At 58.4% G+C, this 83750-nt stretch carries 67 protein-coding genes and 1 pseudogene; 30 read left to right on the top strand and 38 right to left on the bottom strand.

The features are described 5' to 3' along the window. Positions 1-27: 27 nt before the first annotated feature. Entirely contained in the window at positions 28-1437 is a 1410-nt protein-coding gene (locus FXB41_RS24980) for a sensor histidine kinase (RefSeq protein ID WP_219683547.1), read from the bottom strand. A gap of 1 nt (position 1438) precedes the next feature. Then, the gene (locus FXB41_RS24985; protein ID WP_007592584.1) at positions 1439-2113 is read right to left on the bottom strand and encodes a response regulator transcription factor; all 675 of its coding nucleotides are present in this window, start codon (positions 2111-2113) and stop codon (positions 1439-1441) included. Between the two features lie 316 nt (positions 2114-2429). Here FXB41_RS24985 and FXB41_RS24990 point away from each other — a divergent pair, with 316 nt between their 5' ends. Together FXB41_RS24990 and FXB41_RS24995 are read left to right on the top strand one after the other, a co-directional pair. Continuing rightward, positions 2430-3476 carry an alpha/beta fold hydrolase gene (locus FXB41_RS24990; RefSeq protein ID WP_219683548.1) on the top strand — a complete coding sequence of 349 codons (1047 nt, stop codon included), beginning with the start codon at positions 2430-2432 and terminating at the stop codon, positions 3474-3476. 229 nt (positions 3477-3705) lie between these two features. Beyond that, positions 3706-4686 carry a sensor histidine kinase gene (locus tag FXB41_RS24995; RefSeq protein WP_219683604.1) on the top strand — a complete coding sequence of 327 codons (981 nt, stop codon included), beginning with the start codon at positions 3706-3708 and terminating at the stop codon, positions 4684-4686. Between the two features lie 51 nt (positions 4687-4737). On the opposite strand, the gene FXB41_RS25000 is transcribed toward FXB41_RS24995, so the two are convergent. From FXB41_RS25000 to FXB41_RS25015, 4 genes are all read right to left on the bottom strand, one after another. Then, the gene (locus FXB41_RS25000) at positions 4738-5091 is read right to left on the bottom strand and encodes a YunG family protein (RefSeq protein ID WP_446479883.1); all 354 of its coding nucleotides are present in this window, start codon (positions 5089-5091) and stop codon (positions 4738-4740) included. 395 nt (positions 5092-5486) lie between these two features. Next, positions 5487-6578, bottom strand: coding sequence for a TRAP transporter substrate-binding protein (locus FXB41_RS25005; protein ID WP_018459388.1), 1092 nt, complete (start codon positions 6576-6578; stop codon positions 5487-5489). Between the two features lie 217 nt (positions 6579-6795). Further along, positions 6796-7938: an Mrp/NBP35 family ATP-binding protein gene (locus FXB41_RS25010; protein WP_219683549.1), complete on the bottom strand. Its 1143-nt coding sequence runs from the start codon at positions 7936-7938 to the stop codon at positions 6796-6798. Between the two features lie 53 nt (positions 7939-7991). Beyond that, positions 7992-8429, bottom strand: coding sequence for a VOC family protein (locus tag FXB41_RS25015; RefSeq protein ID WP_007592597.1), 438 nt, complete (start codon positions 8427-8429; stop codon positions 7992-7994). Positions 8430-8611: 182 nt separating this feature from the next. On the opposite strand from FXB41_RS25015, the gene FXB41_RS25020 reads away from it, so the two are divergent. The 5 genes from FXB41_RS25020 to FXB41_RS25040 all read left to right on the top strand — a co-directional run bounded on the left by FXB41_RS25020 (position 8612) and on the right by FXB41_RS25040 (position 13348). Beyond that, positions 8612-9484, top strand: coding sequence for an NAD(P)-dependent oxidoreductase (locus tag FXB41_RS25020; RefSeq protein WP_219683550.1), 873 nt, complete (start codon positions 8612-8614; stop codon positions 9482-9484). A gap of 22 nt (positions 9485-9506) precedes the next feature. Next, positions 9507-10784 carry a sodium:proton antiporter NhaD gene (gene nhaD, locus FXB41_RS25025; RefSeq protein ID WP_007592600.1) on the top strand — a complete coding sequence of 426 codons (1278 nt, stop codon included), beginning with the start codon at positions 9507-9509 and terminating at the stop codon, positions 10782-10784. A gap of 137 nt (positions 10785-10921) precedes the next feature. Further along, positions 10922-12517, top strand: coding sequence for a sensor histidine kinase (locus FXB41_RS25030; protein ID WP_219683551.1), 1596 nt, complete (start codon positions 10922-10924; stop codon positions 12515-12517). Positions 12518-12561: 44 nt separating this feature from the next. Next, complete coding sequence (locus FXB41_RS25035) at positions 12562-12765, top strand: DUF1289 domain-containing protein (protein ID WP_007592603.1); 204 nt, start codon at positions 12562-12564, stop codon at positions 12763-12765. Between the two features lie 28 nt (positions 12766-12793). Beyond that, on the top strand, positions 12794-13348 hold the full coding sequence (locus FXB41_RS25040; RefSeq protein WP_219683552.1) for a TIGR02281 family clan AA aspartic protease: 555 nt from the start codon (positions 12794-12796) through the stop codon (positions 13346-13348). A 33-nt stretch (positions 13349-13381) separates the two neighbouring features. On the opposite strand, the gene dusA is transcribed toward FXB41_RS25040, so the two are convergent. Beyond that, complete coding sequence (gene dusA / locus FXB41_RS25045; protein ID WP_219683553.1) at positions 13382-14377, bottom strand: tRNA dihydrouridine(20/20a) synthase DusA; 996 nt, start codon at positions 14375-14377, stop codon at positions 13382-13384. A 382-nt stretch (positions 14378-14759) separates the two neighbouring features. Here dusA and FXB41_RS25050 point away from each other — a divergent pair, with 382 nt between their 5' ends. Together FXB41_RS25050 and FXB41_RS25055 are read left to right on the top strand one after the other, a co-directional pair. Then, positions 14760-15131: a hypothetical protein gene (locus FXB41_RS25050; protein WP_219683554.1), complete on the top strand. Its 372-nt coding sequence runs from the start codon at positions 14760-14762 to the stop codon at positions 15129-15131. A gap of 1085 nt (positions 15132-16216) precedes the next feature. Beyond that, a complete protein-coding gene (locus tag FXB41_RS25055; protein WP_219683555.1) occupies positions 16217-17008 on the top strand; it encodes a Crp/Fnr family transcriptional regulator in 792 nt (263 codons plus the stop codon). Here FXB41_RS25055 and FXB41_RS40970 read toward each other — a convergent pair. Beyond that, positions 16942-17169 carry a hypothetical protein gene (locus FXB41_RS40970; protein ID WP_246649153.1) on the bottom strand — a complete coding sequence of 76 codons (228 nt, stop codon included), beginning with the start codon at positions 17167-17169 and terminating at the stop codon, positions 16942-16944. The genes FXB41_RS25055 and FXB41_RS40970 overlap by 67 nt on opposite strands. Positions 17170-17288: 119 nt before the next feature. After that, complete coding sequence (locus FXB41_RS25060; protein WP_219683556.1) at positions 17289-17771, bottom strand: phasin family protein; 483 nt, start codon at positions 17769-17771, stop codon at positions 17289-17291. Positions 17772-19166: 1395 nt separating this feature from the next. On the opposite strand from FXB41_RS25060, the gene FXB41_RS25065 reads away from it, so the two are divergent. Continuing rightward, positions 19167-19439, top strand: a complete 273-nt coding sequence (locus tag FXB41_RS25065; protein WP_219683557.1) for a hypothetical protein — start codon at positions 19167-19169, stop codon at positions 19437-19439. A 12-nt stretch (positions 19440-19451) separates the two neighbouring features. On the opposite strand, the gene FXB41_RS25070 is transcribed toward FXB41_RS25065, so the two are convergent. Next, the gene (locus FXB41_RS25070; protein WP_219683558.1) at positions 19452-20198 is read right to left on the bottom strand and encodes a response regulator transcription factor; all 747 of its coding nucleotides are present in this window, start codon (positions 20196-20198) and stop codon (positions 19452-19454) included. 1041 nt (positions 20199-21239) lie between these two features. Between FXB41_RS25070 and FXB41_RS25075 the strand changes: the two genes are divergently transcribed. Beyond that, a complete protein-coding gene (locus FXB41_RS25075) occupies positions 21240-21578 on the top strand; it encodes an H-NS histone family protein (RefSeq protein WP_219683559.1) in 339 nt (112 codons plus the stop codon). A gap of 953 nt (positions 21579-22531) precedes the next feature. Here the strand turns inward: FXB41_RS25075 and FXB41_RS25080 are convergent. From FXB41_RS25080 to FXB41_RS25105, 6 genes are all read right to left on the bottom strand, one after another. After that, on the bottom strand, positions 22532-23101 hold the full coding sequence (locus FXB41_RS25080; protein ID WP_376707510.1) for a transglutaminase-like cysteine peptidase: 570 nt from the start codon (positions 23099-23101) through the stop codon (positions 22532-22534). 902 nt (positions 23102-24003) lie between these two features. Further along, a complete protein-coding gene (locus tag FXB41_RS25085; protein ID WP_219683561.1) occupies positions 24004-25317 on the bottom strand; it encodes an HlyD family type I secretion periplasmic adaptor subunit in 1314 nt (437 codons plus the stop codon). Next, complete coding sequence (locus tag FXB41_RS25090; protein ID WP_246649168.1) at positions 25314-27017, bottom strand: type I secretion system permease/ATPase; 1704 nt, start codon at positions 27015-27017, stop codon at positions 25314-25316. The genes FXB41_RS25085 and FXB41_RS25090 overlap by 4 nt, the downstream gene beginning before the upstream one ends. 318 nt (positions 27018-27335) lie before the next feature. Beyond that, on the bottom strand, positions 27336-29123 hold the full coding sequence (locus tag FXB41_RS25095; RefSeq protein WP_219683563.1) for an Ig-like domain-containing protein: 1788 nt from the start codon (positions 29121-29123) through the stop codon (positions 27336-27338). Positions 29124-29737: 614 nt separating this feature from the next. Further along, positions 29738-30880, bottom strand: a complete 1143-nt coding sequence (locus FXB41_RS25100; RefSeq protein ID WP_219683564.1) for a glycosyltransferase family 4 protein — start codon at positions 30878-30880, stop codon at positions 29738-29740. Between the two features lie 146 nt (positions 30881-31026). After that, positions 31027-32367, bottom strand: a complete 1341-nt coding sequence (locus FXB41_RS25105) for a GNAT family N-acetyltransferase (protein ID WP_219683565.1) — start codon at positions 32365-32367, stop codon at positions 31027-31029. 110 nt (positions 32368-32477) lie between these two features. On the opposite strand from FXB41_RS25105, the gene FXB41_RS25110 reads away from it, so the two are divergent. After that, positions 32478-33251, top strand: coding sequence for a class I SAM-dependent methyltransferase (locus FXB41_RS25110; protein ID WP_219683566.1), 774 nt, complete (start codon positions 32478-32480; stop codon positions 33249-33251). Here FXB41_RS25110 and FXB41_RS25115 read toward each other — a convergent pair. The 4 genes from FXB41_RS25115 to FXB41_RS25130 all read right to left on the bottom strand — a co-directional run bounded on the left by FXB41_RS25115 (position 33186) and on the right by FXB41_RS25130 (position 37214). Next, positions 33186-34283 (bottom strand): hypothetical protein, encoded by a 1098-nt coding sequence (locus FXB41_RS25115; protein ID WP_219683567.1) that lies wholly within the window; start codon positions 34281-34283, stop codon positions 33186-33188. The two genes, FXB41_RS25110 and FXB41_RS25115, sit on opposite strands and share 66 nt — an antisense overlap. A 33-nt stretch (positions 34284-34316) precedes the next feature. After that, positions 34317-35264, bottom strand: coding sequence for a class I SAM-dependent methyltransferase (locus FXB41_RS25120; RefSeq protein WP_219683568.1), 948 nt, complete (start codon positions 35262-35264; stop codon positions 34317-34319). Between the two features lie 103 nt (positions 35265-35367). Next, positions 35368-36420 (bottom strand): GT-B fold glycosyltransferase domain-containing protein, encoded by a 1053-nt coding sequence (locus FXB41_RS25125; protein WP_219683569.1) that lies wholly within the window; start codon positions 36418-36420, stop codon positions 35368-35370. After that, the gene (locus FXB41_RS25130; protein WP_219683570.1) at positions 36417-37214 is read right to left on the bottom strand and encodes a hypothetical protein; all 798 of its coding nucleotides are present in this window, start codon (positions 37212-37214) and stop codon (positions 36417-36419) included. Before FXB41_RS25130 ends, FXB41_RS25125 begins: the two co-directional genes overlap by 4 nt. 153 nt (positions 37215-37367) lie before the next feature. Between FXB41_RS25130 and FXB41_RS25135 the strand changes: the two genes are divergently transcribed. Continuing rightward, positions 37368-38714, top strand: coding sequence for an O-antigen ligase family protein (locus tag FXB41_RS25135; RefSeq protein WP_219683571.1), 1347 nt, complete (start codon positions 37368-37370; stop codon positions 38712-38714). A gap of 179 nt (positions 38715-38893) precedes the next feature. On the opposite strand, the gene FXB41_RS25140 is transcribed toward FXB41_RS25135, so the two are convergent. From FXB41_RS25140 to FXB41_RS25150, 3 genes are all read right to left on the bottom strand, one after another. Next, positions 38894-40411 (bottom strand): hypothetical protein, encoded by a 1518-nt coding sequence (locus FXB41_RS25140; protein ID WP_219683572.1) that lies wholly within the window; start codon positions 40409-40411, stop codon positions 38894-38896. A 228-nt stretch (positions 40412-40639) separates the two neighbouring features. Further along, positions 40640-42331: a flippase gene (locus FXB41_RS25145; RefSeq protein WP_219683573.1), complete on the bottom strand. Its 1692-nt coding sequence runs from the start codon at positions 42329-42331 to the stop codon at positions 40640-40642. Next, a complete protein-coding gene (locus FXB41_RS25150) occupies positions 42309-43454 on the bottom strand; it encodes a glycosyltransferase family 4 protein (protein ID WP_219683574.1) in 1146 nt (381 codons plus the stop codon). Before FXB41_RS25150 ends, FXB41_RS25145 begins: the two co-directional genes overlap by 23 nt. Positions 43455-44242: 788 nt before the next feature. Here FXB41_RS25150 and FXB41_RS25155 point away from each other — a divergent pair. Beyond that, complete coding sequence (locus FXB41_RS25155) at positions 44243-45280, top strand: glycosyltransferase family 2 protein (protein WP_311985887.1); 1038 nt, start codon at positions 44243-44245, stop codon at positions 45278-45280. Between the two features lie 14 nt (positions 45281-45294). Here FXB41_RS25155 and FXB41_RS25160 read toward each other — a convergent pair whose 3' ends face one another. Next, positions 45295-46017 (bottom strand): polysaccharide deacetylase family protein, encoded by a 723-nt coding sequence (locus FXB41_RS25160; RefSeq protein ID WP_219683576.1) that lies wholly within the window; start codon positions 46015-46017, stop codon positions 45295-45297. A gap of 499 nt (positions 46018-46516) precedes the next feature. On the opposite strand from FXB41_RS25160, the gene FXB41_RS25165 reads away from it, so the two are divergent. Together FXB41_RS25165 and FXB41_RS25170 are read left to right on the top strand one after the other, a co-directional pair. After that, positions 46517-48460 (top strand): non-ribosomal peptide synthetase, encoded by a 1944-nt coding sequence (locus tag FXB41_RS25165; RefSeq protein ID WP_219683577.1) that lies wholly within the window; start codon positions 46517-46519, stop codon positions 48458-48460. Beyond that, positions 48460-49410, top strand: coding sequence for an alpha/beta fold hydrolase (locus FXB41_RS25170; protein WP_219683578.1), 951 nt, complete (start codon positions 48460-48462; stop codon positions 49408-49410). The genes FXB41_RS25165 and FXB41_RS25170 overlap by 1 nt, the downstream gene beginning before the upstream one ends. A gap of 155 nt (positions 49411-49565) precedes the next feature. Here the strand turns inward: FXB41_RS25170 and FXB41_RS25175 are convergent, their stop codons facing one another. Then, positions 49566-50687: an acyl-CoA dehydrogenase family protein gene (locus FXB41_RS25175; protein WP_219683579.1), complete on the bottom strand. Its 1122-nt coding sequence runs from the start codon at positions 50685-50687 to the stop codon at positions 49566-49568. 276 nt (positions 50688-50963) lie between these two features. Here FXB41_RS25175 and FXB41_RS25180 point away from each other — a divergent pair, with 276 nt between their 5' ends. Then, positions 50964-51593, top strand: coding sequence for a 4'-phosphopantetheinyl transferase superfamily protein (locus FXB41_RS25180; protein WP_219683580.1), 630 nt, complete (start codon positions 50964-50966; stop codon positions 51591-51593). 217 nt (positions 51594-51810) lie between these two features. Beyond that, positions 51811-53484, top strand: a complete 1674-nt coding sequence (asnB, locus tag FXB41_RS25185) for an asparagine synthase B (protein WP_219683581.1) — start codon at positions 51811-51813, stop codon at positions 53482-53484. Positions 53485-53757: 273 nt separating this feature from the next. Here the strand turns inward: asnB and FXB41_RS25190 are convergent, their stop codons facing one another. From FXB41_RS25190 to FXB41_RS25205, 4 genes are all read right to left on the bottom strand, one after another. Beyond that, entirely contained in the window at positions 53758-54750 is a 993-nt protein-coding gene (locus FXB41_RS25190) for an NAD-dependent epimerase/dehydratase family protein (protein WP_219683607.1), read from the bottom strand. A gap of 221 nt (positions 54751-54971) precedes the next feature. After that, entirely contained in the window at positions 54972-56234 is a 1263-nt protein-coding gene (gene wecC / locus FXB41_RS25195) for a UDP-N-acetyl-D-mannosamine dehydrogenase (protein WP_219683582.1), read from the bottom strand. After that, positions 56227-57351 carry a non-hydrolyzing UDP-N-acetylglucosamine 2-epimerase gene (wecB, locus tag FXB41_RS25200; RefSeq protein WP_219683583.1) on the bottom strand — a complete coding sequence of 375 codons (1125 nt, stop codon included), beginning with the start codon at positions 57349-57351 and terminating at the stop codon, positions 56227-56229. Before wecB ends, wecC begins: the two co-directional genes overlap by 8 nt. Positions 57352-57354: 3 nt before the next feature. Next, positions 57355-58149 carry a WecB/TagA/CpsF family glycosyltransferase gene (locus FXB41_RS25205; RefSeq protein ID WP_219683584.1) on the bottom strand — a complete coding sequence of 265 codons (795 nt, stop codon included), beginning with the start codon at positions 58147-58149 and terminating at the stop codon, positions 57355-57357. Positions 58150-58360: 211 nt separating this feature from the next. Between FXB41_RS25205 and FXB41_RS25210 the strand changes: the two genes are divergently transcribed. Then, positions 58361-59248: a glycosyltransferase gene (locus FXB41_RS25210; protein ID WP_219683585.1), complete on the top strand. Its 888-nt coding sequence runs from the start codon at positions 58361-58363 to the stop codon at positions 59246-59248. 26 nt (positions 59249-59274) lie between these two features. Here FXB41_RS25210 and FXB41_RS25215 read toward each other — a convergent pair whose 3' ends face one another. The 5 genes from FXB41_RS25215 to rfbC all read right to left on the bottom strand — a co-directional run bounded on the left by FXB41_RS25215 (position 59275) and on the right by rfbC (position 63961). Then, entirely contained in the window at positions 59275-60411 is a 1137-nt protein-coding gene (locus FXB41_RS25215) for a hypothetical protein (protein ID WP_246649154.1), read from the bottom strand. Positions 60412-60497: 86 nt separating this feature from the next. Beyond that, positions 60498-61415 (bottom strand): glucose-1-phosphate thymidylyltransferase RfbA, encoded by a 918-nt coding sequence (rfbA, locus tag FXB41_RS25220; RefSeq protein WP_219683586.1) that lies wholly within the window; start codon positions 61413-61415, stop codon positions 60498-60500. Continuing rightward, the gene (rfbD, locus tag FXB41_RS25225; protein WP_219683587.1) at positions 61324-62313 is read right to left on the bottom strand and encodes a dTDP-4-dehydrorhamnose reductase; all 990 of its coding nucleotides are present in this window, start codon (positions 62311-62313) and stop codon (positions 61324-61326) included. Before rfbD ends, rfbA begins: the two co-directional genes overlap by 92 nt. A gap of 9 nt (positions 62314-62322) precedes the next feature. Beyond that, on the bottom strand, positions 62323-63393 hold the full coding sequence (rfbB, locus tag FXB41_RS25230) for a dTDP-glucose 4,6-dehydratase (protein WP_219683588.1): 1071 nt from the start codon (positions 63391-63393) through the stop codon (positions 62323-62325). A gap of 10 nt (positions 63394-63403) precedes the next feature. Continuing rightward, complete coding sequence (gene rfbC / locus FXB41_RS25235) at positions 63404-63961, bottom strand: dTDP-4-dehydrorhamnose 3,5-epimerase (RefSeq protein ID WP_219683590.1); 558 nt, start codon at positions 63959-63961, stop codon at positions 63404-63406. 327 nt (positions 63962-64288) lie between these two features. Between rfbC and FXB41_RS25240 the strand changes: the two genes are divergently transcribed. The 3 genes from FXB41_RS25240 (at position 64289) to FXB41_RS25250 (ending at position 70324) form a co-directional block, all read left to right on the top strand. Further along, positions 64289-66616, top strand: a complete 2328-nt coding sequence (locus tag FXB41_RS25240) for an AAA family ATPase (protein ID WP_219683591.1) — start codon at positions 64289-64291, stop codon at positions 66614-66616. Between the two features lie 78 nt (positions 66617-66694). Then, positions 66695-68686, top strand: coding sequence for a hypothetical protein (locus tag FXB41_RS25245; RefSeq protein ID WP_219683592.1), 1992 nt, complete (start codon positions 66695-66697; stop codon positions 68684-68686). Between the two features lie 168 nt (positions 68687-68854). Continuing rightward, entirely contained in the window at positions 68855-70324 is a 1470-nt protein-coding gene (locus tag FXB41_RS25250) for an exopolysaccharide biosynthesis polyprenyl glycosylphosphotransferase (RefSeq protein WP_246649157.1), read from the top strand. A 69-nt stretch (positions 70325-70393) separates the two neighbouring features. Here the strand turns inward: FXB41_RS25250 and FXB41_RS25255 are convergent, their stop codons facing one another. Continuing rightward, a complete protein-coding gene (locus tag FXB41_RS25255; RefSeq protein WP_219683593.1) occupies positions 70394-70762 on the bottom strand; it encodes an H-NS histone family protein in 369 nt (122 codons plus the stop codon). A gap of 718 nt (positions 70763-71480) precedes the next feature. Here FXB41_RS25255 and FXB41_RS25260 point away from each other — a divergent pair. Then, positions 71481-71864, top strand: coding sequence for an H-NS histone family protein (locus tag FXB41_RS25260; RefSeq protein ID WP_219683595.1), 384 nt, complete (start codon positions 71481-71483; stop codon positions 71862-71864). Positions 71865-71934: 70 nt separating this feature from the next. On the opposite strand, the gene FXB41_RS25265 is transcribed toward FXB41_RS25260, so the two are convergent. Together FXB41_RS25265 and FXB41_RS25270 are read right to left on the bottom strand one after the other, a co-directional pair. After that, entirely contained in the window at positions 71935-73011 is a 1077-nt protein-coding gene (locus FXB41_RS25265) for a nucleotidyltransferase family protein (RefSeq protein WP_219683596.1), read from the bottom strand. Then, on the bottom strand, positions 72998-74290 hold the full coding sequence (locus FXB41_RS25270; RefSeq protein ID WP_246649159.1) for a serine/threonine protein kinase: 1293 nt from the start codon (positions 74288-74290) through the stop codon (positions 72998-73000). Before FXB41_RS25270 ends, FXB41_RS25265 begins: the two co-directional genes overlap by 14 nt. 978 nt (positions 74291-75268) lie before the next feature. On the opposite strand from FXB41_RS25270, the gene FXB41_RS40980 reads away from it, so the two are divergent. From FXB41_RS40980 to FXB41_RS42175, 7 genes are all read left to right on the top strand, one after another. Next, positions 75269-75484 carry a hypothetical protein gene (locus FXB41_RS40980; protein WP_246649160.1) on the top strand — a complete coding sequence of 72 codons (216 nt, stop codon included), beginning with the start codon at positions 75269-75271 and terminating at the stop codon, positions 75482-75484. Positions 75485-77785: 2301 nt separating this feature from the next. Then, positions 77786-79243 carry a coiled-coil domain-containing protein gene (locus tag FXB41_RS25275; RefSeq protein ID WP_219683597.1) on the top strand — a complete coding sequence of 486 codons (1458 nt, stop codon included), beginning with the start codon at positions 77786-77788 and terminating at the stop codon, positions 79241-79243. Positions 79244-79366: 123 nt separating this feature from the next. Beyond that, positions 79367-80386 carry a TAXI family TRAP transporter solute-binding subunit gene (locus tag FXB41_RS25280; RefSeq protein ID WP_219683598.1) on the top strand — a complete coding sequence of 340 codons (1020 nt, stop codon included), beginning with the start codon at positions 79367-79369 and terminating at the stop codon, positions 80384-80386. Beyond that, positions 80383-80943 carry a hypothetical protein gene (locus FXB41_RS25285; RefSeq protein ID WP_219683600.1) on the top strand — a complete coding sequence of 187 codons (561 nt, stop codon included), beginning with the start codon at positions 80383-80385 and terminating at the stop codon, positions 80941-80943. The genes FXB41_RS25280 and FXB41_RS25285 overlap by 4 nt, the downstream gene beginning before the upstream one ends. A gap of 34 nt (positions 80944-80977) precedes the next feature. Further along, complete coding sequence (locus FXB41_RS25290; RefSeq protein WP_219683602.1) at positions 80978-81574, top strand: DsrE family protein; 597 nt, start codon at positions 80978-80980, stop codon at positions 81572-81574. Positions 81575-82045: 471 nt separating this feature from the next. Continuing rightward, positions 82046-82342, top strand: coding sequence for a hypothetical protein (locus FXB41_RS25295; RefSeq protein ID WP_219683603.1), 297 nt, complete (start codon positions 82046-82048; stop codon positions 82340-82342). Between the two features lie 135 nt (positions 82343-82477). Next, positions 82478-82765 carry a DUF7662 domain-containing protein gene (locus tag FXB41_RS42175; RefSeq protein WP_446479884.1) on the top strand — a complete coding sequence of 96 codons (288 nt, stop codon included), beginning with the start codon at positions 82478-82480 and terminating at the stop codon, positions 82763-82765. 191 nt (positions 82766-82956) lie between these two features. Here FXB41_RS42175 and FXB41_RS42030 read toward each other — a convergent pair. Further along, positions 82957-83250: pseudogene (locus tag FXB41_RS42030) on the bottom strand (hypothetical protein); the annotation flags it as partial. Between the last annotated feature and the right edge of the window lie 500 nt (positions 83251-83750).

Consider the following 83750-nt stretch of genomic DNA (forward strand, 5'->3'; position numbering starts at 1 on the left):
TCTCCCACAAGGGGCGAGGGTGCAGCGTCAGTGCCGCACTGCGTTCAAATCAACGTCGCCCCGCTTCTCCGCCAGCCTGAACCGCAGCGTGAACTGCGCGCCGCCGCCCGGAAGATTCTCCACCGCAACCGTTGCCGCGTGATCATCCGCCACCGCGCGCACGATCGAGAGCCCGAGGCCGGCGCCGTCGCTGCGCTGGCGGTCGGCGCGCCAGAAGCGGTGGAAGATCAATTCACGCTCGGCTTCCGCAATTCCCGGTCCGCAATCGCGCACGCGCACCGCACCGTTCTCGCTCACATCGACATCGACCGACGTATCCTTTGCCGTGAACTTGATGGCGTTTTCGGCGAGGTTGAAGATCGCGCGCTGGAGCATCATGGAGTTGCCGTGGATCAGCACCGGCGCCTCGGTGCCCCTCAGCGCGATATCCTTGTGCTGCGCGATCGCGAGCGGCGCGATCGAACCGACCACCTCGGCGCAGACTGCGCGCAAATCCGCGGTCTCGCCGGGATCAAGCACCAGCGTGTCGAGCTCGGCGATCTCCAGCAATTGCGCGACAATGCGGCTCATGCCCTCGATATCGGCATGCAGCGCCTGCCTTGCAGCGCCGTCGCCGAGCGTCTCGATCCGCGTGCGCAGGATCGCGAGCGGCGTGCGCAGTTGGTGCGCGGCGTCGGCGGTGAACTGCCGCTGCACCCGAAAGCCGTCCTCGAGGCGGTCGAGCGCCTGGTTGACGGCGGTGACGAGCGGCATGATCTCGCGCGGGATCTGCTCCGTCGGCAGGCGGATGTCGGTGCGCGCCGGGCCGATATTGCTCGCCTCCTCGGAGGCCTTCCACAGCGGCGCGACGGCGCGGCGAAAGATGATGATGTCGATGGCGAGCAGGACCAGCAGGATCGGAATCGTGATCCACCCGACCCGCCGGAAGAAGTTCGAGACAATGTCATCGATGATGACGTCGCGGTGCGCGAGGTCCTCCGCGACGCGAATGCGCATCACCTTGCCGTCGATGATGCGAGTGACGCCGGCGCCGGAAATCGTTTCGGAGAGCGGCGGAGGCGCGGCCGTGGCAGTGCCGGTCTTGCGCCGCGACGAGAACAGCAGATTCCCCTCGGCATCGCGAATGTCGTACTGGTAGCGGCCATAGGCTTCCGAATAAAGGCCCTTGAGACTGTCCGGCAGGTTGAACGTCAACAGCCCGTCGGGCTGGGCGACGATGCGCTCGGCCAACACCTCGGCCTGCGCGCGCATGGCATCGCGATGCAACTGGTCGATCTCGGAATTGAGCAGCCAGAACAGCACCAGCGGCAGGAAGATCGCGACCACCGCGACCGCCACGATGTGCAGGAACACGATGCGCCAGATTAGCGATTTGAACGTTGGCGACCTCGCATGGATTCCGGCGCGGAATCCGGCGTGAGATCCGATCCGGGCCACGCTATTTCTCCTCGGCCATAAGATAGCCGACGCCACGGATGGTGTGGATCACGACCTTGGCGCCGTGCTCGGCGAGCTGCTTGCGCAACCGCGAGACGTAGACCTCGACCGCATTGGAGGCGACTTCGCCGTCGAGACCGAAGATGTGGTCCTCGACGTTCTTCTTCGGCACCACCCTGCCCTGCCGGCGCAGCAGGATCTCAAGCACCGAGGTCTCGCGCGCGGAGATGATGCGCGGCTGGTCGTCGACGAAGATCTGACGGCTTTCGGTGTCATAGACGAGGTTGGCGAGGCGCAGCGAGCGGCCGAGCAACTGGCCCGGACGGCGCAGGATCGCCTCCAGCCGCGCCACCAGTTCCTCCATCGCGAACGGTTTGGCGAGATAGTCGTCGGCGCCGCTGCGCAGGCCGCTGACGCGGTCCTGCAAGCCGCCGCGCGCGGTCAGCACCAGCACCGGCAAAGGCTCCATCTGCCGGCGCAGCTCGCGCAGCACCGACAGGCCATCGCCGTCGGGTAGTCCGAGGTCCAGGATCATCGCGGCATAGCTGACACTGCTCACGGCTTCGCGCGCCTCGGCGGCGCTGCCGACGATGTCGCTCTCATAGCCGGCCGCCGACAGCCCGCCGGCAACGAGCCGTGACAGCTCGGCATTGTCCTCGACGATCAGAAGGCGCATCGCATTTTCCCGCGGGAAGTTCCGGTATCACCGCACGGCTCGCGCCGCATCTTCGCTGTCTTCCACCATCCGGGACATCTCGGCCAGCGAAAAAGCACTTCCCGGCGGGGCGCCGCTCCCTTCCGTCAGGTTCCTGTAAGCCAATCAGGGCACCTGCGGATGAGGTCGCGGATGGCGCGGACGTTTGCCCCCTTGGGCCCCGCCGCCGGCGCCGCATCGATCCTGCCAAGGAACGAACACCCCGGCGAACCGTTCAACTCAGCTGCAACATTTCTCATTTGATGGGGCGTCGTGCAGACCACCTAAGGTAATGCACATGCGCCTTGCACGACGAACACGTTCCAGCTCCCTTCTATCCGATTGCCTGGCCGCCATCACGCGACATCCGGGCGCCGCCGCGTTTGCTGCCGCAGGTACCTTCATCGCGGCTAGCGCAATCATAAACCGGCGGCTCGCGAACAAAGCGCAACGCGATAATCCTCCGCAGGGTCGGTTCATCGATATCGATGGCGTTCGCCTGCACTATTTGGAACGCGGCAGGGGCAAGCCGCTGGTTTTGTTTCACGGCAATGGCAGCCTGGTCCAGGATTTCGACGCGAGTGGATTGATCGATCTCGCAGCCGAAAACTACAGGGTCATCGTGTTCGATCGTCCCGGATTTGGGCATAGCTCGCGGCCGAGGCACGTCGTCTGGACCCCGGATGCCCAGGCGGACCTGTTCAAGAAGGCGCTCGATCAGCTCGGCGTCTCTCAAGCGATTGTCCTTGGCCATTCGTGGGGCGCGTCGGTTGCGGTTGCGCTGGCGACAAGACATCCTTCGGTCGTGCAGGCTCTCGTGCTGGCCTCGGGCTATTATTTCCCGACGCCCCGCTCGGACAGCGCCGCGTCAGTGCTGTCCGCCCTACCGGTGCTCGGGGACCTCATCAGCTCCACGATTTCGCCGCTAGCCGGTCGGATGATGTGGCCCGCGACGTTGCGCAAGTTGTTTGGGCCCCGGCCGGTCCCGGCCAAGTTCGCGGGCTTTCCGAAAGAAATGGCGCTGCGTCCATCACAGATGCGGGCCGCAGCGGCCGAAGCGACGATGTTGGTCCCCGCCGCATTCTCAGGCGCGAAGGCTTACGCTGAACTCAAGATGCCGACGATCATTATCGCGGGTCAGGGCGACCGTATGATCGATATCAAGCAGTCGGTCAGGCTGCATGGCGAGATCAAGCAGAGCAAATTGCGCCGGATCGACGGAGCGGGTCACATGATTCATCATTCCGCAACCGCGGACGTGATGGCGGCGATCGACGAAGCTGCTGCCGAGGCCGTGTTGATTCATGGAAGGGAAGACTCAGGCGTTTCGCGAAGCAACGCGTAATCGCTCACCAACAACGCCGCTGATGGCCGCCGGCGAACCTCATGGGTCGTTCGCGGAGGATCGCTTCTGAGCCAACTCGGGCGCGGGACCAGGCTTCAACCCGCCCTTTCGATAGAACCGAGACCTTTTCGCCCGGGTATGGTATCTGTCGATCACCGGTCGGCAGGGGGGGGCCGATTTGGCCGGAAATGCAGGAAAGCAAAGCGCAATGTGTGCTAGCCAGGTGACGATGCCGTTGTGGCACGAAAGGCACCTCCGGGCTGCCACTCGCGCGGCCGGTGTCGCTCTATGGTCGTGGAACGTTGATACCGACGCCATCACCATGGATGAACCCGCGTACGACCTTTGGGAGGTGCCCAAGGGCGAGCAGAAAATTACGTTCGAGATACTGTCCAAAAACATCCACCCCGCCGATCTCGAGAGGGTGAGATCGGCATTTGCCGCTACTCGCGCAGTCGTCGGCTCCTACGAAATAGATTTTCGTATTCTAACCGGAAGCGATATCCGTTGGATCTCCGCTCGGGGCCAAGGCGACGACGCCGACATCGCGGATCGAACCATGTTCGGTATTTTCCTGGATGTAACCCAACGCAAGCAAGCTGAGGAAGCCAACGAGCTGCTGGCGGGCGAGATGAGTCACCGGCTGAAAAACCTTCTCACCATCGCAACGGCGCTGACTCAAATGAGCTCACGCTCGGCAACATCAAAAGAAGATATGGCCCATGAGCTGACCAGCCGCCTGATCGCTCTTGGACGTGCTCAGGACCTTGTTCGCCCGGTACCAGGACGAAATCGAGAGGGGACGCTTCTTGGAGACCTCATCTCTGTTCTGCTTGCTCCGTACGATGAAACGGGAGCCAGCGTTCGTATTCGCGTCTCGGTCCCCAAGATGAACGTGGGAGAGACTTCCAGCACAGCGCTCGCCTTGGTAATGCATGAACTGGCAACCAACTCTGCGAAATACGGTGCGCTGTCGCTTTCAAGTGGTACCCTGGACGTGTCGTGCAACGCCCACGAGGACGAGGTCGTGGTCAAGTGGACGGAACGGGGCGGTCCTCCCGTTGTCGCTCCAACAAAGCTCGAAGGCTTTGGAAGCAAGTTGGTGCACCGAAGTATGGCCGCCCAGCTTGGCGGGGCTATAACTTTTGACTGGTCGGATGAGGGTGTGGTGGTCATCCTGCGCATGAGCAAAGACCGTCTTGCGAATTGATGTTCAGCTGATTTCCCGCGCACAGTCCTGTCATCCGTCTGCGATTGGCCCTTACCTTTTCTTCGTACGACGCTCCTGAAAGGCGGCTCTGAGTTCGGCCAGTTCATCGCTTGTCGCTCCCAATCCCGCATCGGCACGGCTTGCAGGTAAATCCTTGTAAGCAATCGGCTGATCAAATTGGCTCGCCGTGAAGTCATACCGCCGGCCTTTGATGCGATTGTAAAAATGGTCGCCGGCAGGCAGCGGCATCTTCAGCATGTCGCCGCCGAAGAGCTCGTGGATCAGCAGCGAGGTGACGTTGCATTGTCCTGCCGCCGGATTGCTCGCCGTCCATTGACTGGCCGTTGCCAACGACCAGGCCTTGCGCAGCGCGCTTTGAACCTCATCGGGATCGAAGCTCATCATCACCCCACGGAGCGGCACCGAGGTAGCAATTTCGGATTATGCGATAATACCTTTATGCTCCTGTTTTGCCCGACGAGTCAAATGGCCCTCGCTGAAACATTCGCTTGGTCCGCCTGGGCTCACCCCGCTTTTGCGCTTAAAATGCGAAGTTCCCATCCACCGCGCGATGCTTGGGCCTGCCTGCCAATTAGCTCCATCGCATCAAGCGCTTGGCTGCACGCGCAGCGCCTTGTCCTCTCACCCCTCGTCTACTGTGCATGGGGTTGTTTTTCAGATTTTTTGTTGGACGCCCCACCCGTACCCCGGCGACAACGCCGCTCCGCAGCCTCGTCCCAAAGAAAAAGCCCGGCCTCGCGAACGAGACCGGGCCTGTCGTCTTGCGGCTTATTCGAAGATCAACCGCGAGTGCGCGAGCGGATCATGAAGCTGTCGTAGGTGTATTCGGCAACCTGCCACCACAGATACTCGTCGGAGCGGTAGGCCTGCATGGCGTCGATCGACTTCTTGAAGTCGGGGTTCTTGGCCGAGATCTCGCCCCACAATTCGTTGGTCGCCTTGAGACAGGCTTCCAGAACTTCGTTGGTGAACGGGCGAAGCTGCGTTCCGCCGGCGACCAGACGCTTCAGGGCGCCGGGGTTCACCATGTCGTAGCGCGCGGCCATCCAGGTGTTGGTGTTGACGGTCGCGTTGGTGAGGATCGCCTGGTAGTTCTTCGGCAGCTCGTTCCACTTGTCGATGTTGGCGAAGGCGTGAACGGTCGGACCACCTTCCCAGAAACCCGGGTAGTAATAGTACTTGGCGACCTTGGCGAAGCCGAGCTTCTCGTCATCGTAGGGACCGACCCATTCGGCCGCGTCGATGGTGCCCTTCTCGAGCGACGGATAGATGTCGCCGCCGGCGAGCTGCTGCGGCACCACGCCGACCTTCTGGAGCACCTGGCCGGCAATGCCGCCAATGCGCATCTTGAGGCCCGAGAGGTCGGCAACGGTCTTGATCTCCTTGCGGAACCAGCCGCCCATCTGGGTGCCGGTGTTGCCGCAGGGGAAGCCCACCACGTTCGTCTTCTTGAAGAACTCGTTGGCGAGTTCGTTGCCGCCGCCCTGGTACAGCCAGGAATTCTGCTGGCGTGCGTTCAGGCCGAAAGGCACCGATGCGAAGATCGCGAAGGTCGGGTCTTTGCCGACGTAATAATACGACACCGTGTGGCACATCTCGACGGTGCCCTTCTGCGTCGCATCCAGCGCCTGCAGGCCCGGGACGATTTCACCCGCCTGGAAGACCTGGATCTGAAACTTGTTGTCGGTCATCTCGGCGACGTACTTCGCCATCTGCTCGGCACCGCCATAGATGGTGTCGAGCGACTTCGGGAAGCTCGATGTCAGGCGCCACTTGATCTCGGGCGAGGACTGCGCGATCGCCGGCGAGGCCACCGCGGCGGTCGCCGCCGCGCCGGCTGCCGACACTTTCAGAAAATCACGACGCTTCATCTTCAGTCTCTCCTTGTTGGGGCGTTTCCCCTAACTTCCTCTTTGCTGCCGCTCATTCCGGCGACGCGTTCTTGGGCCGCGTCGAACCGAAGGGGCTTGACTGCCGTGGGCCTTTAACACGGAAGCCCCGCTTTCGAAACGCGACATTGGCATGACAGGGCTCTACGAAAGTCGCATGTCCCCAGGCTATTGCTTTGAAGGGATGGGCTTGATCCGCTCAGGCGGCGGCGATGACGCCCTTGAGCTGGCCCCGAACCTGTCCCGCGATGGCGCGGTAGATCGCCGCATGGGGACCGTCCGGCTCGCTGTCGACCACGGGCGTGCCGGCATCGGAGGTGGCGCGAATCGCCATGTGCAGGGGGACCTCGCCCAGGAACGGTACCCCGAGCTTCTCGGCCTCGTGACGCGCGCCGCCATGGCCGAAAATGTCGGATTTGGTGCCGCATTGCGGGCACTGGAAATAGCTCATGTTCTCGACGATACCGAGTACGGGCACGTTGACCTTCTTGAACATCGCAAGCCCCCGCCTTGCGTCGATCAGCGACAGGTCCTGCGGGGTCGAGACGATCACGGCGCCTTTCAAAGGGACGTTCTGCGCCAGCGTGAGCTGGGCATCGCCGGTCCCTGGCGGCATGTCGACGACGAGGACGTCGAGCTGCCCCCATGCGACGTCGCGCAACATCTGCGTCACCGCCGACATCACCATCGGCCCGCGCCAGATCATCGCCGTCTCTTCCTCCACCAGGAAGCCGATCGACATGATGGCCAGGCCAAAGCGCCTGAGCGGAATCATCTTGCGGTCGCCATCCAGCTCCGGCTTCTCATGCAGGCCCGTCAGCCGCGGCACCGAGGGGCCGTAGATGTCGGCATCGAGCAGCCCGACCTTGAGGCCCAGATCGCGCAGGCCCAGCGCAAGATTGAGAGCAGTGGTGGACTTGCCGACGCCGCCCTTGCCCGAGGCAACCGCGATCACGGCCGCGACGCCCGGAATCTCGGACTGCCGCGCCATCGGCGATTGGGCGCCGCCCTGCGGCGGCGGCTTGTGGGCATGGACCGGCTGCACGCCTGGCGTACCGCGGCTGGGAGTTGGCGGCGGTGGCGGCGCCGCGCCGGCCTTGCGCTCGGCGGTCAGCGCCACCATGACGGTGGTGACGCCGGGAATGGCCCGCACCGCGGCCTCGGCCTCGGCCCGGACGGATTCCCAGGCGCGCGCCTCGGCGGCATCGACATTGATCGAGAAGAACACCTTGCCGTCGGCCGCGCTGATCGCGCTCAGCACATTGGCATTGGTGAGCGCGACCCCGCGCGGCGACTTGATCCTGGCGAGGCTGTCGAGAACCTGTTGCTGCGTCACGCTCAAAGCGCATCTCCTAGAATTCAAGATGCCCCATTAGAGCGGAAACGCCCAAAAGGCTACTGCCTGCCGATATCGTCAGCCATCTCGGCGGGCGCGGCGCCCTGCTCCAGGGCCGCTTCGTAGTTCAGCTCGATCATGACCCCGTTCGGGTCATGGACGAAGATCTGCCAGAGTTCGCCGCCGGGCACCTGGCGGGAGTCGAACTTCATCCCCTTTGAGGCCAGCCGCTGTTTCATGCCGTCAAAGCCGCGGCTGGCGAAGGCGACGTGGTGGACAACGCCGGAATCCGGCTTTTGTGGCTCGGCAGTCGGAGAAATATCGACCAGGTGCACCACCGGTTTACCCTCGCTGTACATCCAGGCGCCGGGGAAGGCGAAATTCGGCCGGGGGCCTTTTTCCAGGCCCAGCACGTCCTCGTAGAAGCGGGCGGTCTCGGCCAGATTCCGGGTCCGGATGTTGAAATGATCGAGCACGCCCACGCTTACGCCGCCCATGCCTTCGCTCCATTTTTTTGAAGTCCTTAAGTCCGCCATCCTAACACAGGCAGGGGCCAAACGAAGCCGTTGCCCTCCGGCCTCAAGGGTTTATGGTGCGGCCGATCTGCCGCAATGGCGGAACCGGACGGCCCTCGCCCGGCAAGAACCGTAAAACCCAAACTACGGACAAGGTACCACAGATGGCTAAAGTCGCTTTCCTCGGTCTCGGCGTGATGGGCTTCCCCATGGCCGGACACCTCGTGAAAAAAGGGGGCCATGAGGTCACCGTCTATAACCGCACCGCGGCCAAGGCGAAGGAGTGGGCAGACAAGTTCGGCGGCAAGACCGCGGCGACCCCGAAGGCTGCAGCCGAGGGCCAGGATTTCGTGATGTGCTGCGTCGGCAACGACAACGATCTGCGCGCGGTCACGATCGGTGCCGACGGCGCGTTTGCCGGCATGAAGAAGGGTGCGACCTTCGTCGACCACACCACCGCTTCCGCCGAGGTCGCGCGTGAGCTTGATGCTGCCGCGACCAAGGCCGGCTTCAAGTTCATCGACGCACCCGTGTCCGGCGGCCAGGCCGGCGCCGAGAACGGCGTGCTGACGGTGATGTGCGGCGGCACGCAGGACGCCTATGTGGGTGCCGAGCCGATCATCACGGGCGCCTATGCGCGGATGTGCAAATTGCTGGGGCCCGCCGGCTCCGGCCAGCTGACCAAAATGGTCAACCAGATCTGCATCGCCGGCCTCGTCCAGGGCCTCTCCGAGGGTATTCACTTCGCCAAGAAGAGTGGCCTCGACGTCGCCGCCGTGATCGAAACCATCTCAAAGGGCGCCGCGCAGTCCTGGCAGATGGAGAACCGCTACAAGACCATGAACGAGGACAAGTACGATTTCGGCTTCGCGGTCGAATGGATGCGCAAGGATCTCTCGATCTCACTGGCTGAAGCCCGCCGCAACGGCGCCAACCTGCCCGTGACCGCGCTGGTCGACCAGTTCTACGCCGAGGTCGAGAAGATAGGCGGCAAGCGCTGGGATACGTCGAGCCTGCTCGCGCGCCTTAATCGCTGACACCTGACGAAGTGATCCTGCCTTGCTGATCGCACTCGCCGCAATCTTCGTCCTCGCCTATGCGGCGATCGCGCTTGAGCATCCGATCGGGGTGAACAAGAGCGCGTCTGCTCTACTCGGCGCGGGCGTGCTCTGGACAATCTACGCGCTCGCGACCGGCGACCACACGCTGGTCGGCCGTCAGCTTGACGAGTCCGTCGCCGCCACCGCGCAGATCGTGTTCTTTCTGGTTGGCGCGATGACCATCGTCGAGGTCATCGACGCCCATGACGGTTTCGAGGTCATCACCTCCCGCATCAGCACGACCAGCCAGGTCCGTCTGATATGGCTGATTGGCTTCGTGACCTTCTTCCTCAGCGCAATCCTCGACAATCTGACCACCACCATCGTCATGGTCTCGCTGATCCAGCGGTTGATCGCCAAGCGCGACGACCGCTTGCTGTTCGCCTCACTCATCGTCATCGCCGCAAATGCCGGTGGTGCATGGACCGTGATCGGCGACGTCACCACGACCATGCTGTGGATCGGCGGACAGATTTCGCCCCTAAAAATCATGGGCGGGGTGTTCCTGCCCTCGCTGCTGAACCTGCTGGTGCCGCTCGCATTCATCAGCTTTTCGCTCAAGGGCAAGACCATCGCACCGCCGCCGAAAGAGGACGGATTGCAGGGCGTCGATCCGTTCGAGCGGAACGTGATGTTCTATCTCGGACTCGGCGTGCTGATTGCGGTGCCCGCCTTCAAGACGGTCACGCACCTGCCGCCGTTCATGGGCGTCCTGCTCGGGCTTGGCATCGTGTGGTTGGTCGGCGAGATCGTTCATCGCAATAAGGATGAGCATGTCCGCGGTCCGCTCACGCTTGCGAATGCGCTGACGCGGATCGACATGGGCTCGATCGTGTTCTTCCTCGGAATCTTGCTCGCGGTTGCCTGCCTCGAACATGCCGGCCTGCTCTCCATGCTGGCCAAATGGCTGGACACCGCGATCGGCCGACAGGACATCATCGTGATCGTGCTCGGGCTGCTCAGCGCCGTCATCGACAACGTGCCGCTGGTCGCCGCGACGATGGGTATGTACGACCTCGCGCATTATCCACCCGACAGCTTCATCTGGGAATTCATCGCCTATTGCGCCGGCACCGGCGGCTCGATTCTGATCATCGGCTCGGCCGCAGGCGTCGCCGCCATGGGGCTCGAGCGCATCGAGTTCCTCTGGTACGCCCGTCGCATCGCCCTCCCGGCGCTCGCCGGCTATCTGGCGGGAGCAGTGGTGTACATCGCACAGCACGCGGCGCTGCATTGAGCGGCTCACACCGGATCCAAAATTAACGCCGGGTTAACGTAATTCTTTAGCTCCTTAAGTCACCTCTTAAGGATTTCTTGCCAGAGATAGACAATGCAGAAGGCCCGTCCCGCGCGGGCAGGAATTGTTGTTGTGCGATGAGTAAACCCGCTGAAAAGCCCGAGGTTGTGCAGCTTCCGGCCGAGCCGGTGAGCGTGCCGTCGGCGAGCCATCGCCGGGCTGCGGCACAGCGGGTGCGCGAGGCGCGCGACAAGTTAACGTCGACCAGTGGAACCCGGCCGGCTTTCGACGCCGAGATGCTGCGCCATTACGCCCAGACCCGGCTGTCGGCCTCCTATGTCGTGATGCTGCTTGTGGTCGCGACGGGCGTGCTGTTTGGGCTGTGGATGCAGCCGATCCCGGCCACGGCCTGGACCGCCGGCATGCTTTGCATCCATGCCGCGATGATCCGCAGCTGCCACCGCTTCCTGGCCGAGCCCGCCTCGCCCGCGGGAACGCGCGCATGGCAGACACGCTTCGTCGTCCTCGACCTGCTCTATGGCCTTTGCTGGATGGCGATCCTGATCCATCCCGTGCTCGACATGATCACGGAATCGCTGATGATGTTCCTGATGCTGCTGGTGATCGCAGTATCGAGCATGCTGGCCGCCAATCTGCCGATCGCCGCCCTCGCCGCCACCGCACCGGTCGCGGTCGCGATGGCGCTGAGCTTCGTGATGACCGGCTCGCTGGACAATTACATCCTGGCCGCGCTCGCCCTCGCCGCTGAAGGCTATTTCGTGCTGCTGGCCCACCGTCTGCACTTTTCGACCTTCGCCACGCTCGAGGCGCGCGCCGAGAAGGACGCGCTGATCGGCGAGCTCGAACAGGCCAAGGCGATCTCGGACGAGGCGCGCCACCGCGCCGAATCCGCCAATGTCGCCAAGTCGCGCTTTCTGGCGCAGATGAGCCACGAACTGCGGACACCGCTCAATGCGATCCTCGGCTTCTCCGAGGTGATGAAGAGCGAGATTTTCGGCGCGCATGCCGTGCCGGTCTACAAGGAGTACTCGGCCGACATCCACAATTCCGGCGTCCACCTGCTCAACCTCATCAACGAGATCCTCGATCTGTCGCGGATCGAGGCTGGCCGCTACGAGCTCAACGAGGAAGCGGTCTCGCTGGTCGGCATCGTCGCCGACTGCCATCATTTGATGAAGCTGCGCGCCTCGAGCCGTGGCATCACCATCCACGAGGTGTTCGAGCAGGCAATGCCGCGGCTCTGGGCCGACGAGCGCGCGATCCGCCAGGTCGTGCTCAACCTGCTCTCCAACTCGATCAAATTCACTCCGCAAGGCGGCGAGATCTGGCTCAAAGCGGGCTGGACGGCCTCAGGCGGACAATATCTCTCGGTGAAGGATACCGGCTCCGGAATCCCCGAGGACGAGATCCCGGTCGTGCTGGCCTCGTTCGGCCAAGGCTCCAACTCGATCAAGTCGGCCGAACAGGGCGCCGGCCTCGGCCTGCCGATCGCCAAGAATCTGGTCGACCTGCATGGCGGTACGTTCACGCTGAAATCGAAGCTGCGCATCGGCACCGAAGTGATCGTCACCTTCCCGCCCGAGCGCGTGATGAGCGCGCTGGCGCCGATGTCGGATGATTCTCCGCCGCTCCAGCCCGAGAGTTCCGCGGTCGCGGACGAGAAGCGCCGGCCCCGCCGCAAGCCGATCATGAGCGCAGGTACGGGCTCGTAACGAGATGCTTGCAGTCATGCCCGACCATCCGCCACTATGTCCGAATGAGCAAAGAAACGCCGTGCGTGGCCGTCTGCATGATCGATCCCAAGACCAGGCTGTGCTTCGGCTGCGGACGCACATTGCCGGAGATCGCGCGCTGGCACGCCATGGAGAGCGCGGAACGGCTCGCGCTCATGGCGCTGTTGCCGGCGCGCATGAATCAGGCTGGACTTGCGCCCATCGCGGGATCGCCGAAACGCAGCTGACCGGCCTGAGCGCATCGGGAGATGCGCAATGATCCGGTTCCTGCTCGTTCTCATCATGCTCGCCTGCACGGCCGGTGCCGTCGTCGCCTATGGCGATTCCGACCAGATCGCGCGCGCGAGCAGCAAGGTCTCGCATATCTTTCGCACGCAGACCGCAGCGCCCGCCCCCGCCGTGCAGATTCAGCGCGGCCAGGGCGGCGAATTCGCGCTGCGCGCCAAGATCAACGGCGTGGCCGCACCGATGGTCATCGACACCGGCGCGACCTCGGTGGTGCTGACCTGGGAAACCGCGAAAGCGATCGGGCTGCCGCTCGAGATGCTCGAATACGACGTCGATCTCGAAACCGCGGGCGGTCACACCAAGGCGGCCCGCCTCACGATCGACCGTCTCTCCGTCGGCCACCTCGTCGAGAAATCGGTGCCGGCCCTCGTCGTGCAGCGCGGACAGATGAAGACCAACCTGCTCGGCATGAGCTTCCTCGATCGCCTGGAGAGCTGGGGCGTGCGCGCCGACAAGCTGATGCTCACCGGTTATCCGGAGTTCCAGACCAGTCACCGCCGCTCGCGCCTGGCAGTCGACTAGACTTTTGCAATCCGGCTCGTCATGCGACTACGGCTAGGCCGCCGCCTCTGCCGGCGCGCGGGCACCGACACGTGCAATCGCATCGCGCAGCACCTCGAGGCCGGCGCCCGGCTTCACCCCCTGCTCGGCAAGATGGCGGCGGAAGGCGCGCGCGCCGGGCACGGCATGGAATGCGCCGACGAAATGCCTCGTCATGGAGTGCAGCCGCGTGCCGCGCGCGAGCTGTTGTTCGATGTAGGGCATCATCGCTTCGAGCGCATCCTGCATCGAGGCATGCGGCGCCTCCTCGCCGAAAATGTCGGTATCGACGGAGAGCAGCCGCCATGGCTCCTGATAGGCGGCCCGTCCGAGCATCGCGCCGTCAACGTGATCGAGATGTGCTTTGGCCTCGTCGACACCGGGGATGCCGCCGTTGATGATGACAGGCACATTGGGCATCGCGCGCTTGAGGCGATAGACGCGATCATAGTCGAGCGGCGGGATGTCGCGATTCTCCTTCGGTGACAAACCGTTGAGCCATGCTTTCCGGGCATGCACGATAAGCGCATCGCAGCCGGAGGCGACGACCGCGCGCGCAAGCTTGTCGAGCGCGACCTCCGGATCTTGGTCGTCGATACCGATGCGGCACTTCACGGTCGCGGGCACGGCCACCGCACCCTTCATCGCCTCGACACACCTCGCCACGAGATCAGGCTCTGCCATCAGGCAAGCGCCGAAACGGCCGTCCTTCACGCGGTCGGAGGGGCAGCCGACGTTGAGGTTGATCTCGTCATAACCGAACTCCTCGCCGATCCGCGCCGCCAGCGCCAGCTTGCGCGGATCCGACCCGCCAAGCTGAAGCGCGACCGGGTGCTCGACCATGTCGAACCCAAGCAGCCGCTCCCGGTCACCATGAATGATGGCACCAGTGGTCAGCATCTCCGTATAGAGCAGCGCCCGCCGCGTCAGGTGACGGTGGAACACCCGGCAATGCCGGTCGGTCCAATCCATCATGGGCGCCACGGAGAAGAGATAGTTTTGCGATTTCAAAGACTTACTTTCTTTCAACAGGCTGAAACATGAACGTGTGCACTCCAAACCAGCCGAAATTGCACACGTTTGTACCTGTTTTGACCTCTCGGTGCACACATAGTGCACACGAAAGCCGGAGTGCCCACGCGTGGCGACCTACACACAATTGACATCTGGAAACTGGCGTGTCCAATCCGGCGCAAGATCCGTTATGTGGCCGAGACGTTCCGGAGACGCAAGGATGGCGAAGAATGGGCGCTCGAAATGGAGCGCAACATTGACCGTAATGGATCGTCGAAGCCACACGTGGTCCGGAACGTTCGCACGTGTGGCGATCTGATTGACTTGCACGACGAAGACATGCGCGAGGTCGGTAAGCCCCCTCGCCGATCAAAAGCTGATGGCCTCGTTCAAGGCCGAACTCGGCAGTGTGAAGCTGCCCGCTCTCAACAGAGAGCGGCTGATCGAGTTCGGAAGAAAGCGCGCCAAGCAGGGCGCTGGCCCGGCGACACTGGCAATCGATTTGCCCTTCATCCGTACAATCATAACGCACGCCGCCGCCGTGCACGGCGTCGAGGTTTCAGCCGAGGAAGCCCGCCTCGCACGCGTCGCGTTAAGTCACCTCAATTTGATTGGAAAGAGCAAAGAGCGTGACCGACGGCCCACGCAAGACGAACTCGACGAGCTAATCGAATACTTTGAGACGAACCGCCGGCAATTCATACCGATGGGACGGATCGTCAGACTGTTCCAGACCTTGCGCATTCGGTAGATTCGGCCCTGTAAATTTGTGTCAGAAGCATACGCGACAGGCAATCATTGGACCACGTCTGACAGGTGAAAGCCTTTGCGACACGGGCCAGGCGCCCAGCTATGTGACGGGTGAAAGCCTGCGAAAACGAGGATGCGGAGTCACAACCAAGAGCGCGGCTGATCTCGTCGTTGATCTGGTTGCTTTCTCGCAAGGCCTTGGCGACGAGATTGACGCGCCAGCGCGTCGCGCGTCTCCAGCAGGCGCTGAAGCGCCGCACCCGAAAGCCGCTGACGTCACCGCTTGGGAGGCAGGATTCAAACTTTGTTGCGATATCACGGACGCTCACGATTCTTCCCGCGGGCGAAATGCCGCTTCGCCGCCTCCCGAAGATATGTTCAAGCACGTGCAGGATTTCACCCTGTGGATGGATGCCCTCCGTGAACGTCACAAGCAATTCGCCTGAAATAGGTAGCCGCACCAAGGGCCGATCTGCTCAATAGCAGCGTCGTTCGAACTGCGGCACACTCGTTCGGCAAATGGTGACTTAGTGGTGAAGCCGCTCGGCGAGCCGCTTTGTCACCGGCACCGCCGATCACATTGTCGGGAGCAACCGTCCGGCGGGATCCAAAAACGCCGTTCGAAAAACCGTTTTAGTTCGGTCTTCTCAAACCGTGGATCGGCCTAAGGCTTTGCGAGGTGCGGTGGGCGGGGCCCAAAACCGGGACCCGCTGATTAAGAGTCAGCCACGAGTTAAGAACGTTCAATGATTAGGCGGTCGCCGCCTGAGCATATTCGGCCGAAAATTGGCATCCGTCGCACAGGCATAGAGCGTCCGCTCCGATGACACTCTTTCCGGTTCCCGAGAAGGCGGACGAACGATAGGCTTGGCCGATATCAACTGCAATGCCCGCGAGCCTGCCGGTCTCCAGTTGGAGCCAATCGCAGGATCTAGCGGGATCATGCGTGGCGGTGCCGTCGCACACGCACGACTCCCAATTGGAACCATATCTCCGGTGACCGATTGGAGTGCTGTTGAGTAGTGCAGACCGGCCGGCACCAGCCGGCAGGAGACCTAGCGCCGGACCTCCGTGGGGACGAATCCCATGATGGACCACGCGACCAGAGTTGGTAATCGATTGTTAGCAGCGTTGCCGGCGGCGGATTTCGCCTTGCTTGCGCCTCACCTGCGGAAAGTCGTACTCGAGCGCGACGCCGTACTGGTCCGATCGGGAGATCGAATCGAGCACCTTCTCTTCCCCTGTGGCGGCGCGATTGCCTACATCGTGGACTTGCCGAACGGGCAGACTGCCGCCATAGCGGTGATCGGTCGTGAAGGTGCGATCGGTCTAACGTTGGCGCTTGGCACATCCCACTCATCCGTGACGGTAGTCGTCCGCGTACCAGGGCCCGTGCTGCAGATTCCGGCGGCGCAATTTTTGTCAGCTCTGGGGCGCAGCCCCGCGATCGCATCCATGGTGCAGATTGTCACGAGATCGCTGCTGACGCAGGTTCAGCACGTCGCGGCTTGCAATGCACTGCATTCCGTCGAAGCCCGGATGGCCTGCTGGCTGCTTCAAATTCACGACCGGGCGAATGGCAGCAATCTCCTCCCCTTGACCCAGGAGACTATGTCGGAGCTACTGGGCGTCCGACGCACCACGGTCACGCATGTTGTGAGGGCGTTGCGCGCGTCAAGAGCGTTGAAATCCAACCGCCGCGGTCAGCTCGAGATTGACCGGCCGCGGCTCGAAGCCGTGGCATGCGAGTGCTACAAGGTGATGAGCCGCAGGATCGATCGGATAATTTCGCGTGGCGGAGCACGACTTATTCATGCCGCGCCGGCGCGAGACGCCTGCCAGCCGCCCGGCAACCGACTATCCAGGGCAGGCTCGTAGACCCAGGCCTCTCGCGCGAACCACTCGTGTGTAGCCGCGCAGACCCGACAATAGGTGCGCGAGAAGAATACCGCGCTGCAGCGAAACCTTTCGCGATCAGTCTCGATACCCGTCGAAATAGCGTCGCCCGTTTCCGGGCATTTGATCATTACCATACCCATCTTCAATTCCTGCAATCTGTTGCGGACCCTGAGCACGCTGGCCCGCCATCGACTGGACCGAGCGTCCCCTCGTCGCGGAGACGCCTGTCCAGTCGATCCGCGCGGCCGGTAGCCTCGGTTCAGACGGTCTTGTGCAGCACTCTGTTGAAGCTGGTCTTGATGGGCTCGGTCGTCTCGATCGCAACTTTCTGCGCGAGCTCCCAAAGCTCCCGATTCTGTGCGGAGACAACTTCGAAAGCCTCGCGGCTTCGGGCGGTCGAAAGATGCACGATATCCAGCAGCGACCTGGTCTCAGCGAGCCGGGATAAAAACTCCAGGGTGGCGCTGGTATTGTCTTTGGAAATCTCGATGACCTTGGCGCCGTAGTCAACGGCCCCTCTGGCGTTCATAGAGCAGGCTTCACGGAGAATGTCGCTGATCTCCTCGGAAGTCGCTTTCATGCTCGCGATATTTTTCTTGGTCTGTGCGGCGCCCTGCTCGGCGAAGCCACGGAGGAGTTCCTGGAAATTCAAAAACGGCAAATCGAACCTTGGTTTTGCACCATTCGTGTTCTCATTCACCGGATCGACCTGCGTTTCGACTTTCACATTGGCATCATTCACGAGCTTTCATCCTTTCAAGCGAAACTAGTTAGTAGATTGAAGACTCCCCGCTCCCCGCACGTACTGCGCCAGAAAACTAGCGCCCCTGTTCTCGGCGTGACGGGAGGCTGCTGCGGATGAACCGCTTGCCCCCCGCCGAAGCCAAATATGATCGATTAAATTCGAACCATCCGTTCGCTTTCGGACTCTCGCTGAATAATTTGATGGGTTGCGACAGGCGGAGCAGGCATAAGCTTTAAATCTGCGACGTTGCAGCGGCCGCTCGGTTGCACTCTGAGCTCGCGCGCCGTCCGAGATAGCCCGACCGGCGCAGCTCGCGCTGATGGTTCTCTTCTCGATCCACTCGGTCCCTGAGACTCTCAAGTTCCGCGAGTTGGGAGGCAAGCGCTTCGAGGCGCTGGCGAAGAACAGCAGCGGGGTTGTCCACTCGAGCGCAGATTTTCATGTGAGGTCTCCTGGCAATATGTCCGCGAGAATTCCGCCAGCTTTGACGGTCGGAAAAATATGTGATCACGGAAAAACGTGACTGACATTCGGCATGCTGCGCCGCCAATAACGATGCGGTGGCGCGTTAAGAGAGCGCTCATGTGCCCAGGCGCGCGGCACGTGCCCTTTCGGGCCAGGCTGTGGAGCCTGCAATAACAGCGGGACGAGCCGTTGTTAATGCTCGGAGCGGGTTGCGCTCGAAAGTCGAGTGGCGACTCGCTCGCAGTCGGGCTTGTACCTCCGCTCCTCGTCTTCTTCATCTGCACAATCGACGCCTCCATATGCGGTCGGATTTCCAGAGTTCGCTCCCGTTGCGAAGGGCCCTTTACCACCGGCCGTTCTGCCCGATCCGGCGCCACCGCCGGCTGGCCCACCGGGACCAGATGACCCACCACGGCGCCCCCCAGATGAGCCACCACCTCCAGCGCCCCCAGAGGATCCGCCTCCAGAGGACCCAGACGCTGCAGGGGACGGACGATCATCGAAGAATGACTGGCCCCTGTCGTTGCCAAGCGTTGCTACGGTCTGTCCGCCTGAACGCGCGATGGCTGTCGAGGTTAGCGAGGTCGACAGCAGCAGCGTCATGACGGGGGGGGTCACGGCCGCGAATCTTCCGCAGGTTTTAAGAAATGCCCGCCGGTCGTCATCTTCATTGCCGTCCCGGGTCACGACGCTCTCCTGATTTAATTTTATTCGTTCATATTATATATTAAATCGACATTCAACCAGAACTTTTGTTTGAAAGATGGGAGTTGTGAAGCGCGCGTCGCCGGGCAGATCGTCACTTTTTCCACGGCCGTCGGGTTTGCCAGCCCCGGCGCCGGAGTCCAATCTAGACACTCAAACTAATATTTAATATGCATATATCTGATTTATGTTATCAAGGGCAACGCATGACGGATGATTGCCATGCCACTGCAATTTCACCGGCCCATCGAAAACATGGAGATCTGGAGCGCGAGCGGCGATGGCTTCTCGTTTGTGATCAGCCTAGAGAGCCCTACCGGTCCGGGCTTTCACGGACGTTCCGGCTACCTGGCGAGTTGGCGACCACTCTACGAGAACAATGGCGCCATCAAGATCAACGGTTCGCCCTTCCGGACATTGGCTGAGGCCGAAGGAGCCTGTCGCAACATGGCCGAGCACCTGGGCGCTGCAACCGATCCGCACCGCCCGACATGATGCGATTTCCAGCTAACGCGTACGTCCCGGAAGGACATTGCTGCGCTTGACGCCCTCGACATTTCGAACCGCCGGATCCTGCTGCAGTAGGCCCGAGGGCTCGAGGTCACGTGGGGCCGTGTGCTGCCCGTTTTGCGAAATTGCCAATGCCGCGAGAACTGTTCGATTGCTGATATCGAGCTTCTGGAAGATGTGGTGAAGATGGACTTTGATCGTACCGTCGGCAATGTTCAGGCGACGCCCAATCTCCTTGTTCGACAGCCCCTCCGATACAAGTCTCATGATCTGCAGCTCCCTGTCGGTCAGATGCGTCAGAGGCTTCTCCTCCCCGGCGCAAGGCTCCCCACCGACCTCCCAACCCGTGCTCGGCGACTGCGGTGCCAGTCCCTGGCCTTCTGCAACCTTCCTCAGGGTGGCGACCAGCATCTCGGGGTTAGCATCCTTCGTGAGGACAAAGCAGGCGCGGCCCGCGGCCAGCGTCTGCAACCTTTGATCGCCGGCCTTATCGGCGAAAAAAATCACCCGGGTACCCTGGCCAGCGATGTTTGCGAGGCCTAGGACGCCCAGTCGACTGATATTGCGCATTGCAACATCGACCAGTGCAATGTCGGGCACCAGAAGTCGGATCGCCCCCATGCAGCTTGCAGCGTCGCCGCAGGCGGCCACGATCGCAAAGTCGTGCTGCGTCGCAAGGACGCTGCTGATTCCCTGCAAGACGATCGGGTGCCGATCCGCGATGACGATTCTGATGCGGCGCATGCTTCCACTGCCTATTCCTGACACCCCCCACGCCGCAATTTATTCCCACATTCGCCCTAAAGACGCGCGGGAGGGCACAACCCATCCGTTCTGCCAAAACGCCGCACTGTCAATTTCCTCGCGGCACGCATCGGCAACGCATGATGGCCCCATCATAGTAACTCGCTTCGAGCATGCGTGCAGCACCGTAGGAATCCGGTCCTCCATAGAAAATCCGAAATAGCCAATTCATCGACGAAACAGCACCTTTCTTCAGCAACGCCAGATCGCTGCGAGCTGCCAACTCGCCGCAGATTTATGGGCCAAAAAAGCGGCGGCGTTGTCAGCGTTGGTTAACGGAAATCAAACTTATCAGCAGCCACTTATTACGAACGATATATAGGGACATTGACGATTCAAATCTAACATTCGACAAACTTTCACCAGAGCGAGGCGATCTGAAAAGCCTCAATCCAGAACACGAGGAGGAGGCTCAAAAAAGTAATACTATTCATCAACATCAATACGAGGACTGGTCCTCAAGCGCGACAGCGGCTGGTGTCCCTTCTGATCTCGGTCGTGTGTCAAGCGGGAGTCTTTCCAACCATTGATCAGACCTCTCGAACGATAACGGCTGCTTCGGCAGGAACACCGATGAAAACCTGGTCAGCAAAGTTCGGGCGACATTTTCGTTAACCGAGCAACTTCAATCTGCAGTCACGGGTCATCGCTGGTAATGAGTAGGTGGTCACATGTATTCTTCGGCTGTTTTGCGGCAAACGCATGAATCTCTGATCGTTCAATTCACCGAATTGCAGAATTTACGTAGTCGCGTGTCGATGGCCGAGCAGCGCTTGCTCGGCCCGATGCGGAGGGTCCGCAGGCGGAGACCGGCTGGGAGGCGACCGGCCGGTCGAAGGCACAGGCCCGGCTGGTAGCCCCAAGAAGTACCGCACTGCACACTAGAGTTCTGTGCGCAGGCCGATCAGGCTTGCCCGACGGGGCTTCGACCTGATAAGCCGCCCTCCTATTTCAAATCGGGAAGTAGTGGGGACGGCTTCCATGGGGAACGACGAGTGGGCATCTGCGACCACAGCCGAGCTGTGGCGGCTTTACGATGAAGTGACGACTGTTCTTAGTCGGAGAATGATTGCGGAAAAAGCCAAGCTCGAAGAGCGGCTCCGCAGGATAGAAGGAACTTCCGGGGCCCCCGACCAGGAACGTGCGCGTCGCCCCTACCCCCCAGTGCTGCCGAAGTATCAAAATCCGAAAAACCCATCCGAGACCTGGTCCGGTCGCGGCAGGCAACCCCGCTGGCTGAAGGCGCAGCTCCGAGCCGGCAAGAGGCTGGATGATTTGTTGATCAACCGTTCATCCAGCAAGCGCCGCCGCACCGGTTGAGCCCGGCGACGGCCGCGATGCCATACACACCATGGCTGTCCATAGACCGCAAAATCTAGCGGTCGCGATCTTCTTTATTGTTAGGACTGCCGTCACGGCCGCCGTTTCCGAAGCCATTGTTGCGGTGCACAACATGACCGCCCGACTTGGCTATTGCAGCTGGGGTAAGAGAGGTGGACAGCAACAGCCTCATACGGCGGTGAATTTTCCGCAGCCTTTCAAGAACTCACGACGATCTTCGCCGTCGGTGTCGAGATGGGTCATTCGGTCCTCCCGCAACATTCCGGCTCGCCTCCAAAATAGACCAAAATCATCGCGCCGCAACTGATTATACTAATTTAACCATTTAAATTTACTGATTGCCGATCACGGTGTGTCCGATTTGACGAAGCAGCAGATTGAACAACTTCCCGCGTCAGGAAAACATCAGGCCGGGCTTCACCAAAATCCACCGCACACAGCTCGCCGCCTTGAATTGGTTCGTTTTAAACTTAATTTCCGCTCTCAACCATGATTTTTAATTTTGTGGCAGCATGCTTGGAGCACATCCCGCTCCAAGCCACTGCAGCCGGAGTGGCGGATTTGGCGGATTTGCATGTCGACGTAGAACTTTCCTCGCCGAGCGGCGTCTTCGCCCGAGCGATGTGCTGCGCACTGAATACGCCAATGCGAAACCAACCTTGGCCGCACATAGTCGTCAACGACGTGCTTCCCGAGAAATTACTGGAGTGATTGCGGCCGAATGCGTCGTGCTCGAGAAAGCCAATCTGATTAGGGCGATGTGCTGCCGCTTCCGTCATTGAAACGACGCGGGCTACCCTCGGGCTGTCGCTTGATCTTCTCCGCCGGATCGTTGCAGCTTAAAGATAGGCTCACTTCGCTTGAGCAGCTCAAATGCGCTCGGGAGTAGCGCCCAGCCCGTTCTGGCCAAGCAGGGCTCCGGGCACCGGCGCTCACGTCCCTTCCCGCCCAACCGCCACCCACAGCCCATCGCGACCCGGGCTCTGCACGCGAACCCAGCGATAGGGCGTCCGCGACCATAGGATGATCTGCGGCGTGAGATTATCGAGGACGATATCGCCGCTCCTGGTACGCACGAGGAGCACCAAATGATGTTCTCCGGAACCGACGACGACTTCGCTCAATAACAGGACTCGCGCCGGCCAGCCGCGCTGAAGCAACTCGTGGCGTTTACTCACCGCGTAGTCGTTGCAATCGCCACGAGTAGGGTTGATGATCCACGCCTCGCCCGCAAGACCGAGCTCGTTGCGAGCTGGCGCTATTGCCCAGTTGACCACACGATTGATCTCCCGCAGCTCCGTCCATCGCTTCTCCGTCAGCCGGATCGGCCCGCCGCGGAAGAGGCGCCGCAGGCGACATTCGGCATCATAACGGAGGCAAAACAGCGTGTAAGTGAGGGGCGGAAGCGTCGGGCGCCCCAGCTCGATATGCCCAAGAGCCGCTTGCAGGGCCGTCGGCACGGTCGACAGTGCCGCACCCGCCCACTGAACGCCTCCGATCATGACAGCTACGGCTGCGACGACGCTTGGCCTCGAGGTTCGTTGCATTTGCCGATCCCCTTGCGAAGACGCCAAGTGAGGCCCGGATTCAACCCAGAGCGTGGCCGCCCTGCCGCGAGAACATTACCTACGGTTATAATATTCAATAGAATTTAAATCCAGTATAATACGCCAAGATAATAAATAATTAATATGCATGCCGACCGCCCGCAAAGGAGCCGCCGTAGCACTCACAATCCTGCCGAAGAAAGGATGGGAGAGAATGAAGGAGCGGGAGCTGTTGGACGGCTCGGGTGTCCCGAGGGAAAGGCCGCCCAAAAGCACGCACAGAGCGTACTTCGCGCGTCTTGAGCCGGGGCGACAATTTAACGCCCTATCCGATTTATTCGTTGATTTAATTGTTCGCCGGGGTCAAATCGTCAACCCGTACTTCCTCGATCAGGACAGTTTCATATGCCAGATGGGCTACTCGTCATCGTGGGGGCTGAAGCTTCAATACTTGTCTTCCTGGCCGCGATGACCCTGTACGCTAAGCGAATGGATGTGCTGAGCGGACGGTCGTTCGAGCGATCCGTAGTCTCGCCCACTGACAGCAGGCATCCACTACGGCCGATCCGTCGAAAACCGCGCGATCTATTGCGGTTGCTCAGGAAGTGGATCGATCTCGCCGCGCTCGCCCCACCAGATCTCCTGCGACGGCCCGACATCACCAGAACGCCGCGGTCGAGCTTTCAAACCAGACTGCAGACCCCGTCCGGCTTGTGCCGCGCGCCGGTCGACGAGCCACGCCCGCTGGACGCTTCCGGCCGCCCAGCCGCAGAAGCTGATCGCCAACGCTGGCGCCGACGGATAGGGCGTCAGCCCCGAATTCGCGCAGTCGAGCGCTGCTATCTTCCCGCGAACAGTCAGCGCTCCTTGAATGCGCGCTCCACCTGATCGCGCAACGGCTTGAGCAGGTAAGATAGCGCGGTCCGACCGGCCGTCTTGATGAAGACCTCGACCGGCATGCCAGGCAACAGCTTGGCCGACCCGAGTTTCGCCAGCTCTTCCGGCTTCAGCAGGACGCGGCCCGTGTAGTAACTCGTGCCGGCACGCTGATCCTGTGTAATGTCTGCCGAGACCATGCTGACCTCTCCGTCGATTTCGGGCGTAGTCTTCTGGTTAAACGCCGCGAAGCGCATTGTCGCGGTCTGCCCCATATAGACTTGGTCGATATCGCGCGGTGCGATCTTGACCTCAACCGCAAGCGAGTCCGCATCGGGCACGATCAGCATGATCTGCTCGCCGGGAGAGATCACACCTCCGACCGTGTGGACGCTCAGCTCGTGGACGCGGCCGGCTTGCGGTGCCCTGATATCGATCCGGTTCAATTGATCGACCGCCGCGGTCTTGCGCTCGCTCAGCTCGGAGAGCTTCGATCGCGTTTCGATCAGATCCTTGCCTACTTCCGTCCGCAGGTCCTGGTCGATCTGAATGATCTGGAGTCCGATTTCGGCGATCTTGCCCTTCGACTGAGCAATCATTCCTGCCAGCTGACTGCGCTCGCCTTCGAGGCGGGCGGAATCACGCTCGAGGGAGTTGAGCCGCGTGATCGGCACCAGATTTTTTTGCCAGAGACTGCGCACGCCCTCCAGCTCCTGGCGGATAAATTCGACTTCCTTCTGCTTGGCCTCGGTCTGACCGGTAAGGCCTTTGATCTCGTTTTCCAGCTGCGCGCTCTTCTCCCGCAACTGCGCTTTTTGGCCGCTCCGCGCCTGACGACGCAGCTCGAACAGCTTTCGCTCCGCAGTGATCGCACGGCTCGCCTCCGAGTTGCTCTCCTTGGCCCGGTCTAGCAGCACCTTGGGAAAGATGGCCTGCTCGGCGCCATCGCGCTCGGCCTCGAGACGAGCCTGACGCGCGAACAGCTCATCGAGGCTGTTGGTGACGATGGTCGCATTCGCGAGCGTCTGAGTCTCGTCGAGGCGGATCAAAACATCCCCTGCGTTAACCCGGGCGCCCTCCCGCACGCGCAACTCTCCTACGATCCCACCAGTGGAGTGCTGAACCTTCTTGACGCTCGAATCCACCACGACCACGCCTTGGGCGATCACCGCGCCCGACAATTGGGTCGTTGTCGCCCAACCACCGATCCCAAAGGTTACCAAACCGAACATGATCATACCGACGATCATGTAACGCTGGATGGATTGCATCGCCGGTGTCACCTGGCCATTCATCGGCCGCCTCCTTGAGCTTCCGCGACGACCTTGAGCGGTGTGGGATTTCGCAACACTCTATTGAGGACCTCCTCTCTCTTGCCGAAGGACTGAACCCTGCCTTCCCCGAGGCACAAGACATGATCCACACCTTCCAACGCCTTCGGACGATGCGCGACGACGACGACAATTCCGCCCCGACGGCGCACGTTCAGGATCGCTTCGGTCAAGGCGCCCTCGCCCTCGGCGTCGAGATTGGAAGAGGGCTCATCAAGTACGACCAGGAAGGGCTTGCCGTAAAAGGCGCGCGCGAGCCCGATACGCTGCCGCTGACCCGCCGATAGCGCTAACCCTCCTTCACCGATCTTCGTGCTGTAGCCGTCTGGAAGGGAGAGGATGAGATCGTGCGCGCCCGCGGCATGCGAAGCTTCCAGAACTGCGGCGGCCGTTGCCTGCGGATCGAACCGTGCAATGTTCATTGCAATGCTGCCGTCGAACAATTCGACGTCCTGAGGCAGATAACCGATGTGCTTGCCGAGTGCGTCCGAAGACCAGTGATCGAGCGAAGCGTTGTCAAGCCGTATCCTGCCTCGAATGCACGGCCAAACTCCCACCAAGGCACGTGCCAACGTCGATTTGCCGGATCCGCTCGGACCAATGATTCCAACTGCCTGCCCGCTCCGCAGCTGGAACGACACTTCACTGACGGTGGGCCTCTCCAAATTCGGGGCGCTAATATAGAGGTGCTCGGCGATGAGGGTTTCAACAGGCGCAGGCAATGCCAACCGCTCCTCCTCGATTGGCAGAAGCTTCAGCAAGCGATCGAGCCGTTGCTCCGACTGCCGCGCGGCGACGAATCCTTTCCAATTCGCGATGGCCATTTCGACAGGCGCCAATGCCCGCGCGGTGAGGATCGATCCGGCAATGATGATGCCGGCCGTCGATTCCTGATTGATGACGAGAACAGCGCCAATGGCAAGAACCAGCGATTGTAGGATCGCCCGAAAAATCTTGGAGGCGCCACCGAGACCGTTCGCGACATCGCTGGCCCGCTCATGGGCCGCGAGGTACTTCGTGTTGACGTCGCGCCAACGTAGCGCCGCCTGGTGCCGCATGCCCATGGCCTGCAGAACTTCGGCATTTCGCCGCCCCTCGAGCGCCAGTGCGGTTCGCGAAACGGCGAGACGAGAGGACGCCTTTGCCGGCCCTTGCGTGCGCGTTTCCGTAAGCACCGTAATGCCGACCAGCACCAGCGCGCCGGCTAGCGCAGTGACGCCGATCCAGAAGTGAAAGAGGAAGCAGACGCCGAGATAGATCGGCATCCAGGGCAGATCAAAGAGCGCCGTCGGCCCTCCGCTCGACAGGAAGCTGCGGACCTGATCAAGGTCCCGCACCGGCTGCAAGCCATCGCCATCGGCTCTGGTCTTCAAAGGCAGCCGAACAAGCGCGTCGAAGATGCGAACGCTGAGCCTTTCATCAAAATACCGGCCGACCCGGGCGCTGATCCTGCTTCTGACGAGGTCGAGTCCACCCTGGAACAGGTAAAGAACCGTGGCAAGAACCATCAAGGCGATTAGCGTCGGTATACTGCGCCCGGGCAGCACCCGATCATAGACTTGCAGCATGAAAAACGAGCCAGTGAGCATGAGGAGATTGCTCATCCCGCTGAAGGCCGCAAGAGCCCAGAAAACCCTGCGGCAAGATCGCAGGAAAGCCGACATCTCCGACTGCGGCTCGTCATAGTCGCGAGCCGACGACGGTCGCCCGGAGAACACTTTTTGCCGCAAGGCTTCGACCTGGTCCTTTGCCCAGCCGATCGCACAGGACGACCGCAGTTCGGCTGCTTCCGCCCACCGTCCAGAGGCCAAAAACTGTGTTAGATTTGAGAGTTGGCTTCGAAAAAAAACTACGGGCGGGGGGACTACCCCCCGCCGTCCAAAGTCAGTCATGGGACCCCCTTGCACCTTGCCTTCGCAACGGGATCCTCCAAGAATCCCAAGGCAGTTGCTGAGTGCTACTCGGTATGGTGAGTTCGTTCGTTACGCGAAATGGAAATCGTGGCTACCGGAATCCATTTTCGTGTTCTTTAGTGTGAGCGTGTCACTCCCCGTGCCGGTCGGGGTGGAGACGTCGTGGGCAAATTGGGCCGCATGGGACAGAACGCTCGCAAAACTGTCGAACGCCGTTTTGCTGAACTGGTTCATGTCGTGACCCGGCCAGCTTGCGGTGAAGTCTTTGACGTCGTGGCCGAAGTTGGCGGCAAACGTCAAGCTATCTGTGCCTCCGTGATTGACTTGGCTATTGCTCAGGTCAGCCGTCGAAGTCGCTTTGACGCTGTGCGAGCCGGGGGTCGTGGGATCCAGCTGCTCAGACAAGGCACTGGTGTTGCCGGCGGCGTCGCTGGCAATCGCGGTGAAAGTGTGAGACCCAGCCTTGAGGGCAGGCGTCGTTACATTCCAGCTTCCATCCGGATCCGTCGTCGCCGAGCCAAGCAGGCGTGTGCCTTCATAGAGCTGCACGGTGCTGCCTGCTTCCGCCGTTCCGGACACCGCCGCATGATGATGAACTATCGAATCGCCTAACAGGACCGGCGCATTCGGAGCCACAATATCCGTTACGTCCGATGGATCGGATGCTCCGTTGGCCGTGCCAGATGCCGCGTCGCTGGGGCTGGTCGTCCCGGTGCTGCCGGTCGGCGCTCCAGCATTGTGGCTGGTAGTGCCATCTCCGTCAGCCGTGGACTGGTGCGCCGTAGACGCATCAGTAGTTGACGCACCGGAAGGCTCCGAGCCGGTGACAGGACCGACGGCAGATGCCCCGGTGCTCACGCCGCCTGCGACATCGCTCGCGCCGCTATCTGTCGAGTTCGAGTCGCTCACCGGAGCGCTTGATGCAGTTGAACCGGTTGAGCCCGTCGTCGCGCCGCTGGTTGACGTCGTTCCACTCGCAGCACCGTTGGTCATATCGACGTTATGGTTAAAGAGCGCCAGCGGACTCGACCCGTCCTCATAAACGAGACCATACGAGTTGGACGAGTCGTAATAGTTGTCTTGCACCGTGAGCGTTCCCGTGAGGGACTTGTTGTCCACCGACGTGAAATAGCTCACATGGCCAAGCATCGTGTTATTGGCAATCTGCCCTTGAGAGACGTACTCGGTCATCAGACCTTGCGTCTCTCCATTATTTTGCACGGTCGTGTTGTAGTTGTAGGCGACCGTGAATGGGCCGCCCTCGAGCTGCGTATAGTCGCCGTGCGACTGGGAATTCAGGCCGCCATCCTGTATGAGATTGTGCTCGATCACGACCGCACCTGAGCCGCCGGTCTGCTGGATCATGTCACCGCCAGCATTTTTCAACCACGAGTGATCGATGCTGAAATTGGTGCCGCTGTAGTAAAATAGCGTGCCGGACACTCCGGGATCATGGCCGGCACCGTCGATGGTGCAATTGGTCACACTCAGATTAGAGGCGTGTTCGGTACCAACGATCGGGGTGTAGTTGTTAGACCCCACAACGAAGTTCGAATTCACGATCTTTGTGTTGGCTGCATCGACGGTTACTTGCCAACCGCCGTTGAGCGAAAAGTCATAACCATCAAGAGTGACGTTGTTGCCTGTCGCAGTCACGGTGTGATTGGTCGTATCGACCGAGACACCGGCCATCGAAATCGTCGCGGGATCCTTGAGTGCCAATCCCTCCGGCACCCCCACATAATAATCCACGCCCGCGACATTCCACGCAGGCTTGTTTGCGCCATAAGCGTCAAGCATGTTTGGAAGCTGCGGTGATCCAACTGGCGCATTCGCGAAGCCGTCGTTAATTGCCATTTACCTGTTCTCCTGAGATTAGTCCCCATCAACATGCGCTCAACCGCGAACGGCCTCCGAGCGACATGCCACTTGCATTAAGTGTCGAGCCAACCACTGATTGGCCGGCGCACTATTGGTCCGCCGCCCCGGGCTTTTTTTGGACTACATCAGGGCTCTGCTGCGGTGATCTTGGTTTCGATCGCCACACTCATATAATTAAATCACCAGATGAATAATCTAACGCACCATCCAGAACCTGCTTGCCTGCGCAATGGAAAAACTTACTTACTCCCAATTTCATTTTCATAACGGTCTGGGAAGCAACGTCCATATTTGGAGACGCCAGATCGCAGACCATCCAGCGCAATATTTGCCGACTGATTTAATTTAACTGCCGATTTAATGATTCGGGACGAACGAAAATCATACTTAGATATGTAATGCATGAACGTAGCCACAACGCTTGGGCGCCAGTCTATTAAGGTTTAGCGTCTTGCTCCCGCATCGATGCGAATGCTTGTGGGCCCGCCGGCCCCTTGCTCCCAATCGGACTGAGAGCGAATGTTCTTTCGAAGCTGCCGTGGAGCAAGACCATTGAATCTTCGGTACAATGTGAGAGCTTGCAGCACTTCTCAGTCGAAGGCAGGAACTCCGAGAACGCCGAATATCTGTTTTCGGCGAGCGCTAGCAACCTCACTCCAAGTATACGATTGCGCTCGTTCAGCGGCAGCGCGCGACATCCGATGCCGTAGCTCAACATCCTGAGCCAGCCGACGCATCGCCGAACAGTACCCAACGGCATCATAGGGATCTATGATAAAGCCCTCGCAGTTGTCCCGCACGATCCTGCCGCCCCCCATAGCGGAAGTCACCATTGGCAGGCCAAAGCCACAGGCCTCGTAGATGACCAGCGGGCTTCCTTCCTCAAGGGACGGAAAAATGAACATATCCGCCGAACGGTAGAGCGCGCCAACGTCGTTCGAGTAATTGTGAACGACGATATTGCCCCTACCAAACAGGTGTGCATACTTCTCCTTGATGATCGGCTCCATCTCACCCACCAATATCAAGCGCCCCTTGATGCCGCTCTTTAACCAATACTCAAGCAGCAAATGAGCGCCCTTACGTACGCAGATAGTGCCAACGAAGATCGCCGTAATGCCTTCGATCGGCGCGAGCAGCGCTCGCGATCCTGAAAACCGCTCGGGATCCCAGCCGTAGGTAGTGTCCAGAAGCTTGCAGGACGCAACGCCGTTCTCCAGCAGCGATCTTCGGACCAGGTGACTGGGACAGAAGACGTAGTCAACAGCCTCCAAGACCCGTCTTTCCGTCTCGATAGTCTGGGGGACGATCGCATGTCCGGGCGCAACCCCGAGGCGCCCATATGCTTGATCAAGAATTCGCTTCGCGGTCGCCGTGTGGCAATTGAACTGCTCTCTAAAGATCGTGACATCGCGCCGCCTCAGCTCACGAATGGTCTCAATGGATGCCCCGGGCCAAAGGTAAGCCGCCATCCTCGGCGTTCGGAAGCGATCAAAGCAGGAGAGAAACTCTCTCTCAATGTTGCGGCTCGCATAGGCCCGGACCCATCGATACGGCATACGGCGGGCCCATCGTGGTAGGGCCTCGATGACCTCAACTGACGGCAATGACCAGCTGTTGCGAGGGGTGACGAGCGTTAATTCGAGGTGGCTGTCGGCCATGCTCGCGGCAAGCGAGCCGCACGTGTAACCCACGCCTTTTCCATTCAGCGGCAGCGGGATCAGGACACCCATGGAGACGGAGGCCCTGAGGTTCCGGCTGCCACCCTTTCCGGACGCCGAGCTCGGACGTGTCTGCCGAGATTCTGCCTGTTCTTTGCCGTCATCTAACGAGTTCAAAGAGCCTCTCAGGTTCGAGTGCAGCGATGAGTTCCGATGGCTCAGCCATCTTTGATCACCTTTGTACGCCATCGTCGCTTGAGCAACAGAAGCCATGGCGTAAGACGAAGCGCCTGCTTCACGGACCGGTTTGCTATCTCGACTGACGAGCGCAAGGCGTTAACCCACACTGCTCCCAATCGCGGCGCGAAGATGAGAACGCTCGACTCGTGCCAGTGACGAGTAGCCAATCTCTCTTTGTAGGCTGCATCACCAATGCCAAAATCGACGAGCCGTGTCGGGGGATGTCGCGGGTCATCGTGCAGGTCCTCCATCACCTTCAAAACCAAATAAATGCCCGGGCCATATTTCGTGTAGCCAGGGTCGAACGAAAGATACTCGCTAAGAAACACCCCGTTACGCAGCGAGCCGATCCAGAAAGCAGCAGGCTGGCCGTCGAGATAGAGAATATATCCTTGCAGCCATCCCATGTTGGCTTCGAACTGCAGACGAGAGCGAATTGTAGCGCTGCCCGAGAATCCGACACGAAGACCTCTCTGATAGGACTTGGAAGCGACGAGTTCCGCGTCACGCATAAGTCGATCAACATCGGCTGGACCTGTAAAGCGGTCGATTCTATGTTCGGCGAATCCCTTTGTTAAGTTTCTCGCACGCTTGCGTTGCTGATATCGTTCGTTCTGGGAGAGGCTGCACGAAAAAGGGCCAGCAGCGCCCGAAAGCTCGCGCACCCGACGGGCCTGCGGACGCACTGCATGGTCCGAACACCACCAGGATGGCAGGACTCGGCTGCATCGGACGATCGAGGAATCAAAGTCTGGGGAATGCAGCGATGCTACATCAGCTTCACCGGCGGCGAGTGAATCGACAACGCTTTCGATGAGCGCTTTTGCGTTCTCCTCCGAGATCGCTCCCAGCCAGCCCCCGTGCACAATCTGCAAAATCCGCAGTTTCGGAACAGGAATCGCGAAGTAACCCAGCCGAATCGGCAAGCGCCCCACCTCGATCCGTCCTGCCAGGAGCGCCTTTGGTACGTCCTCCTCGTAAAGCACAACGACATGTACCCGCTCAACCTCTGGAAAGAGGTCAACTATAAAGAGAAAAAAATCGAAATCGGCATCGCGCGGTGGACTGCACGAACCCCAAAACTGCCGAAGTGTCTCGATTTCCGGACGAGTTCTGAGGACCTCGACGCGGCGACGGGCAAGCAGGTCGCGGGCAACGGCAACATTTCGGGACGACTGCATCTGCATGCCGCGGTTCATCGCCTCATTGAAGCCGGGCGCATATGGCGGCTCCCTATTGGCGTATCCGAGGTGGTCGGAGCCGGTCTGATTTGCAGACACCATTTTATTCGCGACCCAATCAATATTTTCTGATTTCATATTAAACAGCAAACTAATTAAATATTAAAGCGCAATATGCTAAGGTTCTGTTCTTCACCACTCTGGCGGTCCACGCGGGCTGCGGGGTTTCGGCAGCGCTCGAGCGGATGATGCCCAAATCGGTCAGCAGGCACAGGCAGATCAAGGCGCTCTGTGACATCGCACTGCACAAGCTGCGCCGCGACGGTCTAGCTAGTTTCCTCAAAAGCGGTACAGAAAGACTTCGGCATCTCTACGCTTCAAAACAAGCGCCGAGCGACTTCGACCGGCAATACGGAACAGACACTGGCGGGATTGTCCCGCTCTGGAAATTACAGATTCGTAGTTCCCATCAGCGAGATGGTGTCCGCTACCAAGCATCCGATCCCGACTTTGTACGGAGAGCTATTGAAGCTCTGCCCATTCGGCCCAAAGACTTTCAGTACGTCGACGTCGGTTCAGGCAAAGGCCTGACCTTGCTGGTGGCCTCTGAATACCCGTTTCGGCGCATCCTAGGCATCGAGTTCTCCGCTGAACTGCATGCGATTGCCACGGAAAACATTCGCAAGCATCCGAGACCTAAATGTCAAGACGTGTCCTCAGTCCTTGCCGACGCCGCGAACTATGACTTTTCCGCCGAGAATACCATTCTCTTTCTCTATAATCCGTTTGGTAAGGACGTTCTGCAAAGCATGCTCGAGAAATTGAGAGCCTCCGTTGTGCAAGACGACCGAGAGATCTACGTCGTGTATAGTCACTCCGTGTTTTCGCAAGTGTTTGACGAATCCGGTTTTCTTGAACGAATGCAAGTGCCGATAGAGGCAGCGGTCTATAGGCACTTACCGGCGCACGACATCCTGCACGATAGCCCCCGTCCGCATATTCACGTTGTTCGTAAAAATTGATTTTGGACTGGAATCATTCGGAGTGCCCGTCCGGCGCGAGGGGTACGCGAATCCGTAGCCTCTAGGGTCGAAGTAGTTGTCATGAACCGCAAAGGTCGTTTCAATTGAAGAGAGGTCCACTGAAAGGAAGTAACTGACAGTACCCATCATCGTATTGTGCCCTATTTCACCCTCTGCCACGTACTCGGTCATCAGACCTTGCGTGCTTCCGCGGTTCTGCACAGTGGTATTGTAGTTGATGGCCACCGTGAACGGACCGCCCTCAAGCTGAGTATAGTCGCCATGCGATCCCGGACTTAATCCACCATTCTCGATAAGATTGTGCTCGATCACAATCAATCCGGTCCCTCCGATCTGTTGGATCATGTCGCCGCCGGAATTCTTTAACCAGGAGTACTCAACGGTGAGACCGCTACCGCTGTATGCGACCAAGGTGCCCCACGGTCCCGGGTCATGGCCGCGACCGTCGATGGTGCAATGGGAGATGCGCAGATTGGACGCCTCGGCAGTCCCGACAATGGGCAGAAGATCATTCGAGTCCACGACGAAATTGGAATTCACGATTTTTGCATTCGCGGCCAAGGCTCTCACTTGCCAGCCTCCGTTGAGCGAAAAGTCATAGCTGTCAAGAGCAATATTGTTGCCGGTCACAGTCACCAATTGTTTGGTCGCATCGACTGCGGTCCCCTCCATCGAAATCGTTGCCGGATCTTTCAGAATGGCATTTGTATCGTGGCCGACGCAATAATCAACGCCAGCGACCCGCCAAGGCGGCCGCCTTCTGTACGCCTTCAACAGGTGGGGGTGCTGAGTGATGCAAGCGCCCTCTGCCACGTTTTCAGTGCCTGCTGAACCGGCACGATCGCTCGCAAGTCCAGCGCTGAATGGATCGCTGCCACCTACTGGCCTCGCGCCCCGGGACTGACAATAACCTATGTCGAAAACCAGAAGTGGCGCCAGAAGTGCGCCAGACCAGAGGACCAGCGGCGCCCAAGACGCCCGATCACACTGCGGAATTCGCGTCTCGATCATCTGGGGCGTTCCGGCAAGAGCTCGATCATTCTCTCAGAGATGCGCCTCGATTGGGCGATGCCCGATACCCGAATCCATCAACGCGCTAATCTCCGTCAAGAACTTCGTGGGATCAACACGATCCGGATCAATCAAGACGCGGTCGGATTTGTATCCTCGGCGCACCCGGAATGACTCGAGCATTTCCGAAGCGATTCGATAGGCATATGGATTTGCGACCTGGTGAAGGATCTTCTTCCATCTCGATATGTCTTGGGACTTCCACATAGCCCAACGCCCCGTCGCGAATTTCGTCCAGGTCTTGTCGTAGTCGGACTGAATGACACTCAACTGGTCCACCCAACCAATCTTGGTCGAGAAAACCAGTACCATCATTCGCTCCTCGAACGGGATTTGGTTCCGCCGTTGGAGCACCACAGGGCGCTTGATTAGATGCCACAGCTTGGGACGAAACGTATTGACCAGAAAGACGCTCGTGTCCCGAAAGCCGTTGCGCTCACAGAAGACGCTATAGAAGAATTCCGGAGAGTACTGGAACAGCCCGTGCGCGGGAAAGCCGTTCGCATTTGTGGCCAGCAATATCGAGCCACCGGTCTTCACCATCTTGACGATGTTTTCGATTACCTGGGCAACATCGAAAATGTGCTCCATCGAGCCGAAATCCAAGAACGCGTCAAATTGATTATGGAGGCTGTCCGGAACCGGGCAGTTGAAATCGTGAATGCATGACGCGCCTTCAAACGCGGACGCATCGACGGACGTGATTTTTTTAGCGCCGAGTTTTTGCAGCAGAGGCTCGCAGAAGGCGCCGACCGTCAAGGTTTCATCATAGTCAAAATTGAAATCTTTTCGTACCGCCTCGAATTCTTGCTTCCAGAAGTGAATTTCGTGCCGGCCGAGCGTTGCGCTGTTACAAAAGTTGAAGTTATAAACCCGGCTGGCGAAACTCAGGGCTCGAAGCCCCGTCAGATCAATGCCCACGACTTGCTCCATCAAAGGTACACTAACTCATCTGGTGGATCGTTCAGCTCCGCAACCAAAACCAGTTTGGCAGCCTCGGTTCTTCAGGATATGGCAAGCGGGTTCAACCCGCAGCCGGGCTCCACATCTTTGTGAAGCCCGATCTCGCGTAATAGACCCGTCTCCGTGCGCCGCGAATGATCCGCAGACTTTCGCGACCAAGCGACAATGGCAGTGAAGGCGGCAGAACAACGTGCCCTTGCGGTTCAAGCCACGCACTAATTTGCGGATGTCCAGGCTTGAGCGTGGCAAGCAGCTTGTCCCACATCTCCGGATTCATCGAGTCGTGGAAATGCAGCACGCTCACGTCGATCACTTTTGCAGGACTATAGTTGCCGGGCAGAAAGCTGCACACGGGGAAATTGCTTTTGTCAGGCAGAGCACGCCACACGAGGCCCAGCCGAAGTACGGTCAACCCCAACACGACCTGATCCATGAAGTGAACTTGCGAGTGTGTTCTGGCAACATGCCGATCAAGAAAGGTCTTGAAGCCGGCGAGGAACTCTCGGCCAAAGCGTGCAGTGCGCCGGTACACATAAAGCCCGGCATTCCAGTAGAATCGAATGCGATGTCCGTCACCCGTCTGAAGCCAGGGAAGGTCGTCCGCGACCTTCCCGATAAGCGCGGCGGAGCGGCCCCAGAATGGGTCATTCGGATCGGTTACGCCTCTCGACCCAATCACTCCGGCATCCGGAGCGCTCGCAAGGAAGTCTACCCCAGGCAGGAGCTCAAGATCGTTTGGCTCTCGCAAGAACAGGATGTCACTGTCGACCCAAGCAATTGCGTCCGTCGTCACCCTCTCCTCAACGGCAGCAATCGCTTCCGCCTTGTTCATGTAGTGATGCCAGGCGTAGGGATTCCTTGGCGACACTCGCAAGTGCTTGATCCCAAGTTCGATCATTCGACGGCGCGTTTCCAACGTAAGAGGCGGCGTAAGACGGGGCGTTACCGCAATGACGTCCAGATTTGCAAACCGGCCGCCAAAGCGACGAAGGCTTTCCACCATCCGCAGCGTAAGCAGTTCCAGAAGGCCCGACTCAATGCAAACTACAATTGTCATCGATAGCGGTGCAGCGCCGTCCGCCGGGACCGAGGTTTCTCCGGAGCGATCCGTCAAACGCAGTCCTCCCTGGCCGCGAACCCGAGCTCCCTCGCGATCGATTCGGGAGACTCGACCATTGGATGCAAGGTAGACGCTCGCAACAGAGCCTTGTACCTCAAGCGGAGGCCGCGAAGCAGCAGCGGCAACGGATTCCTTGTCAACCGCACGATCACAGTTGGCAACGGAAGTAGTACTCTCCACTTCTGAACCATGAAGCGGTAAGCGGCAACGTAAGTGCCGTCGAGCCGAACACCGGCCTTGCTGTTATGAATAACGGGTAGATTGATCGCATAGGATTTCATGCCCAATCGGTGGGCTTCGAGCACGATGTCCGTTCCGTACAAATGGAAGGAGGGCAACCCCGGATCAAAGGAGATTTCCGAAGCCCGGCGCAGGATCAAAACGACTTCATCGAGGCTCGTCACCTGTCGCGGCACATCGAACGGCGCCCCGCATACGGCGCCGAGGCCAGCGTCCCACAGATGACCGACGAACTCTCCATCGTTCGTCATGCCACAAAGACCAGCTACGGCCCAACACGGGTCCGCCGAACTGAGCCTTTCACAAGCCACATTCAGTTGGGAAAACCAACCTTCGGGAAAGTAAACGTCCTGATGAGCAAAAACGACAACGTCCGCGTGAGCCCTCGCAACTGCCTCGCGATACGCCACCGAAGCGGCCTTTGCGCCCCAGATCACCGAAAGCTCGATCGGGCCGCCGGCAATATCAGGCGAGGCCTGCAGATTCCGCCGGAGAATCGCCTCATCGTTTGCGACGCAATAAACCTGCACCGACCACGTCATCGTCACTTACACCTCGGGCGGATCAGAGCGTGAGTTACCTCGATCGTGACCAGATCGATGCCAGCCTATTTAATTTACAAGCCAGAGTAAATTATATATCAACTAAAATAGCAATTAATGTTTTAATGTAAATCACGACATTTTTTCGAGGGGAGCGGATTGGCTGTCCAGAGCACTTACGGAGTCAGCTTTGCGAGGCGTCCGCCGGCGCAGGGAGTCGTCGTTCCGGCCCATGATCCCGGGCGATCGGTCGCGTCGCGCGGCTTTGTTGCGTGGATCGTACTGATCGGTATTGCCCTGCCATCCAATATGACGTTTTTCCTGGCCGGTGCGAAGTTTACACCCGCCCGATTAGTTATTTGCCTCCTGATGCTTCCCGGGCTGGCCGAACTCGTTCGAAAAGGGCGACACCTCGCCGCATCGGACTTGTTTGTTTGCTTGGCCATGGCCTGGATGTTCCTAGCTGTCTCCCAGACCGACGAATCATGGTCGTCGACAGCCGCGCTGATATTCGAATTCGGTGGCGGCTATTTGGTTGCCCGCGCTTATTTCCATGGACGCCCCGCACTCGGAACATTCGTTCGAGCGCTCAAAGCCATCTCCATCATGGTCATCGGCTTGGCAATCCTTGAACAGCTGCTTCACTACCATATCGGCGCTGCACTATTTGGCTTAACAATTTCAGGTTACGAGTACAGATATGGCTGGTTGCGTTCGTTCTCAACGTTTCCTCATCCGATATTGTACGGCACGTTCTGTGCCAGTACGGGCACCATCTTCTTGTATTCGGAACGAAGCTTTCTCGGTCGAATTTTCTACGGAGGCTTGTGCTTCTTCGGATGTCTGCTGGCAATGTCGTCCGCGCCACTCATGTCCTTCGTCATTGCAGTTCTTGTCGGTCTTTATGACAGTATTTTGCATTCATGGCGCTGGCGTTGGCAGGCCCTAGTGGCAGGCATCAGTGCCCTTCTGGTTGCCGTATCTTTCGCGGCCAGCCGGCCGGTCTCGTGGATCATCGCAAATCTCACTCTTGATCCATCCACCGGATACTTCCGTGTCGCCACTTGGGACAGCTCCTTCTTTTATATCGGCGCGTCTCCTTACTTCGGATATGGCTTCAATCAATACGCGCCCGTTGAGGACTTCTTTGGCAATGTATCAGTCGACTCCACCTGGCTCGTGATGGCGCTTCGGTTTGGCCTTCCTTCGATTGCCCTTCTTTTGACGGCCAACGTCACATCATTCTTCAGCGGCGGCTCGAACTCCGTACGATGCTCCAGCGATCCCTTCATCCGCGACCTGCGTACCGGGTTTACCTTGACGCTTGTCGTGCTGATGTTCGTCGGTTTGACGGTGCATTATTGGAACAACGTTTGGCTGTTCTGGGGCGTCTGCCTTGGCATCCGCGTATCACTTCAGGAGCTACGCCTTAACACCCGATCCTATCCGATGTTGCTCGGCGATCGACCAGAACTCGAATCTGTACAAGGCCATCGCGCTCGATGAGCGCAACACTTTCCAGCACTTTGTAGCGTGACACACCCAATTTTGCTGGGTGGCTCGAACCCCGATGTCACAGGCCAATGCACTTGGAAGAAGCAGCGGTGCATCGATCTGCATGGGCTGGCCGGATGAACCAAATGCCGCGCGTCCACGGGTTGTGAACTGAAAATTCTGGACATCGGTCAATAGGCACCGGCATTCCAGGGACCAACGGTCGGTCGTGAACGGACAGGATTCGCGGGATGAGCTACAACTTTTTCAGATCCGTCAAGGACACCCAAGGTTGTGGTACCGCAGAGTGCGGGAGCTGACTGGCATACAAGGGAAAGATTGAGGCCGCGACCGATTGTACTTCCTGCAACTGCAAGGTAGCTACCCGCGGTAGTATAGCCTTCAAAGTCCGCCTGGGATTTGGTTTGAAGGATATTACCGCCTTCATCATGGAAGTCGCAGCGCGCCGCGGCGCGACAGTCTACACCAGCGCTCAGGCTTGAATATCCGACCAGATGATTGTTTGCAAAATGCACCGGTCCGGACCAGGAAGGCGTGGTGCTGTTGGCGCCATTGAAGTGAATATGGCAGGGCGACTCGAACGTGTTATTGTAAACGTGAGAAGTTGCGGATCCAACTCCCGCGCTGAAGCCCGGCGGATTCTGCATCAAGCAGTTCATCGGATTGTCTATGTCAGAGAAGACGTTATTGAAGACGTATAGGACCGAGCCCTGCAACCAGATCGTCACTCCCTCGTTGGTATGACGAATGACGTTGTTGTAAAAATATGTTCTTCCCTCCGCGAGACCTCCAAGGGACTCCACGACGTTGCCGTGAGCGAAATGGCGCTCGACAGGATTGTACAAGAATTCAAACAGATTGTCGTGCACGTATGTCGGATTCGAACAGACGGCCCCGTTCGAGAGGCGGCGAAAGACATTGTTGTGAACGTCGTAGCATTCGGCGTAGATTCCAAAACCGCTGGACCTTTTTGACGTGGTGCCCAACGAGGAATCTGATCCATCAAAGATGTTGGAAACGACCACGTTGTCCGTAATGCCACTTCCCGCACCCAAAATCATATAGTGCGTATCATCGCCGGCATGCGTAGCCATCGTCCATCCATGAAAATAGGAATTTGAAATCGTGATGGAGGAACCGCTGCGAAAGATCGACGCTCCGCGAGGTACTGCGCCCCAGCATTTTCCCGTAAACTCGAAGCCGTCAAAGTCGACGTGATGTACATTCTTGAGAGTCAGGGCAGTGATGTCAGAGTCGTCATAAGCGCAGCTTTCGGGTCGATCTGTGCTCAAGGGATTGTCCATATCGAGAACAGGACGACTCCAGGATGGGCCACTGAACCAAGTGTGGTCTACTCCTATGTAGATGTGATCCCGGCTGGTTCCGCTCCAGGTCCAGACCCACGGGATTCCTTGAACGAGACCATTAGCGGCATGCCATGTCTCTCGGCCGCGAAACAGGAAACGGTCACCTGGTTTCGGAATGGTCGTCGCGCAGGTCGCACTGCAATCCGGCATACCAGGTGCATGCAGCCAGGCGGTACTCTTAGTGATACCATCGTGTGAATCTGCGCCCTCCGCTGAAACATAGTAGGTGGATCCGAACGAACGGTTACCGCCGATGATGGACCACAGTAAACTTGTGGCTCCGATCACAGCTAGCGTTCTCGCAAGACTACCCTTCGTCATTTTTGGCATTCCCGCGCCGATGAAGAGGCCACCGACGGACGCTTGTGCGCCTGGGAACGGATCCGAGGAGCGGCTCACTTTCCAAGGGAGCTATGGACGCATCGATAATTCCGCTTTGGCGCCTCAAGCCTGCCTGTCCGGCCGACACAGCGTTCGGACGCAAATGGCACGCGGCCCTCCCGGGTTGATCCTCCACAACCTTCATCTTTACACACCACCCGAGCAATCTTAGCCAAGCCGGGCAAACTTCAACCGATCCACTGACGGAAGCAGACGCAACAGAGCAGCTCTTTCCTGCTGTGTAGTCGCCCAAAACAAGCTGAGTGCGCCATACGTGCAAAGAGACACGATGCACAAGATTGCTAAGTTGCCAAGACTATTTGCGTAGGGACGAAAATAGAACAGCATAGCAAGTTGAACCGTGGCACAGATCAGAGGTCGTAGAAAACCGTGAGAGACAAGTTCCCAATGCGAAGCTCCAATCATGCGCGTAATCGTAAATACGAACAGTGGAACCACTAACATCTGAGGCACCAGCGCAGCAAACGCAGCACCGTTGATGCCGTACGCAGGAACAAGCACCAAGTTTGCGAGGAGCGTGACACCTGATGAGGAGAATGCAAAAATCGCCGGTACCCAGGCCTGGCCGACGCCCAAGGAAGTCACAGTAGCCACCCCGCTGATGGCGCTCAAGAAGGTTGCAGCTCCCAGTGCGCGAAGAACGACAGCTCCTTGCTCGGCATATTCGCTGCCGAGCCACAGCTGGAGTATTGGGCCTGGCAAGCTCAGCAGAATGACAGTGAAAGGCAAAGTGATAAGTGTAAGGATTTTGGTCGAGCGAAGATACAGCTCATGGATTTTGTCGTGAGCGCCCATAGAGTGCAGTTCACTCGTGAAGGGAAATACCACCGAAGTTATGTTCGCCGCACTGGCAGATGCTTTGTCGGAAATCAGAGAAGGCAGCGTATAGTACGTGACGGCAGCGAGCGGCAGATAGTACGCCAGGATTAGACGATCGACCTTGGCGACGATCAGAGAGAATATCGCGGATAAGAACAGCGGAAGAGAAAGACTGAGTAGCCTGCGGAAGGCCGACGAACTAAACCTCGGCACAAAGCTCAAGCCCGGTATGAAGCTTTTGCTGGCAAACGCAAAAGCGCCCACCGCCAAAAGATTCGACGCGAGAATTACGACGAGAACCGCCCTGATTGAATACCCGCAAGCGAGCACCGCAACCGGTCCTAGACACCTCACCGCGCCGACCATGACATTGATCGCATTAAGGACTCCAAACCGCTGCACCGCGATCGGGAGGGACGAGATCGCTTCCAGGAGCATCGTGGTGAACAGGCCAAGGGCGGCCAAATAAATGGCAAAGCTGGCTACAGCATCAACGTCCGGTCCGCCGCGAAAAAAGAGCCCCCCAATGAGTTGTCTTGGTACGATTAATACAATCAGTCCGATTAGGCCCGCCACCAAACATGTAGCCCAAGCCGTCTGAAATAGTTGACCGATCGTCTGGAATTCGCCCTTCCAGTAGAGCTCGGATACGTATTTTGTCAGGGCACGTCCAATCCCGAGGTTCAGCAGACTGCCAAAACCCGCGATGACTTGAACGAGAGCCACTATCCCAAAGAGCTCCGGACCGAGGCGACGAACGGTATAGGGCGTGGTGGCAAGGGTCAGTATCAGGATCAGACCTTGTCCGACGTAGTTCAAAATCGTGTTGCTGAAAAACAAACCGCTTACGCTGCGATCTCCCGCTGAGGGATCCGCCACACGCGCAGGTGTGGCGGCAATCTGCAACTGGGGCAAATTCATTAGAGTCCGCCTGTCCAATTTTTCCAGCGAGCGCTCCCGCGACGCAATTCCTTTTGCCTCTCCGCAAAGCAGCTGCTCACCGGCGTTCGCGTCCGGCATTGGTCGCGCGCTTGCTCAGCGCGTCCTCCAGAACGGATTCGAAGCTCATCACCGCCCGGTCCCATGTAAATTGTTGAATATGCGAATGCCCCTGCCGAGCCAATCGCAACCTCAGCTCTCGGCTTTGCACCATTTCCACAATGTTCGCCGCCAACGCATCAGGATCTTTCGGCGAGCTCAAAAGCGCCGTTTCCCTGTCCCGCGCATATTCGTGGTGGCCCCCGATGTCCGTTGCGGCCAACGCCGAGCCGCACTGGAGAGCCTCAGCGGGTGGAAGCGGCCATCCTTCTGTCCAGCTCGGGGCCACAAAGATCGCGGCTCGGTTGTAAATCCCGCGCAGCTCCGCCTGAGCCGGGTTATGATGGTACTCGACCCAGTTCGGCAGGCCGGCAGGAGGAGGAAAAATTCCAAAGATTATCGCCTTCAGTTCTGGCACTTTTTGTTTGACCTTACGAAGAGCGGCGAGGCCATCAGATGACCCTTTCCAATCCGACATGTGATAAAGCATTGCGACCGTATTCGGATCGCGCTCCTCCGGCGCAACGTCCAGCCCAAATGTCCGGAAGTTCAGACCATTCGGGATATACTGAGCCGACTCACCGAGCGATTGCGCGACTTCTTCAAGCCATCGAGAGATGACCACCTTTTGCAGAGGAAGTTTCCAGGTGGCGATGACATCCGCCTCTGCGGCGGACCAAGTTTCCAAATGTTGGATCAGATAGGCGCGAGCACCAGGATAGGTTGCTACCCACTTAGCCGTGTACCAGTAGGTAGCCACCCAAACATCTGATGCTGGCATGCAGCTCGGATGGGGCGTTTGAGAGCAAATAAGCTCCACCCCTGGACCGATCTCAAACCACCTATCTGGACGGTACTTTCCCGTGATTCTGCGACGTTGGTAGCCGAGCCACCGCCGTCCGCGGCCGACAAGGTCGGTCCGTAATTCTTCGATCTCTTCCATGGTCAGAATGTGGGGGTGGACCACTCTCACTTTCCAACCGCGCCGTGCCAGACCGTTCGCATACTCATACGCCACTTTAAAGCCGCCGACGGGCGCGTTTCCGCTCCCCGGCAAAAGGAAGCTAACCGTCCTTGCTCTGGGCTCGGCCTTGTGTTCAGGCATGATCTATCTGACCCAAGAGTTGTTCCGCGAAACCGAGAACTCTGACTGGCGGCGGTCTGCGTTGCGCGTGCCGTCGGGATCCAGGACCCTCTCTGTAGAAGGGGCTGTGTGCCCCCAGCCTAACGAGCCAACCTTCCCGCAAAGATTCCCGGAGGAATGGAACGAGAGATCTACGCAGGCCCTGCAACGCCGGCCGGCAACTGCAAACAACAACCAAAATAACCGATTCCATTGGATTTCATTTTTTTCATTATATATTCAGATTATAAGACGATTAATTATTTAATCAAGCGCCATCCATTATTGATGGCGCGAATCTCCGGCTACATTTGTAGCCGCGACAATTTTGCGGTGCCGGCATGCGGCTAGTTTCGAATTTCGGCCGGATCCGGCTCGGGGGCATCCTTCAGTGACTTGCCCGCATGTTCGAACCTGCTCGCCCTTTTGCATCTCAGGCCTCTTGCACCAATGATGGCGTCGACGAGCTTTCATTCAAAGCGGCTCCTTGAACGAACAGCACGCGCTGTTCAATTGGTTGCGGGGGAACGGCCCTGCTGTCGTTCATCCAGAGCCTGATACTTCGCCACTTTCTCGTGGCTTGCCCGAACCGGAAGAAGCAAAAGATCACCTGCTGCGCCACTTGCAAGATTCGCCTCTGCTTGACTGCGGGATAAAATCCGCGGGTGGCAACTACGGAGGGCCTTTGCGGTTGCGTACTTCTGTGCGACACCTCCTCTATTGAAGTCCGGGATTGGATTGTCAGTATGGATGCAGTCGGAGGCTCGCGCGTGATCGACGCAGATCCGGTTCGGGTAGCGGTTCTGATTGTAAGCTTTCGTAATCCGCAGGATGTACGGGCGTGCCTCGCCGCGCTCTCCCGTTCGACCGAAGCCCCTGGCTTCGACGTTTTTGTATGCGAGAATGGCGGGTATGCTTCGTTTCAAGAGCTCTGCGAGATATTGACGGATCCGGAAGCTCCATGCAATGCCGACTCGGACGACTTGACGGACCCGCTGGTTGCTGCCTCCGGTCGGCTGGTTGAGGTGAAGCGCCTCACCCTCAAAACTCGCCGCTCGCGAGTATGGATCGGCTGCGCCGAGCAGAATCTTGGTTATGCTGGCGGCATCAACGTCTGGATCGATAGGCTCCTCCCAAGGCCGGAGTGGACTGGACTCTGGGTCCTCAACCCCGACTCAGAACCGGAGCCTCGCGCTTTGCAGACTTTAGTTGAGCGCGCCGCCGTGGCGAACAAAGGCATGGTCGGCAGCACGATCGTGTCATCTGCTAACCGGGATTTTGTTCACTGTCGCGCCGGTCACCACTGGCGCAAGCTTCGGTCTAGCTTTTCCCTTATTGGCCTCGGGGAGCCGGTCAACGCGCCGATAGACCTCGAGGCGATCGAGCGCGCTCTCGATTGCATCGCGGGTGGATCGATGTATGTCACACGAGCATGCCTCGAAAAGATCGGTCCAATGGACGAGAGATTCTTCTTGTTTTACGAGGATGCTGACTGGTCTATTCGCGCCAAGAAATTCGGCTTGGGGTACGCGCCTGCTTCCATCATTCCTCACAGCGGCGGGACGACGATCGGATCATCCAGACTACGTGCCGAACGATCGCGCCTTTCCGTTTATCTCGAAAGCCGCAACAACCTGCACTTCGTTGGCATGTATTGGCGCCGTTATTTGCCCTTCGCATTGCTTTTCGGATGCGTGCACGCGGCCAGTTACCTTTTTGTTCTGTCTCCCAATAATTTCAGAGCAGCCCTCGAAGGACTAATCGCGGGACTGAAGGGAGAGACAGGCCGGCCAACGTTCCACGAATAAAGAACGAGCGATAGTCACCCGTGATCGGGATGCGCAGATCGCCGGCCCTGAAATGCCGCCTCAGCGAGATGGCGGATCCTCGGCGCTTGTTTTCCGAACAAGGACCTCAACGCTTTCGTCCACGGCGCCGTGTAGCTGGTCCATTGGTATGCGCCGCTGAACTTCAGAAAGAACTCAAGCGGCCCATCGGATGGATCAACCTTTGTCCGTCCTCTCAAAAGGTCAGAAGTCGTTGTATCGATCTCTTGGGGCGCGATCGAGTATGCAAAATTGTAACCCGCCGCCCCGCACATTGCGACCGCCGACTGATCATGCTCGCCGTAGGGGAACGAAAACTCGACAATCTCGCGACCGCTCAATTGCGCCAATTGCTGGCGCGAGTCTTCGATTTCCGCTCGCGCCTGCTCGGTGTCTAGTTCTATGATCGAAGAATGACTTAGACTATGGGAGCCGAGTGAGACTAGCGAGGCTGGTAGCGCTTTCAATTGCTCGAATGACATAACCCGGTCCGTCAGCTTGGAATTGACAACCTCCCCGTGGGCAGCGTCGTCGCCCGTCATTGCCCATGCCGGAGTTTGGCCAATCCACCCCACCGGAACGAATATCGTTGAGTGAAATGAATGCCTGGTCAGCTCTGGAAGAGCATTCGCGGCAACACTGATAAAGGCGTCGTCAAAAGTGATTGCAACGCATTTTCCTCCTTGGGGCAGCTTCCCCCGGTATGATGCCGGGACCACGTGGACTCCGCGACTCAGGCGGTTCATCTGGCGTGCAAAACCGCTCCGCTCCTGGGGCGAGATACCGTGGTAATAGAGGACGGTGAGCCGCTCCGTGGGCGGTCGTCCTGCGAGACCACGAAAACAGCGGAACGCACCCCGTAAAATGTAATAGATTGAGCTTACAGCAATTTTCACGTCACGCCTGAATTGGGGTCGCCTCATCGTACAGCACCCGCCCCTTTCTACGGTGACCCTCATAGTCTCGAGGCCACCGTGCGGCCCCGAGGCGCTCAGGGCGCCGCCGACGCCACTTATCCTAGAGTATTGCTTTCCTTGTACAACAAATAACATCTTTCGACCCTGAAAATATAATGCTTGCCGATTTAAACACACAAAGGTTACGATATTTAAATCGCGCGTTATTATAGTCTCGGATTAATTCCCGAGGAGCTCGGCTGGTAAAAGATCCGTTCCAAACCCTCTTTTTTGACACCCTTAGGCGGTCGGGAGGCAATCTGTGTCTTTGACGGAAATCATAACAAACCGTTCGGAGCAGCACCGCTCCGACCCCTGGGATTCCTTAACCGAGCACGAGCGGGCGCAACTACGCCGGTGGAACGACACAGATGCCGACTTCCCGCAGGTCTGCACGCACGAGCTATTTGAGCTTCAGGTCGGCCTCGATCCTGAGGCCGTCGCGATCATCTTCGGCAAACGCGAGCTCAGCTATCGAGAGCTGAACGAGGGGGCGAACAAGATCGCCCACTATCTTCGCCGGCGGGGCGTTGGTCCTGACGCATTGGTGGGGGTTTGCCTGGAGCGCTCACCGGAATTGGTGATGGCGTTATTGGCCGTCTGGAAAGCCGGAGGGGCTTACGTCCCGTTGGATCCCTCTTATCCGACAGAGCGGCTGTCCTTCATGATCGACGACGCCCAGCCGCTTCTGCTTCTGACGGATAAGAGAGGCCTCCCGTTCCTTTCTTCCTGGGGCGATAAGCTCGTCTGCATCGATGCGGACCTGCCAATGTTCAGACAGGAGTCTGCTGACAATCCGGCGACGGATGCCTGCCCCTCAAATCTCGCTTACATCATGTATACCTCAGGCTCCACGGGCAAGCCGAAGGGAGCCATGATCGTGCATCGCGGCTTGGTAAACTACCTGTATTGGGCGAAAGGCGCCTACGCTGTACAGCCTGGAGAGGCGGTTCCGGTTCATACCTCGATCTCCTTCGATTTGACGGTTACGAGCCTTTACACCACTCTGCTCGGAGGCGGCAAAGTAGAGTTACTGCCGGAGGGTGTCGCCGCGCAGAGCCTGCTATTTGCACTTCTGAATGCCCGCAACCATGGGCTCGTCAAGATTACGCCGGCTCACCTCGAACTGCTCACCTCTCAGATTGACGCCGGACAAGCATCGGGCGTTGCGAGAGCGTTCGTGATCGGGGGCGAAAACCTGGTTGCCGAAACCCTTCGGCTTTGGCGTGACCATGCACCATTGACGCGCTTGTTCAATGAGTATGGTCCGACGGAAACGGTCGTCGGTTGCTGTGTTCACGAAGTGCGGGCTTCGGACCCATACAGCGGGTCTGTTTCCATAGGGCGGCCAATCGCGAACACGCAATTGTACGTGCTAGACGAGAACATGCGCCCGGCGGCGCCGGGCGTGACCGGCGAACTGTTCATCGGGGGCGTCGGCGTAGGCCGCGGATACTTGAACAGGCCAGAGCTTACTGCTGAGCGATTCCTGCCAGATGGTTTCAGCGGTGTACCGGGCGCACGCCTCTACAAGAGTGGAGACTTGGCCCGATTCCGCAATGATGGGACCCTCGAGTATCTTGGCCGCGCGGACGATCAAGTCAAGATTCGCGGCTATCGCATCGAACTTGGCGAGATTGAAGCAAACCTCGCGGCGGCGCCGGACGTTCAGGCTTGCGTCGTTCTGGCCCGCGAGGACGAGCCGGGAAACAAGCAGCTGGTGGGCTACGCAGTGTCGCGAAATGGCTGGCGATCCGACGGGGATGAGCTGCGAACATTCCTACGGGCCAAGCTTCCGGAATACATGATCCCGGCGCGCTTTGTGTTCCTGGACAAGTTACCACTCACCTCCAACGGAAAGGTCGACCGGAAGGCACTGCCAGTTCCATCCGGTACGAGCACCGGCATAGGCGGGCCACCCAGGACAGCAACGGAGCAGATAATTGCCGCGATGTGGAGCGAGCTACTCCGCCTCGATCTTATCGGTATCCATGATGATTTTTTCCACCTCGGAGGCCAATCCATGACGGCGACGGGGCTTGTCGCACGGCTTCGTGCTGCCTTCGATGTCAACATCGAACTCGCAACCTTGTTCGAACGTCCAACGATTGCCGGACTTTCGGAAGCTATCGACATGCTCGTAGTGACGAGCAACCGCATCCCTTCGAGATCCTCGTTGGGAGCACGTGAGGAGTTCGATCTGTGATGGATACCACCGCCCTTCTTTCGGCTCTTCGCGCCCGGGACGTCAGATTGTGGATCGAGAATTCGCGACTCAAATGCAGCGCTCCGACCGGTGCGCTCGACGCGAACCTGCGGGAGGCGCTGTCCGGCCGCAAGCAAGAGATCATAGCTTTCCTCCAGAGGGCGGAGGCGCTGAAGAGCGGCCCATCGGCAATCGTGCCGATCAAGCCGGAGGGATGTCGGCCACCGATTTTCGCGGTGTCGGGCCACGGTGCCGACGTCTTCTGCATCCTACCCTTGGCACGTTGCCTGCCCATAGAGCAGCCCGTGATCGGCGTGCAGCCGCCGGGCTTGGACGGCTCGGATCCCGTCAGGTCTCTAGAGGCCCTGGCACGTCGCGAGATCGAACAGATACGCAGCTACCGGCCGCACGGACCGTACCTCTTAATCGGGCACTGCGCGGGCGGAGCCCTCGCCTACGAGGTAGCGCAACAACTCATCGCCGCGGGTCAGGAGGTGGCGCTACTAGCGCTCATCGGCAGCCCGTTTCCTACGATGTTCGGACGAGCGTCATTGGCGTGGGTCCGTTTCTCCGGATACACGAGTGCGCTCACGCCAGGTGGGTTTACGCGCAGGTTGCAGCTGCGAGCCGAACGGCGAAAGGCCCAAGCGATCGCTGGCTTCCCAGCGCTGGCCGCGAGGCGCCGGGTAGAGAGCGCAACTGTCGCGGCAGTCCGCAACTACACGCCGCGACCCTACACCGGACATATCGATCTCTTCGTCACGGCAGACCGTTGGCATCGATCTCACCTGTGGAAATCATTGGCCGGAACGTTACAGGAGCACCGTCTCGATAACTTCGAAGTAAATGATCTGCTGCTTGGGCAAAACGTGAGCGTCCTAGCCGCATGCTTACAGCAAAGACTCGAGCAGATTTGGTGCGCGGATCTCGCAACTGGCAAAGTATCTTGATTGCGGATCGTCCCTTTCTATCTGCAATTTGCGATCGCGGTATGAAATTGGGTGTCACTCACCCTGTGTGAGCGGCCGCGTTTCAACGTTTGAACTCTCAAGGCCACAATGTCGCTGGCTGCTGGTTACGACCAGCAACACCGCGGATGCGAGGCTCAGATTGAGGAGCTTATAACTTCTTTCAAAACCTCATTAGCGCCGCCGTAGATGCGCTGCACCCGACTGTCCGCCCACATACGCGCGATGGGAGACTCCTGCATATACCCATACCCGCCGTGCAGCTGAACGCATTCATCAAGTACCCGCCACTGACATTCGGTAAGCCAGTACTTCGCCATCGCAGCCGTAACGGAATCGAACCGGCCATCGATAAATTTCTGGATGCAATCGTCCACAAACGTGCGAGCGATGTGCGCCTCAGTCTTACATTCCGCGAGTTTGAAACGCGTATTTTGCAGGTCTAGCAGAGGCTTACCGAATGCATGTCGCTCCTTGACGTAATTCGCGGTGAGTTCCAGAGCGCGCTCCGCCGTGGCAACTGCGCTGAGACCGATCGATAGTCGTTCGTAGCGGAACTGATCCATCATCTGAAACAACCCACGGCCCTCGCCTGGACCCAGCAGATTTTCGGCAGGCACGAGCACGTCATTGAAGAACAGTTCGCAGGTATCTTGCGCATGTCGGCCGATTTTCTCAAGCGGGCGGTTAACTCGGTAGCCTGGCAAATCCCTCGTCTCGAGCACCAACAACGAAAGCGCCCGCGGACCGGCGGCCTTGGAATCGGTTCGTACGGCGAGGCAGACGAGGCCTGCTTGCCATCCATTCGAGATGAATGTCTTGGAGCCGTTGACCACGTAGTGACCGCCACCATTTCTGGCGGTCGTCCTGATCGCCTGTAGGTCAGAGCCGGAGTGAGACTCTGTTAACCCGACGGCTCCGACGAGTTCACCGCATGCCATCCGTGGAAGCCAGCGGTGCTTCTGCTCTTCGCTACCGTATGCAAGAATGTAGTGAGCCACAATGCTTTGAATGCTGAGGCCAAAGTGCAACCCACTGCGAGAGATCTCTTCGACAACAATGGCCTCATGAGCAAACGTCCCGCCTCCGCCTCCATATTCCATCGGTACGTCGGGGAGCAACACACCCATCTCGCCAGCTTTAATCCAAGCCGCCGCATCGGGATGGCCCTGCATGGCCCAACGTGCGTGGTGAGGCGCGACCTCCGCCTCGATAAACTTACGGACTGTCTTTTGAAAGATCCTTATCTCGTCGGTCATCCAAGGAGATTCGTGCCGTACTGATGTCATTGGCTCGGTCTCGATTGCAGTCCATAAGCGGCTCGGCTTTTCACGTCAGCACAACGAAACGGGCCGGCCCGCCGCGGGCCTACGATGCCGTATCCGCAGCACTCTTGGCAAGAGCCCTTTCCCGTTGGACCGATCATCGATACACTGGGCATGTAATAGGCGGCCGCTCACGCGATCAGGGGACAGAGAGTAAAACTACGATTGCGGGCTCATCCTCTCCATGAGCACAGAGTCAGGTTGGGTGCCATGACACAGGATCAGGAGTTTGCTCGGTCACTGCACGAGATCGAATCGCCCAGCATTGCGGTTGCGCATCGTGTAATAGCCATCGGCGATGAGCACGCGCTACTGCCAGAGGAAGCAAATTCATTCGAACGCTATGGGGTTCGAGCGCGGCGGGCCAGCGGAGCCGCACGCATCGTTGCACGCGCCCTCCTCCACGGCCTGGGAAAAGAAATAGCGGCGCTGCCGAAATCATCCGATGGCGTGCCGATCTGGCCAAAGGGATCTTTGGGCTCCCTTGCGCATGACTCCCGGGTCGCGGTCGCTGCGGCGAGCGCCTCTCGATATCTCGCCGGCTTGGGTATAGATGTCGAGCCAGCCGAAGACCTACCAGCCGATTTGATAAGTCTGGTCACGACCCCGCGAGAACGCGCAAACCTTCGATCAGATCCTTTTCGAGGCCGGCTGCTGTTTGTCGCTAAAGAGGCGGCCTACAAAGCAGTCTACCCCCTGGACCAGTTGTTACTCGGCCATCACGACATTGAAGTCGATCTAGCCAACCGGCGGGCTATTTTTCGGAACGGCCGGGTCGTTCACCTCAGGTTTTCAATTTCCAAGCACTTGGTGGCGCTCGCCTTGCTTCTCTCGCGATAGCGGACGCCCGTCGCTCAAATCGCGAGCTTCTTACGACCGCACCATTTAAATAACTCGACGGCGCAATAAATCAGAGTAATATACGACGAAACCGAAATTTAACGTAATTGTTTCTGCGATCGCAAGTCAATCAAAATCAGTTGCGCCGCGAAACGCCGGCATTCATCGTCACGGCTCCCGGCGCGGTGACGGTCAGACCACAGAGAAGGGGGCTGCTTTGTGCGGTTTTGTCGGTATTTTTGAATTTATTGAGTCGCTCGAAGCAGTGCGTGTCTTGGCGTTAGAGATGGCGAAGACAATCAGACACCGGGGGCCCGACTGGAGCGGAATTTACGTCCATGATCGCGCTGTGCTCGCGCACGAACGGCTCTCGATCATAGACGTCGAGCACGGGGCGCAACCCCTTCTCGATGTAGTTGCAGGCCGCGCACTTGCAGTAAATGGCGAGATATATAACCATATTGCGTTGCGCGAGAAGCTGAGGCGGCCCCACGCATGGAAGACAAAGTCAGACTGCGAGATCATTCTGTATCTTTATGACGAATACGGGCCGGACTTATGCAAAATGCTCAGCGGAATTTTTGCCTTTGCCCTTTTCGATGAAACACGGCAGACCTACTTTCTGGCACGCGACCACATAGGCATCGTTCCTCTCTACATAGGATGGGGCGCGGATGGCACGACCTATGTCGCAAGCGAAATGAAGGCTATCGATGGCGTATGCAGCACACTTCAAGAGTTCCCGCCGGGACACTACTATACCAGCACCGAAAAACAATTCGTCAAATGGTACGATCCCGAGTGGGCCCGCACCGTGCCGACGGAGAAAGTCTCCTTGCCCAAACTGCGGGCTGCGCTTGACGCGGCCGTTAAACAGCAACTGATGTGCGACGTTCCGTACGGAGTGCTCATATCGGGAGGCCTCGACTCCTCCCTCATTGCGGCGATCGCGGCACAGCACCGGTTCAAGAGAATAGAGACGGGCGAAACCGAAGAAGCGTGGTGGCCGAGATTGCACTCCTTTTCGGTCGGCCTCGAAGGTTCTCCGGACATGGCGTTTGCACGCAAGGTAGCGGTGCATATCGGCACAGTTCATCATGAGATCATCTTTACGATCCAGGAGGGACTCGATGCTTTAAAAGACGTCATCCTCCATCTTGAAACCTTCGACGTCACGTCTATCCGAGCGGGCACGCCCATGTACCTTATGGCGCGCAAGATAAAGTCGATGGGCATCAAGATGGTATTATCGGGAGAAGGCGCGGATGAAGTATTCGGAGGCTATCTCTATTTTCACAAGGCCCCGACGGCGCGTGACTTTCATGAGGAAACTGTGCGCAAACTGTTCGCACTCAGCAAGTACGATTGCTGTCGCGCAAACAAGGCGACAGCTGCTTGGGGCATCGAGGCGCGAGTTCCGTTCCTGGACAAGGACTTCCTCGACTACGCTATGTCGATCGACCCAGCGGACAAGATGTGCCCAGGTAACGCGATTGAGAAACGGATATTGCGCGGGGCGTTCCGAGACCTTCTTCCCGAGGAGGTCCTCTGGCGGCAAAAGGAACAATTTTCCGATGGTGTCGGATACGCCTGGATCGACGGCTTGAAGCGCCGCGCAGAGGAAAAGGTTTCCGATCAGATGATGGCACAGGCAGCGGAGCGATTTCCGCAGCAAACGCCCACGTCCAAGGAAGGATATTTGTACAGAACGCTCTTTGACGGCTTATTCACCAATCCAACAGCCAGCCTTACGGTACCTGTCGGCCCTTCGATTGCGTGTTCGACACCTACGGCATTTCGCTGGTCTCAGGAGTTTGCGAAAATGGACGATCCATCAGGCAGAGCGGTGAAGGGCGTACACCTCCATGCTATCGATGCGCTCAAGATCTAATCTAACGGCGAAAATGCCCGATCCGGCGTGGTCCTTCGCGTTAAAGCAATAGGTTGTTACCGAGCAGCCACTCTGGTATCCGCCACCTTACTCGCCTGACCTCGCTCCCATCGCGCAGCCTTCACCAAGATCAAGCATGGATGTGCATCGATCAGAAGCGCACCCTCGGAGATAGTTGGCAACATCCGGTGAGCTGTCTCCACCATTCAACCTCGCGAATGCAGCAACTACTTCGCAGATGCCGGATACGCTTCGGTCAAAACGTGAAACGCTCTAGGAGGTTATTTCCTGCCGTGGACGCCCGGCCGCGAGCCCGCGTTCAGCACGCCACCATCTCGCAAGCTCGGCGAGCCCCTGCTCGAGCGAAACGGTCGCGTGGAAATCCAGCAGACGCTGCGCTTTCCCGGTCGAGGCCTGCAAGCGCGGCACCGGATTGACCCAGCGCTCCGGCGCGAATTCCGGCGTCAACCTGCGTCGCCCCATCGCCGACGTTAGCGATTCAGCCAGTTGGGCAAGACTGGTCTCCGTGCCGCTACCCACGTTGAATACTTCGTCGGTGACGTTTGCTCTGGCCGCAATGATATTGGCGCGTGCTACGTCGCGGACATGCACGAGATCCATGGTTTGCCGACCATCGCCAAAGATAATCGGAGGCATCCCCGCTTCCACCCGCTCCATCCAACGAATCAGTAGGTCCGTATAGCGCACGTGGATATTCATCCTGCTGCCGTAGACGTTGAAGTAGCGGAGCGCTATGTAGTCCAGCCCATATATGTCGTTGTACGCGCGCAGCAGACCTTCGTTGAAGGCTTTCGCAGCTCCATAGACGGTGCGGTTGCGGTAGGGACTTTCCCGTTCGGTGGTGGGCAACTCCTCGGCCGCGCCGTACACCGACGCCGACGACGCAGCGACAATCTTCTCCACACCGTGCTTCACACAGAGCTCGAGCAGATCGAACGTGCCGTCCACCATCACGCGCATAGCGAGCCGTGGTTCAGCTTCGCAATGCGAATTGCGCAGTGACGCTTGGTGAAACACGATATCGGTTGCCTTCACCAACTCTCCCATCAGCTTGCCGTCTCGCATGTCGCCACGGACAAGTCGCACCGGCCCGTGCGCTAGGGCTCGCTGCAGGTTTTCCGGTCGACCTGTGAGCATGTTGTCGAGTGCTACGATTTCGACGCAGCCCTCGTCGCACAGCAAGTCGATGATGTGCGAGCCGATGAAGCCCGCGCCCCCAGTAACGAGGATGCGTTTGCCTTTCAGGTCAATCAATCCAGTTATCCTGTTTCTCCGAAACCGGGCCGTTCGATGCCTCGCTCACCATCACAGAATGTCTCTGCCTCCGCTCATCAATTCGGAGAGTGCGGCCACTTTCGCCGGTAAACGGTCCCATGTACTTCACGCATCTCACTCCAGCATCAACAGTCCACTCTATTCAGCGAGCTAACGTCTTAGTCGCAATTTATCCGCGCATCATGCGGGCACTACGTCCTCAACGGCATATCCTGCCAAATACCGCGCGTGTCGATGACGTCTAGATGACGACGCTCGGCGAGCGGTATCATCCTGAACTCGTCATGGTCGACCAGGAGAAGGGCGATCTCACACACACGTAGCGCCTCATCGATGTTCAAGAAGCCGATTTCGTACTCGGCAAGTTCCGGCGGTAGCCGCCGCAAATTCGGTTCAACGGCCTTGATACGCTCTCCGTACTTCTTGGCCAGGTGTATCGCGATCTCCATCGCCGGGCTCTCACGCAAATCGTCAACGTTCGCTTTGAATGTCAGACCGCAGCAGGCCACGTTGGCATAGGGATGATCGTCGATCAGAGCCTCAGCCCGCTCAATAATGCTCCGCGTCTTGGCATTGTTGACCTCGCGACTCGTTCGCATTACGCGCGCGAGGTCCGGTGCCGAGTCGATAATGAACCACGGATCGACTGCGATGCAGTGCCCACCCACACCTGGGCCGGGCCGCAACACGTTCACGCGCGGGTGACGATTGGCAATATCGATCACCTCCCAGACATTGATGTCGAACCTATCGCAAATCAGCGAGAGTTCATTGGCAAACGCAATATTCGTGTCACGGAACGCGTTCTCCGTCAGCTTAACCAACTCGGCGGCGCGCGCGGTGGTTGCAACACAGGCGCCACGAACGAACATCTTGTAGAAGCGCTGAGCGCGACGCGCGCAGGCCGGGGTGATCCCGCCGATGCATCGATCGTTATTGATGAGTTCGCTCAAGATCCGCCCAGGCAATACGCGCTCAGGGCAGTAGGCGACGTACACCGCTCCTTCTTCGCTGCCGTTGATGCCAATCCTCAGGTCCGGCCTGCAATCACTGATCCGCTTTGCAATACCTTCAGTTGTTCCGATCGGCGAGGTCGATTCGAGAATGACGAGATTGTCTGGAACCAGCAAATCCAGGATTGTCTCTACCGCAGCGTTCACGTTGGACAAATCCGGCCGATTGTCGCTGTCGATAGGCGTGGGGACCGCGATGATGAAGACGTCGGCCGGCTGCGGCTTGCTCGAGACCGTCAACGCCCCGCTCGACACGACTTTGGAAACGAGACCATCGAGGTCTGGCTCTGAAATGTGAATGGCTCCGGAGCCCACCGTCCTGACCACATATTCCTTTGTGTCCACGCCAATCACCTGCAGGCCACGGCTGGCTATCAGCGCGGAGGTCGGTAGCCCAATATAACCAAGTCCGATGACGCAAATTTTCTGAAACTCAGCCATCGAGAAGCACCTTCACGATCCGCTCGCTGGCATGCCCATCGCCAAAAGGATTGTGGGAGCGGGCCATGGCGGCATAACTCTCATCGTCGTCAAGCAGGCGGAATGTCTCTTCGACGATCCTGTCGTGGTTCGCGCCGACCAGGCGAGCGGTTCCCGCTTCGACCCCTTCCGGACGTTCGGTCGTCTCACGCATCACAAGGACCGGTTTGCCGAACGTCGGCGCCTCTTCCTGCACGCCGCCCGAGTCAGTCAGCACCAGGTGGGACAGTGACAGGAGACTCACAAAATCGGTGTACTCTTGAGGGGAAATGAGCGCGACACGCGGATGCTCGCCGAGCCGCATTGAGAACACGTCGTGGACATTCGGGTTCGGGTGAACCGGAAGCACTACGGCAACGTCCTCCCTGCGCAAGATAGTCTGCAATGCATTCGCGATGTTGAGAACTCCCTCGCCGAAATTTTCTCGGCGATGGCAGGTGACAAGGATGATTCGGCGATTGCCGTGACGTTTCTTGATCCCATCCCAGCGGGAGGACAGATGCGGATCGGCGTCAACCATGGCTTTAGCGAAGATCAGCGCATCAATGACAGTGTTTCCGGTAACGTGAATGCGATCGTTTGAGACGTTCTCGGACCGCAGCGCTCTCGCGGCACGTTCGGTCGGCGCGAAATGTTGATCCGCAATCGAACCAACGATCTTCCGGTTCACCTCCTCAGGCCAAGGCGCGAAAATATCTCCACTCCGCAGCCCCGCCTCGACGTGGGAGACCGGAATACGGCGGTAGTACGATGCCAGCGCACCCGTCATCGCAGTCGTGGTGTCGCCCTGGACGACAACTCTAGTGGGCTTCACCCTCTCCAGGACTTCTCCGATCTGCGCCAATAGTCGGCCCGTGAGGTTCTCGAGCGTCTGATCGACCGTCATGACGTTGAGATCGAAATTTGGGACTACCTTGGCAAGCTTGAGAACCTGGTCGAGCAGCTCACGGTGCTGCGCTGTCGCACAGACCGTGAAGACGACGTCCTTGCGGTTTTCGGCCTTGAGCCGATTGATTATCGGAAATAGCTTGATCGCCTCCGGTCTCGTTCCCAACAGGATGAGAAAATGCTTGAGCACGTCTCACCCTCCGATCCGTCCCGCCCCGGGCGGGAGCGTACCATATGCCGTGGGATGCCCTCGCAGCGCCTGCTGCACCAGGGCTTGCGCCAAGACGCCGGCAAACAACGTATTCGTCCTGGCATACCGCCACCACATGCGCCGGGGCTCCTGATAGATGCGGTACACCCACTCCAGACCAAATTGCTGCATTTGAACGGGAGCTCGCAGGACTGCGCCTGCGAGAACGTCGAACGCGCCACCGACACCCATGATGAAGGGTACCCCGAGTTCGTCGCGATGGGCGGCGAGGAAACGTTCCTTTCGCGGCGTTGGCATACCGATGAACAGGCAATCGGCCCCGGCGGATTGGATGTCGGAGATGACATCGCACTCCTGCTCGCTGGTAAAGTAACCATGCTTAAGCCCGGCAAAGACAAGTGAAGGATGCTTGTCTCGCACACGCTGCACCGCCTGTTGCAAGACAGTAGCTGTGGCTCCCAGGAAATAGGGCCGGAAGCCCTCGCGCGCGCAAACTTCGAGCAGTTCGCTTAGTAAATCCACGCCAGTGACACGCGATGTGACCGGCAGACCAAGCGCTCGCGCCCCCCAAACGATACCCATTCCGTCTATGCCGACAATGTCACTGTTAGCGACGTCAGCGGCGAGCATCGGATCAGACCGCATGCTAACGAACTTCGCGACGTTGAGGGCCACATGCTGTAGGCGCTGACGGCTTCGCATAGCTTGGCGCGCAAGATTGACCGTTTCGGCCATCGTCAAGATATCGATGGGACAGCCCAGGAATGACGCACGCATCGGTTCCTCCAGCCCTTAAAACTCATCTCGGGCGACGCGGTACGCCCCTCGGTTGAAAATGAATTAATAATAAATATAATACTGACGGCATATTTAATTGCAAGTTATATCTGGATCATTATTGAAGCTTTAAATACAAACCGCTACGGATCCCAGCCTCACATTATCGAACATCGCGATCGGCGCGCGCATTAAATGGAGATTAAACGTCATGATTTCAGTGATTATTCCGCATCTAAATCAGCTCAGCGCCCTTGACGTCTGTCTGGCCAGTCTCGAGGCGCAGCGTCTCCCCCGCGAGGCGTTCGAGATCATTGTCGTTGACAACGGTTCAACTACCTTGCCGACAGATATCGTCGCCCGCCATCCCGGCGTACGGCTCTTGCATGAGGTGCAGCCCGGCCCTGGTCCGGCTCGTAACACTGGTGTAGCCGGCGGAAACGGCGAGGTGCTGGCATTCATCGACGCCGATTGCAGGGCGCATCCGGACTGGCTAAGCAGCATATGGCGCTCATTGCATTCATCGCCAGCCGGCACGGTCCTCGGGGGAGACGTCCGTATTTGGCAAGGCGCCAATTCCCACCTCGATGCAATCGCGGCTTATGAGAGCGTCTTCGCCTATCGATTCAAACTCTACATCGAGCGCCATGGCTATTCCGGCACCGGCAATATGGCAATGCTCCGCCGCGATTTCGAATTTGTAGGTCCCTTCGCAGGGATCGAAGTTGCGGAGGATATGGAGTGGGGACAGCGCGCACGACGTTGCGGGCTTCGATTTCGGTACACGCCTGAGATGATCGTATTCCACCCGGCGCGGAGTTCTCTACAGGAGCTTTACGTCAAGTGGGACCGGCAAATCATGCATTACCGCAACATGGCTGAGGGTACCCCTGGCTGGAGATTGCGCTGGATTGCGCAAGCTTTTGTGGTGCTGGCCTCTCCCGCACCGAGCATCGTAACGGCTCTTACGAGCGACCGGCTCCAGGGCACTGGGTCTCGCATCAAAGCTATCGCAGTCATGTGTGCGGTACGACTACATCGGGCGGTGACCATGCTGTCGTTGCTACGCAAACGGCAGGCCGCCGCATGGAACCGCTAGACGGAACAGACATCGCAATCGCGGCATCAGGTCTGCGTTCGCGCTCTGCCAAAAGCCGGGCTGCAGGCCAGCTCCGGCACGTCGCAGCGCTGGCCAAACGACCACAACATCCAACCCAATTCGTAGCTGCGGCATTCTAGCCGAAGCCCCACACCAGAACTCTCGACCAGCCGCGACTCCCGTCGGCCGCAGGCATTCCCGATCGCACGCATCATCCTGGGCGCTCTCGTTGTCAGTTCGTGCTTCCGAACCTGCGATCGGATCGTTAATCCGAGATCGGGTACCAGCATCGAGCAGCGAAGCTGGTTCTCGCCGAATATCCAATTAAATCCATTGATTAAGGCATTCCGCGCGCCTGGAACGTGATAGCGCTCTGCCCATTCTAGCAGCGCAGGGGCCATGCCATATTGATGGACAGAGTAGACTTCATAGAAGTCAAGCACGCGGCCTGTGAGGGCATCGAAAAACCAGGGCCACTCGCCTTGGGGCCCCTGAAGCGCAATCAGCTTGCGTGCGCAGGAGCCTGCCATCGCAAGGGCGGCTGAATCCCCCGCGAACTCGCCGTAATGATAGCAAGCGATGGACAGATAGATCTGGGTCGCGAACGAGGCGAAACGCCGCCGCAAGCCGAGCGGCGCGTCGAAGAACAGGTCTGATCCGCTATGAAACCGCTGCCTGAGAAAACGATAGAGTGGATCGGCGAAGCAAGCCCATTCCTGGCGGCTGGCCCTGGCTTGAGCCACCACGCCCGTCAATAGCATGCCCAAGTCCTGCGCATGGAATGTTTTCCACCTCGCTTGATCGGCTAGAAGCGCCCTGACTTCGCGCCTCACCTGCTCGGGTACTTCGAAGCCAAGTTCTGCCGCAGCCCAAAGTGCCATGCCCAGCGCATATTTTCGCACCGGAAGGACGGTCAGCTGGACGGCGTTTCGGTAGAATACTTCCGACAGGCTGATGCTGCTCGGAACCACCTTGATCCTCGACATTCCGAGCAGAACGTTGAGCGTGTAGAACACATCGCTGTAGGGCAACGACTCGTTCGGCGAGGCACGCCCGTCCAGATGGTAGATGTGGGACCAGCGGCCGTGCTCAGGCAGCCAACACTGTTCCAGTCCTTTGAGCGCATAGCGGACTAACACAGAATTCTGCGACACGTCGCCCATCAAAGTTACACCAACAATCGGACCAATATTCGTCAGGGTACGGTGGGTTGAACTTACTTCAATATTTTGGACGACTTCATCCGACCTCACACCAAAATAGATCGGGGCCCGGCCACACTGCGCTGCCCTATATTTTCGACGAGCGCGATTTCGCGCAAATATTGACCGTAACCGCTCTTCTCCAATGGTCGCGCCAGCACTTCGATCTGGTCAAGATCGATGAAGCCCTGCCTAAGCGCGATCTCCTCGAGGCAGGCGACCTTCATCCCTTGCCTTTTCTCGATAGTCTGCACGAACATCGCCGCATCGATCAGCGATTCCACCGTCCCCGTATCCAGCCAAGCGAACCCACGTCCCATCCGCTCAACGTGGAGAGCATTTGCCGAAAGATAGCGCATCTGCAGATCCGTGATCTCGAGCTCGCCGCGTGCCGATGGCTCGATGCGACGTGCATATCGTACGACCGCGTTGTCGAAGAAATACAAACCCGTGATCGCCCAGTTTGATTTCGTGAACCTAGGTTTTTCCTCAATTCGAACCGGTCGACCGGTCTCATCAAAGCTAACCACGCCATATCTCTCGGGATCCCGCACGTGATAGGCGAAAACCGTTGCACCGTCTTCACGAGCCGCAGCCTTGGCGAGCAATCCACTCAGGCCCTCTCCGAAGAAAATATTGTCGCCAAGTACCATCGCAACCCGATCGTTCCCGATGAAATCGGCTCCGATAATGAAGGCTTCAGCCAGGCCGGCGGGACGGGGTTGCTCCGCATAACCGAGCTGAATCCCCCATTGACTGCCGTCACCCAGCAACTGCTCAAACTGGAACCGATCTGAAGGCGTGGTAATGACAAGTATTTCGCGGATGCCCGCCAGCATGAGGGTCGACAACGGATAGTAGATCATTGGTTTGTCATAGACCGGCAGCAACTGCTTGCTGACCGCTCGCGTGATCGGATAAAGTCGGGTTCCGCTGCCGCCAGCCAAGACGATTCCCTTCAGCATCGGTATCTCCTTTTCCGACAACTTGGTCGAGACAGATTTCGAGAGAATGGCGCCAGGCTGGCAACCGAATTCCAAACACACGTTCCGCTTTCGATGAGTCCAGCCGCGAGTTCGGCGGCCTGCGCGCAGCGCTCGGATACTGCTCGGTCGTGATCGCTTCCAGCTTGGGAGGCTGCACCCCACGACGCGACAGACCGTCGAAGATTGCCTCGGCAAAACCGTGCCAGGTGGTCGCCCCTTGGCCGGTGAGGTGAAATATGCCGGCGGCGGTGCGGCGGTCATCGGTAAGCGACCGCTCCGCGATCCGCAGGAGCGCCGCCGCCAGCTCCGCCGCCGAAGTCGGGTTACCCTGCTGGTCGTTAACGACCCCTACAATCGAGCGCGTTTCGGCCAGCCGCAACATCGTCCGAACAAAGTTAGCGCCAACCGGGCTGTAGATCCAAGAAGATCTCACGACGGTCGCAAGCGGATGCGCTGCCAAGACAGCCGCCTCGCCGGCAAGCTTCGACGCGCCGTATGCGCTCAACGGTGCCGGAACGTCCGCTTCGTCGTAAGCCCCATGCTTCGCGCCGTCAAAGACATAGTCGGTCGACATATGTAGAAATGGAACATTCCTCTGCCACGCGATATCAGCCAACGCCGCCGCACCATCGCGGTTGATGCTGAAGGCCTTTCCAATTTCGGATTCTGCTTGATCCACCGCCGTATAGGCAGCGACGTTGATGATGATGCAGGGGGCGATCGAGGCGACGGTCCTATCGATCCCCTCCCGGATTTCGAGGTCGAGCTCCTGACGTCCGAGCGCCACCGCAGGTAAGCCACGAACAGCAGCGAGATCACGAAGGCAGTTAGCCAATTGGCCATTTCGTCCAGCAATCAGAATCGGTCGTTCGATCATTGTGCCACCTCAGTGTTGCGTGGCTAGAAGGCCGAGACGTGCCCCGTCGTAGACACCGTTGCGAGCCCACGCCAACCACGAGGCGCCCCTGGCGAAATACCAATCCACGGTGTCGGCGAGACCTTGCTCGAAGCTTCGGGTCGGTTGCCATCCCAGCTCGCGGTGGGCTTTTGACGCATCGATCGCGTAACGTGCGTCGTGCCCCGGGCGATCCGGCACGAACGCAATCAACGATCGCCTCCTTGCCGAGCCTGGACATAACCGATCAAGCACGTCGCAAATCTGGTTGACGACCTCCAGATTGGATCGTTCGCTATCGCCGCCGAAATTGTACTTCTCTCCCGGCCTGCCTTCGAACAGCAGCTTTATCAGACCTGCTGCGTGGTCCTCGACATAAAGCCAGTCACGCACGTTGCTGCCGTCGCCATAAACAGGCAATGGCTTGTACTCCATCGCGTTCAGAATCGTCAGCGGAATGAGCTTTTCCGGAAATTGGAACGGTCCATAATTGTTCGAGCAATTCGACACGATGACCGGCAAGCCATAGGTCTTGTACCAGGCGAGCGCTAGGTGATCCGAGGCCGCTTTGCTCGCCGAATAGGGCGAACTCGGTCGATAAGCCGTATCTTCCCGGAAGCGGCCGAACGAGTCCAACGAGTCCAACGAGCCGTAGACCTCGTCCGTCGACACGTGAATGAACCTGAACTGTTTCCGCCTCGGGTGCGGCAACCCGTCATAGTATCGCCTGGCTGCCTCTAAGAGAGTATACGTGCCGACTATGTTGGTACCGATGAACGTTGCCGAGCCTGTAATCGACCGGTCCACATGGCTCTCCGCGGCCAGGTGAATGACCGCGCTTGGCTCCCATCTGGCAAATAGACTATTTACAGCCTCCTGATCGCAGATGTCGTGCTGCTCAAACCGATAGCAACTAGTACCGTCGATCGATGCCAGCGACGCCAAGTTGGCGGCATATGTCAGTTTATCGATATTGACGACCGTGGCCCCTGCCTCCGACACCAGCTGTCGGCAGACCGCAGAACCGATAAATCCCGCTCCACCCGTCACTAGGACACGCATCCGACGTCCTCTATTCAAACATTGAAGCGAGCTGGCGGAAGGCCGGAAGCGTTCGGTCCTTCGGTGAAAGCTGGGCCTCCGGAGCCTTGACCGGCCACTCGATCGCCAGTTCGGGATCGGCCCAATAAATCCCACCATCGTGGGCGGGAGAGTAAATCTCATCAACCTTGTAAAAGACCGCGGTCTGGGGCTGGAGCGTGCAGAAGCCATGCGCGAACCCTTTTGGGACGAACAACTGCTCTTCGCTCTCGCCGTCTAACTTGACCGAGACGTGCCTACCGAATGTCGGTGACAAGCGCCGAAGATCTACCACCACATCGAGGATCGCCCCTCTTAACACCCGGACCAGCTTGGCCTGGGCGAATGGAGGGTGCTGGAAGTGCAAACCGCGAACAGTCCCGACCCGCTCCGAGCACGACTGGTTGTCCTGAACAAAATCGTGGGGAATTCCCTTTTCGGCAAATGCAGAGCGACGAAATGTCTCGCAAAAATAGCCGCGGGCGTCGGAATGACGTTTCGTTCGTATCATTTTGACATCAGGGATGGCTAAGCTTCGCACTTCAAGCATTTAAGGGACCTCTGATAGGCCGGCAAAACAATTGGTCTTTCCGTCAACTCGTCGAATTTCCGAGCACCTCTGCGGGGAGATTGCTATTTCTGACGTGAACCGAGGAACTGCAACCTCATTGAAATTTAGAAATAACTCCGAACGCACGAAATCCTTGACTTTTCTTAGAACTAGCGTGCCTCATCACCGCGTCGACAATTAATATCCGATTATAATTCAATTTGGCAACCGATTTATAATCGTATATATAACATTTAATTTCACGTCTATCTGACACGGCCTTTCGGCCCGAGATTCGACTGCCAGTCCACCCTGACAGGGAACCCGATGCTACAAAGCAATCTTGTACAGACCGACAGAACAGGTCTTCCGTTCGAGACGCGGTCGCAGCCCGATCAAACAGAGGGCGGTATCGGCGATCTCATCAAATTCGGATTCGCGTTTCTACGGCGCCAGTACATGATGATCATCGTCATCACTGGGCTCGCTATCGCGACTAGTATGCTCTACCTGCGATTGACGCCGCCAACTTACAGCGCGCAGGTTCAGGTTTTGCTCAGCAATCCTCGGGCACAGTTTGTCCAGCAACAGTCAATTCTAGCGGAGCCGGCTTTCGACCTCAACCAAATCGAGACGCAGCTTCAGCTTCTGAAATCGAGGGCCACGGCCGCTGTTGTCCTCGAACGGTTGAAGTTGGCCGACGATCCGGAGTTTAGCGGATCCGCGCCCTCTTCTTCCTTGTGGCAACGACTTCTGGCGCGGGTTTCGCCTCCGCCCAAGGATCGCCCATCCGATCCAGAGCGCCAGCCCTCGGAAGCGACCATCGACACATTTCTCGTCCGGCTCACAGCGATCCGTGTCGGCTACAGCAACGTTATTGAGATCAGTTTCAATTCGAGTAGCGCCGATCGAGCAGCGGAGATCGTCAATGCAGTTGCCGACGCCTACATTGCGGCCCAGTTGGATACGAAATTCGAGGCCAATCGCAAGGCTACGGCCTGGCTGCAGGAGCGGCTGCGCGATCTTGGAGAGCAAGCGCTGACTGCCCAACGCGCCGTCGACGCCTACAAGACCCAACACAACATCATTTCGTCCGACGGAAAGCCCATTGGCGAGCAGCAGATCACGGATCTCAGTGCCCGCCTGGCTGTTGCCCGCGCGCAGACCTCAGAGGCGACTGCCAAGTTGAGTCGCTATGAGAGCCTTCTTAGCTTCGATCCAGCGAAACCGTCGCCGGTTGGCAATCTGGACGCCATTGGTGCCGATGCAACGAACAGTCAGATCATCACCGTTCTGCGCCAGCAGTATCTTGAGCTCGCGAGGCGAGAAGCCGAGTTGTCAGCGCGGGTCGGTCATGATCACTTGGCAGTCGTAAATATCAGGAATCGGATGCGCGAATATCGCAACTCTATCCTTGAAGAGGTCAAGAGGCTTGCCGAGATCAGTCGAAGTGAATTCGAGTTTGCCAAACAGCGGCAGCAAGAAATTGAGAAGCAACTCGCGAAGGCAGTGTCTCAGTCGCAATCGACGAACTCAGCTGAACTGACGATCAAGGATTTGGAAGGTCGGGCAAAGACTTTGCGGAGCCTCTATGAGAGCTTCCTGCAGCGGTACATGGGCTCTGCGCAGCAGGAGACGTTCCCGATTTCGGAGACGCGGGTGATCTTTCCCGCCTCACCGCCGCAGAGCAAGAGCAAACCGAACACAAACTTGGTGCTGGGCCTCGGAATTGTCGGGGGCCTTGCGCTTGGCATAGCCCTTGCTTTTCTGAGAGACGTGATGGACCGGGTCTTTCGTACCTCGTCACAGGTTGAGACCACATTGGAATTGCCCTGCCTGTCTCTCGTCCCTTTGCTGCCGGCCTCCAAAACGCCGAAATCCGCAGCTCGAGGTGCGTCAGCAGATGAAGACTTGCGGCAACGAACAATTTCGAACGTTCCGGCAATTCATCGCACCGTTGTCGGGATGCCCCTGTCTCGATATACCGAGGCTATCCGTTCGATCAAGCTTGCTATCGACCACAGTCCAGCTAAGGGCCCCAACCAAGTCATCGGCATCACGTCAGCCCTGCCGGACGAAGGTAAAACCACGATTGCAGCCTCCGTCGCGCAACTCATCGGACAGAGTGGCAAACGGGCTATCATGGTCGATTGCGATTTGAGAAATCCCTCGCTCTCTGCCAGAGTTGCTCCAAAAGCTGCCGCCGGTATCGTCGAAATCGCGAATGGCAGCCGCTCGCTTGAGGAAACAATCTGGCGAGATCCAGAGACCAACCTGGCATTCTTGCCGGCCGTGCGTTGCGGAACTCTGTATCACACCAGCGAGATCCTATCCGCCGATACCATGTGCAAGCTATTCGAACGTTTGCGACAAACTTACGATTACGTCATTGTGGATCTCCCGCCTCTGACACCTTTGGTCGATGTGAGAGTCACCACGCCATTCATCGACTGCTACGTCTTGGTCATAGAATGGGGCCGGACGAAGATCGATGTCGTTCAACACGCGCTGCACACAGCGCCAACTATCTCGGATTCACTGCTCGGCGCAGTCCTTAATAAGACTGACATCAGGGCAATGGCCCGATACGATGCTTACCGAAGCGACTACTACAGCAACAGCCACTATACCCGCTATGGTTTTTCCGACTCTTGAGACCGGCCTTTCTTTCGACGCTTCATCCAGAGCCGACTGCCGGAGCTTGCGACCCACCACGTGTTTGAGCGCCGCCCCATGTTCTCCGCGTTCGTAGCCACCGCTTCCACATTCGCAATGGTTGGACCCTTACAGATTTTGGGAGCTGTATCGGCCATTCTGGCGGTGGCCATGTTCGCGATCGCTATCTTGATACCAGCTCCCGCGCTGACCCAGTTAGCAAGGCTGCTGCGACCCGTGTTCATCATCACCCTCGCCGCGCCGGCGCTCTGGATGATTCTTCAGGTCATTCCGATCCCAGTGCGCGAGTTTGGTAATCCGATCTGGGCAACCGCGGCGGCGGCCTTGAACGAACCACTTGCTGCTCGACTCACGGTGGACGTCCACGCAACTATGCTGTCGCTCGCTCAGTATATCGCTGTCATCGCTGCCGCGCTCATCACCGCACTCGTTGCTCTGGATCGAGAACGCGCGGCGCACTTCCTGTATGTCTTCACATCAATCGGCGCCTTCGTTTCAGCATTTCTGGTCTCGAGAGCAATTAGCAGTTTCGCTATCACGTCTGCGGGCGAGCAGTCTCGCACTCAGACGAATGGCTCCGTCGCAGCCGTACTCGGGGCCCTCCTCGCCGCCGGGATTGCCATTCGTGCGGCCGATCAGTTGCTGCGCCGCCCGCAGCCGCGACGTTCCGCCGTTGGCGCAATCATCACTCTGACAGGCGCTATTCTTTCATTGGCTGTCTGCACGGCGGCGATCCTTGCTTCCTCCGATGCCGCGATCGCCGTGGCTACTCTCATCGGAGCTGGAACCCTGGTCGCCGTGTACTCTATCCGCAAATGGTTCTTCGGTGTCTGGGGAACAGCCGGTGTTCTCGCCACCGCTGCAGTCATTCTTCTCGCAAGCTACACAGTCATTCCAATCAAGAGAGATACCGACGTACTCATCGCCTTGTCGACCCAGAACCAGACCGCGACTGAAAGGATGCTGCAAGATACCGGTCCCACCGGATCCGGTGCGGGCGCATTTCAGGCACTTCTGCCGATTTATCGAGACATTGGCATGAGCGCAATGCGCGAACGGCCGACGGTAGCCGCCGCAATTGCGGTCGGGATGGGTCGGCCGTTCCTTTATGGGCTAATGGCCGTTTTCATGCTGGTTGCCTTCATCCTGTTCAAACGATCTCTGTCGCGGCGTTCTGATTACATATACGCAGCCGTGGGCGCCGCCACTTCGGTGTCACTGCCGATATTGGCGCTTGCAGAGGGCGGCGCGACTGATTTGGCCTCCTCGTTCCTGGTCGCGGCACTTTATGGAATGGCTTTCGCCCAGAGCCTCCCGAGTGCGCCTCATAATGCCGGCTCCCTGCATGCCCGAGAGCTTTCGGATAGGCTCCCTGATCGATCTGTGAAAGATTGGCAAGCTCTCACAATATTCGGCGAGGGCATATGGACCCGGGCTGCACTGGTGTCGATCGGAGTGGTGTTGGCCACTCAAACGGCGTGGATTCTATCAAACCGCTGGCATTTTGGTGGTGCCTTTCCGATCGAAGCAACCAGCACCAGCGATGCGTCGAGGGGCAAGAAGTCCGAGGCGATGTCGATCGGATGCTCGGGATGGAAATTTGCGCAACTGAAGACGCCGGAGGCTGCAAATTCCAGTTGGCATTGTAGTGCATCTGCCTCGCAGATCTTTGCGGACGCATTGCGTTACTCGCCGTTGCGGGGCGATCTATGGCTCATGCTTGCAGCCATGTCGAAGGAGTACAAGTCGACCGGGTATGATGTCGTGGCCCTCCTGAAGTTGTCATACTACACGGCACCAAATGACCTCGACCTGCTGCCGCTGCGACTATCCATCGCTCTCGGCACGAGCGCCGCGGTAAGCGAGCCCGAACTGCGCGATCTGATAAAGCGTGACGTCAAGATAGCCCTCACGACCCGACCTGGTCTCAAGCCGGCCATCACGGCCGCCTATCAATCGGCCTCGGTTGACGGAAAGGCCTTTGCCGACAATCTCATTTCCGAGCTGGATCCGGGCTACCTGCAGAGCATGCGCGTACGGCGTCCCTAACGCGGCCGCCTCCCTTACCGAGAATAATCCGGCATGTGGAGCGGGATAGGTCGCATGAGCTCTGTCTGGGCAGGCATCCTGCATTAATATTCGCAGCGACGCATTTTTAACTTGATCCAATTAATAACTTAATAATAAATTAACTACTTATTTCCGAGTGCCGCCGCTATGAATTTCATAAACCGACATTTCCCTGATCAGGAAGATACGGACCGTATCGGCCAGGACCCGTCCGTATCCCGCCAGCACAAATGGCCCCTCCGTTACGACTCGATCGAATACGTGGCGCTCTGCGCGGATATCGCGACCATTCTTTTAGCGAGCGTTCTTTCGACTTGGCTGTGCCAGGCTTGGAATGGGTGGGCTGCAGGCGACTTAAGCAACGCACTTGGCCTGGCGCTAGTCAGCGCAACATGTCTCGTTTGCCTATTGAAGACGCACGGCCTTTATCGGCCAGCCGAGCTTCTCGTCCTGCGAAGTCAAATGCGCGCCGTCTGGATTGCATGGGCGTCATTGTTGTTCCCGATATGGGCCGGGTACGGCTTTGCAATTGGTTCGGGCTTTTCTCACCAAGCGGGCACACTTTTCGCTGTCCTGGGCCTGGGCTTGCTTATGGCCGAGCGGTGGGGAGTGAGAGCGCTTCTCGGGAAGGGCTTGAGCGGCAGAAAATTCGCCAGCACAAACATTGTTCTGGTCAGCGACCAGCCGCTATCGAAAAACGCCGGACTGTCTGAAACGCTGGCGATGCATGGCTATTGTGTCCGAGGCCGGTTCAGCTTGCCCCCAATCGGCTTCAGTCCTGCCTGTCGAAGGCGGCTCACGGCTCGCATGATCGACTACATTCGCAGCTCCGAGCTCGACCAAGTGGTGGTGGAAGCGAACCCGGAGCGATGGCCCGAACTTCGGGCCTTCGTTGCCGACTTACGGGTGTTGCCGCTGCCGGTTGTGTTCGTGCCAGTCGGTACGACCTCCGAATTGCTTCGACACCCAACGCGAAGCCTTGGAAGTGCGGTTTGCGTTGAACTCCAGCGTGGGCCGCTTACGCAGCTGGACTGTGCGACCAAACGAATCATTGATCTTTTCGGCGCCGCGCTCGCCTTGACGATATTTGCCCCGCTGCTTGTGCTGGCCGCACTTGCAATCAAGCTGGACTCGCCCGGCCCCATATTCTTTCGACAACAACGCTGTGGTTTTAATGGCCGGATCTTCCTGATCCGCAAATTCCGGACGATGCATGTACTCGAGGACGGACCCGCGATCCTTCAGGCCCATCGCCTCGACCGACGCGTTACCCGCGTCGGCAAATGGCTGCGTCGGACAAGCTTCGATGAACTGCCACAGCTGTTAAATGTTCTCGACGGCAGCATGTCGCTGGTAGGTCCGCGTCCTCATGCCCTGGCTCATGACGGAGAATTTGACAAGCTCGTGCGGAACTACGCCCTACGCCGCAGGGTCAGGCCAGGACTGACCGGATGGGCCCAAGTCCATGGCTGCCGCGGTCCAACCCCCACAGCCATTACGGTCGAAACACGCGTACAATACGATCTCTGGTACATCGACAACTGGAGCCTTCGGCTTGATCTCGTAATCCTGCTGCGAACTCCCCTCGAAGTGCTGCGGGGACGCAACGCCTATTAGGCCCACAGGATCACGTGCACTGCGGCGGCCATTTAACCCCAGCCACCCCGTCGAACAGTGCAGATCAGGTTACGCGCGCTGACGAAGCTTCGGACTTGCATCTCCTATGCGAAAGTCCTCAATTCTCCGGCCAGACTTCACGGCAGCAACCAACCACCGCGGCCGCTTGCCGCGCCCCGACCAGGTCTCGGAGGTCTGGGGGTTCCGGTATTTCGGCAGCACACGCGGATATTTGCGTCTCGCCTTGACAGTCGGAGACACTCCCGGTCCGCTTGAGTCCGCCAAAACAGCCACCCCGCCCCCGAGAACCGCCAAGCGCTTCTCCAGTTCGTGCTTTTCTGCCTTAATCCGGTCCGATAAGATCCCGCTAATTTCCTCATGAAGCGACCAGAGATCGTCAAGGGACATTGATTCTAACTCGAGTTTCTTAGCTGGCATGCTCGCACCCTGTAGTTGCGCCAAACTTAATATGCCCCGAATCGACATTAATCAAGATGGTGAACTCGATTTACCCAACAAAATGTATGGAACCGTACTTAAATCCGCATCCCAGATAACTGCGTCGCAACAATCAATCAAGCCGAAACAATGGGCTATCCGCATAATTTAATTGCGGAACGGGTAAATTTCACACGTCCAGCGGGCAGCCGTGGGACCATTCAAGCGAACCGATGTGACGGGATCACATCGAGCGCCGGTACAAGTCATCTGCACCACAATATTCTCGATGAATATGGTTGGCGCGTAGGCGGCCCCTCGTTTTGGGCAATTTCGTTCTCGAACGCCTTCGGATATGCGCAAGCGGGCGCCAACCAACTCAATGTCCGTCACCCCAAACCGCCCATGCTCGATTTGAGCTCCAGGTCCCGAATGTCCGAGGGTAAAGCCGGGGGAAGATGCTCCGACTGTGCCGCCAAGAGGAACTCGATCGAGATCTTCCCGTTTCTTGCTCTGCGGCAAGTCATTGATCTGCCTATCCCCATTAATAAAATAACCCTCGCCACAATCAATTAAATAATATATTATTTATTCATTGTCGCGTCGATTTGAAACACTGACTTTGGTCCATCGTTGATTCGGGTGCTGGGGCAATAATTGCTCGAAAGCTGAGGATGACAGATGGATCAGGAGTCAGTCGAACGGTGACGAGAATGCTATGCGTCGGCAAGATCTCGAAGCCATGGACTTTGAGGAACTTTGGCTCCTTCACGAAGAGCTAACAAAGATACTTGCCGAAAAGATCACAGTCGAGAAGCGAGAGCTCGAAAAGCGTCTTGCGCAACTCAACCAGCCGGATCAATTCGGTGAAGCTGAACGCCGGGCCGCCAACGCTGGAACGAGCGAGCCGCCGCGCCGCAAATACCCGAAAGTCGTGCCAAAATACTTCAATCCACTCCGCCCGACTGAGACTTGGTCGGGGCGTGGTAAACAGCCGCGCTGGCTAGTTGCCGCGCTCCAATCGGGGCACACGCTCGAAGAGTTCAGGATTCGCGAGAACGATGCGTCGTCCGATCGGAATGCCGGTGGACAAGGGCATTAACTCCGCGCAACTGCAGACATGTCGTTTGCTAAAACTGTTTGGCCTTGAAGGCGTGCGAGCGTTGCTGGCTTTACACCTTTCCGACACGAACGGCGGTGGCGGCCCTCAACAGGAACTGTAAGGTATCCGTTCTTGGCACGGACCACAATCCAGGCCGGCGCATGCCGGTTTGCGTGCAACCAGAGGTCGCCTCCCGCCGGTAGTTTCTGAGGTCCAGGACCGTCATTGCGAGGAACGGCACACGTGTGGCCGGAAAGCGCGCTTGCATTAATTGTCGCATGAACTGCAGACGAGGAATCAGCCGGGTGCGCATTGAGCGCGGGATATCGACCCCAAGCAGCGCAGCAAGGGCGAGCAGTTGGGTTTCGACCGCGTTTTTCATCAGTTCGCCCGAGACATGAGAGGCAAGTTCTTGCCAGTCCAGCCCTTCGGAATCATTCAAGTCGCGCAACTCAACCAGATGTCGCAGATCGAGTTCGCCAAGCCAGTAGCCGTAGTCTTGAAACTGATCGTGGATGATCAACATCAGCGCTCGATAAGTGGGCGTCGGGACGTACACGCGTCCCCGCCCCAGTGGCGCGGGGACGCAATGGTTCAGAGCATGTCCAGAGCCAGCATAGAGGTGCGCGGGGCCTGGGGCGGTCCGCTGCAGATCGATGGTTCCGACATCCCGCGATCGACTTAGCTCGACATACCACTTCCCGCTTTCGGGCCGTGCTTGATCGTGAATTTCATAGCCAATTGCACCCAGAGCGGCGACCGCCCTTTCAGCTTCGTCCGGCACGACCATGATGTCCAGATCGGACATCAGCCGAACTCCTCGCCGCTCGACAGGTGCTGTGGCTAGCGTTGCCGCACCTTTGAGCAACACCGGGGTAACTCCCTGGCTGTTCATCGCAATGACAGCCTCTTCCAATTGAGCGGCCAACCGGTCGTTGCGCAGCACGTTTCGGCGATGGATCTGGCGGATATATGTGCACACGTCGTCCGGCAGCACCGATGCAAATTCATCGACGAAGTCAATGAGCGCAGGCGTCGTCAACGTCTGGTTTGCGAGCCCGATTACGGAGGTCCAGTCCACTTCGACGGGCGGCAAGCTTCGCAAGCAATTGCAAAGGCTTGTCAGTGCCGCACTATGCCTTGTCATTGCACAAGTCCATCAACAGCTCTCGAGCCTGCGCCGATTCCGAATAGGCAAGTTGGAATGATCGTGCGCCCGCAACAATCCGCTTCAAAGCGAAAAAGCCGGACTGCGACAGCTTCCCGTCTGCGGCAAAAGCGCCCTCAATCAGCCGCTTGATCGAATCAAGCTGATCCAGAGGGGTCAGCTCGACGGGGCCGCTTGCAACCCGGTTCAGAAAGATGATCCAGTTGGCAGAGAGGCTCCCATTGTGCGCATCCGGAATCGGCAAATACCGCACTTCGGCGCCATCGGACCGGCGGTGCGTCACGTCGTTCCAATCGCCATACAGTCGGGATAGCAACCGCCACGATCCCTGCTTGAGGGTGAGGGCAAATGGGATGCCGCAGATCGTTCCGTCAGCCCCAATCAGCGCAACATCATCGCCGGCATACTGAAATCCAGCGTCTACCAGTTCTAGCGCCAGCGTCGACTTGCCGGCTCCCGGTTGGCCGCACAGCAGCAAGCCCCTGCCGCGCTTTGCAAGAGAAGCGGCGTGGAGCGCGAAAGCCCACTGATTGCTTCGGATAAGTCGCTCGGTGATGTGAGCTTTGATTGTAGGGGCCAGAGCTGCGGCTTCACATCTTTGGATGCTCGCGTCATTCCCGCGGAAGAATACCCGATCGCCGAGCATCATTGTCTCGATCGCAATATCCTCCTCCTCGCCCTCGCCGCTGTCGTCCGTAACACAAAACAGCGAAATCAACTGTTGCGAGAGGTCCCGATTTGCAGCCCGGACGCTGATCCTGCGCTGACCAAGAACCGTTGAGAAGGCACAATCGGCCGACATTCGCCAGTCCAGATCGAGCACCCCTCGATCGATCCAGACGTTCATCGCCTGCCACGTGAACTCACGCGCTGTGCGCTCGCCAACGCCTAGCTGCCCGAGCTCCTGATGGACGTCTTCCAAAGAAGCGCCTTGTGCCAACTTGCACCAAATGAATGCCCCTAGCTGGTCCAACTCATAGAGCTTCTGCCTTGTCTCGCTAAAAAGCACCAATCGACCTTCCAACAGCGCGAAGACTGCACCCGCGGCGGGTCTCAACACCATCTCTGCCGATGTTTTTTCCAGCACGGCTATGCCCGATATCAACGATGTCTGTCTCGCCGCCGTGTCGACGGGGTGGCGAGAATATCCTGCAATGTACTGTCCGCGGCGCGGTCGAACGAGCTGCAGTTGCCGAGGAAATTCGGCTTGATCGCCGTGCAGCAGCGGCGCAAATCCACATTCAGTGCGGATGCACATCGCCTGACTGAGCTTCGTTTCGAATGACCATACGGCCCCGGGTCACGCCGCCAGCTGACCCCCCTCGTTCACCCCAGATGGAGAAATATTCAACACTTGTCCTCCGAGAAAGGTCGCCGGCGCGGTCAAGCGGTGAGAGTCCAGCAGATAGCGGTAAACTTCGCGAGCAGCACTCCGCTCTCGTAGAACGCGCTCCCTCTCGCTGATGCTCGCTAGTTTCTCGCGCATTTGAGCCAACTGCTTCGCAGCCGAGGTGGAGTTGCGCTTCTTCTGGACTGATTCCCGCATCGTCTCCTCCGACCAAAAAAATGACGAAAACAGCTTACGTCATTGACAACAATTAACAACGAGATTTATATGATCTCAATACAATCAATATTTATTTCATGTTTGAACCGGATGCAACCATTCAAATACCAAGAAGCGGGCCCTGCATCGAAATAACAGCCGACCGAGAACAGCGTCACAGAAATCGCCGCGATGATCTTGGCCTCCTGTGTGCAGGACAGAAAAAATAAAACTTGACGAGAGTCGCAAACCGGACCGACAGCGCAAGGCTTAATTTGCAGGATTAACTTCTAACGAAGAATATTTCGCTGACGAGAGTGGAGTGAAACCGGTGATCGAATTAGCCAATTTGCCCATCACGGGCGACATGATCGTCTTCGTCGCGAGCGGCATAGCACGCGCAAAACTCCCACCCGCTCAGATTGGCCCATTTTCGGTGACGCCCCAGGAGCTTTCGAGAAACGCATAATCAACGCCCGCGCTGCCGAGCCAAAGAGCGGCGGCGTCCAAGGAATCGCTCAAGCAGCGATCCGGCCGGTTGGAAAAACGTCGTCACGAGCAACCCGCCCTGCTCGAACAAGCACTCCCAGTGTGCGATGCCCCCCAAGTAACCCGCACTGAGATGACGACGCACTCCAGCCGGCCGGTTCTCTTTCGTTCAACAACGAATAATTTCCTAGGGAGGCTCGCATGGGAATGATCATGGTCAAATGTCCGCAAACCGGTCGCGCGATTCCTACCGGTATTAGGTCGGACCGTGAGGCTTTCCTGCGGAGCGTTGTGTTTTATGGCAATACTCGTTGCCCGGTCTGTCGCGCCAATCACAACTGGTTCGCTCGCGAGGCCTGGGTCGATGAGCCGGTCGTGCGGCCCAGGGAGATATTCGAGGAAGCGCCGCTGTGCTGATGCGTAGCGGGCTTCGGTATAGACGCGGAGCCGAACTTACTAGCATTACACGAATTTGGGCCGACCGCCTCATTTGGCGCCGCGTGTGCGGAGTTGACCTGTTGCGGCATGGCTGCCGCACCGGCTGGGAACTCGTCTTGGTACGGACTGGATGCGCTCAATCATGGCGCAGCGTTCATCCAGATTCCTGTCTTGGCGGCTATTTTCTGCCAGGACTTACTGGAGGAATGCGAAATATTTTGGCCTATCGTCGTAAAACGAACTGACGCCCTCATGAACCGTAAGTTAAGCGTCACACCGGCGGGTCGGCGCATACTAACACTTCCGATCGCTTATCCTACAAGGGCCTGTTTCGGGGGTATTGTAGTGAGTAGTGGGGTTTGCAGCCGCTTGGCTGTTCTGCGTCAAACGGCGATGGAGCTCGTTAGCCTGCTTGCCCAATTGCAGAGGCTACGAGAGCAAGTGCGAAGGGCGGAAGGGCGAAGCCTCGGAGACAGCGCGAGATTAGGGCCGGCGTCACGGATGCGTAGGCGCCGGTTTGGGACGAGTTGCCGCACGCGGATTCAATAATGATGGCGAGCGGCGCGCGTAATTTTAGTGAACTCGAAGACGATCGTTTCACGGATCGACCTTGAAGCCTCCGATAACCCTTTGGCACAGCTCCAAGCCGCCCGATCGCTCCCCAATGAGGCGTGCGCGCAGCGGAGTTTCAAGGCAGGCCGATGCGAGTGAAGGCTCTGTGCCAGGAAAGTGCTGCACTTGGATCCGACGTCCCTTTCCGGCTCTGACCGAGATCATCCACGAGCGGCATGCTGCGGATCATGTCCCGCACCTGAGTTGGTTTAAGCCTGACTTTGTATCTGTTTTTAGTTTTATGAAGCAGCGCTTCATCTGAAAGACAATTTGAAAGCAAAGCGAAGGTCGTTCGCGTCAACTCGTTTCGGCAGCCGCGCCATCGAAGGCAAATTTAGTTATTTGGCATAATCATAATTAATATGACGCAAAACGGAAAATAAGGTGAGGGAAAACTAATGGGAGGAGTAGATGGAGACCGTACGCCGCTTGCGCGCGATGGCGTCGCTGTGCCGACAGACTTCTGCGCATCATCCTGATCGAAGCTGGAAGCTTCTCGCCGAAGCTGAGTTCTGGGAGCACTTGGCCAATGACATGCTTCGCGAGCATTTCAAACAATGCACGGCTGGCTCCTCGCTCCGACCGATCGGACATGATCCGAATGCCGCGGAATCGAGCGCTCGCATAACCGCGTGAATGCCCTCGCCTAGCCCAAATCCCGCTCGGCCGTGTGCCGGGCGTCAGTTCTCTTCAGGGCGCCCCATGGAGAACCAAGCCCTGCCGGCGCCTTCGTCTGGCGGCGCGCAGACCTGAGCAGGGACGCCAAAGCGCGCTCGGTTGCCCGGCTCGGTCCGCTCAGACTACCGAGTTCTGTTTTCTGGGTAGGGAATGCGCTTATGCGAAACTGTCGTTCGCCGTTGGACTTGCACTTTGGCGTCCAGCACTTTTTCCCCAGCTCGTGCGGCGCGCGGCCGGCTCACCTGGTCCGAAAGGCTGGAGCCCCTACCAACCATTCCAGCGATATTTCCGTCGACCTTCGCTGCCGGTATTTTTCGGTTAGGTGACGGTCCAACGATCATCTGCTCCTCGTTGCTCGTGCCGGTGCCAATAGCTCCGATCGGCAGACCATTTTGAGCGTGGCCAGCGCCGGCATTTCTTTTGGCCTGCGCCGCCGCCCGCGACTTCGACGTTGAACGTCCGGGCTGTTGGTTTGACTGGTGCGGTTCAGGTTTGCACCGATACCAACGTCTCGTGTCCCCATTCCTGGAGGCGCTGATGGACCAGGGTTGGCGCTGCTCGCATTTGTACCCATGCCAGTGTTGGCGCTGCCCGTGCACGTGCCCGTCCCGGTGCCGGCACCCGCGGAGCCCGCCACTGCGCCGCCTCCTTGGGCCAGGGCCAGCACAGATAGGATTCGCTGGAGCATTGGACGATCTCCTTCTCAACCGACCAGCCGCATCAGCCGCAAGTTTAATTAACGATACAAACCATTGAATAAACGATAATATGGGTTTAATTTGCCTATGGATAAACTGAATTGAGAAACGGATTGGCACATTAATGTCGCGGATGCGGGCACAAGCGCCGATGCAGGCAGGGTTGGGCCTTGGATCGCCCGTTCGCCGCGCAGACGTGTGGATTGCTTCGGATTGCGTTCGTAGCTGTGCGCGCACCTGCGCAACAAGGTCGGCGTGGGTTGCACCGACTGTGCTGACGGTAATATCGGTCTTGACGATACCCGTTCTCGCGCAGCAGCCAAATCGCCCGGCGAGCGACGCCCATGTCATGGCGACGCACGTGCGCGGCGAGACCGGCTCGGGAGGGTGGCGCGCGGCGCAGCTGAAACAATCTGCCGACACGACACTCCTGAAGCTCGCACAAGCCACAATCAGCAATACCGAGCGATCACGGCAAGCGCTCGCCGCAGAACAGGAGAGGATACAGGCCCTTGCTGCTGACCTTCGAACATGCCGACGGGAGCAGGATACCGTGCTGGGGCTATTGCAGCATGCACGCGAGCAATGGACCAGCATTGCGGAGGCCACCGAGAATGAAACCGATAAGCTGCAGCAATCGGTCCGGGAAGAGCGATTGCACACGCAGCGTCTAGAACGGGAACTTGCGAAGGCGCGCAACGATCTCGAAGTGCAAGCACGGCTAAGCCGCGAAATCGGCACCGAGGGTCGCGAACCCGAACACCCGGCACAGAGTGATCCGAGAGAGCTGCAACAAGCTGTCGAGCGAGAGAAAGATCGGGCAAACCGGCTGGAGCAAAATCTGACAGCCGCTCATCACGACCTGGAGACCCAGTCGGCAGAGATAATCAGACAAGCCGCAGAGATCAGTGCAAAAGAGGCAGCGGAGGCCCAGGTACAGGCAAGCCTCCGACAGGAGCACGATCGTACCAAACAGCTGGAGGAGACGCTCGCGACGACGCGAATCGAGCTCGACAGCCGATCCCAGCAGATCGCGAAGGCAACCGAAGAAACGGTGCAGACGATGCGAACAGCGGAGAATACCTCGGCTAAACTGAAACTCTCATTAAGGGAGGAGCACGAAAGAGCAGATGCGCTGGCGCAAGAGCTCTCGTTGGCGCGTTCCAAGCTGTTCGCGTATGAAGCGCAAGCTGCGGCAAACGATGATCGAGCCGAACAGTTGAAAAAGCAGCTCCGGCGAGAATGCCACCAGTCCAGCCGAGATGAGCAAGAACTTGCCGCAGCGCGCCCGAATGTCGGACCGTGGCTACCCGCCGGGGTGTCGGGTCAAGGCGGAGCCGGCAATTCGCCAACAAGGGAACTGCTTCGAACACTGCTGGTGGGATCGCCGCAGCCGCCGCCCGCGCAATCCGCGCGAGAGCTCGTGGTCACAGCAGCCGAGCCGAAGGCGCCACCGCCGGTTCTCGGGAACGAGCAAGCCGCCGAGCTCGCGCGATTGATCGGTCGCGCAACCGGATTGCTTCGACAAGGCGACATTGGCGCGGCGCGAATCGTCCTTGAGCGTGCTGCTGAATTAGGGAGTGCACCGGCAAGTTTCGCGCTCGCCGAAACATATGATCCGAGCCTGCTTGCAAAATGGGGCGCGAGCGGAACGCGCGGCGACACGTCCAAGGCGCGAGAGCTTTACGCCAGAGCAGCAGCCGGAGGGGTCAAGGAGGCAAAGGAGCGGTTCGACGCACTCGGTCATTAGTAGCATCGGTCAGACAAATGGTCGTGCGATGTATCGACCTGTCAGACGAAACTTAAACTTACGTGTTGAAGTGAAGAGCCCAGCGGACAAAACAGAATAGACGTTCCTAGGGGAGCCGGATCGATGAAGCAGCTGGTTGGAATACGCTCTTGGTTTCTCCTCATCGTGATAGCCGCTCCGCTTCTGATCGTGGGCTGTTGCCTGGCAATGGCCCAGCAGACTTCGCGGGCGCGTGCGGATCATGCAAGGCCGGAAATTGCGGCCATGAACGATTGGACTGTTGGAATTGCCGGAGGTCTGCTGGAAGGAGCTCCCATTCGGCTTGCCGCGGAAATGGCGCGAGTGGCCGATGATGGAACGGACCTCCACGTGCTGCCCATCGTGACCCGTGGCGCGACCGAAAACGTCAATTCGCTGCTGTATTTGCGGGGCATTGATGCAGCAATCATCAATTCCGACGCACTTGACGAGTACAAGAGCCAAGTGCCGGACATCCAGCGACGGATCACCTATGTGCTCAACCTATTTCCGTCTGAACTGCACATATTCGTCAGGCCCGAAATTCAGGGCTTGAGTGATCTGGTCGGAAAGAAGGTCAATTTCAACACCCAAGGTACCGCCGCAGCTTATTCGGGCCCGCTGATTTTCAGCCGGCTTGGGATCGAGGTCGATAAGGCATTCATCCCCCATCAGGTTGCGATGGAACAAATGCGCAGGGGTGAGCTGGCCGCCGTCGTTTTCATAACATCGAAGCCGGTGGACGCATTCATACGTGGTCGTTGGGAGGCCGGCTTCAAGTTCCTGCCGGTCCCCTACGAGAGCAAGTTCGAAGATTATTATCTGCCATCTTGGCTGGACTCGGCTGATTACCCGAACTTGATCAGGCAGGGGGAACGCGTGGCAACTATTGCCGTTCCAACCGTGCTGGTCGCTTTCAATTGGCCGATCAAATCCAATCGCTTTCATCGTGTGGCGCGCTTTGTTGACCGCCTGTTCTCGCGGATCGACAAGCTGCAGGAGCCCGGTTTCGATCCGAAATGGAAGTCGATCAACTTGGCGGCGACGGTCCCTGGCCTGACGCGCTTTCCCGCGGCGCAGGCCTGGCTCGATCGTCTGCCGCGTTCGAGCCAGGCGGCACAATGACGTTCACCCTGATCGCTCTCGTCGTGACGCTCGCGATCGCAAATGACCTCGCTCGGGCCCGACGCGCCGAAGACCCTATGGCGCCGGTTCGCGTCTCGGATCGGCCCGCAAATGGAGTCGGGGCGTGGATCGTCAGCGAGACCACCTCGCCGGTTGATTATTCATCGATCATCAAGGCTACGCTACCATCTCGAGGGGGCAGCTCCGACGCCCCCATGAACCTGTCGATACGGTGTCGCGGCGGCCTGACCGAAGTGTTGCTTGATGGAGCCGGCTTGTCAGGCCGCCGCGAGGACTACACTCTGTCCCTGCGCATCAATGATGATCCACCTTTTCAGGTCTCGACAATCACGTCGGCGCGCGGTGTCGCGCTTGAAAGCGATGTCGTTCGCCTTTTGCAATCGATCCCCGGCCACAGCGAACTTTCTGTGCATGTGTCACGCCGGACGGAGGCCGGCGCCGGTGCAGTGTTCGCTCTCGATGGTATCGAGAACGTGCGTGCAAAATTGGCGGCAACATGCAAATGGCCACGCGCGATCGCGAAGCCCAACAATTGATCATGAACCTCAGCTTGCTTGGAGAAACAACAGAATGCCCACATTTCCGAAGATTATCGCAGCGATGATCGCGACAATCATCTCGCTCCTGGTCGGGCTGTATAATTCCGCGGCACAGGAGGCTCTCCAGCTCCCGGCACAGACTAGTTGGCCTGCCGCCTCAACACATAGCGCGGCAAGAACGCACGCGAGTTCATCGGTGAGGGACGCGACGCAAAAACAATTTAAGCTAGCGCGCATCGCGCCACCGTCTGCTGCCAAGAAAGAGCACCGCTTAATCCTTCAGGTCAACACAAGCGACTCCGCATCAATGAATCTTGCACTGAACAATGCACTCAACGTCGCGCAATACTACAAGGAGGTTGGTGAAGGGGTGAAAGTTGAGGTGATTACCTTCGGCCCGGGCCTCCATATGCTCCGCGATGACACGTCGCCGGTGAAAGCGCGAATCGAGGAAATGGCTCTGAGCACGCCGGAAGTATCATTCAAAGCCTGTGGAAACACGCAAGAGAAAATGCAAAAGGCCGAAAATAAAGACATTCCGATCGTTGCCCACGCCCAAGTGGTGAGGTCGGGCGTCGTTAGGGTGATGCAGTTGCAGGAGCAGGGATGGACCTACGTCAAGCCATGAAATGGCGACCAGACAATGCCTATCGAGCGCGAGGTGCCGACACCCCGATCGAGTGGGTCGCCGCAGCCGATGCAAATTGAACTGACCTCGATCGGGGACAGATCTATCGCGCGCTATTCACTGGGCAGCACCAGACCGCCTGTCTGATCATGCGCACGAGAGCGACTTCGGGAGAGGGTTGAGCGAACATCGGTTCGTCTCAGTCACTTGCGAGGTCTGGTAGCAATTTTGCGGGGCAGCCCCTGGCCCGCCCATCCTACTCGGCCGCCTGCTAAGGTCGATTGTCCCGTAACAGCATAAGGTATCGGAGACGCAGCACGGCGCGAGCTGTGACGCACGGTGCTTCGATTTACGTCAGTTCTGATGACCTCTTTTTCGGAGGCAAGCGATTAAATTCCACTGGATTTTATTTTGTTAACACGTCAGATTTCTAGACTTAAAGCGAGTCGATTTTACGTTGGGGGATGTTAAATGGCAAAACCTGCCGTTTCCCGTAATACCTTTCGAGGGTTATTCGCTTTTTCTGCGAAAGATGATCACAACCACGATGGCGAATACTGTGTGTTGAAGCTGTTTGGATCCGCTCAAGACATTCCCGTTCGGCTGCTACAGCGATTGTGGCACGAAGCTGATCTACCCGGCGCGGAAGCCATCGCCAGCACCCTGGAGCCGCCCACCCGCGAGATCGTAAATGGTCGTAAACGCTATGACCACGCCAGCGACTTTCTCCACGTGCTGCTGAGAGACCCAGAGCTAAGGGAACACTGAAGAGACGTCGCTGCGTCAGGCTCCGCGAGGTCTTGCAGACTTGAATGATAATGCCTTTTGCCTCGGCGCTCTACATGCACCAGACTGCTATTCCAATGCCGGGCAGCCGGCCCATTTTGTCGACATAGTGCTCGCATGCCGAGGTCGATTTACCAGCCATTGCATGAAAGGCTGCGAACGGAGAACGGTCAAAGTCTCCGCCTGACCTTTTCAGAAATTGAAGCGATCTTGGGGAAGCCTCTGCCGAAATCAGCTTACACCTTCACTGCGTGGTGGAGCACACTGAAGAGAGCAGGTCCTCAAGCGAGAGCGTGGATATCCGCTGGTTATCGTGTCCGAGTCTCAATGAAGCACCGCATCGTCGAATTCTATCGCTCTGATGTGGACACCAATGATCCTCATGGAACGCCCAGGCTGCATTGACGCTTCCCATGATGGCGGACCTATCAACCTCGGTGTTCGGGACCAACTGCGAGAACAAGCCGGCGCAGAATCAAGTTGCAACTTCAGGGCCGCAGCGAAAACTGCTGCGGCCCTGTCTTTGAGCGGAAGCCGCGAGCCGGATGCTCCGGAACGTGGCGAGAAATATCTAATGGGAACGCTGCGCGATGGCCCTAGGCCGCATGGGGGTTGACGATGGTGTACCCTCGCAGGGAGCGCGGGTGAATTCGCGTTGCGTGCCCACCTGAGTTGGCATCGTACGCCTTCCAGATGTCACCGGCGATGTGCTGTTCAAGGACGAAGACGTGCCCACGTCGCGCGGCAACCATTCCCGGTGCTGGCGAGGTGCGGGGAAAGCGCAGCCAATTGGCTGCGAGGTTCAGTTCCGGTACTACCCGACCAAACACTCGGATCGCCGCACCACACCCGCAGAACGATCGAGGGCAACCGGCCGGACGACCGCTGACGATCTCACTACTTGAGGCCCCTGAGCTGGCCACAGACATCCGTAGGCTAGCAACCGCGCTTCGCTGCAGGCGCGGTGCCGGTCTCGTGTATCTCTGCGCCTGCACCAGCGAAGATGAAAAGTCGCATGGCATAATCACGTTGCATTCAGGCGGCGAAGCGGCGCGCAAGGGGCGCGCTTCACAAGAAATGGATGTCGCAAAAGCGAGCAATAAAGCTACGACTACTCGATTGAACATGCAGGACTCCGGGTTAATAGCCCCTGCCCCGGTGCGCAGAAAGCGCGTTGTAATTTGGCGAAATTAAGCCGCCGAAACAGAATTAAATGAAATTTTGAGACCAAATTGCGGATTCCGGGGATTGCGGCCAGGGATTCCGATTGAACGCGACCATGCATTCCGATCGAAGGCGGCCACCTGTTCCGACGAAGGCGGCCGGAGTGTCGTTGCCGGCATGAGGAGTTGGGTCAGGTTTTCTTGGCTGCGTCAAGATTGGCGCGCTG

This window comes from Bradyrhizobium canariense (assembly GCF_019402665.1).
GTDB lineage: Bacteria > Pseudomonadota > Alphaproteobacteria > Rhizobiales > Xanthobacteraceae > Bradyrhizobium > Bradyrhizobium canariense.

What these genes read in the sequence shown, in the direction of transcription:
- FXB41_RS24985 (WP_007592584.1), bottom strand. Translation starts at nt 2,113, where the DNA reads ATGCGCCTTCTGATCGTCGAGGACAATGCCGAGCTGTCACGGCTCGTT.
- FXB41_RS24990 (WP_219683548.1), top strand. Translation starts at nt 2,430, where the DNA reads ATGCGCCTTGCACGACGAACACGTTCCAGCTCCCTTCTATCCGATTGC.
- FXB41_RS24995 (WP_219683604.1), top strand. Translation starts at nt 3,706, where the DNA reads ATGCCGTTGTGGCACGAAAGGCACCTCCGGGCTGCCACTCGCGCGGCC.
- FXB41_RS25000 (WP_446479883.1), bottom strand. Translation starts at nt 5,091, where the DNA reads ATGATGAGCTTCGATCCCGATGAGGTTCAAAGCGCGCTGCGCAAGGCC.
- FXB41_RS25005 (WP_018459388.1), bottom strand. Translation starts at nt 6,578, where the DNA reads ATGAAGCGTCGTGATTTTCTGAAAGTGTCGGCAGCCGGCGCGGCGGCG.
- FXB41_RS25015 (WP_007592597.1), bottom strand. Translation starts at nt 8,429, where the DNA reads ATGGGCGGCGTAAGCGTGGGCGTGCTCGATCATTTCAACATCCGGACC.
- FXB41_RS25020 (WP_219683550.1), top strand. Translation starts at nt 8,612, where the DNA reads ATGGCTAAAGTCGCTTTCCTCGGTCTCGGCGTGATGGGCTTCCCCATG.
- FXB41_RS25030 (WP_219683551.1), top strand. Translation starts at nt 10,922, where the DNA reads ATGAGTAAACCCGCTGAAAAGCCCGAGGTTGTGCAGCTTCCGGCCGAG.
- FXB41_RS25035 (WP_007592603.1), top strand. Translation starts at nt 12,562, where the DNA reads ATGAGCAAAGAAACGCCGTGCGTGGCCGTCTGCATGATCGATCCCAAG.
- FXB41_RS25040 (WP_219683552.1), top strand. Translation starts at nt 12,794, where the DNA reads ATGATCCGGTTCCTGCTCGTTCTCATCATGCTCGCCTGCACGGCCGGT.
- FXB41_RS25050 (WP_219683554.1), top strand. Translation starts at nt 14,760, where the DNA reads ATGGCCTCGTTCAAGGCCGAACTCGGCAGTGTGAAGCTGCCCGCTCTC.
- FXB41_RS25055 (WP_219683555.1), top strand. Translation starts at nt 16,217, where the DNA reads ATGATGGACCACGCGACCAGAGTTGGTAATCGATTGTTAGCAGCGTTG.
- FXB41_RS40970 (WP_246649153.1), bottom strand. Translation starts at nt 17,169, where the DNA reads ATGGGTATGGTAATGATCAAATGCCCGGAAACGGGCGACGCTATTTCG.
- FXB41_RS25065 (WP_219683557.1), top strand. Translation starts at nt 19,167, where the DNA reads ATGCCACTGCAATTTCACCGGCCCATCGAAAACATGGAGATCTGGAGC.
- FXB41_RS25070 (WP_219683558.1), bottom strand. Translation starts at nt 20,198, where the DNA reads ATGCGCCGCATCAGAATCGTCATCGCGGATCGGCACCCGATCGTCTTG.
- FXB41_RS25075 (WP_219683559.1), top strand. Translation starts at nt 21,240, where the DNA reads ATGGGGAACGACGAGTGGGCATCTGCGACCACAGCCGAGCTGTGGCGG.
- FXB41_RS25080 (WP_376707510.1), bottom strand. Translation starts at nt 23,101, where the DNA reads ATGATCGGAGGCGTTCAGTGGGCGGGTGCGGCACTGTCGACCGTGCCG.
- FXB41_RS25085 (WP_219683561.1), bottom strand. Translation starts at nt 25,317, where the DNA reads ATGAATGGCCAGGTGACACCGGCGATGCAATCCATCCAGCGTTACATG.
- FXB41_RS25090 (WP_246649168.1), bottom strand. Translation starts at nt 27,017, where the DNA reads ATGTCGGCTTTCCTGCGATCTTGCCGCAGGGTTTTCTGGGCTCTTGCG.
- FXB41_RS25095 (WP_219683563.1), bottom strand. Translation starts at nt 29,123, where the DNA reads ATGGCAATTAACGACGGCTTCGCGAATGCGCCAGTTGGATCACCGCAG.
- FXB41_RS25100 (WP_219683564.1), bottom strand. Translation starts at nt 30,880, where the DNA reads ATGGGTGTCCTGATCCCGCTGCCGCTGAATGGAAAAGGCGTGGGTTAC.
- FXB41_RS25105 (WP_219683565.1), bottom strand. Translation starts at nt 32,367, where the DNA reads ATGAAATCAGAAAATATTGATTGGGTCGCGAATAAAATGGTGTCTGCA.
- FXB41_RS25110 (WP_219683566.1), top strand. Translation starts at nt 32,478, where the DNA reads ATGCCCAAATCGGTCAGCAGGCACAGGCAGATCAAGGCGCTCTGTGAC.
- FXB41_RS25115 (WP_219683567.1), bottom strand. Translation starts at nt 34,283, where the DNA reads ATGATCGAGACGCGAATTCCGCAGTGTGATCGGGCGTCTTGGGCGCCG.
- FXB41_RS25140 (WP_219683572.1), bottom strand. Translation starts at nt 40,411, where the DNA reads ATGACGAAGGGTAGTCTTGCGAGAACGCTAGCTGTGATCGGAGCCACA.
- FXB41_RS25145 (WP_219683573.1), bottom strand. Translation starts at nt 42,331, where the DNA reads ATGCCGGACGCGAACGCCGGTGAGCAGCTGCTTTGCGGAGAGGCAAAA.
- FXB41_RS25150 (WP_219683574.1), bottom strand. Translation starts at nt 43,454, where the DNA reads ATGCCTGAACACAAGGCCGAGCCCAGAGCAAGGACGGTTAGCTTCCTT.
- FXB41_RS25170 (WP_219683578.1), top strand. Translation starts at nt 48,460, where the DNA reads ATGGATACCACCGCCCTTCTTTCGGCTCTTCGCGCCCGGGACGTCAGA.
- FXB41_RS25175 (WP_219683579.1), bottom strand. Translation starts at nt 50,687, where the DNA reads ATGACCGACGAGATAAGGATCTTTCAAAAGACAGTCCGTAAGTTTATC.
- FXB41_RS25180 (WP_219683580.1), top strand. Translation starts at nt 50,964, where the DNA reads ATGACACAGGATCAGGAGTTTGCTCGGTCACTGCACGAGATCGAATCG.
- wecC (WP_219683582.1), bottom strand. Translation starts at nt 56,234, where the DNA reads ATGGCTGAGTTTCAGAAAATTTGCGTCATCGGACTTGGTTATATTGGG.
- FXB41_RS25205 (WP_219683584.1), bottom strand. Translation starts at nt 58,149, where the DNA reads ATGCGTGCGTCATTCCTGGGCTGTCCCATCGATATCTTGACGATGGCC.
- FXB41_RS25210 (WP_219683585.1), top strand. Translation starts at nt 58,361, where the DNA reads ATGATTTCAGTGATTATTCCGCATCTAAATCAGCTCAGCGCCCTTGAC.
- FXB41_RS25215 (WP_246649154.1), bottom strand. Translation starts at nt 60,411, where the DNA reads ATGGGCGACGTGTCGCAGAATTCTGTGTTAGTCCGCTATGCGCTCAAA.
- rfbA (WP_219683586.1), bottom strand. Translation starts at nt 61,415, where the DNA reads ATGCTGAAGGGAATCGTCTTGGCTGGCGGCAGCGGAACCCGACTTTAT.
- rfbD (WP_219683587.1), bottom strand. Translation starts at nt 62,313, where the DNA reads ATGATCGAACGACCGATTCTGATTGCTGGACGAAATGGCCAATTGGCT.
- rfbB (WP_219683588.1), bottom strand. Translation starts at nt 63,393, where the DNA reads ATGCGTGTCCTAGTGACGGGTGGAGCGGGATTTATCGGTTCTGCGGTC.
- rfbC (WP_219683590.1), bottom strand. Translation starts at nt 63,961, where the DNA reads ATGCTTGAAGTGCGAAGCTTAGCCATCCCTGATGTCAAAATGATACGA.
- FXB41_RS25240 (WP_219683591.1), top strand. Translation starts at nt 64,289, where the DNA reads ATGCTACAAAGCAATCTTGTACAGACCGACAGAACAGGTCTTCCGTTC.
- FXB41_RS25245 (WP_219683592.1), top strand. Translation starts at nt 66,695, where the DNA reads ATGTTCTCCGCGTTCGTAGCCACCGCTTCCACATTCGCAATGGTTGGA.
- FXB41_RS25250 (WP_246649157.1), top strand. Translation starts at nt 68,855, where the DNA reads ATGAATTTCATAAACCGACATTTCCCTGATCAGGAAGATACGGACCGT.
- FXB41_RS25255 (WP_219683593.1), bottom strand. Translation starts at nt 70,762, where the DNA reads ATGCCAGCTAAGAAACTCGAGTTAGAATCAATGTCCCTTGACGATCTC.
- FXB41_RS25260 (WP_219683595.1), top strand. Translation starts at nt 71,481, where the DNA reads ATGCGTCGGCAAGATCTCGAAGCCATGGACTTTGAGGAACTTTGGCTC.
- FXB41_RS25265 (WP_219683596.1), bottom strand. Translation starts at nt 73,011, where the DNA reads ATGACAAGGCATAGTGCGGCACTGACAAGCCTTTGCAATTGCTTGCGA.
- FXB41_RS25270 (WP_246649159.1), bottom strand. Translation starts at nt 74,290, where the DNA reads ATGTGCATCCGCACTGAATGTGGATTTGCGCCGCTGCTGCACGGCGAT.
- FXB41_RS40980 (WP_246649160.1), top strand. Translation starts at nt 75,269, where the DNA reads ATGGGAATGATCATGGTCAAATGTCCGCAAACCGGTCGCGCGATTCCT.
- FXB41_RS25280 (WP_219683598.1), top strand. Translation starts at nt 79,367, where the DNA reads ATGAAGCAGCTGGTTGGAATACGCTCTTGGTTTCTCCTCATCGTGATA.
- FXB41_RS25285 (WP_219683600.1), top strand. Translation starts at nt 80,383, where the DNA reads ATGACGTTCACCCTGATCGCTCTCGTCGTGACGCTCGCGATCGCAAAT.
- FXB41_RS25290 (WP_219683602.1), top strand. Translation starts at nt 80,978, where the DNA reads ATGCCCACATTTCCGAAGATTATCGCAGCGATGATCGCGACAATCATC.
- FXB41_RS25295 (WP_219683603.1), top strand. Translation starts at nt 82,046, where the DNA reads ATGGCAAAACCTGCCGTTTCCCGTAATACCTTTCGAGGGTTATTCGCT.
- FXB41_RS42175 (WP_446479884.1), top strand. Translation starts at nt 82,478, where the DNA reads ATGCCGAGGTCGATTTACCAGCCATTGCATGAAAGGCTGCGAACGGAG.